This is a genomic window from Teichococcus aestuarii (genome assembly GCF_003116135.1).
GTDB lineage: Bacteria > Pseudomonadota > Alphaproteobacteria > Acetobacterales > Acetobacteraceae > Pseudoroseomonas > Pseudoroseomonas aestuarii.
The window spans coordinates 1-109,262 of record NZ_PDOA01000001.1; the positions used below are offsets into that span (position 1 = coordinate 1).

Sequence of the window (109,262 nt, forward strand, 5' to 3'; positions counted from 1 at the left end):
GAACCTTTGGGCCCGCCTCAAAGAATGGCGTGCCGTCGCCACCCGCTACGAGAAGACCGCCCGATCCTTCATCGGCATCCTCTGCCTCGCAGCAGCCGCCGACTGGCTCAAGCTCTAACAGGCCCTAGTGCGCCGCCAAACTCGAAAAGTCTTTTTGCTTCTTTTTCTTCAGAAAAAGAAGAAGCTGTCACCGCGAAGGGCCGGAGCGTCACCGCCTCCCCCCGCCGCGCCACCAGCACATGGTTGGGCGGTATGGGCTGCCAGCCGGCGCCGCGCTCATCCACCGGCTCCGAGACCACCATCACGCCGCCGCAGCCCTCGCGCCAGTAGAGGGTGGGCGGGTGCGCGTCGGAGGACCAGCGGAAGCAGGTGAGGGTCTCGCCATCGCTGTGCGCGGCGGCGAAGCGCAGCGGCGCGCGGATGCCGGCCTCTCGCATCATCCCCAGCACGCGGCCGAGGGTGCGGGAGAGGGCCGGGGCCGGCGCCTCTGCCAGCCCGTCTGCCAGGGCGGCGAGGAACAGCGCCTCCGTGTCGCCCGTGCCCTGGCGGTGGGCGTAGAGCGAATCCGGGATCAGCGCCTCGATGCGCCGCTTGATGCGGAGGTAGTCCCCCACCTGCCCGTTGTGCATGAAGAGCTGCCGCCCGTGGCTGAAGGGGTGGCAGTTGGCGCGCGTGGTGGAGGTGCCGGTGGAGGCGCGCACATGCGCGAAGAACAGGCGCGAGCGCACCTGGGCGCAGAGCGAGCGAAGGTTCTCGTCCGACCAGGCGGGGCGGATCTCGCGGTAGAGGCCCGGCTCCTCCCGCTCGCCATACCAGCCGAGGCCGAAGCCGTCGCCATTGGTGGCGGTCTTGCCCTCGTCGGCGTGCATCGACTGGTGGATCAGCGAATGGCGCGGGGCGCAGACGAGATCCGAGAGGAAGATGGGTTCGCCCAGATAGGCGAGGAAGCGGCACATCGGCGACGGGGTCCGGTCAGGAAAGTGTCATCATTCCTTCCGGAACCCCTCTGCCGCAACGGTGGCGTGGCCATGGCCGGGGCGCGGGCGCAGGATTCGGCGCCACCGTCGCCGCCCGGACACGCCGGGGGCGGGCGGCCCCCGCCGCCCGGCTCCCCGCGTCCTCAGGCGAGCTTGGCTTCCTCGACGCTGCCGACGCCGCCATGCGCCTTGGACCAGCCGGTGGGGTCCTCCAGGAACTTGCGGACCTCCTTCAGCGCGCCCTCGGCGAAGTAGGGGCGCTCGCGGCACACCTCCAGCACGTCCCACCAGGTGGCGAGGTGCAGCAGGTTGAGGTTGATCTCCTTCAGCCGCTCCTGGCCGCCCGGGAACACGCCGTAGAAGAACACCACGAAGGTGTCGTTGCAGATGGCGCCAGCGTCGCGCAGCGCCTGGGCGAAGCGGATCTTGCTGGCGCCGTCCGTCGTCAGGTCCTCGACCAGCAGGGTGCGCTTGCCCTCGGGCACGTCGCCCTCGATCTGCGCGTTGCGGCCGAAGCCCTTGGGCTTCTTCCGCACATAGGACATCGGCGCCATCATCCGGTCGGCGATCCAGGCGGCGTAGGGGATGCCGGCCGTCTCGCCGCCCGTCACCGCCTCGATCGTCTCGTAGCCGATGTGGCGGCCGATCTTCTCCACCGCCAGGTCGCAGATGCGGTTGCGCGCGCGGGGGAAGGAGATGATCTTGCGGCAGTCGATGTAGACGGGGCTCTTCCAGCCGCTGGTGAAGGTGTAGGGCTCCTCGGGCCGGAAGTTGACGGCCTTGATCTCCAGCAGGATGCGGGCGGTGGTGAGCGCGGCGTCGCGGTCCCAGTCGGAGGCGTGGGTCGAGGGCATGGCAGGGGCTTCTCCTTTTACGGCGGTTCGTAACGCCGGGCGCCCGGTGCGTCCATGACAGAGTGGCGTCCATGACAGAGTGGCGTCCATGACGGATGCGCGCCCGGTGTGGGTGCTGGCCGATCCGCGCGCCGGCACGGCGGCGCAGGCGCTGGGCATCGCCGAGCGGCTGGACGCGCCCTTCCGCGTGATTCCGCTGGAATGGGGCCCGCTGGCGCGGCTGCCCTGGCCGGTGCCCACGCTGGCGGGGCTGACCGGCGCGGCACGGGCGGGCATCCGGCCGCCCCAGGGCACGCCGCACTGGCCGCGGCTGGTGCTCTCGGCCGGGCGGCGCTCGGCGCCGGTGGCGCGCTGGCTGGCGCGGCGCGGCGCGCGCACCGTGCACGCCATGCGGCCGGGCTTCGGCGCGGCGGGGTTCGACCTGCTGGTGATCGGCCGGCACGACGCGCCGGCGGCGGCGCCCAACATCCTGCCCATCCTCGGCGCCTGCCACCGGATGAGCCCGCGCCGGCTGGCGGAGGCGCGGGCGGAGTGGGCCGCCCTGGCGGCGCTGCCCGCGCCGCGCGTGGCGCTGCTGCTGGGCGGCGCGGTGCGGGGGGAGGGGCTGGAGCCGGCGCTGGCGGCCGGGCTGGCGCGGCAGGCGGCGGGCCTCGGCGGCAGCGTGCTGGCCACCACCAGCCGGCGCAGCGGCACGGCGGCGACCCTGGCGGTGGCGGCGGCCCTGGCCGGCACGCCGCACCGCCTGCATGGCTGGGGCAGCACCGGCCCCAACCCCTATGCCGGCTTCCTCGCCTGGGCCGACATCATCGTTGCGACGGGCGACTCGGTCTCCATGCTGAGCGAGGCGCTTGCCACCGCCGCGCCCCTCCTCATCGCCGAGACCACGGAGGCGCCGCGCCACCGGCGGCTGTGGCGCAGCCTCTACGAGGCCGGCCAGGCCCGGCCGCTCGACGCGGCGCCCGGGCCCTTCGCCCGCGCGCCGCTCGACGAGGTGGCGCGCGTCGCGGCGACGATCCGGCTGCGCGGCTGGCTCTGAGGCGGGGGAGGGCGTCTTGCCGGGCCGCGGCGGTGGCGGCACTGTGTCGGCAGTCGACACGACACCGGAGAAGAACGCGCCCATGTCCCGATCCTATCGCATCGCCGTCGTCCCTGGGGATGGCATCGGCAAGGAGACCGTGCCCGAGGGGCTGCGCGTGCTGGATGCCGCGGCGCGGCGCTTCGGCTTCGACCTCAAGCTCGACCACTACGACTGGTCCTGCGAGACCTACAAGAACACCGGCCGCATGATGCCGGAGGACGGGCTGGAGCGGCTCGGCGAGAGCGACAGCATCTTCCTCGGCGCCGTGGGCTGGCCGGGGGTGCCGGACCATGTCTCGCTGTGGGGCCTGCTGATCCCGATCCGCCGCGGCTTCGACCAGTATATCAGCCTGCGCCCCTGCAAGCTGATGCCCGGCACCAAGACCCCGCTGGCCAATCGCGGCCCGGCCGATATCGACTTCTACGTGGTGCGCGAGAACACCGAGGGCGAGTACTCCTCCTCCGGTGGCCGCATGTTCGAGGGCACGCCGCGCGAGTTCGTCAGCCAGGAGAGCGTGTTCACCCGCCACGGCGTGGACCGGGTGCTGAAATACGCCTTCGAGCTGGCGCAGACGCGGCCGCGCAAGAAGCTGACGAGCGCCACCAAGTCCAACGGCATCACCTTCACCATGCCCTACTGGGACGAGCGCTTCGCCGAGATGGCCAAGTCCTATCCCGGCATCACCACCGACCAGTTCCACATCGACATCCTCTGCGCCCACTTCGTGCAGCACCCGGACTGGTTCGACGTGGTGGTGGGCTCCAACCTGTTCGGCGACATCCTCTCGGATCTCGGCCCGGCGGTGGCGGGCTCCATCGGCATCGCGCCCTCGGCCAACATCAACCCCGAGAAGGCGCATCCCTCGATGTTCGAGCCGGTGCACGGCTCGGCGCCGGACATCGCCGGCAAGTTCATCTGCAACCCGATCGGCCAGATCTGGTCCGGCGCGATGATGCTGGAGCACCTGGGCGAGAAGGAGGCGGCGGACGCCATCCTGCGCTGCATCGAGAAGCTGCTGGCCGAAGGCGGGCCGCGCACGCGCGACCTGGGCGGCCAGGCCGGCACCGAGGATGTGGGCCGCGCCCTGGCCCAGGCCGTCGCGGCCGGCGGCTGACGCCACGGGGCGTGGCCGGCCGTCATCGGCCACGCTTGCCGGATCGGCGCCGGACCCCGACAAAGGGGCGGTGCCGACCCGGCGGACCGGGCCTGGACGGGCATAGGAAACTTGAACGCCTGTTCAGATGAGACTATAACTCCCCAGGGATGAGTTGCGAGCGATTCTCATTTGTCTCGCAACTGCAGGAGTAATGCGGATGGGCATCGATTTCAGCCACATCACCCGGCGTTGCGAGCGGGCGGTGGTGACTGCGTATCGCGAGCTGCGGGAGACGGGGAATGACGACCTGTCGTCCTTCCGTGCCTGCACGGCCCTGTACCGGATTCACCATCCGGAAGCCTCGGTGAACGAGGCGCGGCGGCTGGTCTCCGAATGGATCGACCACCATGTGGTGCGGGGCGAATCCGGCCCCACCGATGGCTGCGACTGCCCCTGAGGCGGCACCCGCGCGGGTGAGAGGAAGCCGCCCGTCGCCGGGCGGCTTTTTTTATGGGCGGGGCGGGCGCTTCAGCGCTGCGCCACGTCCGGGTTGAAGCGCACATCCGGCCGCGCCAGCCCGCCCGAGAGGCCGACCGGCGTGCCATCCGCCCGCCAGCAGGCGGCGCCCTCGATCATGCCGTCCGCGCGGAAGCGCACCGCGCCCATGCCGCCGCCGATATGCTTCACGCGCTGCACCCGGTGGCCGAGGGCGGTGAGCTTCGCCTCCGCCTCGGCCGAGACGGTGGGCTCCAGCTCCAGCACGTGGCCCTGGGTCCAGATGCGCGGCGCCTCCACCGCGTCCTGCAACTCCATGCCGTGGTCGATCAGGTTGATCACCGCCTGCATGGCCGAGCCGAAGATGCGCAGGCCCCCCGGCAGGCCGAGCGCGAAGGCCGGCTTGCCGTCCTTCCGCACGATGGTGGGCGCCATCGAGGTGAAGACCCGCTTGCCCGGCGCCACGGAGAGCGCGCGGCCCGGATGCGGGTCGAAATTGTACATGTAGTTGTTGGCGATCAGCCCGGTGCCGGGGATCGAGAAGCGGGCCCCGAACAGGCTGTTGATGGTCTGGGTGGAGGCGACGATGTTGCCGGCCGAATCCGCCACCGTGACATGGGTGGTGTTGGCCGATTCGGCGAGGATCTCGCCGGGCGGGATGCCGGGGGTCCAGTCCTGCGCCGCGTCCTCGCGCAGCAGGGCGCGGCGGCTGGCGGCGTAGTCCTTGCTGGTCAGCAGTTCCACCGGCACCTTGACGAAGGCCGGGTCGGCGGTGGCGGCGCCGCGGTCGGCGAAGCCCATCTTCAGCGCCTCGGCCAGCAGGTGGATGGTCGCCGCGCTGCCGGAGCCGAGGGCCGCGAGGTCGTAGCCCTCCAGCAGGTTCAGCATCTGCGTCACATGCACGCCGGCGGAGGAGGGGGGCGGCGGCGCCAGCACCTCGAAGCCGCGGTAGTGGCCGACGATCGGCGCGCGCTCCGCCACGCGGTAGGCCTCCAGGTCGGCAAGGGTGATCAGTCCGCCGCTGGCCGCCATGTGCGCGGCCAGCGCCCGGCCCAGCTCGCCGCCATAGAGGGCGGAGGGGCCTTCCTGCGCGATCAGCCGCAGCGACTCCGCCAGCACCGGCTGGCGCAGCAGAATCCCTGGCGCCGGCGGCGCGCCATCGGGCAGGAAGGTGGCGGCAAGGCCGGGGTCGCGCGCCAGGTCCGCCGCCGCGTCGGCGATGGCGCCGGTGAGGTAGGCGGTGACGCGGAAGCCCTCGGCGGCGGCGCGGATGGCCGGGCGCAGCACCTCCTCCAGCGGCAGGGTGCCGTGCGCGGCCAGCGCCTGGCACCAGCCGGCCAGGGCGCCGGGCACGCCCATGGCCAGCACGCCCACCTTGTTCTCCAGCCCTTCCGTCTCCTGGTAGTCCGGCAGGGTGTCGGAGACGGGGCGGTACATGTCCGGCCGTGCGGCGGCGGGGGCGGTGGAGAGGCCGTCCAGCACCACATGCCGCCCATCGGCCAGGCGGATATGGGCCACGCCGCCGCCGAGGGTGCCGACCATCATCGGCTCCACCACCGTCAGGGTGAACAGCGCAGCGATGGCGGCGTCGATGGCGTTGCCGCCCGAAAGCAGCATCTCCGCCCCCGCCGCGGAGGCGACGGGGTGGTTGGTCACCACCATCCCCTTGCTCGCCAGCGCCGGCTGCTTCTCACGCGCGAAGGGGCTGCCGGCACGGGCCTGCCAGCCGCTCATGGCGCCACCCCCGCGCAGGCAGCGCCGAAGGCGCGGAACAGGGCGGTGCTCGGCGCGTCCTCCTGGAAGCGCCACTCCGGGTGCCACTGCACGGCGAGCTGGAAGCCGGTGGCGGCTTCGGGGCGCAGCGCCTCCACCGTGCCGTCCGGCGCGAGCGCCTCCACGGCGAGACCGGGGGCGACACGGTCGATGCCCTGCATGTGCACGGAATTCACGCGGATCTCCTTCTGTCCGGTCACGGCGCGCAGCAGCCCCTCGGCGCTGACGGCGTGACGGTGGCGGTAGCGTTCCTCGGGCGTCGTGCCCTGGCCGCGGTGGTCGTCGCGCCCCGGCAGCAGGTGCAGCCGGCCGTGCAGCGTGCCGCCGAAGGCCACGTTCATCTCCTGCAGCCCCCGGCAGATGGCTAGCACCGGCATCCCGCGCGCGATGGCGGCGCGGATCAGGGGCAGGGCGGTGGCATCGCGCGCCGGGTCCTCCAGTTCGCCCTCGGGCGGCGGGGCGCCGCCATAGAGGGCGGGCTGCACATTGCTCGGCGAGCCGGGGATGAGGAGCCCGTCCAGCCGGTCCAGGAAGCCCTCCACGTCGAGGCTGCCGGCCAGCGGCGGGATCAGCACGGGGCGGGCGCCGGCACCCTCGGCGAGGGCCAGCATGTAGCGGGAGGGGGTGGCGTGCTGCCAATGGCCGCCGAGGTCGCGGTGGCAGGCGGGCACGCCCACCCAGGGGCGGCGGGAGGAGGAGGGCAAGGCGAGGCGGCTCCGGCGGCGTCTGAACGTGGTGCGGGCAGGCTCGCGCCGTGGGGCGGGGTTGTCCAGGGGGCGGGGGCGCCCCTTATCCGCAGCCGCAGAGGAGCCAGAGCCCATGACCCAGGACAACCCCACCCCGCCGCCCGTGCCGGACGAGGAGGTGATCGCCTTCGCCGGGCATGTGTTCGGCTGCGCCCGTGCAGGCCAGGCGGAGGCGCTGGACGGGTTCCTGCGCCAGGGCCTGCCGCCCAACCTGCGGAACGACAAGGGCGATACGCTGCTGATGCTGGCCGCCTATCACGGCCATGCCGAGGCGGTGCGGGTGCTGCTGGAGCATGGCGCGGACCCCGGGATCGTCAACGACCGGGGCCAGACGCCGCTGGCCGGCGCCGCCTTCAAGGGGGCGGCGGATGTGGTGGCGGTGCTGCTGGAGCATGGCGCGGCGGTGGATGGCAGCGGCCCCGATGGCCGCACCGCGCTGATGACGGCCGCGATGTTCAACCGCGTGGAGATTGTGCGGCAATTACTGGCCGCCGGCGCCAACCCGGCGGCGCGGGACGCGATGGGCAACACCGCCGCGCAGGCGGCGATGGCGATGGGGGCGGCGGACACGGCGGCGATGCTGAAAGGGTAACCGTGGGTTCGGCGCTGCGCGGATGAATGGCGCAGCGCCCAACTCGAAAAGTCTTTTTGCTTCTTTTTCTTCAGAAAAAGAAGATTCCTGACCTAGATTTTCTTCGCCCAGCGCAGCGCCGCGAGGGCCAGAGCATCGATGGTGTCGATGAGCGGCACCCCGATCTCGGCGTGAGGCCCTGCCAGGATGCCGAGCGGGATCTCGGTGCAGCCCAGCACCACCGCCCGCGCGCCGCGCGCCTTGAGGTTGGCGGCCGCCTCGGCCAGCGGCGGATAGGCCTCGGCCACGCGGTTGGCCTTCACCAGCGCGATGCCGGGGGAGACGAGCGACTCCATCTCGGCCTCGGTGGGGGTGAGGCAGTCATAGCCGCGCCCTTCCAGCCGCTCCTGGTAGAGCCGCATGGCCAGCGTGCCGGCCGTGCCCATCACGCCGATGGGGCCGCCCGTCACGCCCTGCCGCGCCAGTTCCTCGGCCGCGGCGTCGACGATGTGCAGGATGGGCAGGCCGGTGGCCGCAACCATCCCCTCGTACCAGCCATGGGCGGTGTTGCAGGGGATGGCGATGGCGCCGCACCCCGCCGCCTCCAGCCCGGCGATGCCGCGCGCCAGCCAGGGCAGCGGGTCCTCGCCCCCTGAGAGGCGCGCCGCCGTGCGGTCCGGCACGCGGGGGTCGGACCAGAGGATGGCGGGCAGGTGGTCCTGGTCGCGCGTGGCGGGGGTCAGCAGCGTCAGGCGCAGCATGAACTGGGCGCTGGCCAGCGGTCCCATGCCGCCCAGCACACCAAGAGGGGGCACGCCGAGGACGGGGGCGCCGCTCACAGCCCCAGCCCGTCCGCCACCAGCTTGCAGCCGGTGAGTGCCAAAAGAATGTGGATCAACTGGTAGAACACCTTGTCGCTGATGCGCCCCTGCAGCCAGACGCCCAGCCGCACGCCGAGGGGCGCCAGCGGCAGCAGCACCAGGCTGGTGAGCAGGTTGCCCGGGCTCAATTGCCCGAGCAGCGCATAGGGCACCAGCTTGACGTAGTTGACCACCCCGAAGAACACCACCGTCGTCGCCGCCAGCCGGGCGCGCTCCAGCCGCAGCGGGTAGAGATAGACGGCGAGCGGCGGCCCGCCGGCATGGGCGATGGTGCTGGTGAAGCCCGAGACGGTGGACCAGAAGCCGCCCCGCCACCGACTCGGCGCCGCCGCCTCCGGTGGCCCGCCGCGGCGGGAGAGCCACAGCGTGCGCGCCAGGAAGGCCAGCGCGATGACGCCCACCATCAGCTTGGTCATCCGGTCGCTCATGGCGCCGAAGGCCAGGCTGCCGAGCAGGATGCCGAGCAGCCCGCCGGGGAGGATGGCCAGCATCTCCCGCCGGCTCCAGCGCCCCCACCAGGCGCGCAGCCCGGCGATGTCCATGGCGCAGAGCACGGGCAGGCTGATGGCGGCGGCCTGCGGCGCCGGCAGCAGCAGCGCCATGGCCGGCACCGAGAGGTTGCCGCCCCCCGAGGCGAAGCCGCCCTTGCTGATGCCGGTGACCAGCAGCGCCGGCACGGCCAGCGCATAGAACCAGGGATCGGTGATCAGCAGATCGGTGATGGGTGGCACGGGCTGACGACGCCGGAAGTGGGGTGTAAGCACAGGGTGCATTCCCGCCTTCCTGCCGCCAAGGTCCCCTCTGCATGGAACATATGTCCGACCCGCTCTGGCTTGCGGGTCTCGCCGTCGCGATGGCGATCACCGGCCTGCTCTCCGGCACCCTGGCCGGGCTGCTCGGCGTCGGCGGCGGCATCGTCATCGTGCCGGTGCTGTTCAACGTCTTTCCGCTGCTCGGCATCCCCGAGGCGGTGCAGATGAAGCTGGCCGTCGGCACCAGCCTCGCCACCATCATCCCCACCTCGATCGTCTCGGCCCGCAAGCACCACGCCAAGGGCGCCATCGACACCGGGCTGCTCAAGGCCATCTGGCCGTCGATGATCCTCGGCGTCGTGCTCGGCACGGTGCTCGCCATCTGGCTGCACGGCGAGGCGCTCTCGGCGGTGTTCGCCACCATCGCGCTGCTGGTCGCGCTCAACATGGGCTTCACGGGCGTGGACTTCAAACTGCGCGACATCACGCCGCGCGGCCCCGGCCTGTGGGGCATCGGCGGCTTCATCGGCACCGTCTCGGCCATGATGGGCATCGGCGGCGGCACGGTGGGGGTACCCATCCTGTCGATGTTCGGCACGCCGATCCGCTCCGCCGTCGCCACCTCCTCGGTGTTCGGGCTGATCATCTCGATCCCGGCGACGCTGGGCTTCCTCTATGGCGGCTGGGGGGTGGAGGACCTGCCGCCCTTCTCGGTGGGCTACGTCAACCTGATCGGCTTCGCGCTGATCGTGCCGAGCTCGATCCTCGCCACGCCCTGGGGGGTGCATCTGGCGCACACCATCCCGCCGCTGGCGCTCAAGCGCGCCTTCGCGGTGTTCCTCGCCATCACGGCGGCGCGGATGTTCTACGGGCTGCTCACCTGACACAGGCGCGCGCGGCGTGAGAATGAGGCTCAGCGCCGCGCTCCAGGCGCGGGGAGCGGTGTTAGCCTCCAGGCCGGCGGGGCAACCCGCCCGCCACCGCACAGAGAGACGACATGCTGAAGACGCTCGCCGCCACGGCCCTGATCACCCTCTCCCTCGTCCCCGCCGCCTTCGCCGCCTGCTCCCCCGATGACGCCATGCTGAAGGCCTCCGCCATCGCCGAGGCCCTGGCCCCCAAGGCGCAGAGCAAGGCCGAGGCCGCCGCCGCCATCATGACCGAGATGAACGCCGCCGTCGGCGACGGCAACGTCACCGCAGCCACCTGCACCAAGCTCGACGCCCTGCTCGACCGGGCGAAGAAGCTGTAAGACAGAGAGAAAAGTTCTTTTTGGGAAAAAGCCCCAAAACTTTTTCCCGCTGGCGCCCCGCCTTCCTGGCAAGGCGAGGCGCGCACTGAAAGCAAAATGGGAAACAAGCGGGCGGCCTGGAATCAGGCGTGGGGGGACTTCTCCTTTTCGCCCCAGCTTTCCCAGAACTTGCGGAAGCCCTCGCGCAGCTCGTCACCCTCCGGCATGTGGCCGCGCGCGGCGTGGAAGCGGCAGAGATACTCGGTGAAGCCGTAGCCCAGGCCATAGGTGGTGCTGCCGGCCACAGCCGCCGTGATGGCGCCGCCCGCCAGGCTGCCGATGCCGGGGATGAACTTCAGCACCTGCCCGGCGATCATCCGGCCGCCCGCCGAGGTGGCCAGGGCGCCCGCCAGGCTGGCGGCCAGCGCCAGCATGCTGTCGCGGTCCAGCGAGACGCCCATGGCGGTGGCGATGGCGGCGATCATGCCGGCATTCACCGCGAAGACGCCCGCCGCATCCGCCACCGGGATCGGCACGGCGGCGGCACCAGCGGCGGAGGCCGCGGCACCGGCCGCGATCTTCAGCGCCCGCTTGCGCTTGCGCTCCACATCCACCCGCTGCGCCGCGATGAAGGCGGCCTGCCGCGCCTCCGGCAGCACCGCCTCGGTGACGCGGATCAGCTCGTCGAGGCCGAAGGGCGGGCGGTCGTCCCACGGCTCGGCCAGCACGCGGACGATCTGCCGCGCCTCGGGGATCTCCTGCTTCACCGTGTCCTGGAAGGCGCGCGGGCCGATCGCCTTGGTCAGGATCACCACCGCCGGGATGCCGTGCCGGGCGCAGAGCCGCGCCACGGCGCGCTCGCCTTCCTCCACCCGCGTGCCCGGCTCGCTGATGCACAGCCAGAGGATGTGGATGCGCTGGTCGAACTGCCCGCTGGCATTGGCGCGCTCGATCTCGCCCTCCAGCGCCGCCAGCGTGGCCTGGAAGCCTTCCATCTCCAGCCCCTTGGTGTCGCACAGGCGCACCGGCAGGTTGGGCGGCTCGTACCAGGCGATGTCCTGCGTCACGGGGCGGCCCATGCCGGTGCGGGCCACCGCCTCGCCGAACACGGCGTTCACCAGCGTGCTCTTGCCGGCGCCGGTCTTGCCGGCCACCAGGATGTTCACACGCCCCATGCGCCGCTTCTCCTCCTCCGCCTGCTTCTGGAATTCCGCGAAGAACGGGTTGTTGCCGATCAGCCCGGTGATGCTCTGGAAAACGTCGGTGACCAGGGTGCCCTCCTTCCCGGCATCGGGCCGGGCTTCCAAGATGGGGGCTTCGGGCGCCATGCGCACCTGGGCGGCGCGGGCGAGGCGCGGCTGGCGCAGCCGGGCCACGGCCAGCGCCAATGCGGCCAGCGGCTCCAGCTCCGGCAGCGGCCCCAGCGCCGCGATCACCTGCGCCTCCAGCGCCGGCAGGCTGGCGCGCTGCGGCACCGCCTGCCCGGCGCGGCGCAGCGCGGCGGCGGCGAGGTCGGCCTGCGGCTCGCCGAAGCGCCCCTCCGCCGCCAGCCCGCGCGCCAGCTCCGCCACGGCGGCGGCCATCTGGTCGGGCGTCCCGGCGCCGGGGGCGTCCGGGCGCAGCGCGTGCAGCGCCGCCTCCACCGGGCGCAGCGCGGCGGTGCGGCTGGCCAGGAACAGGCCGGTGAGGTCGAGCAGAAGGGTCGAGAAGGAATCCATGCAGCCTTGCCTTGGGGCGTGACGCTATCAAACTCCACGCAAAGGTCGAGGATGCCGGCGATGATGGACAACGCGGCGGGCTTCGCCGGGCGGCAGTTGGGCGAATGGGTGGCGGGGCGCTGGGGCACCCCGCTGCGCGAGGCCTTCGAGGATGGCAAGGGCCTCTCCGGCCCGCTGGCCCGCGCCCTGCTGGATGCCGCGGTGGTGGAGCAGGTGGTGGGCGTCATCTGGCCCTCCTTCGCGCTGCTGGCGGCGCTGCTGGGGCTGCACGCCACGGCGGTGTGGCTGGATGCGCCGGTGGAGCTGGAGCGCATCGCCACCGGCCTGATCGTGCTCGCGGCCCTGGGCTGGACGGCCTATGGCGTGGGCATGGCCGCGCATTTCTCGGCGCCGCACCTGCGCTTCTGGTGGGTGACGCGGCTGCCGCCGGGGCGGCAGGCGCGGCTGATCCTGTTCCACCTGATCCGCGACCAGCACCACCGCCTTCGCGCCGCGCTGCCCGGCGGCGGCTTCACCGCCACGCTGCTGCGCGAGGCGCTGGCCACGCTGGAGCGCCGCCTCGGCCTCAGCCCGGACCACGCCGCCTTCGCCCTCGCCGACCACCTGGCGCCGATGCTGCTGCGCCACCTGCTGGAGCGCGTGGCGCTGCTGGTGCTGCCGGTGGCGGCGGCGCTGCTCTACTACCGCTTCGCCATCTATCCGGGCCTGCTGGCCTATACCGGCGCCGGCGCCTGGACGGTGGCGCTCTACCCGCTCGCCGCGCTGACCGACGCGGTGCTCTCCACCGACTGGCGCGCCGCGCTGCTGCGGCCCTCCTGAGCGGCGGCGCCGCTCAGCCCAGCATCCGGTCCAGCCTGTCGCGCAGCCGGTACCATTCGCCGACCAGCGGCAGGAACCAGGGATTGCCGCGGTAGCCCGGCGGGGCGGGGAAGTTCAGCCCGTCCAGCGCGAAGGGCTCGCTGGCGGCGCCCGCCATTTTCAGCGCCACGTTGTGGCCGAGCCAGCTTGCCATGGCGACGCCCGAGCCCTGGCAGCCGGCGGCGTAGTAGAGCCCGTCCTGCACGCCGATATGCGGCAGGAAGTCGAAGGTGAAGGCGACGTTGCCGGTCCAGCCATGGGTCAGGCGGATCTCGGCCAGCTCGGGGAAGACCTCCAGCATCGACTGCCGCAGCACCGGCGCCGCCACTTCCGGCGCGACGGGCGCGAAGCTGGCGCGGCCGCCCCACAGGATGCGCGTGCCGTCCGGCGAGGGGCGGAAGTAGTTCAGCACCCGCCGGCTGTCGCTGATCATGCGCCGGCCGGGGAAGAGGCCCTCGACGAAATCCGTATCCAGCGGCTCGGTGGCGATGATGTAGGAGCCCACGGGAATCAGCCGCCGTGTCAGCCAGGGCATGGCGCCGCCGCCATCGGGCGCGCGGGAATAGCCGTTGGTGGTGACCAGCACCGTGTTGGCCGCCAGCTCCCCCAGGGTGGTGTCCAGCCGGAAGCCGGTGCCGTGCTGGCGGATGCCGCGCACCCGCACGCCATCGGCCAGCACGGCGCCGGCCCGTTCGGCGGCCTCGGCCAGGCCGCGCGCATACTTGGCCGGGTGCAGGCTGCCGCAGGCCTCGGCCAGCATGCCGCCATGGTAGTGGTCGCTGCCCAGGGCCTCGCGCTGGCGCTCGCGCGGCAGCATCCGCACCGGCAGGCCGGTGAGCGCCTGCAGGGCGGGGGCGCGGGCGGCCATCGCCTCGTAGTGGCGCGGCGTCCAGGCGGGGGTGAAGCGGCCGCAGCGCACATAGTCGCACTCGATCGCCTCGCGCGTCAGCAGCTCCTCCAGGAAGGGGAAGCTGGCGGCGGCGGCGCTGCCGATGGCCTGCACCTGCTCCGGCGGGAGCTGCCGCCGCAGCGCCCCCGTGGCCACCTTCAGCCCGCCCGAGACCATGCCCCCGTTGCGCGAGGAGGCACCCCAGCCGATCCGCTCGGCTTCCAGCACCAGCGGCGCGTGGCCCATCCGCGCCAGGGTCAGCGCCGCGGACAGCCCGGCATAGCCGCCGCCGACGATGGCGATCTCCGCGCTCTCGGGCAGCTCCGCGTCGCGCGCCTCGGGCTCGGCCTCGTCCCACCAGTAGGGGGTGGTGCGGAAGCCGGTGGCGAAGGGGAAATAGGAGTCGCTCATCGAGACCCTGGGGATGCGGAATGCCAGGGCGCAGCCTCGCCCCGTTCCCCTTCCGGTTGCAAGGGCTGCCTGTGCCTTGCACAGAATGACCAAAGGGCCGGCGCCGCGCGGCCCGGGCCGGTGCGAAAAGCACCCCGCCGCGCCGCGCCGCCCCTGGACGCGGCCGGGGTGGCGGCGCAGGTTCCGCTCCTCGCGACGGGCGAGGATGAGGGGCGGCGGATGAGGGTTTGCGACAGGTGGTGACGCTACTGGTGAAGTCCGGCGGCGAGCAGGCCGTGCCGGACTGGCAGGAATGCTTCCGCGCGGTGGACCCGCGCATCACCGTGCGCTGGTGGGCCGACCCCGCCGTGCCGCCGGAGGCGGTGGACTACGTCCTGGTGTGGGAGCCGCAGCATGGCTGGCTGGCGAGCCTGCCCAGGCTGAAGGCGGTGTTCTCCTCCGGCGCCGGCGTGGACCACATCACCTGCGACCCGGCCTGGCCGCGCCACATCCCCCTGGTGCGCATGGGCGGCGAGGCGACGGCGCAGCGCATGGGCGAGTACATCCTCTGGTCCTGCCTCTCGCTGCTGCGGGACGCGCGGCACTTCGCGCTCGGCCAGGCGGCCGGCGAATGGCGCCACCGCGAGACGCGCCACTACGCCCAGGACCGCACGGTCGGCATCATGGGTCTCGGCAATCTCGGCGGCCACGCGGCGCGGATGCTGCAATCGGTGGGCTTCCCCGTGCGTGGCTGGGCGCGCTCGCGCAAGGACATCCCCGGCGTGCGGAGCTTCGCCGGCGCGGCGGAGCTGCCCGAACTCCTCGCCGGCACCGACATCCTGGTCTGCCTGCTGCCCTCGACGAAGGAGACGGAAGGGCTGATCGACGCCCGCCTGCTGGCGCAACTCCCACCGGGGGCGGAACTGGTGAATGCCGGGCGCGGCTCCCACCTGCGGGAGGCGGACCTGCTGGCGGCGCTGGACTCCGGCCATCTCGCCGGTGCGGTGCTGGACGTGTTCGAGGAGGAGCCGCTGCCGCCCGGCAGCCCGCTCTGGGCGCACCCCAAGGTGACGGTGACGCCGCATGTGGCCTCCATGGCCAGCCGGCCGGAGCGCGCCCGCTACCTCGCCGGCGCCATCGCCGATTTCGAGGCGGGCCGCCCGCTGCCCAACCTCTACGACCCCGAGCGAGGCTACTGATGCCGCTGCCCCCGCCCCCCGTCCGCCCCGACCCCGCCCGCGCCCTCACCGAGCGCGAACTGCGCGAGGACCTCGCCTGCGCCTACCGGCTGCTGGCGCATTTCGGCATGACGGACCTCGTCTACACCCACCTCTCCGTGCGCATCCCGGGCGAGGGGCACCGCTTCCTGGTGAACCCCTACGGGCTGCTGTTCGAGGAGATCACCGCCTCCTCGCTCGTCGCCGTGGATGCGGAGGGCGAGCCGCTGCAGGAGACCGCCTGGCCGGTGAATCCGGCGGGCTTCGTCATCCACTCCGCCGTGCACCGCGCGGTGGATCGGGCGCAATGCGTGATGCACACCCACACCCTGGCCGGCATGACGGTGGCGGCCCAGGCGGGGGGCCTGCTGCCGCTGAACCAGATGAACATGGAGCTGCACGACCGCGTGGCGGTCCACGAGTACGAGGGGATCGCGGCCGATGACAACCTCGCCGAGCGCGAGCGCATCGTGCGCGACCTGGGCGACAAGCCCTGCCTGATCCTGCGCAACCACGGGCTGCTGACCATCGGCCGCACGGTGGGCGAGGCCTTCTACTGGATGTACTACCTGGAGCAGTCCTGCCGCATCCAGGTGGCGGCGCAATCGACCGGCGCGCCGCTCTCCATGCCCTCGGCCGAGATGGTGGAGCGGGTGCGCGCCCAGGCGAAGGACAGCCCGGTGAAGGGCTGGCTGCCCTGGCAGGCGCTGAAGCGGAAGATGGACCGCGAGCAGCCCGGATACCGGGACTGAAGGATCTTCTTTTTCTGAAGAAAAAGAAGCAAAAAGACTTTTCGGGTCTGGCGGCGCGCCCTCAACCGACGCACCGCCAGACTGACAAAAGTTTTTTGGTTCTTTTTTTCAAAAAAGAACCCTTCTCAGTCTCTTACTTCCGCTCGACGTTCCAGAACACCGGCACCGTGGCCGGCAGCACGCCGGTCAGGTTGCTGCGCCAGGCCGACTTGGTGCGGAACTGCCCGGCATTGATGTAGGGCAGCACCTCGTAGGCGCGGGCATGCACGGCGTCGAGCAGAGTGCGGCGCTTGGCAGCATCCGGCTCCTCCCACCAGGCGCGGCGCAGCTCCTCCAGCTTCGCGTCGCAGGGCCAGCCGGTGAGGCCGCCCTCGCAGGGGCTGGCGAGATAGAGGTTGGAGAGCGGGCTGCCCGCGTCCAGCGCGTTGGCGATGGTGACGAACAGGTTCCAGCCGCCCTGGGCCGGCGGCTCGCGCCGGTTGCGGCGCACCGTCACGGTGGCCCAGTCCAGCGTCTGCACGTCCATGTTCATGCCGGCGCGCTTGAACTGCTCCGCCAGCACCAGGGTGGAGCCGTTGTTCAGCGGATTGTCAGCGCCGTTCAGGAACACCACGGGGCGGTTGTCGTAGCCGGCCTCGCGCAGCAGAGTGCGCGCGCGGCCGAGATCGGGGTCGCGCAGGCCCACGGCGCCGGCGGTGCTCTCCAGCGGCGTGCCGCACATGAAGTAGGCGGGGCAGTAGGGCACCTGGTCCTCGGCCGGGATGCCGAGGCCCTGCAGCACCTCCTTCTGGTCGATGGCGTGCAGCAGCGCCTGCCGGGCTTTCGGGTTGTCGAAGGGCGGCTGGGTGTGGTTGATGCGCAGCCACACCATGCTGCCCACCGGGTTGATCAGCCCGACGGTGACGCCGCGCGCCTTCTGCAACAGCGGCAGCAGGTCCGGCGCCGGGTGCTCGACGAAGTCGATCTCGCCATTGCTCAGCGCGCTGGCGGCCACCGAGGCATCCGGCATGGCGAGCCATTCCAGCCGCTCCACCTTCACCACCTTGCCGCCGGCCAGGCCATCGGCCGGCTCGGCGCGCGGCGTGTAGGCCGGGTTGCGGCGATAGACGGCACGGTCGCCGATGCGCCAGTTCTCGCGGTCCATGATGAACGGGCCGGAGCCGGTGGCATCGGTGATGGCGGTGGTGGCGGGGGTGTTCGCCACGCGCTCGGGCATGACGAACAGCGCGCTTGCGGTGGAGCGCGCCAGCGCATCCGTCACCGGGCCGAAGGGGCGGGAGAGCTTCAGCTCGAAGCTGCGCTCGTCGATCACCTCGAGCGAGGCGGTGGAGGCGGCCAGCGCCTTGCCCACCACGTCGCGCTGGCCCCAGCGGCGGATCGAGGCCACCGCATCGGCCGCGCGCACCGGCGCGCCGTCATGGAACAGCAGGCCCGGGCGCAGCGTGAAACGGTGCGTCATGGCATCGGCGGAGACGCTGTGGCTCTCCACCATCTGCGGCCGCGCGATGCCCTTGCCGTCCACGGCGAAGAGCTGGTCGTAGACCATGAAGCCGTGGTTGCGCACGAAGGCGGCGGTGGAGAGCACCGGGTCGATGCTGGTCAGCTCGTTGCTGAGCACGACGCGCAGCGTGGCCTCGCGCGCGGGCGCCTGGGCGGCGGCCGGCGAGAGCAGCGCGGCGAGTGCGCCGGCCGCCAGAAGGCTTGCCCGCAGCGGCGCGGCCGCTACGGTGTGGAGACGGGAAAGCACGGGCGGGAATCCTTCTCGCGGCGGATGGCGGAATGCCAGTCGGCGCCACAGGATTGCAGGAATCGCGCCAGAGGGGAGGGGAGCGCGGTGGATTTCATTCCGCTCGCTTGCAACCGCCCGCAACTCCGTCTATTCGGTCAGGTATCGCAGGGCGGGCGGCGCGGATTTGCTGCGCCGCACAGCAATGCCTGTGAAGCGGGCGCGCGATGCAGGGATTTGCTTGCAGGGCAGGCAGATCGCCTTTTGCTGCGCCGCAAACATCCTCACACCCTGTTGACGCGGCGCCGGCCGGCTGATGACATTCCCCTAACCTGAGGGGAGTTGGTCATGAATATCGCCACGCCACCCGCGCGCCTCGCCTGTTCCGAGGAAGAGTGGCGCGTCCGCTGCGACCTCGCCGCGCTCTACCGGCTGGTCGCGCATTTCCGCATGACCGACTTCATCTACACGCACATCAGCGCGCGCGTGCCGGGGCCGGAGCACCACTTCCTCATCAACAAGTACGGCGTGCTGTTCGACCAGATGCGCGCCAGCGACCTGGTGAAGATCGATCTCGACGGCAACGTCGTCGAGGGCGACGCCGAGAGCAAGCCGGTGAACGCGGCGGGCTTCACCATCCATTCCGCGCTGCACATGGCGCGCGAGGACGCGGTGTGCGTGGTGCACACCCACACCGCCGCCGGCATCGCTGTCTCGGCGCAGAAGCACGGGCTGCTGCCGATCAGCCAGCACGCGCTGAAGTTCTACGGCCACCTCGCCTATCACGGCTATGAGGGCGTGGCGCTCGACCTCGACGAGCGGGACCGGCTGGTGGCCGACCTCGGCGAGCACAAGGCGATGATCCTGCGCAACCACGGCCTGCTGGTGGCCGGGCGCAGCATCCCCGAGGCGTTCAATTTGATCTACTACCTGGAGCGCGCCTGCCAGGCGCAGGTGGCCGCCCTCTCCGGCGGCGCCGAGCTGGTGCTGCCGCCCGAGGAGGTGCGCCTGAAGACCGCCGCCCAGTTCAACGGCGACCCGCAGCGCTCCCTCGCGCACAGCGAATGGGCCTGGGGCTCGGCGCTGCAGCTGATCGAGGGCTCGAAGCTGGACTGGCGCGCATGAGCGCCGACCTGCTGATCACCGGCGGCCGCATCTTCCGCGGCCTCTCGGGAGGCTTCGCCGAGGCGCTCGCCGTGAAGGACGGGCGCGTGCTGGCGGTGGGTCCGGCGGATGCGGTGGAGGCCCATGCGGGCGCCGCCACGCGCCGCATCGACCTTGGCGGCCGCGTGGCCACCCCGGCGCTGAACGAAGCGCATATGCACCTGCTGCCCTATGGGCTCGGCCTCTCCCAGGTGAACCTCCGCGCCGAGGACAATGTCCGCTCGCTGGACGAGATCCTGAAGCGCGTCGCCACCGCCGCGCGCGAGACGCCGAAGGGCGGCTGGATCCTCGGGCGCGGCTACGACCATGGCGAGCTGGATGTCGGCCGCCACCCGCTGGCCGAGGAGCTGGACCGCGTGGCGCCGGACCATCCGGTGTTCCTGACGCGCACCTGCGGCCACGTGGCCGTGGCCAACAGCATGGCGATGAAGCTCGCCGGCGTCGGCCACAACACGCCGGACCCCGAGGGCGGCGCCATCGAGCGCAAGGGCGGGCGCCTCACCGGCCTGTTCCAGGAACGCGCGATGCGGCTGGTGCGCGACATCATGCCGCCGCCCTCCGAGACGGAGATGGTGGCCGCCATCGAGAAGGCCGGCCAGAACCTCGCGGCCCTCGGCTTCGCCTCGGCCAGCGACATGAATGTGGGCATGACGGCGGGCCTCGCCGAGATCGCCGCCTATCGCCGCGCCGCGGCCGAGGGGAAGCTCGGCCAGCGCATGTGGCAGGTGCTGGCGGGCAACCCCGAGGGCATCGCGAAGCAGGCCTGGGAGGCGGGGCTGCGCCCCAACATCTCCGCCGGCGCCACGGCCGATGAGATGCTCGCCTGGGGCGCCGTGAAGGTGTTCGGCGACGGCTCGGCCGGCGGGCTGACGGCCGCCTTCTTCGACCCCTACCTGGAGAGCGCGGGCGGCGGCACCGGCATCTTCTGCTTCCCCGACAGCGCGATGCAGGAAATGCTCGGCCACTACCACCGCCAGGGCTGGCAGCTCGACATCCACGCCATCGGCGATGCCGCCATCGAGCAGGTGCTGGTGGCGATGGAGATGGCAGACAGCGAGGGCGCGCCGCTCGCCGGCCGCCGCCACCGCATCGAGCATTGCGGCTTCCTCAATGCCGCGCAGCGGAAGCGGATGCTGGCGCATGGCATCCTGCCGGTGCCGCAGCCGGTGTTCATGTACGAGTTCGGCGACCTCTACGTCCGCAACCTGGGGCGCGAGCGCGCCGAGGTGGCCTACCCGATGCGCACCTGGCTGGAGGAGGGGCACCACCCCGCCGCCTCGTCCGACAGCCCCGTCTGCACGGTGGACCCGTTCATCAACCTGTTCACCATGGTCACCCGCAAGACCAGCCGCGGCACCGTGCTGGGCGAGGGCGAGAGGCTGACGCCGGAGCAGGCCATGCACTGCTACACCTGGTGCGGCGCCTACAGCCAGTTCGCCGAGGCCGAGCGCGGCACGCTGGAGCCGGGCATGCAGGCCGACATCGCCATCTTCTCGCGCGACCTTCTGGCCTGCGCGCCGGAGGAGATCCTGACCACCCAGGCGGACCTCACCTTCCGCGGCGGGCGCGTCATCTTCGACCGCCACGGCGAGGCCGCCGCGGCCGATGACGCCCTGGCCGGAGCTGCGAACTAACACCATGCTGCGTCATGTTTTCCAGCGCCTGCTGATGACGGTGCCCGTGATGTTCGGGGTGCTGCTCATCGGCTTCCTGCTGATGCAGGTGGTGCCGACCGACCCCGCCATCGTCCGCGCCGGCCCCACCGCCACCGCCGAGCTGGTGCAGGAGATCCGGCGCGAGCTGGGCCTCGATCAGCCGCTCTACGTGCAGTTCGGCATCTATCTGTGGCGCCTGCTGCAGGGTGATCTCGGCGTTTCCATCATCAACAACGTCGCCGTCACCCAGGAGCTGGGCGGCACCATCGGCCCGACGCTGGAGCTGATGTTCGCCTCGCTGTTCTGGTCGATCCCGATCGGCATCGCGCTCGGCACCATCGCCGCCTACTGGCGCGGCTCGGTGCTGGACCGCTTCGTCACCGCCCTCTCGGTGGCGGGCGGCTCGGTGCCGGTGTTCTTCCTCGGGCTCATGCTGATCTGGTTCGTCGGCTTCCAGTGGCAGTGGCTGCCCTTCACCGGGCGCGGCGGGCCGCTCTGGACGGTCGAGGGCTGGCGCTCCATCGCGCTGCCCGCGCTGACGCTGGGCGGCGTGTTCATCGCCCCCGTGGCGCGCATGACGCGCACCGCCGTGCTGGAGGTGCTGGGCGCCGAGCATGTCCGCACCGCCCGCGCCAAGGGGCTGAGCGAGAGCGCCGTGGTGCTGCACCACGCGCTGCGCAACGCGCTGATCCCGGTGGTCACGCTGATCGGCCTGCAGATCGGCTTCCTGCTCGGCGGCGCGGTGGTCACCGAGACGGTGTTCTCCTGGCCGGGCGTCGGCCGGCTGGCTGTGGGCGCGATCCTGTCCTCCGACTTCCCGATGGCGCAGGGCACCATCATCGTGCTCTCGCTGGGCTTCATTCTCGTCAACCTCGTGGTCGATGTGCTCTATGTGGCGCTCGATCCGCGCATGCGTGGAGGCTGAGCATGGCCGGCGCGAATTCCGTGGCGGCCACCGCCGCCACGCCGGTCCAGCCCACGGCGCCGCGGCGCCCGGGCATGCTGAAGCGGCTTCTGCGCGAGCCGGTGGCGGCCTTCGCCTTCGTGCTGGTGGTGGCGCTGGTGCTGGCGGCGCTGCTGGCGCCCTGGCTGGCGCCGACCGACCCCTTCGACAACGACCTGGCCAACGCCATGGCGGTGCCCGGCACCAACGGGCTGCTGCTCGGCGCCGACAGCCAGGGCCGCAACATGATCACCCGGCTGCTCTACGGCCTGCGCATCACCATGATGATGGGGCTGGCCTCGGTGCTGCTGGGCGGTGGCATCGGCGCCCTGGTGGGCTTCGCCGCCGCCTATTACCGCCGCATCGACGGGCTGCTGATGCGGCTGATGGACGTGCTGCTGTCCTTCCCCGCCATCCTGTTCGGCCTCGCCATCGCCGCCATCTTCGGCCCTGGCGTGCCGGCGGTGGTGCTGGCGCTCTCGGTGGCCACGGTGCCGCTGATGGCGCGCATCGTGCGCGGCGCGGCGCTGGTCATCATGCGGCAGGACTACATCGAGGCGGCGCGCGCCACCGGCATGAACGATGCCCGGCTGATCCTGCGCCACCTGGCGCCCAACTGCCTGTCGCCGATCTTCGTCTTCGCCACGCTGCGCTTCGGGCAGGTGATCCTGCTCGGCTCGGCGCTGTCCTTCCTCGGCCTCGGCGCGCAGCCGCCGGTGGCGGAGCTGGGCGCGATGGCGTCCGAGGGGCGCAACTTCCTGTTCTTCGCCCCGCACATCGCGGTCATCCCCTGCGTGCTGATCTTCGTGGTGGTGCTGGCCTTCAACGTGCTGGGCGACGCGCTGCGCGACGCGCTGGACCCGCGCCTGCGGGTCTGACGCGCCAATGAGGCGGCCCGGCCCCGCGCCGGGCCGGAGGCTTCGGATAACAGGCCCGCGCGGATGCGACGGGCCGATGGGAGAGAGTGGATGAAGAAGACCCTGGGGGCCGCGCTGCTGTCGCTGGCCGCGACCGTCCCGGTGGCGGATGCGCTGGCGCAGGCCGCGCCGCGCGACACGCTGGTGGTGCTGCGCGAATACGACGCCGACCGCTACGACCCGGCGCGCTCCACCGCGCGCAGCGCCGGCGAGGTCATCTACATGATGTCCGACACGCTGGTCTCGCTCGACTTCGACCAGAAGACGGTCAAGCCCGGCCTGGCCGAGAGCTGGACGGTGAGCGAGGACGGCAAGCTCTACACCTTCAAGCTGCGCCGGGACGTGACGTTCTGCGACGGCAAGAAGATGACGGCGGCCGACGTGGTCTACTCGATCAACCGCTGGGTGGCGCCCGAGACGCGCAGCCCGGTGAAGTGGCGCGCCGGCCCGCTCAAGGAGATCCGCGCCACCGACGACTACACGGTCGAGTACGAGCTGAACGAGCCCTATGGCGAGCTGCTCTACCAGCTGACGCTGTTCTTCGCCTCGATCGTTGACAAGGAGTCGGTGGAGAAGCTCGGCGCCAATTTCGGCGTGCAGGGCTTCAACGGCACCGGCCCCTATTGCTGGCAGTCCTGGACCCCGCGCCAGGACCTGGTGCTGACCAAGCACCCCAACTACACCTGGGGTCCGCCGATCTACCAGAACCGCAGCCCGCAGATCGGCAAGGTGATCTGGCGCATCATCCCCGAGGCCAACACCCGCCTCGCCGCGCTGCAGACGGGCCAGGGCGACATCACCCAGTACGTGCCGCCCTTCGCGGTCGCGCAGCTGCAGCGCCTGCCCACCATCAAGATGTCGACCCAGCCGAACTACTTCTGGGACTACTTCCTGGGCTTCAAGGTGGACAAGCCGGTGGTCAACGACCCCGCCATCCGCCAGGCCGTGAACATGGCCGTCAACCGCGAGGCGCTGGTCAAGGCCGTGTTCTTCGGCGCCGCCGAGCCGGCCGATGCCTATGTCAACCCCAACACGCTGGGCTATGACGCCGAGGCCGCCAAGCTGGTGCCGCAGTTCAACGCCGACGCCGCCCGCAAGGTGCTGGACGAGGCGGGGTGGAAGCCCGGCGCCGACGGCATCCGCGAGAAGGGCGGCGAGCGCGCCTCCTTCAACGTCTATGGCATCCAGACCGCCGAGTGGCGCCGCATGACCGAGGCGATGCAGGCCGACCTGCGCCGCGTTGGCATCGACCTGCGCATCCAGCTCTGGGACGCGACGGTGGCCTGGGGCAAGCTGGCGACGCAGGAGTTCGACAGCTTCGTGATGTCCTACCCCTACATCTCGGCGACCGACGGCTTCGCCCTCTACTTCGACGGCGCCAACCGGCCGACGCCGAACCGCATGAACTGGAACGACGAGGCGACCAACAAGCTGCTCAACACCGCCAAGACCGCGCTCTCCGCCGAGGAGCGCGCCAAGGCGATCGCCGAGGTGCAGAAGATCGTCGCGCGCAACAACGTCTGGTTCCCGATCGCGCGGGAGAGCCTCTACCTCGCCGCGGCGCAGCGGGTGGAAGGCGCCAAGGCGCACGGCCTCTATGGCGCGGGCCTCTACAAGGGCCTCGACCTGCGGCTGACGCGCTGAACCACGGACAGGGAAGGGCAGGGGACATGACCACCACCGTCATCCGCAACGCCGACCTGGTGATCGCCTGGGACGCGGCCGAGAAGCAGCACATCTATCTCACGGATGCGGAGGTGGCCTATCGCGACGGCCAGATCACCTTCGTCGGCCGCGGCTATGACGGCCCGGCGGACGAGGTGATCGACGGCAAGGGCATGATGGTCATGCCCGGCCTCGTGAACATCCACTGCCACCCCTCCAGCGAGCCGATGAACAAGGGGCTGATCGACGAGATCGGCTCCCCCGGCCTCTACAATTCCTCGCTCTACGAATACATGCCGATCTTCCGGGCCGATGCGGAGGCGGTGCCCTCCTGCGTCCGGGTGGCACTGTCGGAGCTGCTGCTCTCCGGCGTCACCACGGTCGCCGACCTGTCCATGGCGCATCCCGGCTGGCTCGACCTGCTGGGCGAGAGCGGCATGCGGGTCTGCATCGCGCCGATGTTCCGCTCGGCGCGCTGGGCCACCAAGAACGGCCACACGGTCGAGTATGCCTGGGACGAGGCCGCCGGCGAGAAGTCGATGGCCGAGGCCTTCAGCCTGATCGAGCGCGCCGAGCAGCACTCCTCCGGCCGCCTCTTCGGCATGGTGGTGCCGGCGCAGATCGACACCTGCTCGGAAACTCTTCTGCGGGAGAGCTTCCAGGAGGCCGCGAAGAGAAATCTCTCCTGGCAGATCCACGCGGCGCAGAGCGTCCACGAGTTCCACGAGATCACCCGCCGCAGCGGCTTCACGCCGATCGGTTGGCTCGACAGCATGGACCTGCTCTCCGAGCGCTCGATCATCGGCCACGGCATCTTCCTCGACGACCACCCGCGGACGAAGTGGCACACCGAGAACGACCTGGATCGCCTCGCGGCGACGGGGACCACGGTGGCGCATTGCCCCACCGTGTTCGCCCGGCGCGGCATCGCCATGCGGTCCTTCGGGCGCTACCGCAAGCGCGGCGTCAACATGGGCGTCGGCACCGATACCTATCCGCACAACATGCTCGACGAACTGCGGCTGGTCTCCTACCTCGCGCGCACCCAGTCCGAGGACCCGCGCAGCCTCTCCTCCACCGACCTGTTCGACGCGGCGACCATCGGCGGCGCGACCGCGCTGAACCGTGACGATATCGGCCGGCTCGCCCCGGGCTGCCGCGCGGATTTCGTCATGGTGGACGTGACCCACCCGCAGATGCGCCCCGCCCGCGACCCGATGCGCAGCCTGATCTACGCCGCGGGCGACCGCGCCATCCGCTCCGTCCATGTCGACGGCCAGGCGGTGGTGCGCGACGGCAAGGTGCTGACCATGGACTACGAAGGCGCGGCCGCGCATCTGGACGAGGCGCAGAAGCGCATCGTCGCCCGCGCGCCGCAGCAGGACTGGGCGCACCGCCCGGTCGACAAGATTTCCCCTCCCACTTTCCGATGGGCGTGATGCAGCCGGATCTTCTGCGTATCGAGGGCCTTCGCACGGTCTTCAAGACCTCCTCCGGCCTGGTGCGTGCCGTGGACGGCATCGACCTCTCCGTGCCGCGCGGCAAGACGCTGGGCATCGTGGGCGAGAGCGGCTGCGGCAAGTCGATGCTGTCGCTCTCCATCATGCGGCTGGTGCCGCCCCCCGGCCGCACGGTGGAAGGCCGCGTGCTGCTGGAGGGGCGCAACCTGCTCGACCTCTCCACCGCCGAGATGCGGCAGGTGCGCGGCGGGCAGATCGCCATGATCTTCCAGGAGCCGATGACCAGCCTCAACCCGGTGCACAGCGTCGGGCGCCAGCTGACCGAGGCGATGCATGTGCACTCGCCGGGGCTCAACGCCTCGGCGCTGAAGGACAAGGCGATCGCGGCGCTGAAGCGCGTGCGAATCCCCTCGCCGGAGCGGCGCTTCGACGAGTATCCGCACCAGCTCTCGGGCGGCATGCGGCAGCGCGTGATGATCGCCATGGCGCTGGCCTGCGAGCCGCGCCTGCTGATCGCCGACGAGCCGACCACCGCGCTCGACGTGACGGTGCAGGCGCAGATCCTCGACCTGCTGCGCGAGTTGCAGGCCGATACCGGCATGTCCATCATCCTCATCACCCACGATCTGGGCGTGGTGGCCGAGATGGCGGATGAGGTGGCGGTGATGTACGCCGGCAAGGTGGCCGAGCGCGCCACCGCCCGCGAATTGTTCGAGGACCCGCAGCACCCCTACACGCTGGGCCTGCTCGGCTCCGTGCCACGGCTGGACGAGGAGCGGGAGCGGCTGCTGGCGATCGACGGCAGCGTGCCGCCGCCCTTCGCCTTCCCCGAGGGCTGCCGCTTCAACCCGCGCTGCCCCTTCGCCATCGCCCCCTGCCGGGCGGAGCTGCCGCCGCTGCGCGAGATCACGCCCGGCCATCAGGCGGCCTGCATCCGCGCCCCCGTCGAGAACGCCCTGTCCCTGGAGAGCGCAGCATGAGCCCCCTGCTGGAAGTCTCCGGCCTGGCCAAGCACTACCCGGTGAAGAAGGGCGTCATCGTCCAGAAGCAGGTCGGCACGGTGCGCGCCGTCGACGGCGTCTCCTTCCATGTGAACCGCGGCGAGACGCTGGCGCTGGTCGGCGAGAGCGGCTGCGGCAAGTCCACCACGGCGCGTCTGGTGCTGCGGCTGATCGAGCCCTCCGCCGGCACCATCCGCTTCGAGGGCAAGGACGTGACGAAGGTGGAGGGGGGTGCCATGCGGCTGCTGCGGCGGCGCATGCAGATCGTCTTCCAGGACCCCTATGCCAGCCTCAACCCGCGCCTGACGGTGGGCGACGCCATCGCCGAACCGATGGTGGTGCACAACATCGGCGACAATGCCAGCCGCCGCGCCAAGGTGCATGAGCTGCTGCGGCTGGTGGGCCTCGCGCCCTTCCATGCCGAGCGCTACCCGCACGAATTCTCGGGCGGGCAGCGGCAGCGCATCGGCATCGCCCGCGCCCTCTCGGTCGAGCCGGACCTGGTGGTGTGCGACGAGCCGGTCTCGGCGCTCGACGTGTCGATCCAGGCGCAGGTGGTGAACCTCATGAAGGATCTCCAGGCCCGGCTCGGCCTGTCCTACCTGTTCATCGCGCACGACCTCGCCGTGGTGAAGCACATGGCGGACCGCATCGCCGTCATGTATCTCGGCGCGGTGATGGAGATCGGCGACAAGGGCGCGCTGTTCGCCAATCCGCGCCACCCCTATACCCGTGCCCTGCTCGCCGCCATCCCGCACCCCGACCCGGCGCGGCGCGGCCGCGTCACCCCCTTGGGCGGCGACGTGCCGAGCCCGATGGCGGTGCCGCCGGGCTGCCGCTTCCACACGCGCTGCCCCTTCGCGCAGGCGCGCTGCAAGCAGGAAGTGCCGGAACTCCGCGAGATCACCCCCGGCCAGCGCGTGGCCTGCCACTTCGCCGAGACGCTGCCCGACCCGGGGCTGGACTATACGGGCGGCCTGACGGAGGCGGCGACGAAGCGCCTCGCCCTCTACGACGCCGCGCGCCGGAAGGCGGCGTGAGGTAAGTCCCTTCTTTTTCTGAAGAAAAAGAAGCAAAAAGACTTTGCCAGTTTGGCGCCGCGCTCTCCGCCAGCGTGTCGCCAACTGACAAAAGTTTTTTGGTTCTTTTTTCCAAAAAAGAACGTCTCACTTCTTCAGGCTCAGTTCCTCCAGCGCCGCCCGCACATCCGCCGGCAGCGGCGTGGAGCGGCGGGTGGCCGCATCCACCAGCACCACCACCCCATCCCCCGTGGCCGAGCACATCTCGCCCTGGAAGACGCCCTGCCCGGTGGTGAAGGAGCTGCGCCCGATGCCGGTGATGGCGGTGCCGATGCGGATCGGTCCCAGCTCCTGCATCTCCGCCAGGTAGTCGATGCTCATGCGGGCCAGCACGAAATAGGTTTCCGGCCCGCGCAGCAGGCGCTGCATCAGCTCGACGCGCGCCGTCTCCAGATAGGTGCCATAGACGGCGTTGTTCACATGGCCCAGCCGGTCCGTGTCGCCGAAGCGGATGCGCTCCTCTGTCCAGAGGGGGTAGGCGCCGGCATTCCGCAGCATCGGGTCGTTGGGCATGGTGTCTTCTCCGGGGTGGGGCGTTCAGCCTTCGTCGAGCATGGCGAGGACGGCCTCGGCGGCGGCCTCGCTGGGCAGGCCCTGCGGCGGGCGCAGCCGGTTCATCACCCGCTCGAAGCCGGCGCGCTGGGTGGCGACGGGGCCGGGCCGGGTCAGCAGCTCCTCCAGCGCCTCGGCCAGCAGCGCCGGCGTGCAGCGCTCCTGCAGGAATTCCGGGATCACCGGCGCATCGGCCAGCAGGTTGACGATGCTGACGAAGCGCACCTTGATCAGCCGCCGCACGATGGCGGCGGTGAGGGGGTTGACGCGGTAGCCCACCACCATCGGCACGCCGGCCAGCGCCACCTCCAGCGAGGAGGTGCCGGACTTGATCAGCCCCGCGCCATTCTCCCGCGCGGCGGCGTAGGCGTCGTATTTCTCCACCACGCCGCGCAGCAGGATGGGGGCGGGGTGCCAGCGCGCCGCGGCCTCGCGCACCGCCTCCTCCACCGGGCCGGCGAGCGGCACCACGGGGCGCAGATTGGGCACGCGGGCCGAGAGCCGCGCCAGCGCCTCGCCGAAGACGGGCAGCAGCCGCCCCACCTCGCTGCGCCGGCTGCCGGGCATCACCAGCAGCACCCGCTCCTCGGGCCGCAGCCCGTGCGCGGCGCGGAAGCGCGCGGCCTCCCCCCGGTCGGCGCCCGATTCCAGGATGGAATGGCCGACGAAGCTAACCGGGATGCCCGCGCGCTCGAAGAAGGGCGCCTCGAAGGGCAGCAGGGCCAGGATGCGGTCCACCTCGCGGGCGATGCGCCTCACCCGCCCCGGCCGCCAAGCCCAGACCTGCGGCGCGACATAGTGCGCCACGCGGAACCCCTGGGCCTTGGCGCGCTTCGCCACGCGCAGGGTGAAGCCCGGGCTGTCGATGGTCACGACCAGGGCCGGGCGGCGCGCGGCGATGTCGGAGGCCGTCTCGTCCAGCCGGCGGGCGAGGCGGCGGAGGTTGGGCAGCACCTCCAGCAGACCCATCAGCGCCAGCTCGCGCATCGGGAACAGGCTGTGGAAGCCCTGCTCGGCCATGCGCTCGCCGCCCACCCCGGCGAAGGTGAGGCCCGGGCGGCGGCGGCGCAGCGCGGCCATCAGCCGGGCGCCCAGCATGTCGCCCGAGGCCTCGCCGGCGACGAGGTAGAGCAGCGTCACGCGAAGCGCGCCACGGCCGGCTCGGGGAAGCCCTGGCGCGGCCAGTCCCGGTGGTTGCGCACCGCGCCTTCCTCCCGCACGCGGGCAATGCGCGCGGGGTCGAGATCGGCATAGATCCATTGCGGCGCGTCCAGCGCGCCATGGGCGATGACGCCATCCTCCGGGAAGCCGCGGTCGATCGGGCCGAAGACGGCGGCGTAGCCGCGGTTGCGGTCCAGCGCCGCCGACCACTCGGCCTCGCCCACCGTGGGGGCGATGGCGACGAAGCACTGGTTCTCCAGCGCCCGCGCGGCGGCGGAGAAGCGCACGCGGTTGAAGCCGTGCAGCGTGTCCGTGCAGGTGGGCACGAGCACCAGCCAGGCGCCGGCCTCCACCTGGGCGCGGACATGCTTGGGGAACTCGCTGTCGTAGCAGATGGAGAGGCCGATGCGGCCCCAGGGCGTGTCGAACACCACCGGCGCGGCGCCGGAAGCCACGCCCCAGCGCTCCATCTCGAAGCGCGTCATGGCGTGCTTGTCCTGGAAGGCCAGCGTGCCCTCCGGCGTGATCAGCGGCGCGCGGTTGCGGATGGCGCCGTCCGCGTCGCGCATCGGCAGGGAGCCGGGCACCAGCCAGAGGCCGGCCCGCCGCGCCGCGTGGCGCATCGAGGCCAGGATGGCGGGCGCCGCCTCCACCATGGCGGCCAGCTCCTCCGCCTCCCCGGCCGGGGACCGGCCCGCGAGCGCCGAGCCCAGCTCGACGCAGGCATATTCCGGCAGCACCGCCATCTCGGCGCCGCGCGCGCGGGCCTCGTCCAGCCAGCGGTCCAGCTTGGCCTCCCAGGCGGCGACGCTGCCCGGGCGCTCGACGGGGTATTGCAGCAGGGCGAGGCGGAGCGTCCGGCTCATGCTTGGGTCTCCAGCGCGGGCAGCGGCGCCCCGGTGAGGGATTTCAGCCAGAAGGAGAGGCGGTGTGGCACCTCTTCCGTCCCGCCCGGCTCCTGCCAGCGCATGGTGCAGGCGAGGGCGGGGTAGGGGGTATAGCCGCGCTTGCGCCAGAAGGCGTCGAGCGGGGTGTAGTCCGCCGGGCGGCGCGGGTCCGCCGCGTCGCGGAGCACGGCGCAGAAGGCGGCGTGGTCGGTGCCGAGGCTGCGGGCGTGTTCCTCCCGCCGGCGGAAGAACTCCACCCCCGCCCCCTGGCCCCGGTAGGGCGCGAGCAGCACGCTCTCGCCGAAATAGGTGTAGCGGGCGGGGTCCAGCCCGGCATCGAGGAAGGCGGCGCGCACCGTGCCATGGGTCTCGCCCATCGGCTCGCAGGTGGCGATGCCGACCGGCTCCGCCCCGTCCAGCGCCACCACCACGGCGGCGCCGGGGGCATCGGCATAGGCGCGGAGGTAGCGCGCCTCGTAGGCCTCGTCGCCCTCGTAGAGATAGGGCCAGTCGCGGAACACCGCGATGCGCAGCCGGGCCAGCGCCGGCAGCAGCGGGTGCAGCGCGCCGCCACGCAGCGTCTCGAAGCGGAGGGAGGAAGCGACCATGCCTCCCCGGATAAAGGTTTTGCGGCGCGGCGGCGAGAGGGGGCGGGCCCGCCCGGCCTCTCCGCCACGCTCACCTTCTTTCAACGCATGGTGACTAGGGTGGGGACGTCCTTGGGGAAAGGGCGGCGAGACCTGCAGGCGGGCCAGCCGGAGTGTCTCCGACCCGCCCCCGCATCATTGGGAAACGCCTCATGCCGCTGCTTGCAAGGCTGCCTCTCGGTACGGCCATCATGGCGGGCTTCGCGGCCATGCTGGCACTGATGGCGATGATCACCGGCGTGGCCATCCACCAAGTCAACGGGATCAACGACAACCTGACCCTGATGAACGACGTGAACAGCGTCAAGCAGCGCTACGCGATCAACTTCCGCGGCAGCGTGCATGACCGCGCCATCAGCCTGCGCGATGTCGTCCTGGCCGGCACGCCGCAGGAGCGGCGCTCCGCCATCGACGAGATCGACAGGCTGGCGCGGTTCTACGCCGAATCCGCCACCGCGCTCGACACCATGTTCGCCCGCCGCAGCGACATCACGGCGCGGGAGCGCGAGATCCTGGCCGGTATCAAGGAGATCGAATCGCGCACCCTGCCGCAGATCCGTCAGGTCGTCGCCGAGCAGGAGGCCGGCCGCGGCGAGGCGGCGCACCGGATGCTGATGCAGCAGGCGGCGCCGAGCTTCACCGAATGGCTGAAGCGCATCAACGCCTTCATCGACCTCCAGGAAGCCAGCAACCGGGCCATCTCGCAGCAGTCGCGGGAGACCTCCGGCGGCTTCCAGGCGCTGATGGCCGTGGTCTTCTGCATCGCTCTGGCGGTCGGCGCCGGCTTCGCCATGCTGGGCATCGGCGCCGTGCGGCCCCTGCGGCAACTGGCGGCCCTGATGATGCGCAGCGCCCATGGCGAGCACCATGTCGTGCTGCCGCAGCCTTCGGGGAGCAACGAGGTGGCCGAGATCACCCGCGCCGCCCTCCTGTTCCGCGAGAAGATGCTGGAGGTGGACCGGATGGCGGCCGAGCGCCTGCGGGAGAAGGCGCGGATGGAGGAGCGGGCGAATGCGCTGGCGCGCCTAGTGGGGGATTTCGACACCCGCGCCGCCCGGCTGGTCGAGCAGTTGCGCGGCGGCGCCCAGGCGCTGCAGGGCTCGGCGCGCAGCCTCTCGGACGGCGCCGGCAGCTCCTGCCGCCAGGCCGGCGAGGTGACGGGCGCCGCCGAGCAGGCCAGCGCCAATGTGCAGACCGTGGCGGCCGCGGCCGAGGAGCTTTCCGCCTCCGTCGCCGAGATCTCCCGCCAGGTGGCGCAATCCTCCCGCGTGGCGGCCGAGGCGGCCAGCGCCGCCCAGCGCACCGACACCACGGTGCGCGCCCTTGCCGAAGGCGCCCAGCGCATCGGGGAGGTGGTCAACCTGATCAACGACATCGCCGGGCAGACCAACCTGCTGGCGCTCAATGCCACGATCGAGGCGGCACGTGCGGGGGAGGCGGGCAAGGGCTTCGCCGTGGTGGCGTCCGAGGTGAAGAACCTCGCCAGCCAGACCGCCCGCGCCACCGAGGAGATCGGCGGGCAGATCGGCCAGATCCAGCAGGCGACGCGCGAGGCGGTGGCGGCCATCCAGAGCATCGCCAACACCATCAACGAGGTGAACGAGATCGCCGCCGCCATCGCCGCCGCCGTGCAGGAACAGGGTTCCGCCACCAACGAGATCGCCCGCAACGTGCAGCAGGCCGCCTCCGGCACGCAGTCGGTGACGCACAGCATCGGCGAGGTCAGCCGCTCGGCACAGCAGGCCATGGCGATGGCGCAGGAGCTGCTCCGGTCGGCCGAGGCCGTCTCGCGCCAGTCCGGCGAACTGGAAGGGACGATCGGCGGCTTCCTGCAACAGGTCCGGGCCGCCTGAGCCGCCGCGCCGGAACCGCGCCGCGGTCTCCTCTCCACCGTCAGGCCGGCAAGCCGCGCAGCGCCGCGCCGTGGCGCTGCTGCGCGTATTTCGTGCCTGTGCGCCGCGCCCTGGGGGTGTTCCTGCACGGCCCGGCACCGGGCCTCCCCGCCTCGTGAGGGAGGCCCCCCTCTGGCCGGGCCGGGCCGGCGGCGGCACTATGGGGCATGGCCCAGACCCCTCTGACCAACACCCTCCTCCCCGGCGACCTGCTGCCGCCCATCGCCCTGCCGGACGCGGCGGGCGAGGCGGTGGACCTGTTCCACCAGAGCCTGGCCGGCCTGTCCTGCGTGCTGGTGCTGGGCCGCCCCCCGGCGCGGCCGGAGGCGGCGCAGGCCCGCGCGGCCGCGCTGGACGCGCGGCTCTTCCTGGTGGCGCCGCAGCGCCCCGACGGCGCCGCCCGGCGCGAGGACGCGCCCCGGCGCCTGTTCGACCCGGAGCGCCGCCTGTTCAACGCCTTCGGCCTGCCGGAAGGCGGCGTGGCGGTGATCTCGCCGCGCGGCCGGCTGGCCTTCCTGCAGGCGGGGGAGGGCGCGCTGGAGGCGGCGCTCGAGGCCCTGCCGAGGCCCGCCGCCGCGCCACCCGTCATCCGCCGCGGCGGCGCGCCGGTGCTGCTGGTGCCGGGCGTGCTGGAGCCGGCGCTGATCGCCGCCCTGCTGGCGCATTGGGAGAAGGGCGAGAAGAGCCACGACCGCGTGGCCTCCACCACCGGCCAGGGAGCGGCCGCCGGCATCAAGCGCCGCACCGATGTCTGGCTGGACGACCGCGCGCTCTACGCCACCTTCCGCCAGCGGCTGGAGCGGCGCGTGCTGCCGGAGCTGTGGCGCGCCTTCCGCTTCCGTGCCGCCAGCTTCGAGGCGCCGCGCCTCGGCTGCTACGACGCCGCCAATGCCGGCGGCTTCGGCGCGCACCGCGACAACCGCACGCCCTTCACCGCGCATCGCCGCTTCGCCATGAGCCTCAACCTCAACTCGGGCGAATACCAGGGCGGCGCGTTGCGCTTCCCCGAATTCGGCCCGGACCTCTACGAGCCGGAGGCGGGCGGCGCGGCGCTGTTCTGCTGCGACCTGCTGCACGAGGCGCAGCCCGTCACGCAGGGGCGGCGCTTCGCGCTGTTCACCTTCCTGACGGATGCGGCGGGGGCGGAGCAGGAGAAGCGGCTCATCGCCGAGCGCGAGGCGGCGGGCGAGCGCGGCGTGGCGATACGCTGACACGCCGCCACGGCGGCGGGAGGAGCCGTGCTCTCCCCGCCTGCCTCATTCGGCGTAGATCATCTTCCGCGTCATGCCGCCATCGGCGACGAACTCACCGCCGGTGACGAAGCCCGCCTGCGGCCCCACCAGCCACGCCACCAGCGCCGCGATGTCCTCGACGCGCCCGACCCGCCCGGCGGGATGCTGCGCGTGGTCCTCCGGCCGCAATGCCTCCCCGCTGACATCGATCCAGCCCGGGCTGACGCAGTTGGCCCGCACGTCGGGGCCGAGGCTGACGGCCAGCGCATGGGTCAGCGCCAGGATGCCGCCCTTGGTGGCGGAGTAGGATTCCGTGTCCGGCTCCGACATGTGGGCGCGGGTGGAGGCGATGGTGACGATGCTGCCGCGCGCCGCGCGGAGCAGCGTCTCGGCGGCGCGGGCGAGCAGGAAGGCGCTGGTCAGGTTGGTGCCCAGCACCTTGTTCCATTCGGCGAGGGAGAGCGCGGCCAGCGGCTTGCGCACCATGATGCCGGCATTGCAGACCAGCGCGTCCAGCCGCCCCTCCTGCCGCGCGATGCCGTCCACCAGCGCACCGACCGCCGCCTCGTCCGAGACATCGGCGATGACATGGCGCGTGCCGGCCTCGCCCGGGTTGAGGTCGGCGGTGACGACGCGCCAGCCCTCCCGCTTCAGGTGGCTGGCGATGCCCGCGCCGATGCCGTGCGCGGCGCCGCTGACGAGGGCGACGGGGGAGGATGGGGTCATGGTCTGGCTCATGGATCGTGCAACGCGCGGGCTGGCCCCGCGCTGCGGGGCGGCGCCGCGCCGGGGCCTCACATCATCGGGGCGTAGCGGGCCACCTCGTTGAAGATGTCGCGCACCGCGGCGGAGAGGCTGCGGTTGAGCTGCTCCATGTCGGCCACCGCGTCGATGCGCGGCTGGGCGCGTTCCAGCTCGGTGGGGGCCAGCAGCATCGGGAACAGCCCGGCGGCCCGCGTCAGCCCGATCAGCAGGCAGTCGCGCGGCTCCGGCACGCCCTCCTCGAAGATGACGTTCATCAGCCGCGCCTTCACCTCGCGTTCCTCCTTGTCGGAGATCTGCGGGTAGCGGCGCTCGGGGAAGATCCAGAGGAAGCGCCCTTCCTCCGCCTTCAGGATGCCGCGCTCGATCAGGCGGTTGAAATAGTGGTCGCGGTGGCGGTCGGCGTCGCGCGACAGGGTCTCGATCCACCAGCGGTTGCCCCGCGGCTCCGCCTCGGCGGCGATGCGGCCCAGCACCTCGTCCAGCACCGCGTCGCCCGTCGGCGTGGCGTCGCGCACCGAGAGGCGGCCGGGCTCGGTGGCGATGCGCTCCTCCAGCAGCAACTCGGCGAGGATGGCGCCGGTCAGCGCGTAGTCGCCCGAGGGCGCGGCGCGGTCGGTCAGGCGGCCCGTCTCGTCATCGAGCATGAGCAGGAGGATCTCCTCCGGCATGGTCAGCGGCATGGGCGTTCTCCGGTGCGGTGGTTCATCGTGGTGTTAAAGCCAGGGAAGCGCCTGGGTTTGGCCCCGTCAAAGCACGGGCTGGAGAACGGCCACGGCGCAGCCGGCTCAGCCGGCCGCGATGCGCGCCTCGGCCGCCGCGGCCTGGCAGAAGGCGGCCAGTCCTTCCTCGATGGCGCTGCGCGGCAGGTCGCGCAGGATGAACACCAGCCGCGAGCGGCGCGGCTGCCCCGCCGGCCAGGCCGGCAGGAAGGTGGGATTGTGCCAGACGCTCTGCACGCCATGGATCACCACCGGCCGGTCCTGTCCCTCCAGGTCCAGGATGCCCTTCACCCGCAGCACCGCATCGCCCCGCGTGGCGGTGAGGACCTCCAGCCAGGTGGCCAGCCCCTCCCAGGGCAGGGGGGTGTCGTAGGTCAGGCAGAAGGCGTGGATGCGTGAATCGTGCCGGTTCGGGTCGTGGCCATGATGCACATGGCCATGGTGGTGGTCCCCGTGCCCATGCTCATGCCCGTGCTCCGCCCAGGCCGCCTCGTCGAGCCAGTGGCGCAGCTCGGGGGTGCGGGTGGCGGGGTCGAAGGGGCCGCAGCCCAGCAGGGCCTCTGGCGCCACCGCGCCGCCGGTGACGGCGACCGGCACCACCCCCGGGTTCAGCGCGCGCAGCCGCGCGGTCAGCGCCGCCAGCGCGGCGGGCGGGGCGAGGTCGGTCTTGCTCAGCAGCAGCCGGTCGGCCACCGCCGCCTGCCGCACCGCCTCGGGCTGGGCATCCAGCGTGGCGGCGCCGTTCACCGCGTCCACCAGCGTCACCACGCCATCCAGCACGAAGTCCCGCGCCACGGCGGGCTCGGCCATCAGCGTCTGCAGGATGGGCAGCGGGTCGGCGAGGCCGGTGGTCTCGATCACCACCCGCCGCAGCGCCTGGCCCTGCCGCACCCGCCCGGCGATGCGCCCCAGCGCCAGGGCGAGGTCGCCGCGGATGGTGCAGCAGAGGCAGCCGGATTGCAGCAGCACCGCATCCTCGTCGGACGTCTCCACCAGCAGGTGGTCGAGCCCGATCTCGCCGAACTCGTTGATCAGCACGGCGGTGCCGGCCATCGCGGGCTGCTTCAGCAGGTGGTTCAGCAGCGTCGTCTTGCCGGCGCCGAGGAAGCCGGTCAGCAGCGTGACCGGCAGCGGGAAGGACGGAGCCTCAGCAACCCCCGGATCAACGGCCTCCGGATCAACGGCCATAGAGCACCGCCGGGTCCACCTCGGGCGCCGCGATCGGCACCAGTTCGCCCTCGCGCAGCGCCTGGTAGAAGCAGGAGCGGCGGCCGGTGTGGCAGGCCACGCCCTTCTGCGCCACCAGCGCCAGGATGGTGTCGCCATCGCAATCCAGCCGCAGGTCCACCAGATGCTGCTCCTGGCCGGAGGTCTCGCCCTTGCGCCAGAGCGCGTTGCGGCTGCGGCTGAAATAGACCACACGTCCGGTGGCCAGCGTCTCCTGCAGGGCCTCGGCGTTCATCCAGGCCATCATCAGTACCTCGCCGGTGGCATGGTCCTGGGCGATGGCGGGCACCAGCCCCTGCTCGTTGAACCGCGTGGCGGCAAGGAAGCGGGCGCGGGCATCGGGTTCGGCAACCGGCATGGGGCGGTTTCTCCACTCAGGTCGGGTTACTATATAACATCTGTGACGGTTCGGGAGAGAGCGCATGGCGGCAGGGCAGGGTGGCGCGGAGGGGATGCCCCACGGCGCGCCGGGCGGGGTGGAGCAGGCGCTGCACGCGGCCGAGGCCCGCTGCCTGCGCGCCGGCGTGCAGCTGACGCCGCTGCGCCGGCAGGTGCTGGAGCTGGTGCTGGAGGCGGAGCAGCCACTCGGCGCCTATGCGCTGCTGGACCGGCTGAAGGCGCAGCGGCCGGGGGCGGCGCCGCCCACCGTCTACCGGGCGCTGGATTTCCTGCTGGAGCAGGGTCTGATCCACAAGGTGGAGCGGCTCAACGCCTTCATCGGCTGCGTCGAGGCCGGGCACGCGCACCATGAGGGGCATGGGCACGACCATGCCCACCAATTCCTCATCTGCCGGCAATGTGGCCTGACCGTGGAGCTGAGCGACCATGCCGTAGCGCATGCGCTCGACGACGCGGCCCGGCGCGCGGGCTTCCGCATCGGCAACGCCACGGTGGAGGTCGAGGGCCTCTGCGCCGGCTGCGCGGCCGGCTGAGGCGCGGCCGGCTGAGGCGTGGCAGGGGAGGCGCCGCCCCTCCTGCCACGGCGTTCCGTCAGTTGCCTTCCGGCTCCTCCTTGTCGAGGTAGAAGAGCAGCAGGGAGCGGCCGGTCACGGTGTAGCTCTCGCCGATCTCGAACTTGTCCTCCACGTCCTTCTCGGTGCCGAAGATGTTGGTGTCCAGCAGGCGGATCCAGGCGCGGCCACCCTGGCTCTCCGGCAGGGTGAACTCCACCGCGTCGTGGTGGGCATTCATGATCTGCAGCAGCGTCACGTCATGGCCGGGGCGGCGGATGCCGCTCTCCTGCGCCCGCCCGTCCAGCATCCGGGCGAAGCAACGGGTGTTGGGGTCCTCCCAGTCCGCGCTGTCCATCTCCTCGCCCGAGGGCTTGAACCAGGAGAGGCCCTTGACCCCGCTCGCCTCATGGAACTCGCCCGAGAGGAAGCGGCCGCGGCGCAGCACGGGGAAGCGGTCCCGCAGCCGGGCCAGGCGGCGGGTGAAGGCGGCGAGGCGCTTGCCCTTGTCGTCCCAATCCCAGTCCAGCCAGGAGATCTCGTTGTCCTGGCAGTAGGCGTTGTTGTTGCCCTGCTGGGTGCGGCCGAACTCGTCGCCGGCCAGCAGCATCGGCGTGCCCTGGCTGAAGTAGAGCGTGGCCAGCATGTTGCGGATCTGCCGCTCGCGCAGCGCATTGATCTCCGGGTCGTCGGTCGGGCCCTCGACGCCGTAGTTGTAAGAGTAGTTGTGCGAATGGCCGTCGCGGTTCTCCTCGCCATTCGCCTCGTTGTGCTTTTCGTTGTAGGTGACGAGGTCGTTCAGCGTGAAGCCGTCATGCGCGGCCAGGAAGTTCACGCTGGCCCAAGGCTTGCGCCCGTGGTGGTCGAACAGGTCGGCCGAGCCGGAGAGGCGGTTGCCAAGATCGGCCGCCTTGCCTTCCTCGCCCACCCAGAAGGCGCGCACCGTGTCGCGGTACTTGTCGTTCCACTCGGCCCAGCCGGGGGCGAAGTTGCCCACCTGGTAGCCGCCCGGCCCGATGTCCCACGGCTCGGCGATCAGCTTGACGTCGGCCAGCACCGGGTCCTGGTTGCAGGCCTTGAGGAAGGCGGACTGGTCGTCGAAGCCGTGCGGCTCGCGCGCCAGGATGGTGCCGAGGTCGAAGCGGAAGCCATCGACATGCATCTCGTTCACCCAGTAGCGCAGGCTGTCCGTCACCATCTGCAGCACGCGCGGGTGGGAGAGGTTCACCGTGTTCCCGGTGCCGGTGTCGTTGATGTAGTAGCGCTTCTGGTCCGGCAGCAGGCGGTAGTAGCTGGCGTTGTCGATGCCCTTGAAGGACAGCGTCGCGCCGCGCTCATTGCCCTCGGCCGTGTGGTTGTACACCACGTCCATGATGACCTCGAGCCCGGCATCGTGCAGCCGGGCCACCATCTCCTTGAACTCGGCGAAGGCGAAGTCCTGGTTGCGGGCGTAGCGCCGCGCCGGCGAGAAGAAGCCCAGGGAGTTGTATCCCCAGTAGTTGATCATCCCCTTCTCGAGCAGGTAGTCGTCGTTGAGGAAGAAGTGGATCGGCAGCAGCTCGACCGAGGTGACGCCGAGCGACTTGATGTGCCGGATCACGTCGCGGTTGCCGAGGCCGGCATAGGTGCCGCGCTGGTCCTCGGGCACCAGCGGGTGCAGCTTGGTGACGCCCTTGACATGCGCCTCATAGAAGATGGTGCGCTCCCACGGGATGCGCGGGCGGCGGTCATTGCCCCAGGTGAAGGCGGGGTCCACCACGCGGCATTTCGGCATGAAGGGCGCGCTGTCGCGCTCGTCGTAGGAGAGGTCCTCCGCCTCGTGCCCGATGGTGTAGCCGAACAGCGCGTGGTCCCACTTCAGGTCGCCCACATGGCTCAGCGCGTAGGGGTCCAGCACCAGCTTGTTGGGGTTGAAGCGGTGGCCTTCCTCCGGCGCGTAGGGGCCGTGCACGCGGTAGGCGTAGATGGTGCCGGGCCGTGCATCGGGCAGGAAGCCGTGGAACACCTCGCTGGTGTATTCCGGCAGCTCGATCCGCTCCAGCTCGGTCTCGCCGCTGGCGTCGAACAGGCAGAGCTCAACCTTGGTGGCATGGGCCGAGAACAGGGCGAAATTCACGCCCAGGCCGGTCCAGGTGGCGCCCAGGGGGTTGGGCCGCCCTTCGGAAATACGAGAGACGTTGATCGCGGGGGGCACAGGGAGGTCCTCGTTGGGGGAGTCCCTGGCTAAGCGCCGCAGCCGCGCCCCGGGTTGCGGGGCGCGGCGGAAATCCCTCGCGGTCCGGTGTGCTCAGCCGGGCGTGATGCCGGCCTCGCGGATGACGGGCGGCCAGAGCGCCATCTCCGCCGCCAGGCGCTGGCGCAGGGCGGCGGCGTCCCCGTCCATCAGCACCACGCCCTGGTTCTCCACCCGGGCACGCAGCGCCGGGTCCGCCAAGGCGGCGCGGAGGGCGCCGTGCAGCCGCTCCAGCACCGGCGGCGGCGTGCCGGCGGGCGCGAACAGCCCCTGCCACAGCACGCCCGCGCAGCCCTCGAAGCTCTCCGCCACCGAGGGCAGCTCCGGCAGGCTCGGGATGCGCCCGGGCGAGGAGATGGCCAGCAGCCGCGCCTTGCCCTCCTGCACCAGCGGCCGCACGTCGAGCGGCGTGGCGTAGAACAGGTCGATGCGGCCGGTGCGCAGCTCCAGCAGGGCGGGGCCGGCGCCGCGGAAGGGGATGTGCGTCATCTGCGCGCCGGCGCGCTGCAGCAGCAGCTCGGTCAGCAGGTGGTTCACCGAGCCGGAGCCGGAGCTGCCGTAGTTGAGGTGGCCCGGCTTCTCGCGTGCCAGCGCCATCAGCCCGGCCAGGTCCCGCGCCGGCACTTCCGGGCGCACCGCCAGGGCGAAGGGGCTGTAATAGACCTCGCCGATGGGCGCGAAGGCCGCCAGAGGGTCCGCCGGCGTGGCGCCGGGCGTCAGCGCCGGGTTGATGGCCAGGCTGTTGGTGCCGACCAGCAGGGTGTGGCCATCCGGCCGCGCCTGCGCCACGGCGGTGGCGGCGATGGCGGTGGCGGCGCCGGTGCGGTTCTCGACCACCACGGGCTGGCCGAGCTCCTGCTGCAGCCGCTCGGCCACCAGCCGCACCATCACATCGGTCAGCCCGCCCGGCGCGTAGCCGATGAGGAGGCTGACAGGGCGGCTGGGATAGGTCTCGGCCCGCGGCAGGGCCGGCCGCGCGAGGGCCAGGGCGGCGGCCCCGGCCAGGACATGGCGCCGGTTCGGCATGGATGTTCCCCCGTTCTTCTGGTTCGGAGGGGGAGGCTAGCACCGGCCGGCGCGGGGTGGCGACAGGCGCGCCCCGCGCCGCCCGCCCTCAGCGCGGCAGGCCGTCCAGCCCCGCCTCCAGGTCGGCGATCAGGTCGGCCGTCTCCTCCAGGCCGATGTGGAAGCGCACCGTCGGGCCCTGCAGCACGCCGGCATCGGTGGCGGTGCGGGTGATGTACTGGGTGGTGGGCAGCGCCAGGCTCTCATAGCCGCCCCAGGAGGCGCCGATGCCGAACAGCTTCAGCCCGTCCACCACCGCGTTGATCTGCTTCACGTCGTAGCGCGGCTGGAACACCACGCCGAAGAGCGAGCAGCCGCCGGTGAAGTCCCGCTTGAACAGCGCGTGCTGCGGGTGGCTGGGCAGGGCCGGGTGGATGACGCGCAGCACCTCCGGCCGGCCCTCGAACCAGCGCGCCACGGCCAGCCCCGCCTCGTACTGGTGCTTCAGCCGCATCGGCATGGAGCGCAGGCCGCGCAGCGCCAGCCAGCAATCATCGGGGCTGGCGTAGTGGCCGATCTCGCGCGCCGCCGAGGCCACGCGCACCCAGTCCTCCTCCGAGGCCACGGTCACGCTGCCCAGCAGCACGTCCGAATGCCCGCCAACATACTTGGTCAGCGCCTGGATCGAGACGTCGACGCCCTTGGTGAAGGGCTGGAAGTGGTGGATGCCCCAGGTGTTGTCCATCAGCACCTTGGCGCCGTGGGCATGCGCCACCTCGGCCAGCGCCGGGATGTCCTGCAGCTCGAAGGTGTGGCTGCCCGGGCTCTCGGTGTAGAGCACCTTCGTGTTCGGGCGCAGCAGCGCCTGCAGGCCGGCGGCGTCGATCGTCGGGTCGTAGTAGCTGGTCTCGATGCCGAAGCGCTTCAGCATTCCCTCCGCCACGCGGCGCGTCGGGCCATAGACGCTGTCGGGGATCAGGCAGTGCTCGCCCGCCGAGAGATAGGCCATCAGCGGCAGGGTGCAGGCGGCGAGGCCGGTGCCGGTGATGAGGGCGCGGGTGCCGCCCTCGATCTCGGCCACCATGTTCTCCAGCGCGAAATGCGTGGGTCCGCCGGCGGTGCCGTAGGTCATCACCTGCTCGAGCGAGCGGGCGTTCAGCGCGCCGCGCGCCTCGCAGGAGGGGTAGAGCACCGTCGAGCCGCGGTGGACCGGGGTGTTGACGAAGCCATGCTCGCGCACGCCGGGCCGCCCGCCATGCGCCATGCGGGTGGCGAAGCCATGGCCGGTGTTGGTGCCGTGCTTCGGGCCGTGGGGAACGTCGTCGGGCATCAGGGGGTGCTCTGCTTCGGGGTTTCGGGGCGGCTGGCCCATTCGGTCCAGGAGCCGTCATAGACGGCGGGCTCGGGCAGGCCGGCCTGCACCAGCCCCAGCGCCAGCACGCAGGCGGTGACGCCGGTGCCGCAGGAGGTGACGAGCGCCTTGCTGCCATCGACGCCCGCCTCGGCGAAGCGGGCGCGCAGCCGCTCGGGCGGCAGCATCGTCATGTCGGGCGCCAGCAGCTCGGTGATCGGCACGCTGGCGGCGCCGGGCATGTGGCCGGAGGGCAGGCCGGGCCGCGGTTCCGGCGCCGTGCCGTCGAAGCGGCCCTTGGCGCGGGCGTCGAGGATCAGCGCCGAGCGGTCGGCCACGATGCGCTTGACGTCGCCGATGCCGGCGAGGCGGCGGGCGATGAAATCGGCCCAGAAATCCTGCTTCTGCGCCGTGGCGGGGGCGCCGGTGGCGGTGGCGCGGCCCTCGGCCAGCCATTTCGGCAGGCCGCCATCCAGCACGGCGGCGTTCTCGTGGCCGAACAGCCGCATCAGCCACCAGCCGCGCGCCGCCGAGAACAGTCCCTTCTGGTCGTAGAACACCACGCGGTGGGCGTTGGAGATGCCGAGCTGCCCCAGCATCCGCGCGGCGCGGCCCGGGGTGGGGGCCATGTGCGGCAGGTCCGTCTCCGGGTCGGCCACGGCGTCGATGTCGAAGAAGCCGGCGCCGGGGATGTGCGCGGCGGCGAATTCGGCCAGCGCGTCCTTCGGCTCGTTGGGCAGGTACTTGGTGGTGTCGAACACCAGCAGGTCCGGCTTGCCGAGCTCGGCCGCCAGCCATTCGGTGGAAACGAGGTTGTTCATGCGTTTCATCCCTCCAGCGTGATGTAGACGCGCCGGTTCTGCTTGCCCTTGTTCTCGAGCTTGGTGACGGTGACGGGGCCGATCTCCCCCGTGCGCGCCACATGCGTGCCGCCGCAGGGCTGGAGATCGACCGGCGAGGCCTCGGCGCCGATCCGCACCAGCCGAACCTGCCCGGCGCCGCGCGGCGGCTTCACCGAGAGGGTGCGCACCAGGCCCGGATTCTCGTCCAGCTCCGCCTCGGTGATCCAGCGCTCGCCCACCGCGTGGTCCTCGGCGGCGAGCGCGGTGAGGCGCTCGCTCAGCCATTCCTTGCTGGGCGGCTCGGCCAGGTCGAAATCCAGCCGCGACTTCTCCACCCCGATCTGCCCGCCGGTGACGCCGGCGCCGGGGATCAGGCTGCACAGCAGGTGCAGGGTGGTGTGCATCCGCATCAGCCGGTGGCGGCGCGGCCAGTCCAGCGCGGCGGTGACCTCGGTGCCGGGGGCGGGGAGGGGCGCGTCGGGCGCCGGCAGGTGCAGCACCGCGCCGGCCTCGCCCTTCACCGCGTTGCTCACGGGCATCTCGCCCCCCGCCCAGCGCAGCCAGCCGGTGTCCCCCGGCTGGCCGCCGCCCTGGGCGTAGAACACGGTGCGGTCCAGGACCACGCCCTCCGGCCCCGAGGAGACCACCGTGGCGGTGCATTCGCGGGCATAGGGCTCGGTGCGGAACAGCGTCTCTGTCATCAATCCATCCATTCGGTATCGAGGCGCGGCGCGTTGACCTGCAACCAGAGCAGGGACATCGCCGCCGTGACGTTGCGGATCTCGTTGCGGGCGAGCTGGGCCAGGGCCTCGTCCAGCGGCAGCACCAGGATGCGCGTCTCCTCGCCCTCCGCCTCCAGCCCGCGCAGGCCGAGCAGCCCTGCCTCGGGCAGGGAGACGCGGCCGCAGTAGAAGTGCATCCGCTCGTCGCAGCCGCCCTGCATCAGCATGAACTGGCCGATCGGTTCCACGCGGTCGGGCACCAGCCCGGTCTCCTCCTCCGCCTCGCGCCGCGCGGCAAGCTCGGGGTCCTCGCCCTCGCCGAGCAGGCCGGCGGGGCATTCGCGCATCACCGGCGCCTCGCCCGCGGCCAGGGCGGGCAGGCGGAACTGCTCGATCAGCGCCACGCGGCGGGTGCGCGGGTCATAGGGCAGCAGCACCACGCCCTGGCCGCGCCGCCACATCTCCCAGGTGAGCAGGGCGGAGGGCGTGCCGTCGCTGCGCCGGTAGCGGAAGCGCACGACCTGCAGCGCGAAGCGGCCGGACCAGGCAACCTCGTCGCTCTCCGGCAGGTAGAGCGGGTGCGGCGGCACCGGCGGCGCCTTGGGGTGCCGCGGGGATGGTCTGGCCTTCATGCGGGGGGCAGCCTAACCTCGTCTGGAAACGCCACAATCATGAGCCGCCCCATTTCCTCCGTCCATGCCCCGCCGGCCCGTCCTGACGACAGGGGCGCGCTGCTCGCCGCGCGCGCCGCGCCATCCTCTGCGTCATGGGGGCAGCCCTCACCTTCGCCCTCGCCGCCGTGGCGGTGAAGCTGCTGGGCGGGGCCATCCCGGTCATGCAGGTCATCCTGTTCCGCAACCTCTTCGCGATCCCGGTGCTGCTGGCCCTGGCGCTGGCCACCGCCCCGCCGGGAGGGCGGAGCGCGGTCCTGGCCACGCGCAACCCGTGGTCGCATGTGCAGCGCATCGTCTACGGGCTGATCGGCATGTTCGGCAGCTTCTACGGCTATGTCCACCTGCCGCTGGCCACCGTCACGGCGCTGGGCTTCACCATGCCGCTGTTCCTCACCGCCCTGTCCATCCCGCTGCTGGGGGAGAAGGTGGGGTGGCGCCGGTGCAGCGCGGTGCTGGTGGGCTTCGCCGGCGTGCTGCTGATGCTCCGCCCCGGCTTCGGCGGCGGCGGCGTGCTGCCGGGCGGCGCGGTGGCGGCGGTGCTGGCCGGCGCCGTGGCCTGGGCGCTGGCGATGATCACCATCCGCCGCATGGGCGCGCAGGGGGAGAGCGGCGCCGCCATCGTGCTGTGGTTCGCCATCGGCGGCAGCGTGGTGGGGGCGGCGGCGGCGATTCCCGGCTGGGTCTGGCCGACGCCCGCGCAATGGGGGCTGCTGGCGGCGGTGGGCCTCGTCTCCGCCCTGGCGCAGCTGCTGATGACGGCCGCCTACCGCAGCGGCGAGACGACGCTGATCGCACCCTTCGAGTATTCCGGCATCCTCTGGACCATGACGCTGGGCATCCTGGTCTGGGGCGAGCGGCCGGATGGCTGGGATTTCGCCGGCATCGCCGTGCTGGTGGCCTCGGGCCTCTACATCTGGCACCGCGAGGTGCGGCTCGGGGTGAAGCGCTGAGGCCGGGGGGCGGTGCGGGGGGCGGTGGCTGAGGGAGCGCGCCAGGGCCGGGATGCCGGCCCTGGCATGCCGGTCAGCTCCGCACCTCGGCCAGGAAGGCGCCGACCGCCTCCTGCAGGCTGTCGGTCTGCCGGCCCAGCGCGCCGGCGGCGCCGGTGAGCTGCGCGGCGACGCCCTGGGTCTCCTGGGCGCCATGCGTCAGGCCGGCGGCCAGCGCGCTGACCTTGCGGTTGCCCTCGGCGGCGTGGTGGATGCTGGCGGCGATCTCGCGCGTGGTCTGCCCCTGCTGCTCGACGGCGGCGGCGATGGCGGTGGAAACCTCGCCCACCGCCCCGATGGCGCGGGCGATGTTCTCGATCGCCGCCACCGCCTCGCGCGTCGCGTCCTGCACCTGGCCGATCTGGCCGCTGATCTCCTCCGTCGCGCGGGCGGTCTGGCTGGCCAGGTTCTTCACCTCGGAGGCGACGACGGCAAAGCCCTTGCCGGCCTCGCCGGCGCGCGCCGCCTCGATGGTGGCGTTCAGCGCCAGCAGGTTGGTCTGCCCGGCGATGCTGCTGATCAGCCCCACCACGTCGTCGATCCGCCTGGCGCCCTCGGCCAGCGCCTGCACCACCGTGTCCGTGCGGTGGGCGTCCTCCACCGCGCGCGCGGTCATCTGCGCCGAATGCGAGACCTGGCGGCGGATCTCGTCCACCGAGGCCGTCAGCTCCTGGGTGGCGCTGGCCACGGTCTGCACCGTGGCGCTGGCCTCCTGCGCCACCTCGGCCAGGGTGTGCGAGGCACCGCCCATCCGCCCGGCGGTGCCGGACATGACCTGCACCGCCTGATCCAGCGCGCCGGCGGAGGCGCCGACGCCCTGCACCACGCCGCTCACCCGCGCCTCGAAGGTGCCGGCCAGGGCGTGCAGCGCCGCCTGCCGGCTGGCGCGTTCGGCGGTGGCATAGCTCTCCAGCAGCACCTCCAGGTCCAGCCAGGCGACGCGCACCAGCGCGGCGCGCAGCCCGGCGGCCCGTCGCCGGGCGGCAAAGGGCCACAGGCGCCCCAGGCCGCGCGGCGCCAGCGCCTCCGCCAGCATGTCGGCCACGCCATGCGCCACGGTGGCGTGGCAGATGGCCACGGCGTAGCCCGGCACGCCATGGCGGTAGAAGGCATCGGCCAGGGCGCGGGCGGAGGCGGTGAAGCCCTCGTCCAGCTGGCCGCTGGCCAGGCGCAGCCAGTGCGCCAGCCGCACGCGGTGCACCTCGGGCCGGGCCAGGGCGGACTGGATCTCGGGCCAGGGCGCGAAGCGGGCTTGCAGGCTCTCGATCAGCGAGGGCAGCCGCTGCTGCAACAGCGGCGCCTGGGCGCGCAGCGCCGAAAGGTCCGCTTCGCTCAGCTGGAAGGCGGCCAGCAGATTCGCGCGGGCCTGGGGTGTGTCCACGGGGGGTAGTCCTCGATGCGGGGAGGCAGCCTGATGGGCAGCCGGCTGGTCGCCGGCCGCCTGCACAAAGCGGAAGGAATGGCCAAGTTTCGGCTTATTGCCTCATCCGCACAAATAAACACGTCGTGGCGCCCCGGCCCGCCGCCCGGTTAGGGGCGGCGCCGGGTTCAGGCGGCGCCGCGGTGCTGCATCCGGCGCTTGAGCAGGAAGACGCTGCCGCCGCCCGCCACGACGCAGACCACGTCGAGGGCCCAGCGCAGCAGCGCCTTGCCGGCCAGCACGAATTCCAGGCTGACCACCGCCATGCCGACGATCGTCATGGTGGGGATCAGGGCCAGCGCAATCATCACGCCGGTGGTCAGCACCGAGTGCTGCGCCGCGATGATCACCGCCCCGGCGGCCCCGGCCGCCAGCGAGACGAGCACCGAGGAGATCTCCGCCTTGGTCCAGTACTGCACCCAGTGCTGCTCGCCCAGGCTGGCGGCCGAGGGCGAGGCCATGCCCAGGAACAGCATGGCGAGGGCGGCGCCGAGGAGGAGGGCGGCATAGCCGCCGGCGGTGGATTTCAGCCCATGCAGCGTCGCCTGGTTCCGGCCGCCCAGCAGGCCGAAGGGCACGCGCAGGATCGGCTCGAAGCCGGGCGCGATGACCATGGCGCCGATGACGATGTGCAGCGTGTCGGTCCAGAGGCCCGCAGCGGCCACGACCCCGGCCAGGAACATCGCCAGCAGGAAGTTGCTGCCGATGTTGGTGTCCTGGCGCATCAGGGTGTTCATCTCCTCCCAGTCCGCCTCGTCATCCTCGCAGCTGATGGCGTCCTGGCCCTGGGCGGCGATCAGGCTGGAGGGGTTGCCGGTCGTCACCAGGCCGACCTCCGTGCCGATACCGTGCTCATCCAGCACCCGCCGGGCCGCCGCGAGACCCTGGTTGGTGGCCTGCACCGTGAGCACGTCGCCGGCCGGCTTGAGCGAGCCGCCACGCTGCAGGCCCAGCCCGACCACGCCTTCGCAGCCGCCAAGCCGGGCGGCCACCGCGTCGGTCCTTTCCGGAGGCAGCAGAATGGTGATGGTACGCGACATGCCGGCAGGCCTCCTTGATGGCGGGCGAGGAGCCGCCCGCCGCAGGAGAACCGCGCCAGCCAGGGCGGGTTCGGAAGCCGCCCCGGCGGCGGCGCCCTCAGCCGGCCGGCGCCCCGAAGCGCTTGGCGAACCAGAGGCGGTGGTGCCCCCGCGGCCGCCCTTCCAGCCGGCCGATCTCCTGGAAGCCGTGCTTGCGGTAGAAGGCCGGCGCCTGGAAGCTGCTGGTGTAGAGATGCGCCCCCACCGCGCCGAGGCGCCGCGCCTCGGCCTCGGCGGCGGCGAGCAGGGCGCTGCCGGTGCCCTGGCCGCGCAGGCTCTCATCGACCCAGAACTTGTCGATGAACAGCCAGTCCATCGTCACCTCGCCCACCAGCCCGGCGCGGATGACGCCCCCGGCATCCCGCCGCAGGAAGCAGAGCGGGTGCGCTTCCAGCGCCTCCGGCCGCGCTGCCATGGCGGCGCGGCGGTGCGTGGCGAGGCCGGCCAGCACCGCCTGCGCCTCCGGCCCCTTGTTGTCGGGGACCAGCTCGATCCCGGCCGCCAGGCTCATCCGCCGAAGCGCCCCCAGCCGGCGACGATGACGGTGAGCAGGCCGATGACGAGGTTGAGGGTGACGAGGCGGCGCACCTTGTCGGCCGCCGCGGCCGCCGCGGCATCCTGCCCGGCGGCGAGGGCGGCGCGCATCGCCTTCCACGGCCCGAAGAAGATGGCCAGGAACACGGCCGACATGATCAGCCCGGTCAGGTGCATGGTGTGGATGTGCCAGCCCGAGCCGGCGAAGCCGCCATACCAGCCGAACAGCAGCGCGTAGCCGCTGGCCAGCATCACCGGCATGGCGTGCCACACCACCAGGAAGAAGCGGCGGTAGGTGCCCCCCAGCACGGCGAGCCGCTGCGGCCCGGGCAGCGTGGCCAGGCTCGGCCGCAGCGCCAGGATCGCGAAAGCCATGCCCCCGACCCAGAGCACGGCCCCCAGCAGGTGCAGCACATAGACAAGCGTCATCCCGGTCATTCCTTGCGGTGGTCCTCGATGGCGCGCGCCAGGGCACGCGCCTCGTCGGCGGCGGTACCACGCGGCGCGGCTTCCGCCACCCCCAGCCCCTGCGCGAAGGCGCTGGCGAAGGCGGTGCGGTTGCCCAGCGTGGGTGCCAGCACCGGCAGGCCGCGCCGCGCCAGCTCGGCGGCGATCTCGTCGCGCAGGCGGCCGCTGGGGGGCACGCGGTTCATCAGCAGCCGCACCGGGCGCCGCTCGGCGGCCGCCACATCCAGCGTCGCGTCCATCGCCCACAGATCGGCATGCGAGGGCTGCAGCGGCACCAGCACCAGGTCGGCCGCGCGGATGGCGATACGCGAATCGGTGTCGGCGTGCGGCGGCGTGTCGATGATCAGGAAGTCGTGTTCACGGCGCAGCCGGTCCAGCGTGGCCGGCATGCGCCAGCCGGCCACCGCCTCGAAGCGCAGGGCGGCCGCCTGGGCGCGGCCCTGCCGCTCCTGGTTCCACCGCGCCAGGGTCTGCTGCGGGTCGCTGTCCAGCAAGGCCACGCCATGGCCGCTGGCCGCCAGCGCCGTCGCCAGGGTGGCCGCGACGGTCGATTTTCCGGCGCCGCCCTTGCGTTGCGCCACCGCCACCACGAGTGCCATCCCCAACCCTCCTGCCGCCCGACGCTGCCGCGCATCCTGCCCCGGCCGGCGCGTCGGGGCCAGTGGCATGGACGCCGCGCCGCCGCGACCCCACACTGTAAGGACTGGACACGCAGAGGAGTTCCGCCATGAGCGTCGACGACGTGACCCCGGGTGCCACCTGGGAAAGCCTGCGCACCGACCCGGACGCCGTGCTGGTGGATGTGCGCACCGATGCCGAATGGAATTTCGTCGGGCTGCCGGATCTCGGGGAGGCCGGCAAGCAGCCGGTGCTGATTCCCTGGCAGGTTTATCCCAGCATGCAGGTGAACGGCGCCTTCCCGGACCATCTGCGCAAGGCCGGGCTGACGCCGCTGAACAAGCTGTATTTCCTGTGCCGCTCCGGCGCGCGCAGCCTGGCGGCGGCGCAGGCGGCGAAGGCCGCCGGCTTCCAGCACGCCTACAACGTGGCGGACGGCTTCGAGGGGCCGCCGGACGCGGGCGGCCACCGCGGCACCGTGGCCGGCTGGAAGGCCGAGGGGCTGCCCTGGCGGCAGCGCTGAGCGGCGGAGGGGGCGGCCTGCCCCCTCAGTGCTGATGCGCCCGGCGCGTCTCGGCGGCCTTCTTCGCCGAGGCGGAGCGGGCCGCCGCCGGGCGGTGGGCCGAAGCCTCGCCGCCCTTTTGGCCGCCTTCATGCGCGGCGGCGTTGCTGTCCGGGTGGCCGCGGCCCGAGCCGCTCTTGTTGCCGCCGCCCGAATCCTTGTTCACGGTCGCCCAGGCGCGGCGCTCCGCCTCCTCCTCCGGCACGCCGCGGGCCTCGTAGCTTTCCTCGATGTGCTCCGCCTTGCGCTTCTGCTTGTCCGTGTAGGCCGATTTGTCTCCACGCGGCATGGCCGGTCTCCTTCCGGCGAAGGAACGCCCGGCCCGCCGCGTGGTTCCCGCCTCAGCCTGCCCGCTCAACCACAGTTCGGCGTGTGCGCGGTGGCGTCGTGGCCGGGCAGGCCGGGCACGCCATAGCCGGGGAAGACGGTGTTCTCGGCGTCATCCGCCGCCGGCTTGCTGCCGAACCACTTCTCAGAGAGCTTGGCCACCGTGCCGTCCTGCTTCATGCATTCCAGCACGTTCTCCACCGCGTTGCGCAGCGCCGCATTGTCCTTGCGGAAGGGCGCGGCCCAATGGGCGCGGGTCTCCTTGATGGTGAAGTCCGGCACCAGCATCGGCGCGCGCGTCGCGGCGTAGCGGATGGTGGTGTTGCCGCCCAGGGTGGCATAGACGCGGTTGGCGATGACGGCCTGCACCGCGTCCGGCTGGCTGTCGAAGGTCTGCACCGTGAAGCCGTACCGCTCCGCGTTCTTCTGCGCCCAGGCGTCGTAGGCCGAGCCCTTGTTCACCGCGATGGCCTTGCCGCGGATGTCGTCGAGCGACTTGATCGGCGGCGTGCCCTTGCGGATGCCGAACTGGAACTCGGTGTAGAGATAGCCCTCGGTGAAGAGCAGGTTCTCGGCGCGCTCGGCCGTCACCGTCACCGGCGCGGCCAGGAAGTCATAGCGCCCGGCGTTCAGCGCCGGCACCAGGCCGGAGAAGCTGGCGCTGTCGATGGTGATGGGGCGGCCCATGCGGCGCGCCACCTCGGTGAACAGATCGACGTTGAAGCCCTGCACGCCGCCATCGAGCTTGGGGAAGGCGTGGGGGGCGAAGGTGCCGTCCACCGCCGTGCGCAGCGGCTGCTGGGCGCCTCCTTGCTGGGCGTGGGCGGCGCCGGAGAGCGCGGCCAGCGCCAGCGGCGCGGCAAGGAAGGCGGACAGGACAAGACGACGCATCGGCGAGACACTCCCTGAGGGCCGGGTTACGGCCGGAAATGGCCGCCCGGCTTGCAAGAAGCGTGCAACGGCACGCGCCCGGAGGGAAGGGGGCGCGCCCCCTTCCATGCCATTCAGGCGGCGGCCGCGAACTCCGGGTAGAGGCCGAGCAGCCCCGCCTCGGAGGCGTCGCAACGGCCGCGCTCGGTGATCAGCCCGGTGACGAGACGGGCCGGCGTCACGTCGAAGGCCGGGTTGAGGCCGGCGCTGCCGGGGGCGGCGGTGCGCACCGTCTCGACGCGGCCATCCCAGGTCTGGCCGGTGGTCTCCAGCACCTCGCGCGCGTCGCGCTCCTCGATCGGGATCTCGCGCACCCCGTCGCGCACGCTCATGTCCAGCGTGGAGTGCGGCAGCGCCACCCAGAAGGGCACGCCATTGTCGTGCGCCGCCAGCGCCTTCAGGTAGGTGCCGATCTTGTTGGCCACGTCGCCCTGGCGCGTCACCCGGTCGGTGCCCACCAGCACGATGTCCACCTCGCCATGCTGCATCAGATGGCCACCGGCATTGTCGGCGATGACGGTGTGCGGCACGCCGTGCTTGCCCAGCTCCCACGCCGTCAGCGCCGAGCCCTGGTTGCGCGGGCGCGTCTCGTCCACCCACACATGCACCGGCAGCCCGGCATCATGCGCCTGGTAGATGACGGAGAGCGCCGTGCCGTAGTCGACGGTGGCGATCCAGCCGGTGTTGCAATGGGTCAGCACGTTAATGGGCTTGCCCGGCTTGCGGGCGGCGATCGCCTGCAACAGAGGCAGCCCGTGCTGGCCGATGCGGCGGCAGGTCTCCACATCGTCCTCGGCGATGTCGGCCGCGGCGGCGTAGGCGGCGGCGGCGCGGTTGCCGGGCGCCACCGGGCGCAGCGCGCGCAGCATGCGGTCCAGCGCCCAGCGCAGGTTGATGGCGGTGGGGCGGGTACGGCCCAGCATGGCGGCCACGGCCTCCAGCGCCGCGTCCGAATCGTCGCGCCGCAGCGCCAGCGCCAACCCGTAGGCGGCCACGGCCCCGATCAGCGGCGCGCCGCGCACCTGCATGGACTTGATGGCGTGCGCCACCTGCTTCTCGTCCACGAGGCGCAGGATCTCGACCGTCCAGGGCAAGCGGGTCTGGTCCAGAATGCGGACCGACCAGCCATCCTCGGGGTCAACCCAGACGCTGCGATAGGGAACGCCGTCGATCTTCATGGGGGGCAGGCTCCGTCCGTGTGGCCGCGCGCGGGCGGGGGGAGAATTCCGGCCCCCGCATATAGGCGCTTTGCCGCCGCCGCGTCATGTGAAGCGGGCGGGTCAGATCCGCTGGTGCAGGGCGCAGACCAGGGTGAAGAGACGGCGGGAGGTCTCGAAATCCAGCGTCACGCGGCCGTCCAGCCGCTGGCAGAGCAGCTCGGCGCCCTCGTTGTGCAGGCCGCGCCGGCCCATGTCGATGGCCTGGATGCGTGCCTCGGAACCGCCTTCCGTCACCGCCTGCTCATGGCTGGCGACGACCATGTGGTAGTCCTTGATCAGCCGGCGGAACGGGCCGAGCGCCAGCGCGATGATGCGCAGCGGCGCATCGCGCGTGTCGTGGATGTCGAAGACCAGCCGGCCGTCGCGGACCTCCAGATGCAGCACATAGGGGCCGGGTGGCAGGCCGGTGGGGTCGAAGCGGTTGCCGGCCAGCAGGTCGGCCACCGCCTGGGCGCGGTCGGCCTCGGCATAGGGGTTGGGCAGGGGGGCGGTGTCCGGCAGGGCAATCCGCTCCAGCCGCTGGTCAGCCATCGCCACGCTGCACCGAGGGGTTTACCACCACGGGCTTGGCCGTGCCGTCGCGCCGGCGCACCACGGGGGCGTCGCCCTCGTTGCCGGTCAGGCCGAGGCGCAGCATCCACCCCACCACCGCGCCCTTGACCGGCCGCAGCGTGAGCATGGAGGCGATGGTGAAGAGCGGCAGCCACAGCGCCATGTGCAGCCACATCGGCGGCTCATAGGCCTTCTCGACCCAGAACACGACGGGGACGAAGAGGTGGCCGACGATGAAGATGGTGAAGTAGGGCGGCGCGTCGTCGGCGCGCAGGCGGCCCAGCTCGGCGCCGCAATGGCTGCATTCCGGCACCACGGTCAGATAGCCACGGAACACCTTGCCCTCGCCGCAGAACGGGCAGCGGTTCAGGGCGCCCCGCTTCAGCATGGTGGTGAGCGGCGGGAGCGGCACGGTATCGGTGGAGGCGGCGCGGTCTGGCTCCCAGCGCTCGGGCGGGCGATCCATGGGCATGGTCCTGGCTTTATCGTTTTCAGCCCTGTCGCCGGGCATTTCGTGTGCGGTGCAATAACCGCATGTCCGGCCCCGGCGATCAAGAGCAGCCGCGCGAGCGGGGGCCTTGCGCGGTCGCAGGCTGGCGGAGGATATCTGGCAGATGGGCCATCGTATCCTCGTCATCAACCCGAACAGCTCGGAAAGCTGCACCCGCGGCATCGCCGAGAGCCTGGCGGAGTTCGCCCTGCCAGGGCGGCCGCCCTTCGAGGTGGTCTCGCTGCCCGGCGGTCCGCCCGCCATTGCCTCCTGGCGGGACTGGTACGGCGTGGCCGAGCCGCTCTGCCGCATGGTCGAGGCCGAGCCGGCGGCGGCCTACATCATCGCCTGCGTGTCCGACCCCGGGCTGGAGGCGGTGCGCAGCGTGACGCGGCGCCCGGTCTTCGGCCCGTTCCGCGCGGCGGTGGCGGCGGCGCTGGCGCGGGCGGAGCGCTTCGGCGTCATCGCCTTCGTCGAGGCGTCCAAGGCGCGGCAGCGGCGTGCGCTGCAGGCGATGGGAGCGGAGCAGCGCCTGGCCGCCAGCATCGCCCTCAACCTGCCGATGGAGACGCTGACCGACCCGCAGGCGGCGCGCGGCGCGCTGTGCGATACGGCGCGGGCCCTGGTGGCCGAGGGCGCCGAAGCCGTCATCCTGGGCTGCGCCGGCATGGCCGGGCACCGCGCGGCGGTCGAGGACGCTGCGGGCGTGCCGGTGATCGAGCCCTGCCAGGCGGCGGCGGTGCAGGCGCTGCTGGCGACAGGCTAGAGCCTACTCCGCTCGCACCGGCGCACGGAAAAGGCTCCGGCTCGTTGCTTTTACGAGCATCTTCACGCGATCAGGCAAAGCAGCCTGCTCGCGCTCTGCTCCAGGGGGCGGCGGCATTCGGCGAGCCGGGGAGGCCTCTTCCCGTCTCGCCCGGCGCCGCTCCTAGCGCCGCTGTCCGCACATGCCGGCGGCGGCGGCCTCAACCGTCATCATCGTCGTCATCCCGCCCGCGCCGGCCGCGGCGGTCCTCATCATCGTCGTCATCGTCCCGGTCGTCATCGTCCCGGTCGTCATCATCCCGGTCGTCATCATCCCGGTCGTCGTCATCGTCGTCCCGGTCGCGGCGGCGATCGGACAGCCAGCCGCGACTGCGGCGGCCATCGTCATCGTCGTCGTCGTCCGCCCGGGCGGGCGCCAGCGGCAGCAGCAGGCCGCCCATCAGCAGCAGGCCGAACCGGCGGCGGGTCTGGAATTCATCAGCCATGGGATCACCTCCACCGCCGAGATGGCGATGGAGGCGCGGCAAGGCTGCGGCGGTGGCGGCCCTGTTTCCGCCACCTTGCGGAAAGTTTACTCGGCGGTGCGGGCGGCGGGCTGCCACTCGGCCGGCGCCACGCTGCCCGTCTGCTCGACGATGCGGCCATAGGCCTCCGGGCGGCGGTGGGCGGCGAAGTTGAAGATGCTGGTGCGGCCCAGCGTGCACTGGTCGAGATCGCAATCGGCCACGATCAGCTCGTCATCCCAGCTCGTCGCCTGGGCCATGATCTCGCCCTGCGGGTTGACGATGATGGAATGGCCGAACAGCTCGCAGCCATCCTCCACCCCCGCCTTGGCCACGCCCACGCCGAAGCAGGCATTCTGGTAGCAGCCGGCCTGGATGGAGAGGTGGGAGTGCAGCACCCGCAGGTGGTGCGCCTCGAAGCCCTTGGCGTCCTGGTTGATGGAGGGCGTGTTGTAGCCCAGCATTACCAGCTCCACCTGCTGCAGGCCGAGCACGCGCCAGGCCTCCGGCCAGCGGCGGTCGTTGCAGATCAGCATGCCGATGTTCACCGGCCCGGCCTGGCCGATCGGCGCCCGCACCACGGGGAAGCCCAGATTGCCCACCTCGAAGTAGCGCTTCTCCAGGTGCTGCACCTTGCGCGCCGGGTCGAACTCGCGGTGCCCGGGCAGGTGCACCTTGCGGTACTTCAGCACCACCTCGCCCGAGGGATGCACATAGACGGCGGTGTTGAAGTGCCGCTTGCGCACCACCCCCGTCTCGTCCGCCTCGTGGGCGATCTCGGCATAGCCGAGGTGGAAGCCGATGTTGAACTTCCGCGCCGCCTCGAACAGCGGCGCCGTTTCGTTCGAGGGCAGCGCCTGCTCGTACCAGTGGTCGGCGGCGTTGATGTCCTCCTCGTACCAGCGCGGGAAGAAGGTGGTCAGCGCCAGCTCGGGGAAGACGACGACCTCGGCGCCGCGCCTGTGCGCGGTCTCCATCAGCCGCACCAGGCGGGCGACGACGGCCGCGCGCGGCTCGGCTTTCTGGATGGGGCCGAGCTGGGCGGCGGCGACGGTGAGGCGGCGGGACATGCGGGCTCTCCTCGGCTTCAGTTGCTGGCGGGGCTTCAGTTGCTGGCGGGGGGCAGGGGGTCGATGAAATCGGCCGCGTAGTCCTCCTGCACCGAGGCCACGGCCTGCATGAAGGCTTCGTCCCAGGAATCCTCGAAGGCTTCCATCAGCGCCACGGCGGCCGCCTCGGTCTTCAGCATGGCCAGGCGCTCCTGCCCGGCGATCCAGACGGAGAAATTGCCGTCCTTCTCCTCGCGCACCTCAAACATCGCGCTTTCCTCTGTCTTGCGCCCCTTCGGGGCCGGTGTCGTTCTCGGGGGAGGGTGGCGTCAGCAGCCGGTAGGCGACGCGCCCGGCCAGCAGCGCGAACAGGCCGCCGCCGAGCGCGAGCGGCAGGCTGGTGCCGGGCCCGGTGAGCCAGATCCAGAGGGCGAAGGCTCCGACCGTCGCCCCGGCCACCAGCAGGCCGCGCATCAGCCGAGCACGCTCTCGCGGTGCTGGCGCGGCACGAAGCGGCCCTGGCCGGGCTTCGCCGTCACCGTGGCGCCGTCCCACACCTGCGCGCCGCGCAGATAGGTGGCGGCCACGCGCGCCTTCATCGGCCGGCCATGATAGGGCGACCAGCGGGCATCCGGCCGGTCCTGGATGCTGGCCTCGTCGAAGATGAAGTCGCCTTCCTCCATCACCAGCAGGTCGGCGTCCGAGCCGAGGCGGATGGCGCCCTTCTTCGGGAACAGCCCGTGGTAGCGGGCGGTGTTCTCGGCGCAGTACTTCGCCATCAGCGTCAGCGGCAGGCCGCGCTCGACCAGCATGGAATACATCAGCGGCGCGTAGCTCTGCATGCCGGTGAGGCCCGCGCCGCAGGCGAAGATGTCGTCGCCGAGCTTCTTCTCGCGCTGCCACGGGGCGTGGTCGGTGGAGACATAGGCCATCTTGCCGGCCACCAGCGCCGCCCACATGCGCTCCACCTCCTCGGCCGTGCGGAAGGGCGGGTTGCACTTGCCGAAGCCCTTGAGGCGGACGAGGTCCTCCTCCGTCATGCAGAGATACTGGATGCAGGCCTCGCCGCTGGCCTTCGCCCCCATGGCGCGGAAGCTCTCGGCGATCTCGAAGCCGCGGGCCACGGAGGAATGGGCGATGTGCACATGCGCCCCCGTCTCCAGCCCGATCTCGAAGATCTCGAGGTCGGCCATGGTCTCGGCCAGGGGCGGGCGGGTGCGGGCGTGCATGATCGGGTCCACCCGGCCGCTGGCCTTCGCCTCGGCGGTCAGGCGCTCGACCAGCTCCTGGTCCTCGTTGTGGACGGCCACCATCAGCCCGGTCTTGGCGATCTCGCGGAAGGCGGCGACCATGGTCGGGTGGTCGATGCGCGGGAAGCGCACCGCGTCGTACTCATAGGTGGAGAGCTTGAAGGCGGAGGCGCCCGCCTCGGCCAGCCCGGCGATCTCGTTCACGCCGCCGGTCTTGCGGATGGTGCCGTAGAGCGCGACGTCCACATGCGAGAGCTGGTGCACCGCCTCCACCTTCTCGTGGAAGATGGCGGCCGAGGTGACGGCGCGCGGGATGTCGTAGGGCATGTCGCACACCGTGGTCACGCCGCCGGCGGCGGCGGACATGGTGGCACCCTCGATGCCGGGCCAGCCGATGGCGCTGCCGGTGTGCATGTGGCCATCCACCAGCCCGGGCAGGATGGTGCGGCCGGAGAAATCGTCCACCTGCTTCGCCGGGGGCAGCTCGCCCGCGCCGATCGCCGCGATGCTCTCGCCGCGCACCGCGACATAGCCATCCTTCAGGATGCCGTCCGGGAGCACGAGGTTGCCGCGCAGGACGCGGTCGTAGGGAAGCTGCATGGCCGGGAGGTCCGCCTCGCTCGGGTTGAGGAACGCGGCGGGCAGACTAGGCCCGGCCCGGCCTCCCCTCAACCGGGCGCGGCGCGGATTCGCGCCCGGCGCCGCCCGGGAGGCGGGCCGGGCTCCGGGAGCCTCAGGGCGAAATCACCATGCAGGGGCCGCGCACCTGCCGGCAGATGCGGCGCGCCTGGGCGGCGGAGAGGTCCGTGACCTGGGCGCGCCAGAAGCGCTTGCCATCCACCCGCACCGCCTGCACCCGGGCGGTGCCGGGGCCGCGCGCCGCGCGGCCGGCCACCTGGCGGGCCGTGCCGCTGTCGGCGAAGGCGCCGACCTGCGCCACCCAGTCGCCGCCACGCGGGGCGGGGCGGGGGGTGCGGCTGGCCGCCGGCGTGGCCGGCTTGATGGACGGCTTCACCGCCCGCGCCACGGGGGCGGCCATCGGCGCCGCCTGCGCCGCGCCCACGAGGCGGGCACCGCCCATGGACGGCCCCCGCGCCATCAGCATGTCGGGCGGCAGGCCGCGCCGGGCCTCGGCGAAGCCGCGGTCGAGCAGCGCCATCACATGGTCGTCGCGCTCGCGGCTGTTGGCGCCGCCGAACACCACGGCCACCAGCCGCGTGCCCTGGCGCTCGGCGCTGGCCGCCAGGTTGAAGCCGCTGGCGCGGATGTAGCCGGTCTTGATGCCGTCCGCCCCGTCATACTCGGTGAGCAGGCGGTTGTGGTTGCCCATGCTCTGCCCGGCGTAGCGGAAGCTGCGGGCGCTGAAATAGGCGTAGCGCCCGGGGAAGTCGTGGATCAGCGCGCGGCTGAGGATCGACATGTCGCGCGCCGTGGTCACCTGGTTGGCGTCCGGCAGGCCGGAGGCGTTGCGGAAGCTGGTGTTGCGCATGCCCAGCGCCTGCGCCTTGCGCGTCATCATGCGGCCGAACTGCACCTCGCTGCCCTGCGCCAGGTACTCGCCGAGCGCGGCGGCGGCGTCGTTGGCCGACTTGGTGACCAGCGCCATGACGGCATCCCGCACCGCGATGCTGCCGCCCGCCTTCAGCCCCAGCTTCGAGGGCTCCTGCCCCGCCGCGTGGCGCGAGACGGGGATGCGCGTGCTGGCCGAGACGCGGCCGCGCTCCATCGCCTCGAACACCATGTAGAGCGTCATCATCTTGGTCAGCGAGGCCGGGTAGCGCGGCTCGTCGGCGTTGATCGCCAGCAGCTCCTCGCCCGTGCCGGCGTCGACGACGATGGCGGCGTAGCGGCTGCCGCCGATCTGCGCCCGGGCGGGCGCGGTTGACAGGACAAGCAGGGCCGCGGCGAGCAGTGCGAAGATGCCCGCGCGGCATCGTTGTGTGATGCCGTTCTCCAGCATGATGGCCTTCCCCCTCTGCATGGCCGCGGCACCGCCCCCGGTGCCTCCGCCACGCATCCCCCAGGAGCCCCGCCGGCAGGCGCCGCCAGGGCCGAGGCCGGGCCACGCAACCTGCAAATCCGGCGCACCGGCCCGGGTGTGAACGGGCCGTGTGCCGGGCGTGCAGGGTCCCCTGCATGGCCTGGCCGCCCGCACAATGCCGACATGCCGCCTGAGAAGAAAGCGCTTATGGCCTGATCGCGCAGGAAAATCGGCGTGTGGAGCGTTGCGGCGCGATGATGGGGCACAAATCCGCCGCCGGCCAGGGACGTACGCTCACACACCAGGCCTGAGCGGGGCGGGGCCGTTGAACACCTGCCGGGCGACGCGCAGCACATCCTCCGCCGCCTCGCTCTGCCGCTCCTCGTTCCAGGCCAGCGCCACGCCGACGGCGCGGATCGGCCCGCGCAATTCGCGGAACACCACGCCCGGCGGGTGGATGCGCGCCATGCCGGAGGAAACCAGCGCGACGCCAAGGCCGGAGGCGACGAAGCCGAGCTGCGCCATCGCCGAGCCGACCTCGCGCACGCCGCGCGGCTCGAATCCGGCGGCGCGGCAGGCGGCCACCAGCGCGTCGAAATAGGCCGGGCTGATCGAGCGCGGCAGGGTGAGCAGCGGCGCGCCGGCCAGCGCCGAGAGCGGCAGCGCCTCGGGGTAGGCGGCGAGCAGCGGGTGGCCCTCGGGCAGCGCCGCCACCAGCATGTCCTCGCCGAGCGGCAGCACGCGCACCGGCGGGCGGTCGCGGTCCAGCCGCAGCAGGGCGATGTCCACCTCGCCGCGGCGCAGCGCCTCCACCGCGTCGGCCGTGTCCATCTCGCGCACGGCGATCGCGGCCTCGGGGCGCGCGGCGCGCAGCGCCCGCACCAGCGGGGGGAGGTGGTCGAACAGGCCAGAGGTGACGCAGGCGAGGGCCACCGGCGCGTGCCGCCCGGCGCGCAGCTCGCGCGCCAGCGCCTCCAGCGCGCCGGCATCCTCCGCCACGCGGCGCGCCAGCGGCAGCAGCGCCTCGCCCTCGCGCGTCGGCCGCGCGCCCTTGCGGGTGCGCTCCAGCAGCCGCACGCCAAGCTCCGCCTCCAGCGCCTGGATCTGCGCGGTGAGCGGCGGCTGCGACAGGCCGAGCCGCGCGGCGGCGCGGCCGAAATGGCCCTCCTCGGCGACGGCGAGGAAATGCCCGAGGCGGCGGAGGAGTCGGAAATCCATCGGCGATACGGAAAAGCTATCGTGCCGCGCCGTCAATCGGAATGGACGATGGCGTGGACGCGGCGCACAACAGCGCCACTATTCCACACGGATGAGGGAGAACGCCCGCCCATGAAGAAACACCCCGTCAAGGTCCACCCCTCCAAGGCGCTGCTGCCGCGCGAGGAGCAACTGGCCTGGAAGATCGCCGGCGTCGCCGCCGACAAGGTGGCGGTGCAGAAGCCGGTGGCCGAGATGATCATCAACCGCATCATCGACAACGCGGCGGTGGCGATCGCGGCGATCAACCGCTCCGCCCCCACCACCGCGCGCACCATGGCGCTGGGCCACCCGAGGAAGGGCGGCGCCACGGTGTTCGGCCTGCCGGCGTCGAAGGAGATCTCGCCGGAATGGGCGGCCTGGGCGAACGGCACGGCGGTGCGCGAGCTCGACATGCACGACACCTTCCTCGCTGCCGACTATTCCCACCCGGGCGACAACATCCCGCCCGTGCTGGCGGTCGCGCAGACCATGGGCCGCTCCGGCAAGGACCTGATCCGCGGCCTGGCCACCGGCTACGAGATCCAGGTGGACCTGGTGCGCGCCATCTGCCTGCACGAGCACAAGGTGGACCACATCGCCCATCTCGGGCCTTCGGCGGCGGCGGGCATCGGCACGCTGCTCGGGCTGAAGCAGGAGGTGATCTACCAGGCGGTGCAGCAGGCGCTGCACACCACCATCACCTTCCGCCAGAGCCGCAAGGGCGAGATCTCCTCCTGGAAGGCCTTCGCGCCCGCCCATGCCGGGAAGCTGGCGGTGGAAGCCGTGGACCGCGCCATGCGCGGCGAGGGCGCGCCGAGCCCGATCTACGAAGGCGAGGATTCGGTCATCGCCTGGGTGCTGTCGGGGCGGAGCAACCGCGCCGATGTCTATGGCCCGACCTACTACGAGGTGCCGCTGCCGGAGAAGGGCGAGCCCAAGCGCGCCATCCTCGACACCTACACCAAGGAGCACTCGGCCGAGTACCAGAGCCAGGCGCTGATCGACCTCGCCTTCAAGCTGCGCGAGCAGATCCCGGACCAGGAGGCGATCGAGAAGATCGTCATCCACACCTCCCACCACACCCACTACGTCATCGGCACCGGGGCCAACGACCCGCAGAAGATGGACCCCAAGGCCAGCCGCGAGACGCTGGACCACTCCATCATGTACATCTTCGCCGTCGCCCTGCAGGACGGGCGCTGGCACCATGTGGACAGCTACGCGCCGAAGCGCGCGGGGCGGGCCGACACGGTGCGGCTGTGGCACAAGATCGAGACGCGCGAGGACCCGGAGTGGACCCGCCGCTACCACTCGACCGACCCGGACGAGAAGGCCTTCGGCGCGCGCGTCGAGATCATCTTCAAGGACGGCACGAGGCTGGTGGACGAGATGGCGGTGGCCAACGCCCACCCGCTGGGGGCGAAGCCCTTCGGCCGCGAGGACTACATCCGCAAGTTCGAGATCCTGACCGAGGGGCTGATCACCCCGCGCGAGAGCCGCCGCTTCCTGGAGGTGGTGCAGGACCTGCCGCGCCTGGAGGCCGGCGAGCTGCACCTGCTCAATGTCAGCCTGCCGCGCGGCGCGCTGGCCGAGGGCAAGCCGGGCATCTTCTGACCCGCCGCGGCTGATCCCCCGCCGGCCGGGGCGCGCCACCATGCGCCCCGGCCTCTCCTCTGCCTGGCCCGCCCGACAAGAACACCAAGGAAGGAACGACACCCATGAGCGACACCCAGCCCGAGATCCGCAAGGGCCTGGTCGGCGTCATCGCCGATGTCTCCGCCGTCTCGAAGGTGATGCCGGAGACCAACAGCCTGACCTATCGCGGCTACGCGGTGCAGGATCTCGCCGAGCAGTGCAGCTTCGAGGAGGTGGCCTACCTGCTGTGGAACGGCGAGCTGCCCAATGCCGCGCAGCTGGCCGGGTTCCGGCGCGAGGAGGCCGCGCAGCGAGGCATCAGCCCGGCGCTGCACCAGGTGATCCAGGCCTTCCCGCACGATGCCCACCCGATGGACGCGATCCGCACCGCGGTGAGCTTCCTCGGCATGGAGGACCCCGAGGCGGCGGATACCTCCGAGCCCGCCACGCGCCGCAAGGCGATGCGGCTGCTGGCCAAGATCCCGACCGCCATCGCCGCCGCGCACCGCGCCAGCAAGGGACAGGCGCCGGTGGAGCCGGACCCGAAGCTCACCTTCGCCGAGAACTTCTTCCATGTCGTGTTTGGTAAGGTTCCGCAGCCCGAGGTGGTGAAGGCCTTCGACGTCTCGCTGATCCTCTACGCCGAGCACGGCTTCAACGCCTCCACCTTCACCGCCCGCACCGTGACCAGCACGGGCGCCGACCTGCACGGCGCCGTCACCGCCGGCATCGCCGCGCTGAAGGGGCCGCTGCATGGCGGCGCCAACGAGGCGGTGATGCACATGCTGGCCGAGATCGGCGAGCCGTCGAAGGCGGTGGCGTGGCTGGAGGGCAAGTTCGACCACAAGGCGCTGGTGATGGGCTTCGGCCACCGCGTCTACAAGAACGGCGACAGCCGCGTGCCCACCATGACGAAGTACGCCGAGAAGATGGCCGAGGTGGTGGGCGACCGCCGCTGGATGGAGATGAGCCGCCTGCTGGCCGGCGCCATGCTGGAGCGGAAGAACATCCACCCCAACCTCGACTTCCCCGCCGGCCCCGCCTACCACCTGATGGGCTTCGACATCCCGCTCTTCACGCCGATCTTCGTCGCCAGCCGCATCACCGGATGGGCGGCGCATGTCATCGAGCAGGCGGCGGACAACCGCCTCATCCGCCCGCTCTCGCACTACACGGGGGCCGCGCAGCGCAGTGTGCCGGCGCTCTCGGCGCGCGGCTGATTCACTTTCGTTAAAGGCCTCCGCAGCAGGAACGCGGCGCCGGGTGACGGCGCCGCGTTCGCCGTTCCGGGTCATCGCACTTTCCACGGCCCGCTATTGCAACGGTATCTGGCGGATTTCGTTGACAAGCAGATTGCGCGTGAAGATAGCGTGTTGCCGTCGCGTACCGGTTCCGCGCGATTCGCACGATCCATGTCAAGAGACGACGTGCGTTTCGGATGCCGGCGAGAGCGGCATGGTTCGGAAGGACAACTCGCATGGGCGGCCAGACAGGGCACCACACCGCGAAGGGCCATCGGCCAATCGGGTGCGGAGCCTTTTCGTCGCGCCCGCTGCGGCCAGGGCTTTCCGGAGCGTGCAGCGCAGGCGGCAGGGCGAAGGCGGTGCGAGGCTGCCCCGCCACGCCGGGCGGCATCGGTTGATAAGAGACAAGGAGTCCAGCACATGAGCGAAGACAACACCGGCAGCCCGCCCCGCGCGCTGCCCATGGCGATGAGCACCAGCCGACGCAGCGCCGCCACGCGGAAGGCGAGCACCGCAGGCCGCAAGGCGCCGGCCAAGGCCACGGCCGCGGCCAAGAAGCCCGCCACGCGCGGCACCGCCAAGGCGGCCGCCAGCAAGACCACGGCGAAGAAGCCGGCGGCCAAGACGACCGCGAAGCCCGCCACCCGCAAGGCCGCCGCGCCGAAGGCAACCGCGACGCGCAAGAGCGCCGCCGCCGGCAAGACCACGACGACGCGCAAGGCCGCGACGACGCGCAAGGCCGCCGCGCCGAAGGCGACCGCGACGCGCAAGAGCGCCGCCGCTGCCAAGAGCACGACGACGCGCAAGGCCGCCGCGCCGAAGGCGGCCGCGACGCGCAAGAGCGCCGCCGCTGCCAAGAGCGCGACGACGCGCAAGGCCGCCGCGCCGAAGGCGACCGCGACGCGCAAGAGCGCCGCCGCTGCCAAGAGCACGACGACGCGCAAGGCCGCCGCGCCGAAGGCGGCCGCGACGCGCAAGAGCGCCGCCGCTGCCAAGAGCGCGACGACGCGCAAGGCCGCCGCGCCGAAGGCGACCGCGACGCGCAAGAGCGCCGCCGCTGCCAAGACCGCGACGACGCGCAAGGCCGCCGCGCCGAAGGCGACCGCGACGCGCAAGAGTGCCGCCGCTGCCAAGAGCACGACGACGCGCAAGGCCGCCGCGCCGAAGGCGGCCGCGACGCGCAAGAGCGCCGCCGCTGCCAAGAGCACGACGACGCGCAAGGCCGCCGCGCCGCGCAAGAGCGCTGCCGCCCAGGCCTCCGCCGCGCCGCAGGCTGCGGCTCCCGTCCGGCGTCGCGCCGCGGCGCCGCGCAAGCCGAAGCAGGACGTCGTGACGCTCGGCGAGACCATGATCGACGCGCTGACGGAGATGCCCCGCCAGGCCGCCGCCATGGCCGACATGATGATGGGCAACAACAGCGACCAGGACGCCGAGCCCGCCCCGAAGGCGGTGCGCCCGCGCCGGAAGAAGGCTGCCGAGGCGCCGGCGCCGGCACCGGAAGCCGAGCCCGCCTCGCCCGCCGCGGCGGAGTCGGATGCTCCGGACGAGACGCCCGCCGGCAGCTGATCCGCGGGATGTGAGGGATGGAAAGGCGCCGTGGCGACACGGCGCCTTTTCTTGTGGCCGGGGCGGCTTTCCGGCATGGCCCGGCTGCCTTAGCCTCGGCGCGCCGCGCGGCTTCGGCCGCGCCCGTCATCCGAGGAACGTCCATGACTGAGAATCTGCACCGCGTCCTGTATCTGAGTTATGCGCCGGAGGCGGTCTACGCCATGTGGCGCAAGGCGCTGCCCGAGGGATGCGAGCTGCTGACCCTCTCGGCCAACAGCGACGCGGAGCGGCTGGAGAAGCTCGCCATCGCCGATGCGGTGATCGTGGCGCCCGCCGTGCTGCGGCCCGAATGGGTGGAGAAGGCGCCGCGCCTGAAGCTGGTGCAGCACCAGGGCGTGGGCTGGCAGGGCGAGACGCCGATCCCGGAGCTGCGCGCGCGCGGCATCCGCCTGGCCATCAACCCCTCCGGCACGGCCGATGTGGTGAGCGAGCACGCGCTGGCGCTGATGTTCGCCTGCCTGCGGCATATCCCGCGCACCGACGCGGCGATGCGGCGCGGCGAGTGGCTGGGTACGGCGCTGCGCACAGTCTCGCGCAACCTGCGCGGCCGCACGGTGGGCATCGTCGGCATGGGGCGCATCGGCTCGGCGGTGGCGGCGCTGCTGCAGCCCTTCAAGGTGCGCGGCCTCTACGCGGACCCCTATCAGAAGCTGCCGGAGGGGCTGGAGCTGGCGCTGGGCTTCCGCCGCGTGGAACTCGGCGAGCTGCTGCGCGAGTCCGAGGTGGTGACGCTGCACCTGCCCGCCACGCCGGAGACGCACCACCTGTTCAGCGACGACACCTTTGCGCGGATGCGGCGCGACGCGGTGCTGATCAACTGCGCCCGCGGCGCGGTGGTGGACGAGGCGGCGCTGGCCCGCGCGCTGAAGGCCGGCACCATTCGCGCCGCGGGCGTGGACGTGTTCGAGCCCGAGCCGCCGCGCCCGGACAACCCGCTCTTCGCGCTCGACAACGTGGTGCTGACGCCGCATGTCGCCGCCGGCACGCTGGACGCCATGCAGGCCAAGGTCGCCGGCGCCACCGCCAATATCGGCCGCTTCTTCCGTGGCGAGGCGCTGCAGGACGAGATCGACCTCTCGGCCTGAGCCGGCGGAGGGTTTACCCGCCCGGGCGGAAACCCGGCGGCCGCGCCGTGGCTTGAACGGCCATGCGCGTAAAGGTCATCATCAATGGCGGCGGCGGCTCGGTGCGCGGCGAGGATCTCTCGCTGCGCATCGCCACCGCCTTCGCCCGGCATGGCGCCTGCGCCAGCATCACCCAGGTCGAGGGGGAGGCGCTGGAGAAGGCTACCCGCGCCGCGCTGGCGGGGCGGTGGGACGCCATCGTGGCCGGCGGCGGCGACGGCACCATCGGCACCGTCGCCGGGCTGCTGGCAGGGCAGGAGACGCCGCTCGGGGTGTTGCCGCTCGGTACCCTCAACCACTTCGCCCGCGACCTCGGCATGCCGGACACGCTGGAGGAGGCCGCCGCCATCATCGCCGCCGGCCACCTTCGCACGGTGGATGTGGCGGAGGTGAACGGGCGGGTCTTCATCAACAATTCCTCGGTCGGCCTCTACGCCGACATGGTCTCGGAGCGCGACAGGCACCGCCGCCGCAGCGGCTGGCGCAAGGGGCCGGCCATGCTGCAGGCCTCGCTGCGGATCTTCTGGCGCTTCGGGCGGCGGCGCCTGCTGGTGCGCGCGGAGGGCCGGCAGGAGCGGCTGCGCACCCCGCTCGTCTTCATCGGCAACAATGTCTACGAAACCAGCCTGCCGCGCCCCGGCACCCGCCAGGCGCTGGATGAGGGCGTGCTCTGCCTCTGCGTCACGCGGCCGCGCAGCCGCCTCGGCATGCTGCGCCTGGCGCTGCGCGCCGCCTTCGGCCGGCTGCGGGAGGAGCGGGATTTCGAGATGCGGCGGGTGCCCGAGGTGGAGATCCGCAGCACCTCGCCCGTGCTGCGCGTCTCGCTGGATGGCGAGGTGGCGACGATGGCGACGCCGCTGCGCTACCGCATCCGCCCCGGTGCGCTGCGCGTGCTGGCGCCGCCGCCCGGGGCCGCGCCGGGCGCGGTGCCGGAGCGCGTCAGCGCCGCAGCAGGCCGCCCGCCACCAGCAGATCGGCCGTCGCCGGGCTGAAGGCGCAGGGCACGTCATAGACCAGCGCGATGCGCAGCAGCGCCTTGACGTCCACGTCATGCGCCTGCGGCGCCAGCGGGTCGGGGAAGAAGATCAGCGCCTCGATCTCCCCCTCGGCGATCATGCCGCCGATCTGCTGGTCGCCGCCGAGCGGGCCGCTCTTGACGGTGCGGATGTCGAGGGCCGGGTTGCGCTCGCGCAGCACGCCGCCGGTGGTGGCGGTGCCGATGATGCGGTGCGGCGCCAGCTCCGCCGCGTGCCGCGCCGCCCATTCGGCCAGCGCCGGCTTCATGCGGTCATGCGCGACGAGGGCGAGGGTGATGGGCATGGCCGCGCGCGCCTCAGCCGAAGGTGCTGAGCAGGTCGTCCACCTGCGCCGGCGTCAGCTCCCGCGCCGGCATGCCGCGCAGCATCAACGCCAGCTTGGCGGATTCCTCCAGCTCCTCGGCGGTATAGACGGCATCGACCAGCGTCTTGCCGGAGACCACCGGGCCGTGATTGGCCAGCAGCAGCGCGCGCGCCTCCAGCGCCGCCTGATGCACCGCCGGCTCCATGGCGGAATCGCCGGGGCGGTAATAGGGCACGATCGGCAGGCGGCGGCCGACGCGCATGACGAAATAGGGCGTCAGCGGCGGGATCGGCGCATCCTCCCCCGGTGCCGCGAGGCAGCCGATGGCGGTGGCACAGGTGGAGTGCAGGTGCACCACGGCGCCCGCCTCCGGCCGCGCGGTCAGCACGGCGCGGTGCAGGAACACCTCCTTCGAGGGCTTGTCGCCACCGAGATGCGACCAGTCCGGCGCCAGCTTGCTGATGCGTGCCGGGTCGAGCCGGCCGAGGGAGGAGTTGGTCGGCGTCATCAGGTAGCCATCGGGCAGCCGCACGCTGATGTTGCCGGCGCTGCCGACGCTGTAGCCGCGGGCGAAGAGGCTGGCGCCGAGCTCGCAGAGCAGGTCGCGCAGGTCGGATTCAGTCATGCCGTGAACGCCTTCAGGAAGAAATCGCGGGCGCCGAAATTGCCCGATTTGAGCGCGAGGTGCAGGCCGGCCGGCTCCGCCCCCGCCGTTTCGGCATAGGTCCAGGGCACGCCGGGGTCGATCTGCGGGCCGATGCGCAGCGTGGCGATGCCGAGCCGCTGCACCACCGCGCCCGAGGTCTCGCCGCCCGCCACCACCAGCCGCCCGACACCGCGCGCGACGAGCGCGGCGGCGATGCGGGCCAGCGCCCTCTCCACCAGCGCGCCCGCCGCCTCGCGGCCGAGCGCCTGCTGCAGCGCCGCCACCTTCTCCGGCGGGGCGGAGGCGGCGATGACCACGGGCCGCGCCTCGGAGAGCTTCCCCTCCATCCAGGCCTCGGCCTCGGCGAGCAGCGCGGCGGCGTCGGGCGTGGCCAGCGGGTCCAGCTCCAGCACCGGCACGTGCAGCCGCGCCAGCCCGATCTGCGCCAGCGTGGCGCGCGAGCAGGAGCCGGCCAGCACCGCCATGGCGCCGCGCGGCGCGGGCAGGGCGTCGGCGTCCGAGCGGTCGGGCAGCAGGCCCTGGTCGCGGAAATTCTGCGGCAGGCCCATGGCGATGCCGGAGCCGCCCGTCACCAGCGCATGCCCGGCGCAGGCGCGGCCGAGCGCGTGCAGATGCGCCTCCGTCACCGCGTCGGTGATGGCGTAGCGGCGGCCGCCATCGCGCAGCCGGGTGAAGGCCTGGCGGATGGCGGTCTCGCCCTGCTCCACCACGGCGAAGGGCACGAGGCCGACGCCGCCCTCCGTCTGGCGCGAGAGCACGCGCACCAGGTTGGCGTCGCGCATCGGCGTCAGCGGGTGGTTCTCCATGCCGCTCTCGCTGAGCAGCGCGGCGCCGACGAAGAGGTGGCCCTGGAACACGCTGCGCCCATTCGCCGGGAAGGCCGGGCAGGCGATGGCGAAGCCGGATTGCAGCCGCTTCAGCAGCGCATCCGCCACCGGGCCGATATTGCCCGCATCCGTGCTGTCGAAGGTGGAGCAGTACTTGAGGAAGATCTGCCTCGCGCCGGCGGCGAGCAGCGCCTCGCAGGCGGCGAGGCTCTCGGCCACCGCCTCGGCGGCCGGCGCGGTGCGCGACTTCAGCGCGACGACGACGGCATCCGCCTCCGGCAGCGGGCCGTGCGGCACGCCGATCACCTGCACCGTCGTCATGCCATGGGCAACGAGCATGGCGGCGAGATCGGTGGCGCCTGTGAAATCGTCTGCGATGCAGCCGAGCAACGGCATCGGGGCAATTCTCCTCGCTCAGTTCCGGCGGCAGGGTAGCACGCCCCGCCGCCGGGACGAAAAAGCCCCCTCAGCGCCGCCGCTTCGGCGGCGGCGGCAGGGCCAGGAGGTCGGTGTGGCCGATACGGGCGGAGAGGCGGCCGCGCATCGCCTGGGCGCGGCGCGCCTCGGCCCAGGCGCGGATGGCGGGGCCATGGCCGCGCGGCAGGGCGGCGAGCGCCGCGCCGGCATGGCCCTCGGCCAGCGAGTCCGCCATCACCGGCGTGTTGGCGCCGATGATCCACGGGCTCGGCGCGGTGCGGACGGCGAAGCCGCGGGCGCGGAAGGCCGCCGCCATGGCCGCCGGCGCCGCGGGGCCAAGCGCCGCGCCACCAAAACCCTTGTCGCGGATCTGGTCGCGGCGGAAGCCGCGCGCCAGCAGCCGGTCGGCCGGGTGGGAGGGGTAGAAGCCCTCGCGGCCATCGACGTTCAGCGCCGCGTAGAAGGGGATGGCGAGCGCCTCCGCCATGCGCCGCACCCAGCGGCGGGAGACGAGGTCGCACAGCGCGGTGCTGACGATGCCGTCCGCCTTCTCCAGCGGCAGGGCGCGGGGCCCGGCGGCGAGGTCGGCCACCAGCGCCTCGACGCGCCAGACGCCCTGCGGCGTGTGGACGAGCAGGGTGGTGTCGCGCGGCCAGGTGGTGGTCCAGCCGGCGAGGATGGCGCGCTCCTCGATGGTGGCGAAGGCGCGCTGCAGCAGGGCGGGGTCGGCATCCACCAGCGTCCAGTGCTGCGAGCGGCCGAGGATCGGCGCCAGCCAGCGCAGCAGGGAGCCGGTGCCGGCGCCGAGGTCGAGCAGGTGCGGGCGCGGCGGCAGCGCGTCGGCCAGGGCGAAGGCCAGGTCGGCGCTGCGGGCGCGGGCGTCGAAGGGCTCGCGCAGCGCCAGCCAGTCGCCGTCGAAGCCCTCGGGGGCGGGGCGGTTCATCGGGCAGCCTGCTCCAGCTCGGCGGCGAAGGCGGTGGCGCGGTCGGCCCAGCGCGGCAGGCGCTGCCCGGCCTCCCAGGCGGCGTCGGCCATCTCGGCGCGCAGCGTGCGGTCGAAGATCGGGCGGCGCATGGCGCGGGAGAGGGCGGCGACATCGCCCGGCGCCGCGATCACCCCCGCCGCCTTCGGCACCACGTCGGCGATGGCGCCGCCAGCGGTGATGGCCACGGGCAGGCCGCGCGCCAGCGCCTCGGCCGCCGCCATGCCGTAGCCTTCCCAGTGGGTGGCCAGGGCGAAAAGGTCGGCGCGGGCGTAGAGCGCGTCCAGCGCCTCCTGCTGCACCTCGCCGGCGAAGGTCACGCGCTGGTCGATGCCCAGCTCCCGCGCCAGGGCGGCGAGGCCCTGGGCGTGCACCTTGTCGCGCGCGCCGCCGGCGATGGTCAGGGTCCAGTCGAGGTCGGGCAGGCGGGCCAGGGCGCGCAGCAGCACGTCATGCCCCTTGCGCGGCACCAGTACCGCCACCGAGAGGATGGCACAGCCGGGGCCGCCCGAGCCTTGCGAGCGCTCCGCCGGGTCGGTGCCCGGCTCGACCACGCCGATGCGCGCCGGGTCGGCGCCGAATTCCAGCGGCAGCCGGTCGGCGGTGAGGCGGGAGGTGGCGACGAGGCGGGCGAGCCGCGGGAAGAGCAGCGTCTCGCGCTGGCGCAGCTCCTCGCGCTCCTCCGGCGCGAAGCCGGGCTCGATCGCCGTCGGGTGGTGGATCAGCCCGACCGCGCCACGCGCCTCCAGCTCGTCGGCGAAGGGGGCGAAGGCGGGCAGGCCCAGCCCGTCGATGATCAGCCGCGTGCCCTCGGGGATGGCGTCCAGCGCGGCGCGGGCCGAGGCTTGGGCGGCGGCGTCGGGCAGCGGGTGGCGGCCTTCCAGCTCCACCACGCGCACCGCGTGGCCGGCCGCGCGGAAGCCCTGCACCAGCCGGCGGTCATAGCCATAGCCGCCGGAGATGGCGCTGAAGGGGCCGGGGACGAGAAGGGCGAGGTCCATCGTCAGACCGCGGCCTCGTAGGCGGCCCAGGCCAGCGGGCTCTCGCGCAGCAGCACCTTGATGGCCTCCACCTTGCGGCCGCTCTCGCCGAGCCGGCCATCCTTCACCGCCGCGCCGAGCCGGCCGTGGATGTGCTGGCAGAGGAATTCCGTGCTGGTGTTCTGCCCGGCGAATTCGGGCACCGTGTCGAGGTTGCGGTAGTCGATCGCGTCCAGGATGCGGCGCAGCTCGACGCGGGCGGCGGCGATGTCCACCAGCAGGTTCGACGCGTCCAGCCGGGCGGCGCGGAACTCGGCCTCCACCACGAAGGTGGCGCCGTGCACGCGCTGTGCCGGGCCGAATTCCTCGCCGCGGAAGCTGTGGGCGACCATGATGTGGTCGGCGACCGTCAGGCTGAACATGCGCGGGTCAATCCTTGCTCTGGGGCGGCTGGCGCGGCGGCGCCGTAGGTGATGACGGGGCAGAGTGGCGCCGGATGGCCGGGCGGCGGCGGCGCCAGCAGCGCCGCCATGCAGGCCGGCAGCGCCTCGAACGGCACGCGCGGCCCCACCAGCGCGTCCAGCACCGGGTCGGCCAGCAGGGAGAGGGCCAGCGCCATGCGCTCGGCATGGCTGCGGCGGCCGCGCATGGCGGGGGAGACGCTGCCCACCTGGCTGGAGCGCAGCGTCAGGCGGCGGGCGTGGAAGGCCTCGCCCAGGGGGAGGGAGACGCTGCGGTCGCCATACCAGGAGGCCTCGACGATGCGCGCCTCCATCGCCGCAAGCGTGAGCGCGGCGCGCAGCCCTTCCGGGCTGGCCGAGGCGTGCAGGATCAGCTCCTGCTCGGGCGGCGCCTGCTCCGGCAGGGCGAAGCGCGCGCCCAGCGCCTCGGCCACGACGCGGCGCGCCGGGTCGGTGTCCTGCACCGTGACGCACGTGCCGGGGAAGCGGCCGATGAGCCAGGCGCAGAGCAGCCCGACCACGCCGGCGCCGATCACCAGCACGCGCTCGCCGGGGATGGGCGCCGCGTCCCAGACGATGTTCAGCGCCGTCTCCATGTTGGCGGCCAGCACGGCGCGGTGGTCCGGCACCGCATCCGGCACGGGGCTGCACATCCCGGCCGGGGCCAGGAAGCGGTCCTGGTGCGGGTGCAGGCAGAAGACGCGGCGGCCCCGCAGGGCGGCCGGCCCTTCCTCCACCACCGCCACGGCGGCGTAGCCGTACTTGACGGGGAAGGGGAACTCGCCCTCCTGCAGCGGCGCGCGCATGGCCTGCCACTGGCTCTCCGGCACGCGGCCATGCAGCACCAGCCGCTCCGTGCCGCGCGAGACGCCGCTGGCGAGGGCGCGCAGCAGCGCCTCCTCCGGCCCGCGCGGCGGCAGGGTCTCGGCGCGGATCTCCCCCTGGCCGGGCGCCGTGGCCCAGAAGGCGCGCGCCCTCATGGCGCCGCCGGCTCCGGCGGCTGTCCCGGCGCGGTGCAGACGGGGGTGCAGACGGCGGGGCGGGCGCGGTGCAGCGCGATGTCGAACAGCACGTCCTCGCCCAGGCTGTGCACCGCCCAGGTGAAGCGCAGCCCGTCGGCAATGCGCGCCGCCTCGGGCAGGGTGAAGGCGGGGATGCCGGAGCCGAGCAGCACCGGCGCCACCGTCACGTGCAGCCGGTCCAGGCAGCCGGCGGCGAGGAAGCGGGAGACGGTGAGGCCGCCGCCCTCGACGAAGAGCCGCCGCAGCCCGCGCGCCGCCAGCAGCGGCAGCAGGGCGCGGAGATCGAGCCCGCCGATGGCGGCACGCGGCGCGCGCAGCACCTCGGCGGCGCCGTGCCGGTCGCTGCCGCCGGCATCCTCGGCGCAGACCAGCAGGGTGGGCGGGCCACCGGGGGCGAACAGGCCATAGCCGGTGCCGAGGCGCCGGTCCGTGTCCAGCACCACGCGCACCGGGCTGGGGCCGGGCACGGCGCGGGTGGTCAGGCGCGGGTCGTCGTGCCGCACCGTGCCGGCGCCGACCACCACCGCGTCGCTCAGCGCGCGCAGCCGGTGGGTGTGGGTGATGTCCCCCGCGCCGCCGATCCACTGGCTGGAGCCGGAGGCGGTGGCGATGCGCCCGTCCAGCGTCTGCGCCAGCCGCCCCAGCACCAGGCAGCCATCCGGCGCGCCGGGCGGGGCCAGCAGCGGGGCGAAGAGCGCCGCGTGGGGGTTGCCCTCCGGCACCGCGCCGCCGGCCGCGCGCTGGCGCAGCAGGGCTTCCCAGAAAGGGTCCGGCGGGACGGGGGCGGGGGCTTCGGGGGCGGTGGGGTGCATCTGCCGGCTTCTATGCCGCAGCCCCGCCTTGGTTGCCAGAGCGACGCGGGAAACCGCGCCGCCCCTTCATCCGCCCGTCACACCCGGTGGCGCGGCGGGTCGCTCAGGCGGGCTGCTCAGGCGGGCTGTATGCCGCGGCGCGCATCGGCGCGGCGCAGCCAGGCGGCGAAGGGCAGGGCCAGCAGCACCATCCACAGCTTGCCCAGCACCTGCCCCGGCAGGTAGCCCAGGTCGCCGAAGGCGATGCCGAGGAAGAACACGCTGTCCACCACCAGCCCGACCAGGCTGGAGGCCAGCACCGCCAGCACCAGGTTGCGCCGCTGCAGCGGCGTGTAGACCAGCAGGTCCGCCGTCTCGCTGAGCAGGAAGGCGGCGGCGGAGGCCAGCACCAGGGCGGGCGGCGCCAGAAGGGCGGAGATGGCGGTGCCGGCGGCGATCGCCAGCCAGGCGGGGGTCAGGCCGAGCCGGCGCTGCACCAGGTCCCGCAGCACCAGGGCGAGGCCGATCATCAGCACGCCGGAGGGGGCCATGACGCCGGGCGCCACCGGAATCAGGCAGGGGCCCTGCGGCACGCAGACGGTGCCGGCATGGCCGATCAGCCAGTTCGCGGCGGGGATGGTGAGCCCGAAGGCGATGAGGGCCGCGAACCCCTCGATGCGGCGCGTGTCGGTCATCTGCGAGTTTTCCATTGCTGGGCGGGAGCATCCGCACTGACGGAAGCGTCAGCGGCGCGACTGGTACTCCGCCCAGCCCCTCGCGCGCAACTCGCAGGCCGGGCATGCGGCGCAGCCATGCCCCCAGGGATGGCGCGCGCCGCGCTCGCCGCGGTAGCAGGTGTGGGTGCGCTCGACGATGTCCTCCACCAGCGGCTGCCCGCCGAGCTTCTCGGCCAGCTCCCAGGTCTCGGCCTTGCTCAGCCACATCAGCGGCGTGTGCAGCACGAAGCGGCGCTGCATGCCGAGGTTCAGCGCCACCTGCATCGCCTTGATGGTATCGTCCCGGCAATCGGGGTAGCCGGAGAAATCCGTCTCGCACATGCCGCCGACGATGTGGCGCAGCCCGCGCCGGTAGGCGAGCGCGGCGGCGAAGGTGAGGAAGACGAGGTTGCGGCCGGGGACGAAGGTGTTAGGCAGCCCGTCCGCCTGCATGGCGATCTCGGTCTCGCGGGTCAGCGCCGTGTCGGAGACGGCGCCGAGGGCGTCGAGCGCCAGGGTGTGGTCCGGGCCGAGGCGGGCCTGCCACGCCGCGGGCAGCGCCTCGCGGAAGGCGGCGCGGCATTCCAGCTCCACCCGGTGGCGCTGGCCGTAGTCGAAGCCCAGCGTCTCCACGCGGGGGAAGCGGTCCAGCGCCCAGGCCAGGCAGGTGGCGGAATCCTGCCCGCCACTGAACAGTACCAGCGCGCCCTCGTCCATCGCCCCGCTCCTTCTCCTGGCTGCGCCGCCGGATTGCGGCGCGGCGGGGGCGGGCGTCAAGCGGGGCGGGCTCAGAACAGGCTGAACAGGCCCTTATCCTGCCGCTCGGCGCGCACCAGCAGGCGGGCCTGCTCGGCGGCGAAGGCGCGGCGCGCCTGCTGGCCGGGCATGGTGATGTTGCGCCGGCGGCACCACTCCTTGAACGGCTCCGGCCGCACGGCGATGCGGATGACGCGGTAGCCCTCGCCCATCGCCCGCGTCACATCCTGCTGCGCGCCGGAGAGCCAGTCATCGTAGTGCTCGCTCATGTCCGGCATGAAGTTGCGCAGGGCGTCGAAGGATTGCTGGTCGTACCAGGCGAAGCCCATGATCGGCTTGTCGCTCATCGGGGTTCCTCTGCGGTGCTGGCCGGCCTGGCGCCGGCTTCCGCAGAGGTTCTACAAAAAATGAGACGGCGTGGCAGCGCCCTGTGCGCCTCTCAAGAAGCAGTTGATATCGTTGAACAAAAGGTTAACGCGATATCGGCCTCCCGCATCATCCCGCCGGGCTGCTCATCCTGCCGTCCCTGCCAGGCGTTCCGCCGCCCATGCCGCCGCCTCCGCCACCACCGCCGACGGGTCGGCGCGCAGCGCCTCGGCCACCGGGCGCAGCGTGGCGTCGCCCGAATTGCCGATGGCGTTGAGCACGTTGCGCACGAAGCGGTCCCGCCCGATGCGCTTGATGGGCGAGCCGCTGAACAGCGCGCGGAAGCCGGCATCGTCCAGCACCGCCAGTTCCGCGAGGCGCGGCGCGGTGAGGTCCTCGCGCGGCATCAGCCCCGGCTCGCGCGCGGCGGCGGCGAACTTGTTCCAGGGGCAGACGGCCAGGCAGTCGTCGCAGCCATAGATGCGGTTGCCCATGGCGGCGCGGAATTCGTGCGGGATGGGGCCGTGATGCTCGATGGTGAGGTAGGAGATGCAGCGCCGCGCATCGAGCCGGTAGGGGGCGGCGAAGGCATCGGTCGGGCAGGCGGTCAGGCAGCGTGTGCAGCGGCCGCAATGGTCGGCCTCGGCGCCGGTGGGGGCGAGGTCGAGCGTGGTGTAGACCTCGCCCAGGAACAGCCAGGAGCCGTGCGCGCGGCTGACGAGGTTGCTGTGCTTGCCCTGCCAGCCCAGCCCCGCCGCCTGGGCCAGCGGCTTCTCGGCCACCGGCGCGGTGTCGACGAACACCTTGAGCGCGCTGTCCTGCCAGCGCTCCACCATCCAGCGGGCCAGCGCCTTCAGGCGCTTCTTGACGATGTCGTGGTAGTCCCGGTTGCGGGCATAGACGCTGATGGCGCCGCGGTCCCGCCGTTCCAGCAGGGCGAGCGGGTCCTCCGCCGGGCCGTAATTCATGCCGAGCGCGATGACGGAGACGGCCTCGGGCCAGAGCGCCCGCGGGTGGGCGCGCTGCTCGGCGCGCTCGGCCAGCCAGCCCATCTCGCCCTGCATGCCCGCGGCGAGGAAGGCGTCGAGCCGCGCCCGCACCTCCGGGCCGAGATGGGCGGGGGCGAAGCCCACCGCGTCGAAGCCGAGCGCCAGCGCCTGGTCGCGGATCTCCGCCGCCCGGCCTTCAGGCGTGGTGGCGGGGGCGGGCTTCTTACCCGCGCCCACGGTAGTTCGGCACGTCCTGCGCCGGCACCCAAACGCCCTCGGGCGCCGCGCCGGTCTGCCAGAAGACGTCGATCGGGATGCCGCCGCGCGGATACCAGTAGCCGCCGATGCGCAGCCACACCGGGTCCAGCACCTCGGCCAGCCGGACGCCGATGCCCACCGTGCAGGCCTCGTGGAAGGCGCCGTGGTTGCGGAAGCTGGTGAGGTAGAGCTTCAGGCTCTTGCTCTCCACCAGCCAGTCGCCGGGGATGTAGTCGATGACGAGATGGGCGAAGTCCGGCTGCGCCGTCAGCGGGCAGAGCGAGGTGAACTCCGGCGCGGTGAAGCGCACGCAGTAGCGCCGGCCGGGATGCGGGTTGGGCACGCGCTCCAGCACCGCCTCCTCGGGCGATTGCGGCTGGCGCGTGGCCTGGCCGAGCATGGTCAGGCCGGAGACGTCGTGAGAAGCGGTCATACGGGGGTCTCCTCGGGCTTGCGCCAGCCGGCTTCCAGGGCGGCGGCCTCCTCGGCCAGCCGGCCATCGAGGATGGCCTGGCGCAGCCGCGCCATCAGGCGCTGGTAGTAGCGGATGTTGTGCCAGGTGAGCAGGATCGGCCCCAGCATCTCCCCCGCCTTGAACAGGTGCTGCAGGTAGCCGAGGGAGTGGCGGGTGCAGGCGGGGCAGTCGCATTCCGGGTCCAGCGAGCCGGTGTCCTCGGCGTGGCGGGCGTTGCGGATGTTCACCACGCCGTGGCTGGTATAGGCGCGGCCGGTGCGGCCCGAGCGCGTCGGGATCACGCAATCGAACATGTCGACGCCGCGCATCACCGCGCCGATCAGGTCGGAGGGCGTGCCGACGCCCATCAGGTAGCGCGGATGCGTCTCGGGCAGCATCGGCACGGAGAAGTCGAGGGTGCGGAACATCTCCGCCTGTCCCTCGCCGACGGCGAGGCCGCCGATGGCGTAGCCCTCGAAGCCGATCTCCGTCAGGGCGCGGGCGCTCTCGGCGCGCAGATCCTCGAAGACGCTGCCCTGCTGGATGCCGAACAGCCCGTAGCCCGGCCGCGCGACGAAGGCGGCGCGGGAGCGGGCGGCCCAGTCCATCGACAGCCGCATGGATTTTCCCGCCACCTCATGCGTGGCGGGGAAGGGGGTGCATTCGTCGAAGCACATGGTGATGTCGGCATCCAGCAAATGCTGGATCTCGATGCTGCGCTCCGGCGTCAGGCGGAACTTCTCGCCGTTGATGTGGCTCTGGAAAGTGACGCCGTCCTTGTCCAGCTTGCGGAGCTGCGAGAGGGACATGACCTGGAAGCCGCCGGAATCGGTCAGGATCGGGCCGTGCCAGTCCATCATTTTATGCAGGCCGCCGAGCCGGCCGACGCGCTCGGCACCCGGGCGCAGCATCAGGTGGTAGGTGTTGCCCAGCACGATGTTGGCGCCGGTGGCGCGCACCGCATCGGCCGTCATGCCCTTCACCGTGCCGGCGGTGCCGACGGGCATGAAGACCGGGGTGGCGACATCGCCATGCGCGGTGTGCAGCGTGCCGGCGCGGGCCTTGCCGTCCTGGCACTGGCAGCTCCAGTGGAGCGTCATGGGGCGGTGTCCTCCCGGAACAGCAGGCTGGCATCGCCATAGGAGTAGAAGCGGTAGCCCTGGGCGACGGCATGGGCATAGGCATCGCGCATCCGCGCCGTGCCGGCGAAGGCCGAGACCAGCATGAACAGGCTGGATTTCGGCAGGTGGAAATTGGTCAGCAGCAGGTCCGCCGAGCGGAACACATGCCCGGGCAGCAGGAAGATGTCCGTCAGGCCGCGAAAGGGATGGATGACGCCCTTCTCGTCCACCGCGCTCTCCAGCAGCCGCAGCGCGGTGGTGCCGATGGCGACGATGCGGCCACCCTTCGCCCGCGTCCCGTTGATGGCGGCGGCGGCGGCCTCGGTGATCTCGCCCCACTCGGCATGCAGCCTGTGCTCGCGCGGGTTCTCGGCGCGGATGGGCAAAAACGTGCCGGCGCCGACATGCAGCGTCAGCGAGACCTGCGCCACGCCGCGCGCCGCCAGCGCCGCCAGCAGGCGGGGGGTGAAGTGCAGGCTGGCGGTGGGCGCCGCCACCGCGCCGGGCTGCCGCGCGAAGATCGGCTGGTAGTCCTCCCGGTCCTCCGGGCGCGGGCCTTCGGGGCGGGCGATGTAGGGCGGCAGCGGGATCTCCCCCGCGCGCTCCAGCGCGGCGGCGAGCAGCCCCTGGTCGGGGCCGAAATCGAGCAGCACCGCGCCGCCCTCCTGCCGCTCCACCACGCGCGGCGCCAGCTCCGGCGCGCCCTCGATCGACAGGATATCGCCGGGCCGCAGCTTCTTCGCGTTGCGGACCAGCGCGTGCCAGATGCCCCCCGCCTCGGCGCGGTTGAGCATGATTTCCAGCCGCGCCTCGCCGCGCCCGGCGCGCAGCCGCGCGGGGATGACGCGGGTGTCGTTCACCACCATCAGGTCGCCGGGGCGCAGCCAGTCCGGCAGCTCCAGCACGCCGGCATCGCGCACGCCTTCGGGGGCGGCCACCAGCAGCCGCGCCGCGTCGCGCGGGCGGGCGGGGGACTGGGCGATCAGCGCCTCGGGCAGGGCGAAGTCGAAATCCTCCGCCCGCAGCTCGGGCTTTGGACCTGCATCCCGGCGGTCGGGAAGGGTGCTGGGCTGGGTCATGGGATGGCGGGGCGGTAGCGGAGGGGGGCGGCAAAGGCAAGCACGGGCTTCACATGGCAGGCCGGAGGGGTTGCCGGCGCCGCCACCCGGGGGCAGGCTGACCGCCCATGAGGAAACGGGAAGAAACGACGCCATGAGCCTGAAAGGGTGGGAGTGGCTGGCGCGCAGCATCGCGCGCTCCGGCCAGAGCCATGTCTTCTTCATCGACGCCGTGCTGCGGCCGACGCTGATGGCGCTGGAGGAACAAGGGGTGCAGCCGGTGCTGGCGCACTCGGAAAAGGGCGCCGCCTACATGGCCGATGGCTATGCCCGCGTCTCGGGCCGGCCCGGCATCGTCGCCGCGCAGTCGGTGGGCGCGGCCAACCTGGCGGCGGCGCTGCAGGATGCCTGGCTCGGCCGCGTGCCGATGCTGGCGCTGACCGGCCGCAAGCCGCCCCACGCGCAGCACCGCAACGCCTACCAGGAGGTGGCGCACGCGCCGCTCTTCGCCCCCGTCACCAAGGCGGGCATGGCGGTGGAGGCGGCCTCCGACCTGCCGCGCCTGTTCCGCCAGGGCTGGGCCGCCGCCACCGCCGCGCCGCCGCGCCCGGTGCATCTCGACCTGAACGGGCTGATGGCCGAGATCGTCGAGCAGGGCGACACCGGCGCCGAGGCGGCCGACCTTTCCGCCTGGACCGCGCCGCGCCACCGCCCCGTGGCCGATGCGGGCGACGTGGCGCGCCTCGCCCGCCGCCTGCTGGAGGAGCCGCGAATCGCCATCGTCGCCGGCGACGGCGCGGCGCTCTCCGGCTGCGGGGCGGAGCTGCTGGAGCTGGCCACGCGCCTCCAGGCGCCGGTCGCCACCAGCCTCGGCGCGCGCGGGCTGGTGCCGACGCGGCACCGGCTGCATGTCGGCGTCGTCGGCAGCTATTCGGCGCCGCCGGCCAACAAGGTGGTGCATGGCGCCGGGCTGGTGCTGATGGTGGGAAGCGACGGCGGCGACCAGGTGACCCATGCCTGGCGCGTGCCCGCGCCCGGCACGCCCATCGTGCAGATCGACGCCGACCCGCTGGAGCTGGACCGCTGCCCGGCGGAGATCTCCGTCTGCGGCGACCCGCGCGCGACGCTGGAGGCGCTGCTGGAGGTGCTCGGCACGCCGGAGCGCAACAGCGCCTTCCTCGACGAGGCCGCCGCCCTGGTGGCGGCGTGGCGGCAGGAGATGGCGCCGCGCCTGGCCAGCGACGAGACGCCGATCGACCCCGCCCGGCTCTGTGCCGAGATCTCCGCCGCCCTGCCGGAGGATGGCATCCTGGTGGCCGATACCGGCTATTCCGGCATCTGGACCGGCACGCTCATCGAGTTCAACGGCACGGGGCAGCAATATCTCCGCGCCGCCGGCTCGCTGGGCTGGGCCTTCCCGGCCGCGCTCGGCGCCAAATGCGCGGCGGGCGCGCGCAAGGTGGTCTGCTACAGCGGCGACGGCGCGCTCTACTACCACCTCACCGAGCTGGAGACGGCCAAGCGCCGCGGCATCGCGGTGACGCTGGTGGTGAACAACAACCAGGGCTTCGGCCAGGGCTGGCCCAACCTGGTGCGCGCCGCCGGCAACCGGCCTGAGGTGGCGGGCACGCTGCTGCGCTTCGGCGCGCACACCGATTTCTGCGCGCTCGCCGCCGGCTTCGGCCTGCGCGGCATCCGCGTCGAGCGGCCGGAGCAGATCGGCCCCGCCCTGCGCGAGGCGATGGCATCGGACGAGACGGTGGTGGTGGAGGTGATGACCGGCATCGACCACCGCGCGCCCGAGCCCTGGACCCCGGAAGGCTGAACCCCATGAACATCGCCATCATCGGCGCCGGGCTGATGGGCCATGCGCTGGCGCTGGTCTTCGCTATCGGCGGCCACCGCGTGACGCTGACCGACACCAGCGCCGAGGCGCTGGCCCGTGCGCCTGGGCTGATGGAGAAGGCCCGCGCCACGCTGGAGGCCGCCGGCGAGGCGGGCGGCCTCTCGGCGGAGGATCTGCGCGCCCGCGTCACGCTACACGAGGGTCTCGCCGCCACGGTGGCCGAGGCGGGGCTGGTGATCGAGGCCATCATCGAGAAGCCCGATCCGAAGCGCGCCCTCTACGCCGAGCTGGACCGGCTGATGCCGGAGGAGGCCATCCTCGCCAGCAACACCTCCTATCTCGACGTCTTCCCGCTGATGCCGGCCCGCCGCCTGAAGCGCGCCATCATCATGCACTGGTACACGCCGCCCTATCTCGTCGACCTCGTCGATCTCGTCGGCAGCCCGGAATGCCCGGAGGCGCTGCTGGAGGAGGTGCGCGCCATGCTCGCCGCCATGGGCAAGGTGCCGCTGGTGATGCGCCGCTTCCTGCCCGGCTACATCGCCAACCGGCTGCAGTCGGCGCTCTCCCTCGAATGCTACCGGCTGATGGACGAGGGCTACGCCACGCCGCAGGAGATCGACGAGGCGATCATCCACGGCCTCGCGCTGCGGATGCTGCTGCTCGGCCAGATGGCCAAGGGCGATCTCACCGGCCTGCCGCTCTCCGCCCAGGCGCTGGCCAACCGCATGTACACGCCGCCCACGCCGAGCGGCCACAGCACCACGCTGGACGCCGCGCTGGCCGAGGGCCGCACCGGCGTCATGGCCGGGCGCGGCCTCTACGACTGGGGCCCCCCGGGGGAGGATTACGATCCCGCCGCCATCCTGGCCGAGCGGGACCGCCGGCTGCTCGCCCTCAAGCGCGCCTTCCGCGCGATCGGCCCGATGGCCGGATACGCGCATTCGCCCAGCAAGGAGCCCACATGATCCGCTACGAACTCTCCGGCCGCACGGCGCTGGTGACGGGGGGCGCCTCCGGCATCGGCCTCGCCACGGTGAAGCTGCTGGCCGAGGGCGGCTGCCGCGTCGCCATCAACCACCTGGCCGGCGACCCGCGCGGCGCCCAGGTGGTGGCCGAGCTGCGCGCCGCCGGCCATGACGTGCTCTCCGCCCCCGGCAATGTGGGCGACGCGGCGGACGGACCGCGCATGGTGGAGCAGGCGGTGGCCGATCTCGGCGGGCGGCTGGACTTCCTGGTGAACAACGCCGGCACCCCCGGCACCAGCAGCCTGATCCCGCCCTCCGCACTGGAGCGGCTGACCGAGGAACTGTGGCAGACGGTGCTGCAGGTGAACCTGCTCGGCGTGTTCCGCTGCGCCAAGGCGGCGGCGCCGGCGCTGAAGGCGGCGCGCGGGGCCATCGTCAACGTCGCCTCCATCGCCGGGCTCGACAGCCCCGGCAGCTCGATGGCCTATGGCGCCACCAAGGCCGGCGTCGTCAGCCTGACCAAGAATCTGGCGCGTGGCCTGGCGCCCGAGGTGCGGGTGAACGCGGTGGCGCCGGGCGCGGTCGATTCCTCCTGGATGGTGGAATGGACGGAGGAGCGCCGCGCGGCCTCGGCCAACAAGGCGCTGCTCAAGCGCCGCTGCCAGCCGGAGGACCTGGCCGAGGTCATCGGCTTCCTGCTCGCGGGGGCGGCGATGGTGACGGGGCAGACCGTGGTGGTCGATGGCGGGCTGACGCTGGAATCGCGCTGAGGCCGCCAGGCGCGCGCCGTCGCGGGCCGGACATGGAAAGTTCTTGCCGCGCCGGCGCGCCGCCAGCCATGGGCGGATTGCCTTCCGCCATGGCCTGGGCTTCCCTGCGCCGTGGCATGGCCGGGGAGAGATTCCGCCGCATGATCGATGCGCCCGCCATCAGGCCGCCTCGCGGCTACGGCCTGATCTGGGGATGGCACCCGGACAGCGACGCGCCGCTCGACGAGGCGGCCGTCGATGCGCTGCTGCGGCGGCACCCCGAGGGGGGCGGCCTGTGGCTGCACCTCGACCTGACCGACACCCGCGCCCGGCCCTTCCTGCAATCCCTGGCCACCCAGGCCCCGCGCGCGCTGCCGCCCTTCGCCGTGGAGGCGCTGCTGGAGCGGGCCGAGGCGCCGCACCTGGAACTCCGCGAGGGCGTGCTGTCCGGCGCGGTGCCGGATTTCCACCACGATGACGGGGCGGAGCCCGACCCGCAGCGGATGGGGCTGCTGACCGTGGCGCTGACGCCGGCGCTGCTGATCACCGCGCGGCGGCATCCGATGCGGGCGACGCATCACCGCGGCATCGTGGCCATGCCGGGCGCCGAGCCGGCGGCGCGCTGGGACAGCATCCTGCGCGAGGTGCTGGCCGGCGTCGGGCGCTGCGGCGCCGGCATCGCGGCGCAACTGAACCGGATTGAGGAGGAGCTGCTGCGGGGCGAGGATGACCGCCGCGCGGAGCTTTCCGGCCTGCGCCGCGCGGCGCTGCTGCTGCACCGGCGCATCGAGCCGCTGGCCCTGGCCTATGAGGAGCTGGCCGAGGCGCCCGGCGGCTGGCTGGAGGCCGCCGGCCATGCGCCGGCGCTGATGGAACGCCGGCTCCGCATGGCGCTGCGCGTGACCCAGGGCCTGCAGGACCGTGGCCGCATCGCCCAGGACGAGCTGGCCTCGCTGGTCGCCGGTGAGGCCAACCGGCGCCTGCTGGTGCTGTCGATCCTGACCGCCCTGCTGCTGCCGCCCAGCCTCATCGCCGGCATCTTCGGCATGAACACCACGGATCTGCCCGGCACCGAGGCAGCGGGCGGCTTCTGGTGGGCGCTGGGTGCCATCCTGGCCTCGGCCGTGCTGGCGCTGGGGCTGATGCTCGGCCTCGGTATCCTCGGGCGGCGGCGCCGGTAGTTCCCGGCGCGCGCTTCCCGGTCCATGCTCGCTGGTCCATGCTGGCCGGTCCATGCTGCTCGGCACGGCTCTTGCGAGAAAGCCCGACAGCCAGACCTTCCCAATCCTGACCTCGCCGGATGAGACCATGCCCCAGACCGATTCCGCCCGCTTCCTCCAGGACCTGCACGAACTGCGCCGGATCGGCGCGTTCAGGACCGGCGTGCACCGCCCGACCTACTCGCCGCAGGACATGGAATCCCGCCGCTGGCTGATGCGGCAGATGGAGGAGGTGGGGCTGGAGGCCTCGATCGACGGCATCGGCAATGTCTTCGGCCGGCACAAGGGGGCGGGGCCGCACCTGCTGGTCGGCAGCCATATCGAGAGCCAGAACGAGGCCGGCTGGCTGGATGGCGCGCTCGGCGTGGTGGCGGGGCTGGCGCTGGCCCGCGCCGGCCTGCCCGTCGATGTCTGCGCCTTCGCCGACGAGGAAGGGCATTTCGAGGGCGGCTTCCTCGGCAGCCGCTCGATCATCGGCGAACTCTCCGAGGAGGAGATCGACCGCAGCCGCAACCGCACCGACGGCACGCCGCTGCGCGCGGCGCTGAAGGCGGCCGGGCTGGAGGGCCTGCCGCGCCTGCGGATCGACCCGGCCCGCTACAAGGGCTTCTTCGAGATGCATATCGAGCAGGGCACGCAGCTCGAGCGGGCCGGGCTTCAGGTCGGTGTCGTCAGCGGCATCGTCGCCATCTGGCAGTGGCGGCTGCTGGTGGAGGGGCAGCAGGACCATGCGGGCGGCACCACCATGGCCGAGCGGCGCGATGCGGGGCTCACGGCGGTGCGCCTGCTCGCCGCCATCGACGCCGAGTTCCCGCGCTTCTGCGGCGAGCGCAGCACCTGGACCACGGGGCGCATCACGCTGGAGCCGGGCGCCCCCAGCATCATCCCCGGCCGGGCCGACGTGCTGTTCCAGTTCCGCGACGTGTCGATGGACAGGCTGCGCGAGATGGAGGCGGGGCTGCGCAGGCTGGTGCAGGAGAGCAACCGCCGCGAGCGCTGCGAGACCACGCTGGTCAGCGTCGCCAAGGCCACCCCCGCGCTGTGCGACGAGGGGATGATGCGCGCCCTCTCGGCCGCGGCCGAGGCGCTGGCCCCGGGCGCCTGGCAGGTGATGCCGAGCGGCGCCGGGCACGACGCGCAGTACATCGCCAAGGTGATGCCGGCGGCGATGATGTTCGTCCCCTCCATCGGCGGCATCAGCCACCACTGGGCGGAGGACACGAAGGAGGAGGATCTGGCGCTCGGCATCGAGGTCCTGGCGGAGGCGGCGGCGCGCTTCCTGGCCGGCTCGAACTGAGGCGAGGCCGGCGGCGGGCCTTCAGTCCGCCGCCGTCACGCGGCGGGCGATGCCGCCCGCCAGCACCTCGGCCATGCACTGGTAGCCAAGGTCGTTCATGTGGAAGCCGTCGGCCGAGAGCATCAGCACCGGCTGCGGCAGCGCCTGCCAGAAGCGCATGATGGTGTAGCGCCGCATCAGCGGCAGCCGCTTCTCCGCCGCCACGGCGGCGATGCCCTCGACGAAATCCTCGTAGCGGTCGGCGTCGCGGATGCCGGGGAAGGATTGCGGGTCGATCAGCACCAGGTCGAGCCCGCGCCGCTGCACCAGCTCCACCCCCTCGCGCAGCACCTGGGTGAAGGCCTGGGGGGTGATGCCGCGCAGCGCGTCGTTGGTGCCGAGCTGCCACAGCACCACGTCCGGCTGCCACTCCTCCACCGAGACGCGCATGCGGGCCAGGGTGGTGGAGGCCACCTCGCCACCCACGCCGTTGTTGCGCACCGTCACCGCGATGCCGGGCAGCAGCCGCTCCAGCGCCGCCTTCAGCCGCGGCGGATAGGCATGGCTGGGGGAGGAGGCCCCCGCCCCCGCCGTGGTGGAGGAGCCGATGGCCAGGATGCGGATGGGCCGCTTCTCCTGCAGCAGCCCGGCCATGCGCGGCAGGGGGCGGCCGAGGTCGCGCAACTCGTCCGGCACGGTGCAGGCGGCGGGGACGTTGTCGGTGCCGACCGGCGGCGGCGCCTGGCCCCGGGCGGGGGCCGCCGCCAGCAGCGCGGCGCCGATCAGCGCCGCCATTCTCCGGCCGGCCCGCATCAGGAAGGCTGCACCGCGGCCGGCAGGCCGGCCGGGCTGCCGCCGCGCCGCTTCTCGGTGAGGCTCAGCAGCCCCGCGACCAGCATCTGGGTGGCGACCCCGGCGGTGACATAGGCGATGTCGAACACGGGACCGTCGAAGCCCGTCTGCTTCAGCGCCACGCCGGTGATGCTGACCACGAGCCCGGTGCAGAACACCGGCAGCGAATGGCGCCCCATCATCGCCAGCGGGTGGCGCGACGGCAGGCCGCGCGCCCAGCCCTGCAGCGGCGAGTGCGCCACCACGTAGCACAGCGCCAGGACATGCAGCAGCCGCGGCACGGACAGGAACTGCTTCTCCGGCACCGTCAGGAAATCCGGCAGCAGCGGGATCCAGCCGGCCGGCGGCAGGCCAGGGCCGCGCGTCACCACCAGCGCCAGCACCAGATAGGCCAGCGCCGCCCACCAGGCGCCACGGTGATAGGGCATGGCGGCGCCCAGCCGGTTGCGCCGCGCCCCCAGCGCGAAGCCGATGACGAACAGGAACTGCCAGGAGAGCGGATTGAAGAACCAGCCGCCGGGCAGCGGGTAGGCGGGCAGGTTGGTGCCGGTGAGCCCCGCCGCCGTGTAGAGCGCCGCCGAGAGCACCACCGCCAGCGACAGGCTGCGCGAGGCCACGAACAGCAGCAGCGGCAGCATGCCGATCAGCACGAAGTAGAGCGGCAGGATGTTCAGGAAGCCGGGCTGGTAGGCGAGGGTGACGGCGGAGACCAGCGCCTCGGCCGGGTCCATCATCAGCGGCTCCAGCGCGATGACGGAGAACAGGCCGAAATCGCCCGTGCGGATGACGCCGAGCGCGAACACCGCGCCCCCCAGCACCACCAGCGCCAGGTGCGTGGTGTAGAGCCTGACCGCGCGGCTGGCCACCTTGAGCGAGACGGCGAGCCGCTGGCCGATGGCATAGCGGCTGAAATAGGCGGCCGCCGCGGCGTAGCCGGCGAACATCACGAACAGGTCGGCCGCGTCCGAGAAGCCGAAATTCTTGTGCGTCACATTCTCCAGGATGTTGCCGGAGACGTGGTTGATGAAGATCGTGATCAGCGCCAGGCCGCGCCAGACATCCAGTGCGGTGTCGCGTCCGGGCGGAAGCAGAGTGCCGGGCGACGCCGACGGGCTGGGCGGAGCGGCCGCCATGGAACATCTCCTGCTGTTCTTGACCGGCACGGCGCAGGCCATGGCGGGCGGTGGCGCGGGGCGGCCTCGCGATGGAAATAGGGCGCGGGCGTTGCCGTTGCAGGGTGCGGGTGGTCAAGAGGCGGTGTGGCGTGCCCCGCTCAGGCGGGGGTGAGGTCCACCGCCACCTCCAGGCTGTGCCGGCCGCCGCCCAGGATGATGCCGCGCAGCGGCGAGATGTCGTGGAAGTCCCGGCCCCAGCCCAGCACCACATGCTCGTCGCGCACCACCAGGTCGTTGGTGGGGTCGAGGTCCACCCAGCCATGCGCCGGGCCGAGCCAGGCCCCCACCCAGGCATGCGACTGGTCGGAGCCCAGATGCTTGGTGCCGCCCGGTGGCGGCAGGGTGCGGATATAGCCCGAGACGTAGCGCGCCGGCAGGCCGAGGCCGCGCAGCCCGCACAGCATCAGGTGGGTGAAGTCCTGGCAGACGCCCGCACGCTGCGCCAGCACCTGCGAGACCGGGGTGGCGATGCCGGTGACGCCGGCGCGGAAGGCGAAGTCCCGGTAGATGCGCGTGGTCACCTCCCGCAGCGCCGCCAGCACCGGGCGGCCGGGGGTGAAGGACTGCGCCACATAGTCCCGCGCCCCGGCATGCTCGGGCAGCATGGGGGAGGGGAAGGTGAATTCCGCCACCGGGCCGCTGCGCGCCGCCTCGGCCGCCACCTGCTCCCAGGGCGGGGTCGCGGCGGCGGGCGGCGGCGGCGGGAAGGCGACGTCGATCTCCGCCTCCGCCACCACCTCGAAGCGGGCATGCGGCCGGTCGAGGAACAGCCAGGTGACGCGGTTGCCGAAATGGTCGAGGCCGGAGGAGACGCGCGCCGGCTCCGGCGCGCAGGCCAGCGTCTCCCACCGCAGCTGCTGGTGCGGCAGCGGGCGCGGCGAGAGGTGCAGCATGTGACTGGCCATGTCCACCGCCTCGGCATAGCGGTAGATCGTGGCGTGGCGGATGCGCCAGCGGCTCATACGGGGGTGGCTCATGCGGCGCCCCAGAACAGCACGGAGGGCTCCTCCGCCATCTCCTGCCCCAGCGACTGCGCGGGCGGCAGCAGCGCGAAGTAGCGGCGGCTGATGTTGTCCGACAGGGTGGCGACCTCGCCCGCCAGCGTGGCGAGGCGCGGGGCGATCTGCACGGCCGCCAGCGCCGGGTCGCGCGCCGCCTGCACGGCCAGGGGCATGTCCTCCACCGTGGCCAGCAGCGCCTCGGCCTGCGGCAGCAGGTCGTGCTCCGGCCCGCCATCGATGTCGGTCAGCAGCCGGCGGATGGCGTGGAGCTGAAAGGCGAGGCCACGCGGGTTGCCGGGGTCGGCCAGCACCAGGTCCAGCGCCGGCGCGGGCTGCAGCACGCCGAGATAGCGGCTGCGGTAGGTGATGACGCTGTCGCACAGCTCCAGCGCCAGCCGCAGCCCGCCCTCGATGCGGCTGGCCGGCTGGTCCAGCGCGAAGCCGAGCTGCGCGGCGATGGCCTGGGCGCGCTCCACCCGCCGGCCGAGGTCGAGGAAGGCGTAGCCGCCGGCGCGCACCATGTTCTCCGCCGCCGCGCCCGCCACGCCGGCGGAGTAGCGCAGCACGCCGGCCAGCGCCTCCTCCAGCCCCTGCTGGCCGCGGTGCTGCGCCGCCGCCTGCACCTGCACGGCACGCAGCGGCAGGGTGAAGAGGGTGTGTATGTCGCCCGTCAGCCGGTCGCGCACCGCCTCGACGAGGCGGGCGATCTCGGCCATCTGCCGGCCGACGGCGCCGCCCTCGCGCAGCGCGCGCCACAGCGCCGCCTGCAGCGCGCCGCTGGCGGCGCCGCTCGGCATGTCCTCGGCCTGCACCAGCCCGGCATGGCGCAGCGCGGCGGAGAGCGCCGTCAGCTCGGCGAATTCGCGCGGCAGCAGCGGGCCGCGCTCCAGCCGCGCCAGCGCCGCGCGCATCAGCCGCGCCGCGCCTTCCAGCCGCTCCACGTAGCGGCCGAGCCAGAACATGTTGTCGGCCACGCGGGAGGGCAGCTCGCCCGTGGCGCGGCGGATCGGCAGCGGCTGGCGGGGCAGGGCGGCGGGGCCGAGGATCGCGGCGCCCTCCTCGGCCAGCACCCACACATCCTTGGCCAGGCCCTGCTGCGGCAGGCGGCCGGCCAGCGCCTCGGCATCGCCCGGCACGCGCGCAAGGCCGCCCGGCATCACCTGCCATTCCGCCCCGTCCTGCGCCAGGAACAGGCGCAGCACCACCGGGCGGGGGGAGAGGCGCTCGCCATCGGCGCAGGGGGCGACGGAAGGGGGCATGTCGCGCGTCGCCGCCCAGTCCTGCGGGCGCTCGGCCACGCGGCGCAGCAGCGCCTCGCGCGCCGCCTCCGGCATCCGCGCCGGGTGACGGGCGGCGGCGCCGCCGTCGAAGGCGGGGCGCAGCAGCCACTGGCCGGGGTCGCGCAGCACCATCGCCAGCGCCTCCGGCCCGGCCAGCCAGTGCGTCTCCGCCGAGGGCAGCAGCAGCGCCTCGCCCAGCAGGCGGCGGCAGAGCGCGGGCAGCAGCGCCGCCAGCGCCGGCGCCTCCACCATGCCGCAGCCAGGGGCGTTGACAATGCGCAGCGTGCCGTTGCGCGCCGCGTCCATCAGCCCTGGCACGCCGCCATGGCCGCCGAACTCCAGCGGGTCGAGGTGCCGCCCGTCCATCCGCCGCAGCAGCACATCGACCGGCTGCGGCCCCTTCAGCGTCTTGAGGAACAGGGCGCCGCCGCGCGCCGTCAGGTCGCCCGGCTCGACCAGGGCGCAGGACAGCTCGCCGGCCAGCAGCACATGCTCGAACCAGAGCGGGTGGTGCACCCCCGGGGTCAGCAGGGCGATGGCGGCGTTGTCCGGGCCGCGTGGCGAGAGGCGCTGGAGCGAATCCAGCCAGCGGTCGAAGAAGGGGCGCAGCGGGCGCACCTGCTGGCCGCGGAACAGGTTGGGCACCACGCGGGCCAGCATCCGCCGGTTCTCCTGCGCGTGGCCGATGCCGGCGGCACGGCTGGTGCGGTCGGCCAGCACGCGCCAGGCGCCGTCCGGGCCGCGCAGCAGGTCGGCGGCGTAGGTGGTCAGCAGCGGGCCGGCGGGGGCGCGCCCCTCGGCGCGGCAGGGGCGCAGGAAGGCGGGGTTGGCGAAGACCAGGGCCGGCGGCACCAGCCCCTCGGCCAGCAGGGCCTGCGGCCCGTAGAAATCGGCCAGCAGCCGCTCCAGCAGGCGCGCCCGCTGCGACAGCCCCTCGGACAGCGCGGCGAACTCGCGCGCCGGCAGCGGCAGCGGCACCGGGTCGCAGCGCCAGGCGCGGCTGGCCTGGGCGGCGCCGGGCAGCAGGGAGGTGATGCCCTCATCCTCGAAGGCGCGGTCCAGCCGGCGCGCCGCCTCGCCGATGCCGTTCCCGGCATAGTCCTGCGGCAGGTCGGAGAAGGCGGCCAGCAGGCGCCGCCAATGGGGCCGCACCTGGCCGCGGCCATCGACCATCTCATCGGGCACAGCGGGGGGCACGGCGGGGGGCGGTGCGGGAAGGTTCACCCCGCGCCCGGTATCATGCGAGGCGGCGCAGGTCGAGCGTGCGGCGCAGCTCCGGCGAGTCCACCGGCGCCGGCGGCGTGCCCGCGCCCACGCTGTGGCCGAAGGGGAAGAAGCGGGCCCGGCGGCGCGCCTCCGCCTCGTTGGCGTTGACCGGGAAGCGCTCGTAGTTGCGCCCGCCCGGATGCACCACGTGGTGGGTGAAGCCGCCGAGGGAGCGGCCGGTCCAGCTGTCCCACAGGTCGAAGGTGAGCGGCGCCTGGGCGCGGATGGTCGGGTGCAGGGCGGAAGGCGGCGACCACGCCTTGAAGCGCACGCCGGCCACGAACTCGCCGGCGCGGCCGGTGGAGGCCATCGGCAGGGCGTGGCCGTTCACCGCCAGGGTGAAGCGCTCGGGCGCGAAGCCGCTGGCGCGCAGCTGCAGCCGCTCGGTGCTGCTGTCCACGAAGCGGGCGGTGCCGCCGCCGAAATTCTCCTCGCCCAGCACGTGCCAGGGCTCCAGCGCGTGGCGCAGCTCAAGGCCCACCCCATGCAGCGAGACCTCGCCCACCAGCGGGAAGCGGAAGGCGAAATGCGGGTCGAACCACGCCGTCTCCAGCGGCGCGCCGAGGCTCCTCAGCTCCTCGATGGCATCGGCGAAATCCTGCGCCGCGTAGTGGGGCAGCATGAAGTCGTCGTGCAGCCGGCTGCCCCAGCGCACCAGGCGCCGCTCATAGGGCGTGCGCCAGAAGGCGGCCACGGCGGCGCGCATCAGCAGCATCTGCGCCGCCGACATGCGGGGGTTGGGCGGCATCTCGAAGGCGCGGAACTCCACCAGGCCGCGCCGGCCGCCGGCATGGTCGGGCGAGTAGAGCTTGTCGATGCAGAACTCGGTGCGGTGGGTGTTGCCCGTCATGTCCGCCAGGATGTTGCGGAACAGCCGGTCGGTCAGCCAGGGCGGCGCGGGCTGGAAGGGCTTCACCTGCTGGAAGGCGATCTCCAGCTCGTTCAGCGAATCCTGCCGCGCCTCGTCGATGCGCGGGTGCTGGCTGGTCGGCCCGATGAACAGGCCGGAGAACAGGAAGGAGAGGCTCGGGTGGTTGTGCCAGAAGCCGAGCAGCGACTTCAGCAGGTCCGGCCGGCGCAGGAAGGGGCTTTCCTCCACCGAGGCGCCGCCCATCACCACGTGGTTGCCACCCCCCGTGCCGACATGCCGGCCATCGAGCATGAACTTCTCGGCCGCCAGCCCTTCCTCGCGCGCCAGGGCGTAGAGCTGCTCGGTGCGCGCCACATGCTCGGCCCAGGAATGGGCGGGGTGGATGTTCACCTCGATCACGCCCGGGTCGGGGGTGATGGAGAAGCTCAGCAGGCGCGGGTCGGAAGGCGGGCCGTAGCCTTCCAGCACCACCTTGCGCCCCTGCGCGGCGGCGGTGTCCTCGATGGCGGCGGTCAGCGCCAGCCAGTCCTCCGCCATGTGCAGCGGCGGGTAGAAGACATGGATCTTGCCCTCCCGCGCCTCGACGGTGAGGGCGGTGCGCACCAGCCCCGGCTCCTCCCGCCCGAGCACGGGGGCTTCCCGGCGCGGCGGCGGTGCCTGCCGCAGCGCGGCGGCGCCGGGCAGCGGGCCACCCGCCGTGCCAGCGGAGGGCAGGCCCTGGCCGGGGAGGGGCTGGTGGCGCAGCGGGAAGCCGGGCGCGCCCTCGCGCGGCGCCGGCGCGCCGGGCAGGGAGCGCTGGTCGTGCAGCGCCTGGGCGGAGGGGAAGGGGCCGGGCGGCGCGAAGGGGTCGCGCTCGAACTCCGCGGGGATGCTGGCGGGGTCGGCCCAGGGCAGGCTTTCCAGCGGCAGGCGGAAGCCGATCGGCGAGTCGCCGGGCAGCAGGAAGATCGGGTCGTCGTGCCGGAACAGCCACAGTCCGCTCTCCCAGCCCCCGTTCTCCCCGGAGCCGTCGGCGCGGCGGCGCAGCGGCAGGACGGAGCCGACCTCGGCCGAAAGCCCCTGGCCGAACACCTTGGCCAGCCGCGCCCGCTCCAGCGGGTCGCGCAGCTTCGAATCCTCGGCGACGACGTTGGCCGGCAGGCGCTTCTCCCGCCACAGGTAGTGGTGGATGTCCTCATGGGCCGGCTGCACATAGCTCTCGGCCAGGCCCAGACGGGCGGCCAGGGCGCGCGCGAAGGCCCGCGCGTCCTGCGCCGTGGCGTCATCCGTGTCGTCGTCGCCGGCGAGGCGGGCGGGGTCCTGCCAGACCGGCTCGCCATCGGCCCGCCAGTAGGCGTTCAGCGCCCAGCGCGGCAGCTGCTCGCCCGGGTAGTGCTTGCCCATGGCGTGCTGCACGGCGGCGCCCGGCGCCCAGAGCGGCAGCAGCCGGTTGAGCAGCCGGTTGGCGTAGCGGCGCTTGCTGGGGCCGAGGGCGGCGGTGTTCCATTCCGGCGCCTCCTGGTCGGTGGCGCAGACGAAGGTGGGCTCGCCACCCATGGTCAGCCGCACGCCACCCTCGGCGAGCTGTGCGTCCACCGCCTCGCCCGCCGCCTGGATGGCGGCCCAGGCCGCTTCCGCGTAGGGGCTGGTGACGCGCGGCGTCTCGCGGATGCGGCGCACGCCCATGCCGAAGTCGAAGCTCACCTCGGCCTTGCTCATCAGGCCGGAGATGGGGGCGGCGGATTGCGGCTCCGGCGTCGCCGCCAGCGGGATGTGGCCCTCGCCGGCCAGCAGGCCGGAGGTGGCATCCAGCCCCACCCAGCCGGCGCCGGGCAGATAGACCTCGGCCCAGGCGTGCAGGTCGGTGAAGTCCTCGGTGGGGCCCTCGGGGCCTTCCAGCGGCTTCTGGTCGGCCACCAGCTGGATCAGGTAGCCGGAGACGAAGCGCGCCGCGTAGCCCAGGTTGCGCAGCAGCTGCACCAGCAGCCAGGCGCTGTCACGGCAGGAGCCGCGGCCCTCGGCCAGCGTCCGCTCCGGCGCCCAGACGCCCGGCTCCAGGCGCACGATGTAGGAGACGCGCTGGTTGATCAGCCCGTTCAGCCGCATCAGCATGCCGACGGTGCTCTGCCGCTCGCGCGGCACCTCGGCCAGCAGCCCCTGCAGCATCGGGCCGGGTGCCTCGGCGCGGCGGAAGGGGGCCAGCTCCTGCTCCAGCACCGGGTCGTAGGCGAAGGGCCATTGCTCCGCCTCCGGCTCCAGAAAGAAGTCGAACGGGTTGATGGTGGCCATGTCGGCCACCAGGTCCACCGTCACCTCGAAATGCCGCACCGGCTCGGGAAAGACGACGCGAGCGAGGAAATTGCCCTGCGGGTCCTGCTGCCAGTTCAGGAAGTGCGGACTGGGCTCGATCTTCAGCGCGTAGGAGAGGATCGGGGTCCGGGCATGCGGCGCCGGCCGCAGCCGGATCGTCTGTGGCCCCAGGCTGACGGGGCGATCATAGGCGTAGCGGGTGCGGTGCGTCAGCGCGACGTGAATCGACATGCAGGATCCCGGCGATCGTTCCTGCGGCGCAGCATAGACCGCGCCTTCGGGCCGGAGGAAATAAACCAGTCGGAATTAAACCGGTTGGGAGGCGGCTCAGCCGTCGCCGCCGGCGCGCCGGCCGATCTCGGCCGCGGCGGCGTTGGCGGCCGCTTCGGTCTCGCGCAGGGCGGGCAGGGTGGACAGGCGCTCCAGCGTCCCGAGTCCCGGCAGGCCGAAGCCCGGCCGCTCCAGCGCCGGCGCGGCCAGGAGAGCGCGGCCGCTCTCCAGCATCTCCGCCGCCTGCGTCAGCGCCGCCACCACCACCGCGGGGGAGGCGCCACCGCTGATGCCGAGCCGCGCCCGCACCGCCGCGCGCGCCTGGCCGAGCAGGACAACCACGTCCGGCGGCGTCTCGGGCGACCAGTAGGGGTCGCGCGCCAGCCCGTCGGTCAGGATCTCGAGATCGGCCACCGCCGGGGCGGCGCGGCCGGGCTGCCCCCGCCAGCGCGACAGGTCGCCGAATTCCCAGGGCGCGCGCAGTGCCGCGGCGTGGATGCGGTCGCCGAAGCCGACGGCGTAGCCGCCGATGCGGCGGTCGGCATCCTCGCCGCCGGCGCAGGCGGCCAGCAGGGGAAGGGCCAGCAGGGGAAGGACAAGCAGGGAGAGGGCGTGGCGGCGTTGCATGTCCTGCAGATAAGGCGCCGCCCGGGCGGGGCCAGGGGTGGGCGGCGCTGCGGGCGGGGCGGGGGCCTCGCGCCGCTGCGCGCAATGCCGGGAGCAGGCCCGCGCATCCGCGCGACGATCCGCCCTTGCCCCCGCCGCCTTGCGCTGCCACACAGCCGCCGTTTGCCCCTGACCCCGTGCCGCGCCCTTCGACCGGCGCCCCGGCCTCCGGAACCATGACCGAAGACCTGCCCAACCCTGCCCTGCTGCCCTCCGGCCTCTCCGACCTGCTGCCGCCCGAGGCGGCGCGGGAGGCGGCGCTGGTGGAGGCGATGCTCGCGGTCTTCGCCAGCCATGGCTATGAGCGGGTGAAGCCGCCGCTGCTGGAATTCGAGGACAGCCTGCTGGCCGGCTCCGGCGCCGCCGTGGCCGAGCAGACCTTCCGGCTGATGGACCCGGGCAGCCACCGCATGATGGGGCTGCGCGCCGACACCACGCCGCAGGTGGCGCGCATCGCCGCCACCCGGCTGGCCGATGTGCCGCGCCCGCTGCGCCTTTCCTACTCCGGCCAGGTGCTGCGCGTGCAGGGCAGCCAGCTGGCGCCGGAGCGGCAGATCCCGCAGGCCGGCATCGAGCTGATCGGCGCCGATTCCGCCGAGGCGGATGCCGAGGTGGCGCTGCTCGGGGTCGAGGCGCTGGCGGCTGTCGGCATCGCCGCGCCGAGCCTCGACATCACGCTCCCCACCATGGCGCCCGCCCTGCTCGATGCCGCCGGGGTGCAGGGCGACCTCCGCCGCCGCCTCGCCCGCGCGCTGGACCGCAAGGACGCCGCCGCCGTGGCGGAGCTGGCCGCCATCGCCGGGCCGCCGGCCATCGGCCTCGCCGCGCTGCTCACCGCCGCAGGCCCCGCCGACCGGGCGCTCGCCGCGCTGCGCGACGCCGAGCTGCCGCCCGAGGCGCGCGCCATCGCCGACAACGCGGCGGCCATCGTCGCCGCCATCCGCGCCCGCGCGCCGGGCTTGCGCATCACGCTGGACCCGGTGGAGTTCCGCGGGCTGCAGTATCATGTCGGGGTGGCCTTCACCCTCTATGGTCCGGGCAACACCGGGGAGCTCGCGCGCGGCGGCCGCTACCGCAGCGGCGAGGAGGCGGCCACGGGCATGACGCTCTATCCGGACGCGGTGCGCCGCGCGGCGCCCGCCGGGCCGCCGCCCCGCCGCGTCTTCCTCCCGCTGGGCAGCGACCCGGCGGCGGCGGCGCGGCTGCGCATGCAAGGTTTCATCACGGTGGCGGCGCTTTCGTCCGCCGACACGCCGCGGCAACTCCGCTGCGGCCACATCCTGCGCGGAGACAGCGCCGCGCCGATCGAGGAGATTGCTTGACCATGGCCAATGTCGCCATCATCGGCGCCCAGTGGGGCGACGAAGGCAAGGGCAAGGTCGTCGACTGGCTGGCGAGCCGGGCCGATATCGTCGTCCGCTTCCAGGGCGGCCACAATGCCGGGCACACGCTGGTGGTGGGCAACCAGACCTACAAGCTGAGCCTGCTGCCCTCCGGCGTGGTGCGCGGCAAGCTCGGCGTCATCGGCAACGGCGTCGTGCTGGACCCGGACGCGCTGCTGGGCGAGATCTCCCGCGTGCGGGGGCAGGGGCTGGATGTCGGCCCGCACAACCTGCGCATCGCCGAGAACGTGCCGCTGATCCTGCCGCTGCACCCGGCGATCGACAAGGCGCGCGAGGAAGCCCGCGGCGAGGCCAAGATCGGCACCACCGGCCGCGGCATCGGCCCGGCCTATGAGGACAAGGTGGCGCGCCGCGCCATCCGCCTCTGTGACCTGGCGGAGCCGGAGACCCTTTCGCAGAAGCTCGACGAGCTGCTGCTGCACCACAACACCCTGCTCAAGGGCCTCGGCGCCGCCACCTTCGAGAAGCAGGAGCTGCTGGACAAGCTGGTGGCGCTCGCGCCCAAGCTGCTGCCCTATGCCGAGGCGGTGTGGGAGCGGCTGGACGAGGCCCGCCACAGCAACAAGCGCGTGCTGTTCGAGGGCGCCCAGGCGGTGATGCTGGACGTCGACCACGGCACCTACCCCTACGTCACCTCCTCCAACACGGTGGCGGGCAACGCGGCGGCGGGCGCCGGCGTTGGGCCGCACAGTGTCGGCACCGTGCTCGGCATCGCCAAGGCCTACACCACCCGCGTCGGCTCCGGCCCGTTCCCGACCGAGCTGTTCGACGATGTGGGCAAGCGGCTGGGCGAGCGCGGGCGCGAGTTCGGCACCGTCACCGGCCGGCCTCGCCGCTGCGGCTGGTTCGATGCCTGCCTGGTGCGCCAGGCGGTGAAGGTGGGCGGCATCCAGGGCCTGGCGCTGACCAAGCTCGACGTGCTGGACGGCCTGGAGGAGCTGAAGATCTGCACCGGCTACCGGATCGACGGCGAGGTGGTGAAGCGCCTGCCCGCCGCCCTCGGCGCCCAGGCCAAGGCCGAGCCGATCTACGAGACGCTCGAAGGCTGGACCCAGTCGACCCAGGGCGCGCGCTCCTGGGCGGAGCTGCCGGCCACCGCCATCAAGTACGTGAAGCGCATCGAGGAACTGGTGGAGGCGCCGGTGACGCTGCTCTCCACCTCGCCCGAGCGCGACGACACCATCCTCGTCAGCGACCCCTTCGCGGGCTGAGGCGATGGGCCAGGGGGCCACGCCCCCTGGCGCCCCCTGCCTGCAGCGGGGCAACCGGAACCGGTGACCGGCCGTTTTCCTGCCATCCCTTCATGGAGGCAGGCATGGCCGGCACCGCCCGGAAGACCGATCCCGAACTCTGGGAGACGGTCAAGGCCAAGGTCACGCGCGAGGACAAGGGCGGCAGGCCCGGTCAGTGGTCCGCGCGCAAGGCGCAGCGCGCCACCGCCGAATACAAGGCGGCGGGCGGCGGCTACAAAGGCGCCAGGAGCGCCGACAACCATCTGAAGCAGTGGCAGGACGAGGATTGGGGCACCCGCTCCGGCGCGAAGAGCGCCGAGACGGGGGAGCGCTACCTTCCGCGCAAGGCGCGCGAGACCCTCAGCAAGGGTGAATACGACCGCAGCACCGCCAAGAAGCGGGCGGATACGCGCAAGGGCCGCCAGTTCAGCGCCCAGCCGCCGGATGTGGCGCGCAAGGCCGCCCGCGCCCGTGCCAGCGAAGCCCCCACGCGCGAGACGCTGATGCAGGAGGCGCGCCGCCGCGACATCCGCGGCCGCTCCCGCATGACCAAGGCGCAGCTTCAGGAAGCCCTGGAGAAGCACGCATGAGCGGCGACCGCGACGAGACCATCGTGGAATTCCGCAAGGTGGTGAACATGGCGCCCGCCGCGCTGCGCGAATGGCTTGGCGGCGAGGAAAGCCAGAGCGTCGGCATGACGCCGGAGGGCGAGAGGGTCACCGGCAAGGGGCAGGGGGAGGCGGTGGGCCACCGGATGGGCCAGCGCATCCTGGAGATCAAGGCGCGCAGGCAGGCGGATCTGTCGGAGGAAGACCTGGCCGACATGCGCAAGGTCATCGGCTACGTCCACCGCCATGGCAAGCAGCGCCCGAAGGGCGATGTGACGGACACGCGCTGGCGCCATAGCCTGATGAACTGGGGCCACGACCCGCTCGCCTGAAACGCCTCCGCCTGAAACGCTTCGGGGCGCCAGTGGCGCCCCGGAACTGCCGTGCGAGAGAGGGAGGCGGGTTCCAGGGGAAGGCCTGCTTCCCCTGGTTCTCACTCGGCCGTCAGGCGGCGTTCCATGATCTGCGTCTTCATGCTCTTCTGGAGCTTCTCGAAGGCGCGCACCTCGATCTGCCGCACCCGCTCGCGCGAGATGTTGTACTGCTGCGACAGCTCCTCGAGCGTGGTCGGCTCGTCCTTGAGGCGGCGCTCGATCAGGATATGGCGCTCGCGCTCGTTGAGCGTCTTCAGAGCCTCACCGAGAAGCTCGCGGCGGTTGGACATGTCCTGCCGCTCGGCGATCTCGGATTCCTGGCTCTCGCTCTCATCGACCAGCCAATCCTGCCATTCGCCCTCGCTGTCGGCCCGCACCGGGGCATTCAGCGAATTGTCGGGCGAGGCCAGGCGGCGGTTCATCGACACCACGTCCTGCTCGGGAACCTGCAGCACGCGGGCGATCTTCTCCACCTGCTCCGGCTGCAGGTCGCCCTCTTCCAGGGCGGCCATCTGGCCCTTCAGGCGGCGCAGGTTGAAGAACAGCTTCTTCTGCGCGGCCGTGGTGCCCATCTTCACGAGCGACCACGAATGCAGGATGTACTCTTGGATCGCGGCACGGATCCACCACATGGCATAAGTGGCCAGGCGGAAGCCACGGTCGGGATCGAAGCGGCGGACAGCCTGCATCATGCCGACATTGCCCTCGCTGATCAGCTCACCGACGGGCAGGCCGTAGCCACGATAGCCCATGGCGATCTTCGCCACGAGGCGCAGATGCGAGGTGACGAGACGATGCGCGGCCTGCTGGTCGCCATTGTCCTTCCACTCCTTCGCCAGGCGGAATTCCTCCTCCGGCGAAAGCATGGGGAATTTGCGGATCTCCTGGAGGTAGCGGGAAAGATTGCCCTCAGGAGCAATAGGGATCATTGAAGTGGAAGCCATGGTCAGCATCTGCCTCCTGCACCGGCCGGGAGCCCCTGTGACGGCGAGCTCCGGGCGATAGGTCCGGTCGTCCCCGCGCAAGCCCTGACGCGCCGACCCGTCCAGGGGTCACAAGAATAAGGACGGTTCCGACGGCCGCGCCTTGGTGGTGGCACCCGGCGTTGGCGACAGGTGAACGCTACTCTTGTTGGCCGGGTTGCGCAAGAAAATCCCGACTGTAATAGTCGGGTTACGCCGGGTTACTGTCCAGCAATGTGAGAAGGGCCTGCATGTCGGGCGGCAAGGGCGCGGAGAACCGTAGCGCAGCGCCGGTTACGGGATGGTTAAAGCCAAGGGTTTCAGCGTGTAGCGCCTGCCGCGGAAAGGCCAGCAGCGTGTCCCGCGCCGCGTCCGGCAGACCCTTCGCGGCGGCCGGCAAGCGCCGCAGATAGACCGGATCCCCCACCAGCGGATGGCCGATATGCGACAGGTGCACACGGATCTGGTGGGTCCGGCCCGTGGCGAGTCGGCACCGCAGCAGGGCGCAGGCACTGCTCCAGGCACGTTCCGTCACGAAGCGTGTCAGCGCCGGCTTGCCGCCCCGGCTCACCACGGCCATGCGCTTGCGGTCGGTCGGGTGGCGGCCGACCGGCGCCTCGATCTCCCCCTGCCGCTTCGCGGGCACGCCCCAGGCCAGCGCCAGGTAGGACCGCTCCAGGTCGCGGTTGGCGAAGGCCTCGGAGAGGATCTGGTGCGCCACCGCGCTCTTCGCCACCACCATCACCCCGGAGGTGTCCTTGTCCAGACGGTGGACGATGCCCGGCCGCCTCTCGCCGCCGATGCCGGTCAGCTCCTCGCCCGCATGGGCGAGGAGGGCGTTCACCAGCGTGCCGTCCTGGTTGCCGGGGGCAGGGTGCACCACCAGCCCCGCCGGCTTGTCCAGCACGATCAGGTGGGCATCCTCGAACAGGATGGTCAGGGGAATGTCCTGGGCCAGCGGCGTGGCCGGCAGGGCCGCGGGCGGCGCCACGCGGTACAGCGCGCCGGGCCGCACCGCCTCGGACGGGTCGGTCAGCGGCGCGCCGTCGCGCGTCACATGCCCCGCCTCCATCAGCGCCTTGACGCGGGAGCGGGACAACGTGCCTATCGCGCCGGCCAGGAACCGGTCGGCGCGGCTGCCCGCATCGCCGGGGCCGGCGAGTATGTCATGGGGGCCGTCCGGCATGGGGCCGGGCTCGGCCATTTCGGTGCGGGGGGTGTCGGTGCGCGGGCTCAAGATTCTTGTGGTGGTGATGGGGGTGATGATCATCGTCGCCACGGTGGCGCTGGTGGTGGCGCTGGTGCAGCGGATGAACAGCGCCGCCGGCGGGGTCGCCAACGGGATCGCCAGCGGGGTTAGCACGGATCTCGCCCTGCGCCAGCCGCCTGGTTCGCGGATCGGTCAGATCGCCGTGCTGGATGGCCGGCTGGCCGTGTGGGTGGAGCGGCCCGATGGCGCGCGGATCCTGCTGGTCGATCCGCGGGGCGGCCGCGTGGCCGGGGAGATCCGCCTGGGCGAGTGAGCCCGGGCTGCCGGAGGAGGAGGCCGATGCCGCACCAGAAGCCGAACCTGCCGCAGAAGCCCTGCGCCGGCTGCGGCCGGCCTTTCGCCTGGCGCCGGAAGTGGGCGCGGGTGTGGGATGAGGTGCGCTTCTGCAGCCAGGCCTGCCGCGATGGGCGGCATCCCGCCGCCAAGGCGGCGGCACGGGAAAAAAGCGTTCCGGATGCGGAAATGGAACTTCGGCCTCTTGATCGGGGCCGCACCACCCGATAGAAGCCCCCTCACACGACGCCTCCAGTCCCCTTCGTCTAGAGGCCTAGGACACCGCCCTCTCACGGCGGTAACAGGGGTTCGAATCCCCTAGGGGACGCCAAGGCTTTGTAGCCCTGGCCCGGTCTGGGCGTCTGTACATCCTTCCAAACGATCCTCCGCCGATGGCTGCCGTGCCTGGCCGGAGGCATATGCCTGCGGCATGGCCGCGGCTGCCGGGCAGGCCGTTCGGCGGGCCTTCGGGCGCTGCCGTAAACGCCCCGTGGCCTGCGCTGGCTGCTCAAGGCGGCGCGCGCACACGGCCCCCGCCAAGCGGAGACGGGGCCTGCGCAACAGCTCTGTTACAGACGCTTAACCGGATAACCCGGATCACAAGCTCGAGCACCTTGCTGCGTAATGAGTCTCAGACATGATCCGTGGATGAGAATTCACCAATTAACTGAATTTGTCGAAATCTTGCGATGATATGCTGCGCTGCTCCTGCCGTCCCGGTGGGTGCATCCACAAAAAGCACGGCAGCTCTCCGTCCATGTCGACAAACCTCGTCATCTCCGACTGCGCCGCCGGCGTGGCGGAATGGGACCGTTTTGCGCAGCGTTGCGGAGCTTCGTTTCGCTGCGCGCACGGGGCCCTGGCCCTCTGGCAGCTCGATCATCACCTGCCTTACCGGCTCCGCCTGCTCGAGATCCACGCGGTGCGTGGTGGCGAGCGGCGGAAGATCGGCCAGTGTGCCGTGGGCATCAGCCTGCGGCGGCGGGTCTTCGCCGATAGCCTGCAATTGCTGCCCGAGGAGCAGCAGCTGTGGCCCGAGGCGATGCAGGCGGTGCTCGGCCGGCTCGGGGCGGGCGAGTATCATTATGGCTCGCAATGGAGCCTCGAAGCGCCGCGCGAGGCCGATCTGGCCGCGATCCCCGGCGTCACCGTCACCGCGGTCGAGCCCATCACCGTGCATGCGGTCTCGTTCCGGGAATGGGGCAGCTGGGAGGCCTATCTGCGCGGCCTCAGCAGCAATGCCCGGCGCAACGCCAAGCGGGCGCAGGAGCAGTTCGCCGACCTGGCGGTGGAGATCCGGCAGGGGCGGGAGACGCTGCGCCGCTGGCCCGCCCTGCAGGCGCTGAAATCCATGCTGGCGGAGCGCAAGCAGCTCGACTTCCGGCTGGCGCGGCATTTCCTGCGCTTCGCCATGCGGCTGATGGCGCTGCGGCAGAACAACTTCCTCGCCGTGGCGCGGGGCGGCGGCGAGGACATGGCCGCCTTCGCGGGCATCGATTTCGGCCCCAACACCTACTTCCTGGAATCCGGCGCGCGGGATACGCGCAACGGCACCGGCTGGCACCTGATGCTGACGATGCTGCAGCGGGCCTATGGCCGCGCGCCGGGGGGCTATTTCGTCATGGGCGCCCAGTATGCGCGCGACCCGGCCGATGAGGGGCTGCACTTCTCGCGCCGCCAGTGCCGCGCCGCGTTCCTGCCGACCAGCGAGGTCTCCTTCCGCTACGTCGCCGTCATGCCGAGCAACGTCGTGCCGTTGCAGCCGCTGCGCGCCGATCCGGTCCTGCCGGTGGAGGCTGAGGCGCTGATCGCCGCCCGCACCGGCTGAACTGCCCTGAAATGCAGCGCCCCGCCGCGGCAGGGCCGGGCGGGGCGTGTTCCAGTGCGTTGCCGGGCCCCGGGCGCGCGCCCGGGGCGGCCGGGTTCAGGCCCGGCTGTCGAGCGGCGTGACGTCGCGCTGCGTGGCGCCAGTGTAGATCTGGCGCGGGCGGCCGATGCGCTGGCCCGGCTCCTCGATCATCTCCTTCCACTGGCTCACCCAGCCCACGGTGCGCGCCACGGCGAAGAGCACGGTGAACATGTGGGTCGGGATGCCCATCGCCTTCAGGATGATGCCCGAATAGAAGTCGACATTCGGGTAGAGCTTGCGGGAGACGAAATACTCGTCCGACAGCGCGATGCGCTCCAGCTCCATGGCGAGGTCGAGCAGCGGCTCGTCCTTGATGCCGAGCTCCCTCAGCACCTCGTGGCAGGTGGCCTGCATGATCTTCGCGCGCGGGTCGAAGTTCTTGTAGACCCGGTGCCCGAAGCCCATCAGCTTCACGCCGGAGTTCTTGTCCTTCACCTTCTCGATGAAGGAGGGGATGTTCTCGACGCTGCCGATCTCGTCCAGCATCTTGAGCACCGCCTCGTTGGCGCCGCCATGGGCGGGGCCCCACAGCGCGGCGATGCCGGCGGCGATGCAGGCGAAGGGGTTGGCGCCCGTCGAGCCGGCCAAGCGCACCGTGGAGGTGGAGGCGTTCTGCTCATGGTCGGCGTGCAGGACCAGGATGCGGTCCATGGCGCGGGAGAGGATGGGGTTCGGCTTCCACTCCTCGGCCGGCACCGCGTTCAGCATGTAGAGGAAGTTCTCGGCATAGCTGAGGTCGTTGCGCGGGTACACGAAGGGCTGGCCGATCGAGTACTTGTACGCCCAGGCGGCGATGGTCGGCACCTTGGCGATCAGGCGGTAGGCCGCGATCTCGCGCTGCTTGGCGTCCGAGATGTCGAGGCTGTCGTGGTAGAAGGCGGAGAGCGCGCCGACCACGCCGCACAGGATGGCCATCGGGTGCGCATCGCGGCGGAAGCCGTTGAAGAAGGTGCGCAGCTGCTCGTGCAGCATGGTGTGCAGCGTCACGCCGCGGTCGAACTTCGCCAGCTGCTCCTTGGTCGGCAGCTCGCCGTAGAGCAGCAGGTAGGAGACCTCGAGGAAGTTCGACTTCTCGGCCAGCTGCTCGATCGGGTAGCCGCGGTAGAGCAGGACGCCCTGGTCGCCGTCGATATAGGTGATGGCGCTCTCGCAGGCCGCCGTGCCACCATAGCCGGGGTCGAAGGTGAAGACGCCGAGCTCGCTGTACAGCTTGCGGATGTCGAACACGTCCGGCCCGATCGAGCCCTGGATCAGCGGCAGTGTGGCGGATTTGTTGGATCCGTCGAGCGTGACGGTGACGGACCCTTTGGCCGTGCTGCTCATGGCGTCGTCCTCTTATCGGGGGGGCGGCGCCAGTCGGGCCGGCGCCGTCTATGATGCAGCGCAAGATTAGGCGTCGCCCCGCGGACTTGTCCATCCGGGGGGTGCATGGCTGGTGCCGCGAGGGCAGGATGGAACCCGGGTGGCGAAGGGCCGTTCAGGGGCGCGCGCGCCAGCTTTCCGGCGCGCCGGCGGGGTGGGACCAGAGGCCCCGCCCGGCGCTCCGCGCCGCGGCCTCGGCGGCCTGCAGGCCGGCCGCGCCGCTTTCGGCCAGCGCCCAGCCGGCGGCCACCAGGGCGGTGTTGGTCTCCACTCCGCCCGCCTCGCACACGCCGAGCGCCCGGCCGAAGCGGTCCCGCCCGCGCACGCGGCAGGCGATGTCGCTGCGCTGCACCAGCCGCGCCAGCGCCTCGGCCGCGGCGCCGCCGCAATCGAAGCCGACGCCGCCGGGCGTGGTGCAGGTCTGCCCGCGCGGGGGGGAGATCAGCCCGGCCAGGCGCAGCGTGCGCTCGCCCAGGCGCAGCGTGTCGCCATCCACCACCCGCACGCTGTCGGCGCTGGCCACCCAGTCCTGCTCGCGCGGGGCGGAGCCGAAGAGGTTGGCGGGAAGGCCGAGCCCGGCCATCGCCAGGGCCAGCATGGCCAGGCTGGAGCCGAGCGCGAAACCGCGCCAGCGGCGCGGTGCGGGGGCGGGGCGGAAGATGCGGCGACGGGTCAACACGCCGCAAAGCGTTAACCCAGCCGGGCGGGGAGATTCAAGCGCCGGTTGAAGACTCCCGGCGCTCAGCCATCGTCCCAGAAGGGTTCGGCCCGCAGGAAGCGGCGCCAGGCGCGCAGAGCGGCGGGCCGGGTGTCGCGCCCCGCCGAGAGCGCCCAGCCTTCCGCCAGGCCGATCGCCCAGCCCGGCGCGCCCGTGCCCTTGCCCCCCTGCAGGCTGGCCACCAGGGCGCGGGCCGCCACCGTGTCGTTGGAAAGCCCCAGCGCCTCCTGCAACGCGCCGATCCGCCGGAGGAAGCGCCGCGCCGGCTTGCCGGGCCAGAGCGGCGCGAACAGCTCCGCCACGTAGCGCAGCCTCTTGGCCTCCAGCCGCAGCTCGTGCAGGGCGTGGTCGTCCAGCGACTCGATCTCCCGCCCGCCCTTGAGCAGCTTGCGGCGGCGGCGCGCCAGCAGCCCGGCCGCCTGGGCGCGCAGCGGCGCCTCCGCCGCGGCGCCGTCCGGCGCCCCCCAGTCCCGCGTCGCCGCGAGGCGCACCGCCTGCCAGGCCAGGGTGTGGAAGGCCGGGCCCTCCAGGGTGGCGCGCAGCCGCGCATAGGCCTCCAGCCGGCGCTGCCCCGCCGCGCGCAGCAATTGCGCCCAGCGCCGGTCCGGCCCCAGCACCGTGGCCAGCTCGGCCCCCAGCCCGCCCAGGAACACGTCCCATTCGCGCGCCTCGCCCAGCCCCCGCGCCAGGTCCCGCAGCCCGGCATCGAGCGCGCGCAGGGCCGGCCCGTCCCGCATCGGGCGGAAGGCCTTCAGGCAGGAACGCAGCCGGCGGGCGGCGACGCGGAGCTGGTGCACCGCCTCCGGCCCGGCCTCCGGGCGGGCCAGCGGCGCCTGCGCCAGCAGCACATTCGTCAGGTGGGCGATGGCCAGCGCCAGCGCGTCGTCCGGCGTCGTGGCGCCGCCGAGGTCGGGCGCGCCCTTGCGGCGCGGGCGGGGCGGGGTGCCGCGGGCCAGGGCCAGCGCCAGCTCGTCCAGCCCGGCGGCGGCGGGCAGGCCGGGCAGGGCGGTGGCCAGGGCCAGCACCGCCTCCGCCGGCCCCTCCAGGGTCAGGAAGGCCACGGCCTGTTGCCGCTCGCCCGCGCGCAGCGTGCCGGTGCGCCAGCGGAGCGCGGCGCCGGCGGAATCGGGCGGCGACTGCGCCACCCGGCCCGCATAGTGCGCAACGGGCAGCAGCGCCGCCTCGCCCGCTTCCGCCGGCACCGCGTCCGCCGGGAGCACGGTGCCCTCCGGCAGGGGCGTGCCCGGCAGGGACAGGCCGGCCATGGAGGTGCCGGAGGGCGTGGCGCCGGGCCGCGCAGCCTCATCCTCCGGCACGCGCAGCGGGCAGAGGCGGCGGCCGCCCCGCGCGCCGGAGCGCAACGCCAGCCCGGCCTTGGCCAGCGTGCCGCCGGCGCTGTCCAGCCAGTCCCAGGCCTCGGCGGTGGCGCGCGGCCGGCCGCGCGCGGCCAGGGCGGAATGCCGCCAGAGCTTCGCCGCCGCCTCGGGCGGCAGCGTCAGGTCAAGGCACAGGGTCATCGTTCAGACGGCCATTTCCGGCAGGTCGTTCGGAGCCACGAAGCGTACCAGCCGGCCGCCGCCCGCCTCCAGCAGCCGCCAGGGCGCGGCGATGGCGAACTCGGCCAGCGCGCCCGTGGGGTAGCCATCGGCCAGGCGCTGCGTGCCGGGCGCCTTGCCGGCCATGCCCGCCGGCCCCGCCAGCGCCAGGGCGAGGTCGTGCAGGCCCGGGTTGTGGCCGATCAGCAGCAGGCTGCGGGCCGTCTCCGGTGCCTCGCGCAGCGTCTCCAACAGGCGCTGCCAGGGGGCCAGGTAGAGGTCGTCCATCGGCTCCACCATCGGGCTGTCCGGCAGCGGGGCCAGCGCCTCCAGCGTCTGCAGGGTGCGCCGGGCGGAGGAGACCAGCACGATGTCCGGCGACAGGCCGAGGCCGTGCATCACCCCCGCCATGGCGACGGCGGCGCGTTTCCCGCGCGCATTGAGCGGGCGGGCGTGATCCGGCAGGCTGGGATCGTCCCAGGAGGATTTCGCGTGCCGTAGCAGGAGCAATTGCCGCATGTTCGGCAGTTTGGCACGCGGCGCGGCATCTGTCGCGGGGGAGGGCGCGCGGCAGGGGGCGCAGGGGCGTGGCCGGCGCGGGGTTCCGCTTCGCGGCGGGCCGCCCATCTGGCAGAAGGCGCAACAGAGACCGAGGAGATGCGGATGGCCGAGCGGATCGTGGTGATCGGTGCCACCGGGGGGGTGGGCGGTGCCCTGGCGCGGCGCCTTGCGGCACGGGGCGACGAGCCCTTCCTCATCGCCCGCGACGCCGCGCGGCTGGCGGCGCTGGCCGGCGAGCTGGGCGCCCCCCATGCCGCCGCCGACGCCACCGACCCGGAGGCGCTGGCCGCCGCCATCGGCGCGGCCGGGCCGCGCCTCGGCGGGCTGGCCTACTGCGTCGGCTCGATCCCGCTGAAGCCGCTGAAGCGGCTGACGGCGGCCGACTTCCTGGAAGCCTTCCGGCTGAACGCGATGGGCGCCGCGCTGGCGGTCCAGGCCGCGCAGCCTGCGCTGGCGGCGGGCGGCGAGGGGATGGGTGGCGCGGGGGTGGTGCTGTTCTCCTCCATCGCGGCGCGGGCGGGCTTCCCCAACCATGCCGCCATTGCCGCCGCCAAGGGCGCCGTGGAGGGGCTGGTGGTGGCGCTGGGCGCCGAGCTGGCGCCCGCCATCCGCGTCAACGCCATCGCGCCCAGCCTGATGCGCACCGAGATGGCCGCGCCCCTCACCGCCAACGCGCAGATGGCCGAGGCGATCGCGAAGCTCCACCCGGTGCCCCGACTCGGCACGCCGGAGGATGCGGCGGCGCTGGCCGCCTTCCTGCTCTCGCCCGAGGCGGGCTGGATCAGCGGCCAGGTCATCGGCGCCGATGGCGGGCGCGCCACGCTGCGGAGCAAGGGCTGATGCGCCGCCGCGCCCTGCTCGCCGCGCCGCTGCTGCCGGCCCTGCTGCTGGCCGCGCCGCCCGCGGGGGCGATGCCGGCCGGCGGCTACCGCTTCCGCGTGCTGCGGGAGGGGCGGGAGATCGGCACCCACAGCGTGCGGATGGAGCCGGGCGGGGTGACGCGCACCGTGGTGGCGCTGGAGGTGAAGCTGCTGTCCTTCACCGTGTTCCGCTACCACCACGACTATGCCGAGCGCTGGGAGGGCGGGCGGCTGGTGGGCTTCGCCTCGCGCCTGGAGAAGGACGGCAAGGTGCAGCTGCTGGATCTGCGGTCCGGCGCCGAGGGGCTGCGCGGCACCGGGCCCGAGGGGGCCGTCGCCCTGCCCGCCACGGCGGCACCGCTTTCCTGGTGGGCGCCGGAGCACCTCGACCGCCCGCTCTTCGACGCCGGCAGCGGCCTGCTGCTGACCGAGCCGCCCTTGCGGGACCGGGCGGACGGGATGACCCGCTGGCGCTGGCCGGCCCGCGACATGGTGGCGCTCTACGACGCCGCCGGCCGCTGGGTGGGCTTCACCATGCGCGGCGACGATGGCAGCGCCGTGCGCTACGAGCCCGCCTGAGGCGGCCTCGCGCCGCACATGCCTCGGCGACACAGCATTCACCATTGCTTCACCTCGTGCCGCACAAGAGGAATGAGCCGCCAGGACAAGGAAGCTCCACCTTGCGTATCCGCACCTTCTTTCTTGTCTGCTTCTGCGGCGTGGCCGTGACGGGCGGCATCACCTCCCTCTGGCAGTCCGCCGATGCGTGGGACGACTGGAGCCGGGCCAGCCGGGCGGGGCTGGCGACCCGCGCGGTCAGCGACGCGCAGCGCGCGCAGACGGCGGTAGCCGTGGAGGTCGGCGCCTACAGCCCGCTGCTGCGCAGCCCGGCCCCGGACATCGCCAGCTCACAGCGCGCCGCGCCG

General features: G+C 72.6%; 110 protein-coding genes, 1 tRNA gene and 1 pseudogene (1 of these 112 running past the window's edge). 45 read left to right on the top strand and 67 right to left on the bottom strand.

Features of this window, described 5'->3' with window-relative positions; translation table 11 throughout:
• Nucleotides 1-118, top strand: a pseudogene (locus CR165_RS00005) (IS5-like element ISMex42 family transposase); the annotation flags it as partial.
• Here CR165_RS00005 and CR165_RS00010 read toward each other — a convergent pair.
• Together CR165_RS00010 and CR165_RS00015 are read right to left on the bottom strand one after the other, a co-directional pair.
• Nucleotides 108-956, bottom strand: a complete 849-nt coding sequence (locus CR165_RS00010; RefSeq protein WP_109514916.1) for a class II glutamine amidotransferase — start codon at nt 954-956, stop codon at nt 108-110. The pseudogene CR165_RS00005 and the gene CR165_RS00010 sit on opposite strands and share 11 nt — an antisense overlap.
• Before the next feature lie 164 nt (nt 957-1,120).
• A complete protein-coding gene (locus tag CR165_RS00015) occupies nt 1,121-1,831 on the bottom strand; it encodes an orotate phosphoribosyltransferase (protein WP_109514917.1) in 711 nt (236 codons plus the stop codon).
• A gap of 88 nt (nt 1,832-1,919) precedes the next feature.
• Here CR165_RS00015 and CR165_RS00020 point away from each other — a divergent pair, with 88 nt between their 5' ends.
• The 3 genes from CR165_RS00020 (at nt 1,920) to CR165_RS00030 (ending at nt 4,462) form a co-directional block, all read left to right on the top strand.
• Complete coding sequence (locus CR165_RS00020) at nt 1,920-2,867, top strand: mitochondrial fission ELM1 family protein (RefSeq protein WP_109514918.1); 948 nt, start codon at nt 1,920-1,922, stop codon at nt 2,865-2,867.
• An 82-nt stretch (nt 2,868-2,949) separates the two neighbouring features.
• Nucleotides 2,950-4,023, top strand: a complete 1,074-nt coding sequence (locus CR165_RS00025; protein WP_109514919.1) for a tartrate dehydrogenase — start codon at nt 2,950-2,952, stop codon at nt 4,021-4,023.
• 199 nt (nt 4,024-4,222) lie between these two features.
• Nucleotides 4,223-4,462, top strand: coding sequence for a hypothetical protein (locus tag CR165_RS00030; RefSeq protein WP_109514920.1), 240 nt, complete (start codon nt 4,223-4,225; stop codon nt 4,460-4,462).
• Between the two features lie 71 nt (nt 4,463-4,533).
• On the opposite strand, the gene ggt is transcribed toward CR165_RS00030, so the two are convergent.
• Both ggt and CR165_RS00040 read right to left on the bottom strand, forming a co-directional pair.
• Nucleotides 4,534-6,234 (bottom strand): gamma-glutamyltransferase, encoded by a 1,701-nt coding sequence (ggt, locus tag CR165_RS00035; protein ID WP_109514921.1) that lies wholly within the window; start codon nt 6,232-6,234, stop codon nt 4,534-4,536.
• The gene (locus CR165_RS00040; RefSeq protein ID WP_245906010.1) at nt 6,231-6,977 is read right to left on the bottom strand and encodes a gamma-glutamyl-gamma-aminobutyrate hydrolase family protein; all 747 of its coding nucleotides are present in this window, start codon (nt 6,975-6,977) and stop codon (nt 6,231-6,233) included. The genes ggt and CR165_RS00040 overlap by 4 nt, the downstream gene beginning before the upstream one ends.
• Before the next feature lie 115 nt (nt 6,978-7,092).
• Between CR165_RS00040 and CR165_RS00045 the strand changes: the two genes are divergently transcribed.
• A complete protein-coding gene (locus CR165_RS00045) occupies nt 7,093-7,611 on the top strand; it encodes an ankyrin repeat domain-containing protein (RefSeq protein WP_109514923.1) in 519 nt (172 codons plus the stop codon).
• A gap of 92 nt (nt 7,612-7,703) precedes the next feature.
• On the opposite strand, the gene cuyB is transcribed toward CR165_RS00045, so the two are convergent.
• Complete coding sequence (gene cuyB / locus CR165_RS00050; protein WP_245906012.1) at nt 7,704-8,429, bottom strand: cysteate racemase; 726 nt, start codon at nt 8,427-8,429, stop codon at nt 7,704-7,706.
• The gene (locus CR165_RS00055; RefSeq protein ID WP_109514924.1) at nt 8,426-9,244 is read right to left on the bottom strand and encodes a sulfite exporter TauE/SafE family protein; all 819 of its coding nucleotides are present in this window, start codon (nt 9,242-9,244) and stop codon (nt 8,426-8,428) included. Before CR165_RS00055 ends, cuyB begins: the two co-directional genes overlap by 4 nt.
• A gap of 32 nt (nt 9,245-9,276) precedes the next feature.
• Between CR165_RS00055 and CR165_RS00060 the strand changes: the two genes are divergently transcribed.
• Both CR165_RS00060 and CR165_RS00065 read left to right on the top strand, forming a co-directional pair.
• The gene (locus tag CR165_RS00060) at nt 9,277-10,107 is read left to right on the top strand and encodes a sulfite exporter TauE/SafE family protein (protein ID WP_109514925.1); all 831 of its coding nucleotides are present in this window, start codon (nt 9,277-9,279) and stop codon (nt 10,105-10,107) included.
• Nucleotides 10,108-10,220: 113 nt separating this feature from the next.
• Nucleotides 10,221-10,475 carry a hypothetical protein gene (locus tag CR165_RS00065; protein ID WP_109514926.1) on the top strand — a complete coding sequence of 85 codons (255 nt, stop codon included), beginning with the start codon at nt 10,221-10,223 and terminating at the stop codon, nt 10,473-10,475.
• Between the two features lie 122 nt (nt 10,476-10,597).
• Here CR165_RS00065 and CR165_RS00070 read toward each other — a convergent pair whose 3' ends face one another.
• Nucleotides 10,598-12,172: a YcjF family protein gene (locus CR165_RS00070; RefSeq protein ID WP_109514927.1), complete on the bottom strand. Its 1,575-nt coding sequence runs from the start codon at nt 12,170-12,172 to the stop codon at nt 10,598-10,600.
• 60 nt (nt 12,173-12,232) lie between these two features.
• Here CR165_RS00070 and CR165_RS00075 point away from each other — a divergent pair, with 60 nt between their 5' ends.
• Entirely contained in the window at nt 12,233-12,991 is a 759-nt protein-coding gene (locus CR165_RS00075) for a hypothetical protein (RefSeq protein ID WP_109514928.1), read from the top strand.
• A 13-nt stretch (nt 12,992-13,004) separates the two neighbouring features.
• On the opposite strand, the gene CR165_RS00080 is transcribed toward CR165_RS00075, so the two are convergent.
• Entirely contained in the window at nt 13,005-14,330 is a 1,326-nt protein-coding gene (locus CR165_RS00080; RefSeq protein ID WP_109514929.1) for an NAD(P)/FAD-dependent oxidoreductase, read from the bottom strand.
• A gap of 236 nt (nt 14,331-14,566) precedes the next feature.
• On the opposite strand from CR165_RS00080, the gene CR165_RS00085 reads away from it, so the two are divergent.
• Both CR165_RS00085 and CR165_RS00090 read left to right on the top strand, forming a co-directional pair.
• A complete protein-coding gene (locus CR165_RS00085) occupies nt 14,567-15,508 on the top strand; it encodes a 2-hydroxyacid dehydrogenase (RefSeq protein ID WP_109514930.1) in 942 nt (313 codons plus the stop codon).
• The gene (locus CR165_RS00090) at nt 15,508-16,278 is read left to right on the top strand and encodes a class II aldolase/adducin family protein (protein WP_109514931.1); all 771 of its coding nucleotides are present in this window, start codon (nt 15,508-15,510) and stop codon (nt 16,276-16,278) included. The genes CR165_RS00085 and CR165_RS00090 overlap by 1 nt, the downstream gene beginning before the upstream one ends.
• A 133-nt stretch (nt 16,279-16,411) precedes the next feature.
• Here the strand turns inward: CR165_RS00090 and CR165_RS00095 are convergent, their stop codons facing one another.
• Entirely contained in the window at nt 16,412-18,025 is a 1,614-nt protein-coding gene (locus CR165_RS00095; RefSeq protein ID WP_245906014.1) for an ABC transporter substrate-binding protein, read from the bottom strand.
• 327 nt (nt 18,026-18,352) lie between these two features.
• On the opposite strand from CR165_RS00095, the gene CR165_RS00100 reads away from it, so the two are divergent.
• The 8 genes from CR165_RS00100 (at nt 18,353) to CR165_RS00135 (ending at nt 27,849) form a co-directional block, all read left to right on the top strand.
• Nucleotides 18,353-19,129, top strand: a complete 777-nt coding sequence (locus CR165_RS00100; RefSeq protein WP_109514932.1) for a class II aldolase/adducin family protein — start codon at nt 18,353-18,355, stop codon at nt 19,127-19,129.
• Nucleotides 19,126-20,802: an amidohydrolase gene (locus tag CR165_RS00105; protein WP_109514933.1), complete on the top strand. Its 1,677-nt coding sequence runs from the start codon at nt 19,126-19,128 to the stop codon at nt 20,800-20,802. The genes CR165_RS00100 and CR165_RS00105 overlap by 4 nt, the downstream gene beginning before the upstream one ends.
• Before the next feature lie 4 nt (nt 20,803-20,806).
• The gene (locus CR165_RS00110) at nt 20,807-21,748 is read left to right on the top strand and encodes an ABC transporter permease (protein ID WP_109514934.1); all 942 of its coding nucleotides are present in this window, start codon (nt 20,807-20,809) and stop codon (nt 21,746-21,748) included.
• Nucleotides 21,749-21,750: 2 nt separating this feature from the next.
• Nucleotides 21,751-22,644, top strand: a complete 894-nt coding sequence (locus CR165_RS00115; RefSeq protein ID WP_109514935.1) for an ABC transporter permease — start codon at nt 21,751-21,753, stop codon at nt 22,642-22,644.
• Nucleotides 22,645-22,734: 90 nt separating this feature from the next.
• Nucleotides 22,735-24,327, top strand: coding sequence for an ABC transporter substrate-binding protein (locus tag CR165_RS00120; protein WP_109514936.1), 1,593 nt, complete (start codon nt 22,735-22,737; stop codon nt 24,325-24,327).
• A 26-nt stretch (nt 24,328-24,353) separates the two neighbouring features.
• Nucleotides 24,354-25,787 carry an amidohydrolase family protein gene (locus CR165_RS00125; RefSeq protein ID WP_109514937.1) on the top strand — a complete coding sequence of 478 codons (1,434 nt, stop codon included), beginning with the start codon at nt 24,354-24,356 and terminating at the stop codon, nt 25,785-25,787.
• On the top strand, nt 25,787-26,788 hold the full coding sequence (locus CR165_RS00130; protein ID WP_109515443.1) for an ABC transporter ATP-binding protein: 1,002 nt from the start codon (nt 25,787-25,789) through the stop codon (nt 26,786-26,788). Before CR165_RS00125 ends, CR165_RS00130 begins: the two co-directional genes overlap by 1 nt.
• Entirely contained in the window at nt 26,785-27,849 is a 1,065-nt protein-coding gene (locus CR165_RS00135) for an ABC transporter ATP-binding protein (protein ID WP_109514938.1), read from the top strand. Before CR165_RS00130 ends, CR165_RS00135 begins: the two co-directional genes overlap by 4 nt.
• Before the next feature lie 126 nt (nt 27,850-27,975).
• Here CR165_RS00135 and CR165_RS00140 read toward each other — a convergent pair whose 3' ends face one another.
• Genes CR165_RS00140 through CR165_RS00155 form a run of 4 tightly spaced genes read right to left on the bottom strand, consistent with a single transcriptional unit; the run spans nt 27,976 to nt 31,096 of the window.
• Complete coding sequence (locus CR165_RS00140) at nt 27,976-28,401, bottom strand: acyl-CoA thioesterase (RefSeq protein ID WP_109514939.1); 426 nt, start codon at nt 28,399-28,401, stop codon at nt 27,976-27,978.
• 24 nt (nt 28,402-28,425) lie between these two features.
• Nucleotides 28,426-29,580: a lipid-A-disaccharide synthase gene (lpxB, locus tag CR165_RS00145; RefSeq protein WP_245906016.1), complete on the bottom strand. Its 1,155-nt coding sequence runs from the start codon at nt 29,578-29,580 to the stop codon at nt 28,426-28,428.
• Nucleotides 29,577-30,467 (bottom strand): carbon-nitrogen hydrolase family protein, encoded by an 891-nt coding sequence (locus CR165_RS00150; protein ID WP_245906017.1) that lies wholly within the window; start codon nt 30,465-30,467, stop codon nt 29,577-29,579. Before CR165_RS00150 ends, lpxB begins: the two co-directional genes overlap by 4 nt.
• Nucleotides 30,464-31,096, bottom strand: coding sequence for a GNAT family N-acetyltransferase (locus CR165_RS00155; RefSeq protein ID WP_181377945.1), 633 nt, complete (start codon nt 31,094-31,096; stop codon nt 30,464-30,466). Before CR165_RS00155 ends, CR165_RS00150 begins: the two co-directional genes overlap by 4 nt.
• Before the next feature lie 191 nt (nt 31,097-31,287).
• On the opposite strand from CR165_RS00155, the gene CR165_RS00160 reads away from it, so the two are divergent.
• Both CR165_RS00160 and CR165_RS00165 read left to right on the top strand, forming a co-directional pair.
• Entirely contained in the window at nt 31,288-32,988 is a 1,701-nt protein-coding gene (locus CR165_RS00160) for a methyl-accepting chemotaxis protein (RefSeq protein ID WP_109514941.1), read from the top strand.
• Nucleotides 32,989-33,194: 206 nt separating this feature from the next.
• Nucleotides 33,195-34,238, top strand: coding sequence for a 2OG-Fe(II) oxygenase family protein (locus CR165_RS00165; protein WP_109514942.1), 1,044 nt, complete (start codon nt 33,195-33,197; stop codon nt 34,236-34,238).
• Between the two features lie 45 nt (nt 34,239-34,283).
• Here the strand turns inward: CR165_RS00165 and CR165_RS00170 are convergent, their stop codons facing one another.
• The 4 genes from CR165_RS00170 to hisI all read right to left on the bottom strand — a co-directional run bounded on the left by CR165_RS00170 (nt 34,284) and on the right by hisI (nt 37,328).
• Nucleotides 34,284-34,985, bottom strand: a complete 702-nt coding sequence (locus CR165_RS00170; RefSeq protein WP_245906019.1) for an SDR family oxidoreductase — start codon at nt 34,983-34,985, stop codon at nt 34,284-34,286.
• Between the two features lie 68 nt (nt 34,986-35,053).
• On the bottom strand, nt 35,054-35,704 hold the full coding sequence (locus tag CR165_RS00175) for a GOLPH3/VPS74 family protein (protein WP_109514944.1): 651 nt from the start codon (nt 35,702-35,704) through the stop codon (nt 35,054-35,056).
• 105 nt (nt 35,705-35,809) lie between these two features.
• Entirely contained in the window at nt 35,810-36,931 is a 1,122-nt protein-coding gene (locus CR165_RS00180; protein ID WP_109514945.1) for a CobW family GTP-binding protein, read from the bottom strand.
• Nucleotides 36,921-37,328, bottom strand: a complete 408-nt coding sequence (hisI, locus tag CR165_RS00185; RefSeq protein ID WP_109514946.1) for a phosphoribosyl-AMP cyclohydrolase — start codon at nt 37,326-37,328, stop codon at nt 36,921-36,923. Before hisI ends, CR165_RS00180 begins: the two co-directional genes overlap by 11 nt.
• 64 nt (nt 37,329-37,392) lie before the next feature.
• On the opposite strand from hisI, the gene CR165_RS00190 reads away from it, so the two are divergent.
• Nucleotides 37,393-37,902 (top strand): Fur family transcriptional regulator, encoded by a 510-nt coding sequence (locus tag CR165_RS00190; protein ID WP_109514947.1) that lies wholly within the window; start codon nt 37,393-37,395, stop codon nt 37,900-37,902.
• A gap of 58 nt (nt 37,903-37,960) precedes the next feature.
• Here the strand turns inward: CR165_RS00190 and glgX are convergent, their stop codons facing one another.
• The 6 genes from glgX to CR165_RS00220 all read right to left on the bottom strand — a co-directional run bounded on the left by glgX (nt 37,961) and on the right by CR165_RS00220 (nt 44,705).
• Complete coding sequence (glgX, locus tag CR165_RS00195) at nt 37,961-40,114, bottom strand: glycogen debranching protein GlgX (RefSeq protein WP_109514948.1); 2,154 nt, start codon at nt 40,112-40,114, stop codon at nt 37,961-37,963.
• Nucleotides 40,115-40,207: 93 nt separating this feature from the next.
• Nucleotides 40,208-41,179 (bottom strand): Bug family tripartite tricarboxylate transporter substrate binding protein, encoded by a 972-nt coding sequence (locus CR165_RS00200; protein WP_109514949.1) that lies wholly within the window; start codon nt 41,177-41,179, stop codon nt 40,208-40,210.
• Between the two features lie 88 nt (nt 41,180-41,267).
• Nucleotides 41,268-42,488: a cystathionine beta-lyase gene (metC, locus tag CR165_RS00205; RefSeq protein ID WP_245906021.1), complete on the bottom strand. Its 1,221-nt coding sequence runs from the start codon at nt 42,486-42,488 to the stop codon at nt 41,268-41,270.
• Nucleotides 42,488-43,330 (bottom strand): sulfurtransferase, encoded by an 843-nt coding sequence (locus tag CR165_RS00210; RefSeq protein ID WP_109514951.1) that lies wholly within the window; start codon nt 43,328-43,330, stop codon nt 42,488-42,490. The genes metC and CR165_RS00210 overlap by 1 nt, the downstream gene beginning before the upstream one ends.
• Nucleotides 43,331-43,335: 5 nt before the next feature.
• On the bottom strand, nt 43,336-44,052 hold the full coding sequence (locus CR165_RS00215) for an alanyl-tRNA editing protein (RefSeq protein ID WP_109514952.1): 717 nt from the start codon (nt 44,050-44,052) through the stop codon (nt 43,336-43,338).
• Nucleotides 44,052-44,705 (bottom strand): NUDIX domain-containing protein, encoded by a 654-nt coding sequence (locus tag CR165_RS00220; RefSeq protein ID WP_109514953.1) that lies wholly within the window; start codon nt 44,703-44,705, stop codon nt 44,052-44,054. Before CR165_RS00220 ends, CR165_RS00215 begins: the two co-directional genes overlap by 1 nt.
• Before the next feature lie 134 nt (nt 44,706-44,839).
• Between CR165_RS00220 and CR165_RS00225 the strand changes: the two genes are divergently transcribed.
• The gene (locus CR165_RS00225) at nt 44,840-45,697 is read left to right on the top strand and encodes a DMT family transporter (RefSeq protein ID WP_109514954.1); all 858 of its coding nucleotides are present in this window, start codon (nt 44,840-44,842) and stop codon (nt 45,695-45,697) included.
• Between the two features lie 73 nt (nt 45,698-45,770).
• Here CR165_RS00225 and CR165_RS00230 read toward each other — a convergent pair whose 3' ends face one another.
• From CR165_RS00230 to parA, 5 genes are all read right to left on the bottom strand, one after another.
• Nucleotides 45,771-47,117 carry a globin-coupled sensor protein gene (locus tag CR165_RS00230; protein ID WP_109514955.1) on the bottom strand — a complete coding sequence of 449 codons (1,347 nt, stop codon included), beginning with the start codon at nt 47,115-47,117 and terminating at the stop codon, nt 45,771-45,773.
• Between the two features lie 167 nt (nt 47,118-47,284).
• Nucleotides 47,285-48,196 (bottom strand): DUF389 domain-containing protein, encoded by a 912-nt coding sequence (locus CR165_RS00235; RefSeq protein WP_109514956.1) that lies wholly within the window; start codon nt 48,194-48,196, stop codon nt 47,285-47,287.
• 97 nt (nt 48,197-48,293) lie between these two features.
• Nucleotides 48,294-48,746 carry a GNAT family N-acetyltransferase gene (locus CR165_RS00240; RefSeq protein ID WP_109514957.1) on the bottom strand — a complete coding sequence of 151 codons (453 nt, stop codon included), beginning with the start codon at nt 48,744-48,746 and terminating at the stop codon, nt 48,294-48,296.
• Entirely contained in the window at nt 48,743-49,198 is a 456-nt protein-coding gene (locus CR165_RS00245; protein ID WP_245906023.1) for a CopD family protein, read from the bottom strand. Before CR165_RS00245 ends, CR165_RS00240 begins: the two co-directional genes overlap by 4 nt.
• A 5-nt stretch (nt 49,199-49,203) precedes the next feature.
• Nucleotides 49,204-49,836: a ParA family partition ATPase gene (gene parA, locus CR165_RS00250; RefSeq protein WP_109514959.1), complete on the bottom strand. Its 633-nt coding sequence runs from the start codon at nt 49,834-49,836 to the stop codon at nt 49,204-49,206.
• A 128-nt stretch (nt 49,837-49,964) separates the two neighbouring features.
• On the opposite strand from parA, the gene CR165_RS00255 reads away from it, so the two are divergent.
• The gene (locus CR165_RS00255) at nt 49,965-50,378 is read left to right on the top strand and encodes a rhodanese-like domain-containing protein (RefSeq protein WP_109514960.1); all 414 of its coding nucleotides are present in this window, start codon (nt 49,965-49,967) and stop codon (nt 50,376-50,378) included.
• A 25-nt stretch (nt 50,379-50,403) separates the two neighbouring features.
• On the opposite strand, the gene CR165_RS00260 is transcribed toward CR165_RS00255, so the two are convergent.
• From CR165_RS00260 to CR165_RS00280, 5 genes are all read right to left on the bottom strand, one after another.
• Nucleotides 50,404-50,706 (bottom strand): plasmid stabilization protein, encoded by a 303-nt coding sequence (locus CR165_RS00260; protein ID WP_109514961.1) that lies wholly within the window; start codon nt 50,704-50,706, stop codon nt 50,404-50,406.
• A gap of 65 nt (nt 50,707-50,771) precedes the next feature.
• A complete protein-coding gene (locus CR165_RS00265; RefSeq protein WP_109514962.1) occupies nt 50,772-51,635 on the bottom strand; it encodes a transporter substrate-binding domain-containing protein in 864 nt (287 codons plus the stop codon).
• Nucleotides 51,636-51,748: 113 nt separating this feature from the next.
• A complete protein-coding gene (gene mtnA / locus CR165_RS00270; protein ID WP_109514963.1) occupies nt 51,749-52,852 on the bottom strand; it encodes an S-methyl-5-thioribose-1-phosphate isomerase in 1,104 nt (367 codons plus the stop codon).
• 102 nt (nt 52,853-52,954) lie between these two features.
• Nucleotides 52,955-53,425, bottom strand: coding sequence for a UPF0262 family protein (locus CR165_RS00275; RefSeq protein ID WP_109514964.1), 471 nt, complete (start codon nt 53,423-53,425; stop codon nt 52,955-52,957).
• Nucleotides 53,418-53,912 carry a DUF983 domain-containing protein gene (locus CR165_RS00280; RefSeq protein ID WP_181377946.1) on the bottom strand — a complete coding sequence of 165 codons (495 nt, stop codon included), beginning with the start codon at nt 53,910-53,912 and terminating at the stop codon, nt 53,418-53,420. Before CR165_RS00280 ends, CR165_RS00275 begins: the two co-directional genes overlap by 8 nt.
• 148 nt (nt 53,913-54,060) lie before the next feature.
• Here CR165_RS00280 and CR165_RS00285 point away from each other — a divergent pair, with 148 nt between their 5' ends.
• Nucleotides 54,061-54,702, top strand: a complete 642-nt coding sequence (locus CR165_RS00285) for an aspartate/glutamate racemase family protein (RefSeq protein WP_109514966.1) — start codon at nt 54,061-54,063, stop codon at nt 54,700-54,702.
• A gap of 199 nt (nt 54,703-54,901) precedes the next feature.
• On the opposite strand, the gene CR165_RS24800 is transcribed toward CR165_RS00285, so the two are convergent.
• The 7 genes from CR165_RS24800 to CR165_RS00320 all read right to left on the bottom strand — a co-directional run bounded on the left by CR165_RS24800 (nt 54,902) and on the right by CR165_RS00320 (nt 60,702).
• Nucleotides 54,902-55,186, bottom strand: coding sequence for a hypothetical protein (locus CR165_RS24800; protein WP_109514967.1), 285 nt, complete (start codon nt 55,184-55,186; stop codon nt 54,902-54,904).
• An 86-nt stretch (nt 55,187-55,272) separates the two neighbouring features.
• Nucleotides 55,273-56,274 carry an N-carbamoyl-D-amino-acid hydrolase gene (locus CR165_RS00295; protein WP_109514968.1) on the bottom strand — a complete coding sequence of 334 codons (1,002 nt, stop codon included), beginning with the start codon at nt 56,272-56,274 and terminating at the stop codon, nt 55,273-55,275.
• A 35-nt stretch (nt 56,275-56,309) separates the two neighbouring features.
• On the bottom strand, nt 56,310-56,522 hold the full coding sequence (locus tag CR165_RS00300; RefSeq protein ID WP_109514969.1) for a hypothetical protein: 213 nt from the start codon (nt 56,520-56,522) through the stop codon (nt 56,310-56,312).
• Nucleotides 56,515-56,727 (bottom strand): hypothetical protein, encoded by a 213-nt coding sequence (locus CR165_RS00305; RefSeq protein ID WP_109514970.1) that lies wholly within the window; start codon nt 56,725-56,727, stop codon nt 56,515-56,517. The genes CR165_RS00300 and CR165_RS00305 overlap by 8 nt, the downstream gene beginning before the upstream one ends.
• Nucleotides 56,727-58,103: a dihydroorotase gene (locus tag CR165_RS00310; protein WP_109514971.1), complete on the bottom strand. Its 1,377-nt coding sequence runs from the start codon at nt 58,101-58,103 to the stop codon at nt 56,727-56,729. The genes CR165_RS00305 and CR165_RS00310 overlap by 1 nt, the downstream gene beginning before the upstream one ends.
• A gap of 133 nt (nt 58,104-58,236) precedes the next feature.
• A complete protein-coding gene (locus CR165_RS00315; RefSeq protein ID WP_245906025.1) occupies nt 58,237-59,484 on the bottom strand; it encodes a D-alanyl-D-alanine carboxypeptidase family protein in 1,248 nt (415 codons plus the stop codon).
• A gap of 294 nt (nt 59,485-59,778) precedes the next feature.
• Nucleotides 59,779-60,702 (bottom strand): LysR family transcriptional regulator, encoded by a 924-nt coding sequence (locus CR165_RS00320; RefSeq protein ID WP_109514973.1) that lies wholly within the window; start codon nt 60,700-60,702, stop codon nt 59,779-59,781.
• A 111-nt stretch (nt 60,703-60,813) separates the two neighbouring features.
• On the opposite strand from CR165_RS00320, the gene CR165_RS00325 reads away from it, so the two are divergent.
• The 5 genes from CR165_RS00325 (at nt 60,814) to CR165_RS00345 (ending at nt 67,326) form a co-directional block, all read left to right on the top strand.
• Nucleotides 60,814-62,337, top strand: coding sequence for an MmgE/PrpD family protein (locus CR165_RS00325; RefSeq protein WP_109514974.1), 1,524 nt, complete (start codon nt 60,814-60,816; stop codon nt 62,335-62,337).
• A gap of 104 nt (nt 62,338-62,441) precedes the next feature.
• A complete protein-coding gene (locus CR165_RS00330; protein WP_109514975.1) occupies nt 62,442-63,578 on the top strand; it encodes a bifunctional 2-methylcitrate synthase/citrate synthase in 1,137 nt (378 codons plus the stop codon).
• A gap of 444 nt (nt 63,579-64,022) precedes the next feature.
• A complete protein-coding gene (locus CR165_RS24805) occupies nt 64,023-65,168 on the top strand; it encodes a hypothetical protein (RefSeq protein WP_181377947.1) in 1,146 nt (381 codons plus the stop codon).
• Nucleotides 65,169-65,311: 143 nt separating this feature from the next.
• Nucleotides 65,312-66,295 (top strand): 2-hydroxyacid dehydrogenase, encoded by a 984-nt coding sequence (locus tag CR165_RS00340; protein WP_109514976.1) that lies wholly within the window; start codon nt 65,312-65,314, stop codon nt 66,293-66,295.
• 62 nt (nt 66,296-66,357) lie between these two features.
• Nucleotides 66,358-67,326: a diacylglycerol/lipid kinase family protein gene (locus CR165_RS00345; RefSeq protein WP_109514977.1), complete on the top strand. Its 969-nt coding sequence runs from the start codon at nt 66,358-66,360 to the stop codon at nt 67,324-67,326.
• Here the strand turns inward: CR165_RS00345 and CR165_RS00350 are convergent.
• From CR165_RS00350 to queA, 15 genes are all read right to left on the bottom strand, one after another.
• A complete protein-coding gene (locus CR165_RS00350; RefSeq protein ID WP_109514978.1) occupies nt 67,274-67,654 on the bottom strand; it encodes a methylglyoxal synthase in 381 nt (126 codons plus the stop codon). The two genes, CR165_RS00345 and CR165_RS00350, sit on opposite strands and share 53 nt — an antisense overlap.
• A 13-nt stretch (nt 67,655-67,667) precedes the next feature.
• Nucleotides 67,668-68,300, bottom strand: a complete 633-nt coding sequence (otnC, locus tag CR165_RS00355; protein ID WP_109514979.1) for a 3-oxo-tetronate 4-phosphate decarboxylase — start codon at nt 68,298-68,300, stop codon at nt 67,668-67,670.
• Entirely contained in the window at nt 68,297-69,565 is a 1,269-nt protein-coding gene (gene otnK, locus CR165_RS00360; protein WP_109514980.1) for a 3-oxo-tetronate kinase, read from the bottom strand. The genes otnC and otnK overlap by 4 nt, the downstream gene beginning before the upstream one ends.
• 70 nt (nt 69,566-69,635) lie before the next feature.
• Nucleotides 69,636-70,529, bottom strand: coding sequence for a class I SAM-dependent methyltransferase (locus CR165_RS00365; RefSeq protein ID WP_109514981.1), 894 nt, complete (start codon nt 70,527-70,529; stop codon nt 69,636-69,638).
• Nucleotides 70,526-71,569 carry a glycosyltransferase family 4 protein gene (locus CR165_RS00370; RefSeq protein WP_109514982.1) on the bottom strand — a complete coding sequence of 348 codons (1,044 nt, stop codon included), beginning with the start codon at nt 71,567-71,569 and terminating at the stop codon, nt 70,526-70,528. The genes CR165_RS00365 and CR165_RS00370 overlap by 4 nt, the downstream gene beginning before the upstream one ends.
• A 2-nt stretch (nt 71,570-71,571) precedes the next feature.
• Entirely contained in the window at nt 71,572-71,970 is a 399-nt protein-coding gene (locus CR165_RS00375) for a 6-pyruvoyl trahydropterin synthase family protein (protein ID WP_109514983.1), read from the bottom strand.
• On the bottom strand, nt 71,958-72,989 hold the full coding sequence (locus CR165_RS00380; RefSeq protein WP_109514984.1) for a zinc-dependent alcohol dehydrogenase: 1,032 nt from the start codon (nt 72,987-72,989) through the stop codon (nt 71,958-71,960). Before CR165_RS00380 ends, CR165_RS00375 begins: the two co-directional genes overlap by 13 nt.
• A complete protein-coding gene (locus tag CR165_RS00385; RefSeq protein ID WP_109514985.1) occupies nt 72,986-73,843 on the bottom strand; it encodes a RibD family protein in 858 nt (285 codons plus the stop codon). Before CR165_RS00385 ends, CR165_RS00380 begins: the two co-directional genes overlap by 4 nt.
• A gap of 116 nt (nt 73,844-73,959) precedes the next feature.
• Nucleotides 73,960-74,517 (bottom strand): VUT family protein, encoded by a 558-nt coding sequence (locus CR165_RS00390; RefSeq protein ID WP_181377948.1) that lies wholly within the window; start codon nt 74,515-74,517, stop codon nt 73,960-73,962.
• A 48-nt stretch (nt 74,518-74,565) separates the two neighbouring features.
• Nucleotides 74,566-75,255 (bottom strand): 7-cyano-7-deazaguanine synthase QueC, encoded by a 690-nt coding sequence (queC, locus tag CR165_RS00395; RefSeq protein WP_109514987.1) that lies wholly within the window; start codon nt 75,253-75,255, stop codon nt 74,566-74,568.
• Nucleotides 75,256-75,326: 71 nt separating this feature from the next.
• Nucleotides 75,327-75,641: a hypothetical protein gene (locus tag CR165_RS00400; protein WP_109514988.1), complete on the bottom strand. Its 315-nt coding sequence runs from the start codon at nt 75,639-75,641 to the stop codon at nt 75,327-75,329.
• Nucleotides 75,642-75,806: 165 nt separating this feature from the next.
• The gene (gene queG / locus CR165_RS00405; protein WP_181377949.1) at nt 75,807-76,886 is read right to left on the bottom strand and encodes a tRNA epoxyqueuosine(34) reductase QueG; all 1,080 of its coding nucleotides are present in this window, start codon (nt 76,884-76,886) and stop codon (nt 75,807-75,809) included.
• The gene (gene queF / locus CR165_RS00410) at nt 76,873-77,340 is read right to left on the bottom strand and encodes a preQ(1) synthase (protein ID WP_109514989.1); all 468 of its coding nucleotides are present in this window, start codon (nt 77,338-77,340) and stop codon (nt 76,873-76,875) included. Before queF ends, queG begins: the two co-directional genes overlap by 14 nt.
• Nucleotides 77,337-78,461, bottom strand: coding sequence for a tRNA guanosine(34) transglycosylase Tgt (tgt, locus tag CR165_RS00415; RefSeq protein WP_109514990.1), 1,125 nt, complete (start codon nt 78,459-78,461; stop codon nt 77,337-77,339). Before tgt ends, queF begins: the two co-directional genes overlap by 4 nt.
• Nucleotides 78,458-79,561: a tRNA preQ1(34) S-adenosylmethionine ribosyltransferase-isomerase QueA gene (gene queA / locus CR165_RS00420; protein ID WP_109514991.1), complete on the bottom strand. Its 1,104-nt coding sequence runs from the start codon at nt 79,559-79,561 to the stop codon at nt 78,458-78,460. The genes tgt and queA overlap by 4 nt, the downstream gene beginning before the upstream one ends.
• Nucleotides 79,562-79,694: 133 nt before the next feature.
• On the opposite strand from queA, the gene CR165_RS00425 reads away from it, so the two are divergent.
• From CR165_RS00425 to CR165_RS00445, 5 genes are all read left to right on the top strand, one after another.
• Nucleotides 79,695-81,365, top strand: a complete 1,671-nt coding sequence (locus tag CR165_RS00425; RefSeq protein ID WP_181377950.1) for a thiamine pyrophosphate-binding protein — start codon at nt 79,695-79,697, stop codon at nt 81,363-81,365.
• 5 nt (nt 81,366-81,370) lie between these two features.
• Nucleotides 81,371-82,354, top strand: a complete 984-nt coding sequence (locus tag CR165_RS00430) for a 3-hydroxyacyl-CoA dehydrogenase family protein (RefSeq protein ID WP_109514993.1) — start codon at nt 81,371-81,373, stop codon at nt 82,352-82,354.
• Nucleotides 82,351-83,124 (top strand): SDR family NAD(P)-dependent oxidoreductase, encoded by a 774-nt coding sequence (locus tag CR165_RS00435; RefSeq protein ID WP_109514994.1) that lies wholly within the window; start codon nt 82,351-82,353, stop codon nt 83,122-83,124. The genes CR165_RS00430 and CR165_RS00435 overlap by 4 nt, the downstream gene beginning before the upstream one ends.
• Before the next feature lie 140 nt (nt 83,125-83,264).
• Nucleotides 83,265-84,284 carry a CorA family divalent cation transporter gene (locus tag CR165_RS00440; RefSeq protein WP_181377951.1) on the top strand — a complete coding sequence of 340 codons (1,020 nt, stop codon included), beginning with the start codon at nt 83,265-83,267 and terminating at the stop codon, nt 84,282-84,284.
• A 127-nt stretch (nt 84,285-84,411) separates the two neighbouring features.
• Entirely contained in the window at nt 84,412-85,620 is a 1,209-nt protein-coding gene (locus tag CR165_RS00445; protein WP_109515446.1) for a Zn-dependent hydrolase, read from the top strand.
• A 21-nt stretch (nt 85,621-85,641) separates the two neighbouring features.
• Here CR165_RS00445 and CR165_RS00450 read toward each other — a convergent pair whose 3' ends face one another.
• From CR165_RS00450 to CR165_RS00475, 6 genes are all read right to left on the bottom strand, one after another.
• Entirely contained in the window at nt 85,642-86,394 is a 753-nt protein-coding gene (locus tag CR165_RS00450) for an SGNH/GDSL hydrolase family protein (RefSeq protein ID WP_181377952.1), read from the bottom strand.
• A 17-nt stretch (nt 86,395-86,411) separates the two neighbouring features.
• The gene (locus CR165_RS00455; protein WP_109514997.1) at nt 86,412-87,584 is read right to left on the bottom strand and encodes an OpgC family protein; all 1,173 of its coding nucleotides are present in this window, start codon (nt 87,582-87,584) and stop codon (nt 86,412-86,414) included.
• Nucleotides 87,585-87,724: 140 nt separating this feature from the next.
• Nucleotides 87,725-88,603, bottom strand: coding sequence for a transglutaminase family protein (locus CR165_RS00460; RefSeq protein WP_245906027.1), 879 nt, complete (start codon nt 88,601-88,603; stop codon nt 87,725-87,727).
• Nucleotides 88,600-91,131 carry a circularly permuted type 2 ATP-grasp protein gene (locus CR165_RS00465; RefSeq protein WP_146201803.1) on the bottom strand — a complete coding sequence of 844 codons (2,532 nt, stop codon included), beginning with the start codon at nt 91,129-91,131 and terminating at the stop codon, nt 88,600-88,602. The genes CR165_RS00460 and CR165_RS00465 overlap by 4 nt, the downstream gene beginning before the upstream one ends.
• A gap of 13 nt (nt 91,132-91,144) precedes the next feature.
• Complete coding sequence (locus CR165_RS00470; protein ID WP_109515000.1) at nt 91,145-94,564, bottom strand: transglutaminase family protein; 3,420 nt, start codon at nt 94,562-94,564, stop codon at nt 91,145-91,147.
• Nucleotides 94,565-94,660: 96 nt separating this feature from the next.
• Entirely contained in the window at nt 94,661-95,230 is a 570-nt protein-coding gene (locus tag CR165_RS00475) for a hypothetical protein (protein ID WP_109515001.1), read from the bottom strand.
• A 215-nt stretch (nt 95,231-95,445) separates the two neighbouring features.
• On the opposite strand from CR165_RS00475, the gene CR165_RS00480 reads away from it, so the two are divergent.
• The 4 genes from CR165_RS00480 to CR165_RS00495 all read left to right on the top strand — a co-directional run bounded on the left by CR165_RS00480 (nt 95,446) and on the right by CR165_RS00495 (nt 98,844).
• The gene (locus CR165_RS00480) at nt 95,446-96,591 is read left to right on the top strand and encodes an ATP phosphoribosyltransferase regulatory subunit (protein ID WP_109515002.1); all 1,146 of its coding nucleotides are present in this window, start codon (nt 95,446-95,448) and stop codon (nt 96,589-96,591) included.
• Nucleotides 96,592-96,593: 2 nt separating this feature from the next.
• A complete protein-coding gene (locus tag CR165_RS00485) occupies nt 96,594-97,883 on the top strand; it encodes an adenylosuccinate synthase (protein WP_109515003.1) in 1,290 nt (429 codons plus the stop codon).
• 104 nt (nt 97,884-97,987) lie between these two features.
• Entirely contained in the window at nt 97,988-98,494 is a 507-nt protein-coding gene (locus CR165_RS00490) for a hypothetical protein (protein ID WP_109515004.1), read from the top strand.
• A complete protein-coding gene (locus tag CR165_RS00495) occupies nt 98,491-98,844 on the top strand; it encodes a DUF3140 domain-containing protein (RefSeq protein WP_109515005.1) in 354 nt (117 codons plus the stop codon). The genes CR165_RS00490 and CR165_RS00495 overlap by 4 nt, the downstream gene beginning before the upstream one ends.
• Nucleotides 98,845-98,945: 101 nt before the next feature.
• On the opposite strand, the gene rpoH is transcribed toward CR165_RS00495, so the two are convergent.
• Both rpoH and CR165_RS00505 read right to left on the bottom strand, forming a co-directional pair.
• Nucleotides 98,946-99,830 carry an RNA polymerase sigma factor RpoH gene (gene rpoH / locus CR165_RS00500; RefSeq protein WP_109515447.1) on the bottom strand — a complete coding sequence of 295 codons (885 nt, stop codon included), beginning with the start codon at nt 99,828-99,830 and terminating at the stop codon, nt 98,946-98,948.
• Between the two features lie 229 nt (nt 99,831-100,059).
• Nucleotides 100,060-101,052 (bottom strand): RluA family pseudouridine synthase, encoded by a 993-nt coding sequence (locus tag CR165_RS00505; RefSeq protein WP_109515006.1) that lies wholly within the window; start codon nt 101,050-101,052, stop codon nt 100,060-100,062.
• 19 nt (nt 101,053-101,071) lie between these two features.
• Here CR165_RS00505 and CR165_RS00510 point away from each other — a divergent pair, with 19 nt between their 5' ends.
• From CR165_RS00510 to CR165_RS00525, 4 genes are all read left to right on the top strand, one after another.
• Entirely contained in the window at nt 101,072-101,371 is a 300-nt protein-coding gene (locus CR165_RS00510; RefSeq protein WP_109515448.1) for a DUF6476 family protein, read from the top strand.
• Nucleotides 101,372-101,397: 26 nt separating this feature from the next.
• Nucleotides 101,398-101,622, top strand: coding sequence for a DUF2256 domain-containing protein (locus tag CR165_RS00515; protein ID WP_109515007.1), 225 nt, complete (start codon nt 101,398-101,400; stop codon nt 101,620-101,622).
• 24 nt (nt 101,623-101,646) lie between these two features.
• Nucleotides 101,647-101,722, top strand: a tRNA-Glu gene (locus CR165_RS00520).
• Nucleotides 101,723-102,148: 426 nt separating this feature from the next.
• Nucleotides 102,149-103,219, top strand: a complete 1,071-nt coding sequence (locus tag CR165_RS00525) for a GNAT family N-acetyltransferase (RefSeq protein ID WP_146201804.1) — start codon at nt 102,149-102,151, stop codon at nt 103,217-103,219.
• Between the two features lie 96 nt (nt 103,220-103,315).
• Here the strand turns inward: CR165_RS00525 and gltA are convergent, their stop codons facing one another.
• The 4 genes from gltA to CR165_RS00545 all read right to left on the bottom strand — a co-directional run bounded on the left by gltA (nt 103,316) and on the right by CR165_RS00545 (nt 107,434).
• Nucleotides 103,316-104,623, bottom strand: coding sequence for a citrate synthase (gltA, locus tag CR165_RS00530; protein WP_109515009.1), 1,308 nt, complete (start codon nt 104,621-104,623; stop codon nt 103,316-103,318).
• Between the two features lie 154 nt (nt 104,624-104,777).
• Nucleotides 104,778-105,338 carry a thermonuclease family protein gene (locus tag CR165_RS00535; protein ID WP_146201805.1) on the bottom strand — a complete coding sequence of 187 codons (561 nt, stop codon included), beginning with the start codon at nt 105,336-105,338 and terminating at the stop codon, nt 104,778-104,780.
• A gap of 65 nt (nt 105,339-105,403) precedes the next feature.
• The gene (locus CR165_RS00540; protein ID WP_181377953.1) at nt 105,404-106,897 is read right to left on the bottom strand and encodes a CYTH and CHAD domain-containing protein; all 1,494 of its coding nucleotides are present in this window, start codon (nt 106,895-106,897) and stop codon (nt 105,404-105,406) included.
• A gap of 3 nt (nt 106,898-106,900) precedes the next feature.
• The gene (locus tag CR165_RS00545) at nt 106,901-107,434 is read right to left on the bottom strand and encodes a SixA phosphatase family protein (RefSeq protein WP_109515012.1); all 534 of its coding nucleotides are present in this window, start codon (nt 107,432-107,434) and stop codon (nt 106,901-106,903) included.
• 144 nt (nt 107,435-107,578) lie between these two features.
• On the opposite strand from CR165_RS00545, the gene CR165_RS00550 reads away from it, so the two are divergent.
• From CR165_RS00550 to CR165_RS00560, 3 genes are all read left to right on the top strand, one after another.
• Entirely contained in the window at nt 107,579-108,316 is a 738-nt protein-coding gene (locus CR165_RS00550; RefSeq protein WP_109515013.1) for an SDR family NAD(P)-dependent oxidoreductase, read from the top strand.
• Nucleotides 108,316-108,915, top strand: coding sequence for a DUF6134 family protein (locus CR165_RS00555; protein WP_109515014.1), 600 nt, complete (start codon nt 108,316-108,318; stop codon nt 108,913-108,915). The genes CR165_RS00550 and CR165_RS00555 overlap by 1 nt, the downstream gene beginning before the upstream one ends.
• Nucleotides 108,916-109,016: 101 nt before the next feature.
• Nucleotides 109,017-109,262, top strand: the 5' end (the start) of a protein-coding gene (locus CR165_RS00560) for a methyl-accepting chemotaxis protein (protein WP_109515015.1). The gene runs 1,821 nt beyond the window's last position; only the first 246 of its 2,067 coding nucleotides appear in the window; the start codon lies at nt 109,017-109,019; the stop codon falls past the right edge of the window.

Bases quoted from the DNA above. Each gene is read 5' to 3' on its own strand.
- mtnA (WP_109514963.1), bottom strand. From the start codon at position 52,852: ATGAAGATCGACGGCGTTCCCTATCGCAGCGTCTGGGTTGACCCCGAG.
- parA (WP_109514959.1), bottom strand. From the start codon at position 49,836: ATGGCACTCGTGGTGGCGGTGGCGCAACGCAAGGGCGGCGCCGGAAAA.
- CR165_RS00325 (WP_109514974.1), top strand. From the start codon at position 60,814: ATGAAGAAACACCCCGTCAAGGTCCACCCCTCCAAGGCGCTGCTGCCG.
- CR165_RS00450 (WP_181377952.1), bottom strand. From the start codon at position 86,394: ATGGCGGCGCTGATCGGCGCCGCGCTGCTGGCGGCGGCCCCCGCCCGG.
- otnK (WP_109514980.1), bottom strand. From the start codon at position 69,565: ATGCCGTTGCTCGGCTGCATCGCAGACGATTTCACAGGCGCCACCGAT.
- CR165_RS00280 (WP_181377946.1), bottom strand. From the start codon at position 53,912: ATGGATCGCCCGCCCGAGCGCTGGGAGCCAGACCGCGCCGCCTCCACC.
- CR165_RS00455 (WP_109514997.1), bottom strand. From the start codon at position 87,584: ATGGCGGCCGCTCCGCCCAGCCCGTCGGCGTCGCCCGGCACTCTGCTT.
- CR165_RS00225 (WP_109514954.1), top strand. From the start codon at position 44,840: ATGGGGGCAGCCCTCACCTTCGCCCTCGCCGCCGTGGCGGTGAAGCTG.
- CR165_RS00440 (WP_181377951.1), top strand. From the start codon at position 83,265: ATGATCGATGCGCCCGCCATCAGGCCGCCTCGCGGCTACGGCCTGATC.
- CR165_RS00445 (WP_109515446.1), top strand. From the start codon at position 84,412: ATGCCCCAGACCGATTCCGCCCGCTTCCTCCAGGACCTGCACGAACTG.
- hisI (WP_109514946.1), bottom strand. From the start codon at position 37,328: ATGCCGGTTGCCGAACCCGATGCCCGCGCCCGCTTCCTTGCCGCCACG.
- CR165_RS00025 (WP_109514919.1), top strand. From the start codon at position 2,950: ATGTCCCGATCCTATCGCATCGCCGTCGTCCCTGGGGATGGCATCGGC.
- CR165_RS00020 (WP_109514918.1), top strand. From the start codon at position 1,920: ATGACGGATGCGCGCCCGGTGTGGGTGCTGGCCGATCCGCGCGCCGGC.
- CR165_RS00285 (WP_109514966.1), top strand. From the start codon at position 54,061: ATGGGCCATCGTATCCTCGTCATCAACCCGAACAGCTCGGAAAGCTGC.
- CR165_RS00070 (WP_109514927.1), bottom strand. From the start codon at position 12,172: ATGGATTCCTTCTCGACCCTTCTGCTCGACCTCACCGGCCTGTTCCTG.
- otnC (WP_109514979.1), bottom strand. From the start codon at position 68,300: ATGACTGAATCCGACCTGCGCGACCTGCTCTGCGAGCTCGGCGCCAGC.
- CR165_RS00310 (WP_109514971.1), bottom strand. From the start codon at position 58,103: ATGCAGCTTCCCTACGACCGCGTCCTGCGCGGCAACCTCGTGCTCCCG.
- tgt (WP_109514990.1), bottom strand. From the start codon at position 78,461: ATGACGCTCCACTGGAGCTGCCAGTGCCAGGACGGCAAGGCCCGCGCC.
- CR165_RS00245 (WP_245906023.1), bottom strand. From the start codon at position 49,198: ATGACGCTTGTCTATGTGCTGCACCTGCTGGGGGCCGTGCTCTGGGTC.
- CR165_RS00505 (WP_109515006.1), bottom strand. From the start codon at position 101,052: ATGGCCGAGCCCGGCCCCATGCCGGACGGCCCCCATGACATACTCGCC.
- CR165_RS00545 (WP_109515012.1), bottom strand. From the start codon at position 107,434: ATGCGGCAATTGCTCCTGCTACGGCACGCGAAATCCTCCTGGGACGAT.
- CR165_RS00135 (WP_109514938.1), top strand. From the start codon at position 26,785: ATGAGCCCCCTGCTGGAAGTCTCCGGCCTGGCCAAGCACTACCCGGTG.
- gltA (WP_109515009.1), bottom strand. From the start codon at position 104,623: ATGAGCAGCACGGCCAAAGGGTCCGTCACCGTCACGCTCGACGGATCC.
- CR165_RS00490 (WP_109515004.1), top strand. From the start codon at position 97,988: ATGGCCGGCACCGCCCGGAAGACCGATCCCGAACTCTGGGAGACGGTC.
- CR165_RS00390 (WP_181377948.1), bottom strand. From the start codon at position 74,517: ATGACCGACACGCGCCGCATCGAGGGGTTCGCGGCCCTCATCGCCTTC.
- CR165_RS00260 (WP_109514961.1), bottom strand. From the start codon at position 50,706: ATGCCGCGTGGAGACAAATCGGCCTACACGGACAAGCAGAAGCGCAAG.
- CR165_RS00275 (WP_109514964.1), bottom strand. From the start codon at position 53,425: ATGGCTGACCAGCGGCTGGAGCGGATTGCCCTGCCGGACACCGCCCCC.
- CR165_RS00515 (WP_109515007.1), top strand. From the start codon at position 101,398: ATGCCGCACCAGAAGCCGAACCTGCCGCAGAAGCCCTGCGCCGGCTGC.
- CR165_RS00200 (WP_109514949.1), bottom strand. From the start codon at position 41,179: ATGCCGAACCGGCGCCATGTCCTGGCCGGGGCCGCCGCCCTGGCCCTC.
- CR165_RS00540 (WP_181377953.1), bottom strand. From the start codon at position 106,897: ATGACCCTGTGCCTTGACCTGACGCTGCCGCCCGAGGCGGCGGCGAAG.
- CR165_RS00470 (WP_109515000.1), bottom strand. From the start codon at position 94,564: ATGTCGATTCACGTCGCGCTGACGCACCGCACCCGCTACGCCTATGAT.
- CR165_RS00060 (WP_109514925.1), top strand. From the start codon at position 9,277: ATGGAACATATGTCCGACCCGCTCTGGCTTGCGGGTCTCGCCGTCGCG.
- CR165_RS00125 (WP_109514937.1), top strand. From the start codon at position 24,354: ATGACCACCACCGTCATCCGCAACGCCGACCTGGTGATCGCCTGGGAC.
- CR165_RS00075 (WP_109514928.1), top strand. From the start codon at position 12,233: ATGATGGACAACGCGGCGGGCTTCGCCGGGCGGCAGTTGGGCGAATGG.
- CR165_RS00155 (WP_181377945.1), bottom strand. From the start codon at position 31,096: ATGGTCGCTTCCTCCCTCCGCTTCGAGACGCTGCGTGGCGGCGCGCTG.
- CR165_RS00235 (WP_109514956.1), bottom strand. From the start codon at position 48,196: ATGTCGCGTACCATCACCATTCTGCTGCCTCCGGAAAGGACCGACGCG.
- CR165_RS00485 (WP_109515003.1), top strand. From the start codon at position 96,594: ATGGCCAATGTCGCCATCATCGGCGCCCAGTGGGGCGACGAAGGCAAG.
- CR165_RS00305 (WP_109514970.1), bottom strand. From the start codon at position 56,727: ATGCGCGGCCTGCTGGTGGCCGGGGCGACGGTCGGAGCCTTCGCCCTC.
- CR165_RS24805 (WP_181377947.1), top strand. From the start codon at position 64,023: ATGAGCGAAGACAACACCGGCAGCCCGCCCCGCGCGCTGCCCATGGCG.
- CR165_RS00400 (WP_109514988.1), bottom strand. From the start codon at position 75,641: ATGAGCGACAAGCCGATCATGGGCTTCGCCTGGTACGACCAGCAATCC.
- queC (WP_109514987.1), bottom strand. From the start codon at position 75,255: ATGGACGAGGGCGCGCTGGTACTGTTCAGTGGCGGGCAGGATTCCGCC.
- CR165_RS00315 (WP_245906025.1), bottom strand. From the start codon at position 59,484: ATGCAGAGGGGGAAGGCCATCATGCTGGAGAACGGCATCACACAACGA.
- CR165_RS00495 (WP_109515005.1), top strand. From the start codon at position 98,491: ATGAGCGGCGACCGCGACGAGACCATCGTGGAATTCCGCAAGGTGGTG.
- CR165_RS00160 (WP_109514941.1), top strand. From the start codon at position 31,288: ATGCCGCTGCTTGCAAGGCTGCCTCTCGGTACGGCCATCATGGCGGGC.
- CR165_RS00055 (WP_109514924.1), bottom strand. From the start codon at position 9,244: ATGCACCCTGTGCTTACACCCCACTTCCGGCGTCGTCAGCCCGTGCCA.
- CR165_RS00010 (WP_109514916.1), bottom strand. From the start codon at position 956: ATGTGCCGCTTCCTCGCCTATCTGGGCGAACCCATCTTCCTCTCGGAT.
- CR165_RS00460 (WP_245906027.1), bottom strand. From the start codon at position 88,603: ATGAGCCACCCCCGTATGAGCCGCTGGCGCATCCGCCACGCCACGATC.
- CR165_RS00430 (WP_109514993.1), top strand. From the start codon at position 81,371: ATGAACATCGCCATCATCGGCGCCGGGCTGATGGGCCATGCGCTGGCG.
- CR165_RS00480 (WP_109515002.1), top strand. From the start codon at position 95,446: ATGACCGAAGACCTGCCCAACCCTGCCCTGCTGCCCTCCGGCCTCTCC.
- CR165_RS00475 (WP_109515001.1), bottom strand. From the start codon at position 95,230: ATGCAACGCCGCCACGCCCTCTCCCTGCTTGTCCTTCCCCTGCTGGCC.
- ggt (WP_109514921.1), bottom strand. From the start codon at position 6,234: ATGAGCGGCTGGCAGGCCCGTGCCGGCAGCCCCTTCGCGCGTGAGAAG.
- CR165_RS00240 (WP_109514957.1), bottom strand. From the start codon at position 48,746: ATGAGCCTGGCGGCCGGGATCGAGCTGGTCCCCGACAACAAGGGGCCG.
- CR165_RS00120 (WP_109514936.1), top strand. From the start codon at position 22,735: ATGAAGAAGACCCTGGGGGCCGCGCTGCTGTCGCTGGCCGCGACCGTC.
- CR165_RS00340 (WP_109514976.1), top strand. From the start codon at position 65,312: ATGACTGAGAATCTGCACCGCGTCCTGTATCTGAGTTATGCGCCGGAG.
- CR165_RS00255 (WP_109514960.1), top strand. From the start codon at position 49,965: ATGAGCGTCGACGACGTGACCCCGGGTGCCACCTGGGAAAGCCTGCGC.
- CR165_RS00550 (WP_109515013.1), top strand. From the start codon at position 107,579: ATGGCCGAGCGGATCGTGGTGATCGGTGCCACCGGGGGGGTGGGCGGT.
- CR165_RS00220 (WP_109514953.1), bottom strand. From the start codon at position 44,705: ATGAAGGCCAGACCATCCCCGCGGCACCCCAAGGCGCCGCCGGTGCCG.
- CR165_RS00180 (WP_109514945.1), bottom strand. From the start codon at position 36,931: ATGGCCGTTGATCCGGAGGCCGTTGATCCGGGGGTTGCTGAGGCTCCG.
- CR165_RS00170 (WP_245906019.1), bottom strand. From the start codon at position 34,985: ATGACCCCATCCTCCCCCGTCGCCCTCGTCAGCGGCGCCGCGCACGGC.
- CR165_RS00150 (WP_245906017.1), bottom strand. From the start codon at position 30,467: ATGAGCCGGACGCTCCGCCTCGCCCTGCTGCAATACCCCGTCGAGCGC.
- CR165_RS00375 (WP_109514983.1), bottom strand. From the start codon at position 71,970: ATGTTCAGCCTGACGGTCGCCGACCACATCATGGTCGCCCACAGCTTC.
- CR165_RS00090 (WP_109514931.1), top strand. From the start codon at position 15,508: ATGCCGCTGCCCCCGCCCCCCGTCCGCCCCGACCCCGCCCGCGCCCTC.
- CR165_RS24800 (WP_109514967.1), bottom strand. From the start codon at position 55,186: ATGGCTGATGAATTCCAGACCCGCCGCCGGTTCGGCCTGCTGCTGATG.
- CR165_RS00370 (WP_109514982.1), bottom strand. From the start codon at position 71,569: ATGGACCTCGCCCTTCTCGTCCCCGGCCCCTTCAGCGCCATCTCCGGC.
- CR165_RS00100 (WP_109514932.1), top strand. From the start codon at position 18,353: ATGAATATCGCCACGCCACCCGCGCGCCTCGCCTGTTCCGAGGAAGAG.
- CR165_RS00080 (WP_109514929.1), bottom strand. From the start codon at position 14,330: ATGAGCGACTCCTATTTCCCCTTCGCCACCGGCTTCCGCACCACCCCC.
- CR165_RS00115 (WP_109514935.1), top strand. From the start codon at position 21,751: ATGGCCGGCGCGAATTCCGTGGCGGCCACCGCCGCCACGCCGGTCCAG.
- CR165_RS00350 (WP_109514978.1), bottom strand. From the start codon at position 67,654: ATGCCCATCACCCTCGCCCTCGTCGCGCATGACCGCATGAAGCCGGCG.
- queA (WP_109514991.1), bottom strand. From the start codon at position 79,561: ATGACCCAGCCCAGCACCCTTCCCGACCGCCGGGATGCAGGTCCAAAG.
- CR165_RS00300 (WP_109514969.1), bottom strand. From the start codon at position 56,522: ATGTTTGAGGTGCGCGAGGAGAAGGACGGCAATTTCTCCGTCTGGATC.
- CR165_RS00030 (WP_109514920.1), top strand. From the start codon at position 4,223: ATGGGCATCGATTTCAGCCACATCACCCGGCGTTGCGAGCGGGCGGTG.
- CR165_RS00215 (WP_109514952.1), bottom strand. From the start codon at position 44,052: ATGACAGAGACGCTGTTCCGCACCGAGCCCTATGCCCGCGAATGCACC.
- CR165_RS00045 (WP_109514923.1), top strand. From the start codon at position 7,093: ATGACCCAGGACAACCCCACCCCGCCGCCCGTGCCGGACGAGGAGGTG.
- CR165_RS00175 (WP_109514944.1), bottom strand. From the start codon at position 35,704: ATGCCGCTGACCATGCCGGAGGAGATCCTCCTGCTCATGCTCGATGAC.
- CR165_RS00110 (WP_109514934.1), top strand. From the start codon at position 20,807: ATGCTGCGTCATGTTTTCCAGCGCCTGCTGATGACGGTGCCCGTGATG.
- CR165_RS00265 (WP_109514962.1), bottom strand. From the start codon at position 51,635: ATGCGTCGTCTTGTCCTGTCCGCCTTCCTTGCCGCGCCGCTGGCGCTG.
- CR165_RS00525 (WP_146201804.1), top strand. From the start codon at position 102,149: ATGTCGACAAACCTCGTCATCTCCGACTGCGCCGCCGGCGTGGCGGAA.
- CR165_RS00555 (WP_109515014.1), top strand. From the start codon at position 108,316: ATGCGCCGCCGCGCCCTGCTCGCCGCGCCGCTGCTGCCGGCCCTGCTG.
- CR165_RS00385 (WP_109514985.1), bottom strand. From the start codon at position 73,843: ATGCACCCCACCGCCCCCGAAGCCCCCGCCCCCGTCCCGCCGGACCCT.
- CR165_RS00365 (WP_109514981.1), bottom strand. From the start codon at position 70,529: ATGAACCGCCCCGCCCCCGAGGGCTTCGACGGCGACTGGCTGGCGCTG.
- CR165_RS00015 (WP_109514917.1), bottom strand. From the start codon at position 1,831: ATGCCCTCGACCCACGCCTCCGACTGGGACCGCGACGCCGCGCTCACC.
- CR165_RS00065 (WP_109514926.1), top strand. From the start codon at position 10,221: ATGCTGAAGACGCTCGCCGCCACGGCCCTGATCACCCTCTCCCTCGTC.
- CR165_RS00345 (WP_109514977.1), top strand. From the start codon at position 66,358: ATGCGCGTAAAGGTCATCATCAATGGCGGCGGCGGCTCGGTGCGCGGC.
- metC (WP_245906021.1), bottom strand. From the start codon at position 42,488: ATGCCCGACGACGTTCCCCACGGCCCGAAGCACGGCACCAACACCGGC.
- CR165_RS00425 (WP_181377950.1), top strand. From the start codon at position 79,695: ATGAGCCTGAAAGGGTGGGAGTGGCTGGCGCGCAGCATCGCGCGCTCC.
- CR165_RS00165 (WP_109514942.1), top strand. From the start codon at position 33,195: ATGGCCCAGACCCCTCTGACCAACACCCTCCTCCCCGGCGACCTGCTG.
- CR165_RS00130 (WP_109515443.1), top strand. From the start codon at position 25,787: ATGCAGCCGGATCTTCTGCGTATCGAGGGCCTTCGCACGGTCTTCAAG.
- CR165_RS00320 (WP_109514973.1), bottom strand. From the start codon at position 60,702: ATGGATTTCCGACTCCTCCGCCGCCTCGGGCATTTCCTCGCCGTCGCC.
- CR165_RS00380 (WP_109514984.1), bottom strand. From the start codon at position 72,989: ATGAGGGCGCGCGCCTTCTGGGCCACGGCGCCCGGCCAGGGGGAGATC.
- CR165_RS00105 (WP_109514933.1), top strand. From the start codon at position 19,126: ATGAGCGCCGACCTGCTGATCACCGGCGGCCGCATCTTCCGCGGCCTC.
- CR165_RS00330 (WP_109514975.1), top strand. From the start codon at position 62,442: ATGAGCGACACCCAGCCCGAGATCCGCAAGGGCCTGGTCGGCGTCATC.
- CR165_RS00140 (WP_109514939.1), bottom strand. From the start codon at position 28,401: ATGCCCAACGACCCGATGCTGCGGAATGCCGGCGCCTACCCCCTCTGG.
- CR165_RS00295 (WP_109514968.1), bottom strand. From the start codon at position 56,274: ATGTCCCGCCGCCTCACCGTCGCCGCCGCCCAGCTCGGCCCCATCCAG.
- rpoH (WP_109515447.1), bottom strand. From the start codon at position 99,830: ATGGCTTCCACTTCAATGATCCCTATTGCTCCTGAGGGCAATCTTTCC.
- CR165_RS00210 (WP_109514951.1), bottom strand. From the start codon at position 43,330: ATGAACAACCTCGTTTCCACCGAATGGCTGGCGGCCGAGCTCGGCAAG.
- queF (WP_109514989.1), bottom strand. From the start codon at position 77,340: ATGACCGCTTCTCACGACGTCTCCGGCCTGACCATGCTCGGCCAGGCC.
- CR165_RS00435 (WP_109514994.1), top strand. From the start codon at position 82,351: ATGATCCGCTACGAACTCTCCGGCCGCACGGCGCTGGTGACGGGGGGC.
- CR165_RS00190 (WP_109514947.1), top strand. From the start codon at position 37,393: ATGGCGGCAGGGCAGGGTGGCGCGGAGGGGATGCCCCACGGCGCGCCG.